Below are 115343 nucleotides of genomic sequence, written 5' to 3'. Positions count from 1 at the left end.
TTGGCCATCGAGGCTTCGACCAGCGCCGGACGCCCGGCATCGCGCAGCGCCGCGGCATGCAGCACCATCTGCCGGGCCACGGCAACGCGGGTGGCCATGTCAGCCAGGCGAAAAGCCACGGCCTGGTGTTCGATCAATGGCTTGCCGAAGCTTTCGCGCTCGCGCGCATAGTCACGTGCTACCTCGAAGGCGGCGCGGGCCATGCCCACCGACTGCGAGGCAATGCCGATACGCCCGCCTTCAAGGTTGGCCAGGGCGATCTTGTAGCCTTCGCCCTCCTCGCCGAGGCGGTTGGCCACCGGCACGCGCAGATTTTCAAAGACGATCTGGCAGGTGTCGGAGGCGTGCTGGCCGAGTTTGTCCTCGACCCGTGCCACCTGGTAACCCGGCGAGTCGGTGGGCACGATGAAGGCGCTGATGCCGCGCTTGCCGGCCTCGGGGTCGGTTACCGCAAACACTATCACCACCCCGGCGTTCTGCCCGGAGGTGATGAACTGCTTGCAGCCGTTGAGCACGTAGTGATCGCCATCGCGGCGGGCGCGAGTCTTCAGGCTGCTGGCATCGGAGCCGGCTTGCGGCTCGGTCAGGGCGAAGGCGCCAAGCATGGCGCCGCTGGCCAGCGGGGTGAGGAACTGCTGCTTCTGCTGCTCGCTGCCGAACTTGAGAATCGGCACGCAACCCACCGAGTTGTGCACGCTCATGATCGTCGAGCAGGCGCCATCGCCTGCGGCAATTTCTTCCAGGGCCATGGCGTAGGCCACGTAGCCGGTATCGCTGCCGCCCCACTGTTCCGGCACCAGCATGCCGAACAGGCCCAGTTCGGCCATCTCCTGGATGGCTTCTTTGGGGAAGCGGTGTTCGCGGTCCCACTGCTCGGCAAACGGGCGCAGGCGCTCCTGGGCGAACTGACGCACCGCGTCGCTGATTTGCTGTTGTTCGTCATTGATTAGCATGGTGCACCTCAGTACAGACACTCGACGGCCATGGCCGTGGCTTCACCACCGCCGATGCAGATGGCGGCAATGCCGCGATGCAGGCCTTTGCGGCGCAGGGCTGCCAGCAAGGTGACCAGGATACGTGCACCGGAAGCACCGATCGGGTGGCCCAGGGCGCAGGCGCCACCATGCACGTTGACCTTGTCGTGCGGCAGGTCGAGGTGCTTCATCGCCGCCAGGGTGACTACGGCAAAGGCTTCGTTGATCTCGAACAGATCGACCTCTGCCAGGTTCCAGCCGGTGCGTTTGATCAGTTTGTCGATAGCACCGATCGGGGCGCTGGGGAACAGCGCCGGGGTGTCGGCGAACGCCGCGTGGCCATGGATCACCGCCAGCGGTTTCAAACCTTGCTTTTCGGCCTGGGAGCGGCGCATCAGCACCAGCGCCGCCGCGCCATCGGAGATGGAGCTGGAGTTGGCCGCGGTCACCGTGCCGCCTTCGCGAAAGGCCGGCTTAAGCTGCGGGATCTTGTCCAGGCGGGCCTTGGGCGGCTGCTCGTCGTCGCTGACCAGGCGCTGGGTCTTGCCCTCGGTCACTTCGACCGGGACGATTTCGCTGGCAAAACTGCCGTCCTTGATCGCCTGCTGAGCGCGGGTCAACGAGGCGATGGCGAAATCGTCCTGCTGCTGGCGGGTAAAGCCATTGCTTTCGGCGCAGTCCTCGGCAAAGGTGCCCATCAGCCGGCCCTTGTCGTAGGCGTCTTCCAGACCGTCGAAGAACATGTGGTCGATGATCTTGCCATGGCCCATGCGATAACCGCTGCGGGCTTTGTCCAGCAGGTAAGGGGCGTTGGACATGCTCTCCATGCCGCCGGCCACCACCACCTCGGCACTGCCGGCCAGCAGCAGGTCGTGGGCCATGATCGCCGCCTGCATGCCCGAGCCGCACATCTTGTTGAGGGTGGTGCAGGTGGTACCCTTGTTCAGGCCGGCGCCCAACGCCGCCTGGCGCGCCGGGGCCTGGCCCAGGCCTGCCGGCAGCACGCAGCCGAACAGCACTTGTTCGACGCTGTCGGGGGCAACACCTGCGCGCTCGACGGCGGCGCGAATGGCGGCAGCGCCCAGTTGCGGTGCGGTGAGGCTTTTCAGCTCGCCCTGCAGGCCGCCCATGGGCGTGCGCACGGCGCTGACGATTACGATCGGATCATTGGCGAGGGTCATGTTTGAGTGCTCCTGAAATTACTTGGCGGCCATGCGCAAGGCGCCGTCGAGACGGATCACCTCACCGTTGAGCATGCTGTTTTCAATGATGTGGCGGGCCAGCGCGGCGTACTCCTGCGGGCGCCCCAGGCGTGGCGGGAACGGCACGCCGGCGGCCAGCGAGTCGCGCACTTCCTGGGTCATACCGGCCATCATCGGGGTTTCGAAAATGCCCGGGGCGATGGTCATCACGCGGATGCCGAAGCGCGCCAGCTCACGGGCCGCCGGCAAGGTCAGGCTGGCAATCGCGCCCTTGGAGGCGGCATAGGCGGCCTGGCCGATCTGGCCGTCATAGGCGGCAATCGAGGCGGTGTTGATGATCACCCCGCGTTCACCGTCAGCGCCCGCCTCGCCTTCGGCCATGGCCGCAGCGGCCAGGCGCAGCAGGTTGAAGCTGCCGATCAGGTTGACGTTGATCACCCGGCTGAAGCTTTCCAGGCCATGCGGGCCGTTCTTGCCCAGGACCTTCTCGGCGCCGACGATACCGGCGCAGTTGATCAGCCCGTGGATATTGCCGAAGGCGGCAACCGCCGCATCGATCGCGGCCTGGGCGGCGGCTTCCTGGCTGATGTCGGCCACCGCGAAGTGCGCCCTGGTGCCCAGCTCGCGGGCTTTGGCGGCGACCGCTTCGGCATTGAGGTCGACCAGCATGACCTGGGCACCGGCCTCGATGAGCATCTGCGCGGTGGCAGCGCCTAGCCCGGAAGCGGCGCCGCTGACGATGAAGTTGTTATTGGCAATCTGCATGATGTTGGTTCCTCAGGCGCTGGCGGTCGACGCGAGCGCGGCCTGTTGTTTGGCTATTTCCTGATTGCGCAGGATGAAACGTTGCAGCTTGCCGCTCGGCGTCTTGGGCAGCTCGCTGACAAATTCGATTTCCCGTGGGTAGGCGTGGGCATACAGGCGCTGACGCACGTGCTGCTTGAGGGCCTCGGCCAGTGCTTCGCTCGGCTCTTGGCCTTTGGCCAGCACCACGAATGCCTTGATCAGCTCGGTCCGCTCCGGGTCCGGTTTGCCCACCACCGCGGCTTCGATCACCGCCGGATGTTCGATCAGCGCGCTCTCGACATCGAACGGGCCGACCCGGTAGCCGGAGGTGGTGATCACGTCATCGCTGCGGCCGACAAAGCTGATGCTGCCGTCGTCGTTGAGCTCGACGGTGTCGCCGCTCAGGTAGTACTTGCCGACGAACGCCTTGGTCGGCAAACCCTGGTAGCCGGCAAACCAGCACAGCGGCGACTGCTCGCGGTCGACAGCGAGAATGCCCGGCTGCCCCGGCGGCAGTTCGTTGTGTTGTTCATCGAGCACGACGATGCGGTGACCGGGGATGGCGAAGCCGGCAGAGCCCAGGTGCACCGGGTGCTGCAGCCCATGGTGGTTGCACAGGACCATGCCCAGTTCGGTCTGCCCGTAATGGTCGTGAATGGTCACGCCCAGCTCGTCGGCAAACCAGCGGATCACCTGCGGGTTAAGTGGCTCGCCGGCGCTGCTGAGCACCCGCAGGCGGCCCTTGATCGGCGCGCTGAACTCGCTACCAGCGGCGATCAGCAGGCGGTAGGCCGTCGGCGAGCCGGCCAGGTTGCTGATGGCGTACTTGTTGATGACCCGGCAGGTGCTCTCGACGCTGAACGGCCCATCGAAAAACGTGGTGGCATGGCCCAGGGCAAGCGGACCGGTCACGGCGTAATAAAGCCCGTAGGCCCAGCCCGGATCGGCGAGGTTCCAGAAGCTGTCTTCAGGGCGCAGGTCGATGGCATCGCGCATGTAGCCCTGGAAGGCGACGATGGCCCGCAGCGGCACTTCCAGCGGCTTGGCCGGGCCGGTAGTGCCGGAGGTGAACATCAGCAGGAACGGTGCCTCGGCCCCCAGCAGCACCGGCTCGCAGTGATCACTGGCCAGCGCCAGTGCGCTGTGAAAGTCGATATCGCCGGAGCCTGGCGCAGCGCCCACGCAGATGACCGTCGGGCAGCCATGCACGTCGTCGAGCTTGCTGCGATTATGCGGTTCAGTGACGACTACCTTGGCTGCGGACTGCTCCAGCCGGTGCTCGATGGCCTTGGGCCCGAATGCGGTAAACAGCGGCTGATACACCGCCCCCAGGCGCCAGGTGGCCAGTACCGTGATCAGCAGCTCGGCCGTACGCGGCATCAACCCGGCAACCCGGTCGCCGACGCCCACACCCTGGGCCCTGAGCACATTGGCCAGGCGCGCGGCAGAATGTTGCAGTTGCTCGAAGCTGTAGCGCGCGCTGCTGCCGTCGCGGCCTTCCCAGTTCAGGGCAATACGATTGCCGCCGACATGCCGGTCGCAGCACTCGACGCAGGCATTGAGTGCCTCAAGGTTGCCTTGCAGGGCAGCCGCAGCGGTGTGCAGGTAGTCAAACCCTTGCGCCGCGGCGCGGTAATCACGCATCGCCAGACTCCTCGTTTGTTATTGTTGGAATAAAACGATTGGTCTGAAGATAGTCGCGCCAGAGCTGGCGCGGGACAATGGCCAAAGCTGTCAAAGTGGATGACTGGTTTGGCCGCTGGCCCTGACGCGACCACTAACTCTCGGCTTTTGTGACAAGCAAGGGCTTGGTCAGCGCCACAATCAAGGCCTGTACCTTCTCGGCGCGCTCGACCGCCAGCACATCTACTGCTGCCTCGTCGCCCCCTGCCCTGTCGGTCAATTCCTGCAGCCGATCGACGAAGGGCTCTTCAACCTCCGCGAACGATTGCGGATAAGTGTCACGCAGGTAATTGACCCAGAAATCCCGGGAAGCGATGAAGTCCAGCAGTTCATCTCCGGCTTCAGCTGTGCGTACTGTCCTGGCCGCGTCGTCGAGCTGACGCGAGGTTACCCCCGCCACCCCGCCAAACTGCATGTAACGTGGCTGGCCGGGCAGGTCCAGGGTCTCGGCCAGACCAACCCGATAGGCCAGGCTGACCTCCACCTCGTCGACGCCCAGGCCGCTGGCCTGACGCGCATGGATATCCTCCCGGGCAACCTGCTTGACACGCTCAAGGCGAAACAAGCGCCTGGCCACCCCAAGCAAGCGGCTGGCCTGGTTTTCCGAGCCAGGCTGCTGCTCGGCTTGCCACAAGAAGTAACCCACTTCGAGGTTACTGAAGCAATCCGAAACGCTGTCGACGCAGGTCCTCGGTGCCGAGGCCAGCTTGAACAGGGTCGAACGCAGTGTCTGGCTGTCTACCGCCTCTTCGACAAGGGCCCAGACCCGCCGGCTCAGGTCCTCGCGGTTCATCCGGTAGTCTGCAGTGCCGGTCAGCTCGCCGAGCAGACGCAGAAAACCTGCGCTGCCCTCTGCCCGTGCGAGATCATCCCATTGCCCCGCTCGCACTTCGTACACCCGCTCATCCAGGGTGGCCAGCCAAAGCGCACGAGCATCGACCGGCAGCTCGTGCTCATCCTCTTCTGGCAACTGCATGCCATCGAGCTCGGCCAGGCGTTGCCAGGTCGCCTGCGCCAGGGGATTGCCCTGCAAGTAAATGGCGTCACGGATCACCCCAGGGGTATGGAAAAAGCGCTCGGGCAAGGTGGCGATCAGATTGTTGCGCAAGTCGGCCTGCTCCAGGAACGGTCGGCTGAGCAACCCGCGCGGCAAGGCTTGCATGCCGGTGTTGCGCAAGCTCAGTTCGCGCAAACGGTGCAAAGGCCGCAGGTTGAGGTTGCGCCGCAGCGGGTTGTTGTCCAGCACCAACATGCGCAGTTGGTTCAACCGGGCCAGTGCATCGACATCCATGGCCTGCAGGGCGATGTGGTTATGTTCCAGCCTGAGGGTGCGCAACGCCGACATGTGCTCAAGACCGGACGGCAACTGGTCAAAAAAGTTGTTGCTCAGGTTCAGCCAGCGAGTGTTCGAAAACGCCCGGAAAAACGACGCAGGCAGCCTGCGCATACGCATGCCGACCATGACCACATCGACCACATGAGCAAAGCTGATCTCGCCCGGCAGATTGGGAAAGGTCGGGATATGCCGGCCAACAATGCTCAGGCGATAACCCTGGAGAATCCCGTTCGCGTCAATGATCGGCTCGCTTTGACGACGCCAGCAGTGGCGCAGCGCTTCGGCCACGCGATTACGTGGCGACAACAACACCGTAGCGCTACCACTGGCTTGCGCAGGCGCTACGGCCTCCCAGGTGCTCAGCGTCTGATCGAGCACCTGATACTCCTGCTCGAGCCGCTGCAACGCCAGCAGCACTGAAGAGCCACTTTCGCGCAGACGGGCGATAAAGGCTTCGCGCTGCTCGGCATCAAGGCCGGGAAACAAGGCACACAAGCGGTTGTTGATGCTTTGCGCCATCGCCTGCGCAGCCCCTCGGCCACTCAGCAGATACCCTACGCGGCCATCTGCCAGGCGATGTCCCGGGTTGAACCAGCGCCGGATCGGCACCAGGCCCAGAACCCCTTCCAGTTCGCTGGCAGCGACCGGCAGCTGGGCAATCAGGTCCGCGCGCATTTGCCCAAGCGCATGCGGCCCTTGCCATCCCAGGCCTTCACGCTGGGCATCATTCAACGAAGCGGCAATCACCTGTAGCAATCCCCCGCTCAGTTCGACGTCCTCAGCGCCATCTGGCTGATCGCCGTAGAGCTGGTAAACGCCTTGCTGGTGGACGATGACCCTGAGCAGCCCAGGGCTGTCTTCGGGCTTCAGCCGGTCGAGCAAACGGCTGTAGGGAAAGCGGTCATGCAACGCCAGGTTCACCTCTTGCGGCCACCCCGGCAAACGCCGGAGTGCATAGAACACCAGGTGAGCGCTGTCCAGCGAACCGCCGTAGCCAAGATATAGACCTTCACGGGCGCGAGTCAGCTGCGCCACCCGAGCCAGCATCCGCGCTTGTTCCGCCAGCCCCAGGGGTACGCGCGCCTCGGCTGCCAGCAGTGCGCGCGCTTCATCGCTGGCCTGTGCAAGCAAGGCCAGGCCATAGGCGTCGGGTAAGGTGGGGAAGTCCCGCTGGAGCGTTGCCAGCAGCGGGTCGTCAGGCAAGTACCGTGTAGAAAGCGACACGCCGTGCTGGTGCTGGGCGAAGCGCTCAAGGGTGTCGCGCAGGCCTATCGGCATCCGGCGGTTTTCCACCAGTAACCCGCGCAGCTCATCTTCATCGATAGCCGCCACCTGCAACAGCGCACTCACCTCGCTCACGCTCATCAGCCCGGCAGCGGGCCACAGGCGTTCGAGCAGATGCGACTGGCCCTGCCAGGCCAGCGGCCACTCATCACGCAAGCGCCAGGCGCGTTCGCCGTTGAACTCGACGACCGGCCCGTACGCGCCGGCACGTTGCTGATGAACCAGGCGCCACGGACCTTGCTGCGGTACCCGACGGACTTCGTAGACCGCCCCGCGTAGCGGCAGGTAACTGCGCCCGTCGGCCAGGTGCAGGCCGCTATCGGTCAAGCGCGAGCCGGCGGGAATGCGCCCCAGCTGGTAAAGGCGCAGATCCCGGCGCCATAAGCGCGGCTGATTGCTTTCGAGGGTGACCGGTAACAGTGACTGGACAAAATCGCTGCGCTTGAACGCTCTGCCGACACTATGGATACCCGCCCCCAGCGCTACCGTCACCGCCACAGTCTGGGCAACACCGAGCAGATGCTCGAGTGCTTCGCCGCGATGCCCGCGCAGCCAGTCTTCGGCCCCTTCGAACACCTCGCTCAAGGTCTGCAGTGCAAGATGCCCGAGCAACAACCCACCCACAGCGGGAACGAACAGGCCGACCAGGTTGAGTGCCGTCCAACCGGCCGCAGCCAGATCAGAACGCCACGCTCGGGTCGCCGCACTGTCGACATCGGCGGTCGGCACCGCCAGTACCCGGGCATCGGCTTTGATCCGTGCCAGTTGCAATTGACAGAGACCGGTGAACAGATCACCACGCAGGAGCGTGCCCGCCAGGTCCAGGTCAACGCTTGAGTCGGTGATTCTGGTTGCCAGCAACAGGGCAAAACCGGCACGTTGCTGCAAACCGATCAGCGCACTGAAGTAGGCGCGATACGACTCGGACCCCTTGAGCGACTCAGCCAGTGCCACGTTGAAGGCAAACCAGGAGCGGTAACTGCGCAAAGGCTGCTGCCGATCGGTCGGCAAATACACCAACAACCCGCGAATCAGGCTGGCCTCGGTCCAGCGCAAAGCCCCTTGCGGCGGTTCGCCGCGCACTTCGAATACCACCGCGCCACTGACCTGGCAGTTCAGCGCATTCAGTTGATAAATACGTACTTCCAACCCGCCATGGCTGACCTGGGATGCGCCCGAGACGACTTGCTCGAGCATCTGGTAGGCCAGCGCATCGATCTGCCCGCGCAAATGAGCGAGGCGCGCAGCCACTTGCAGGGCCAGGCGCTTTTCCTCGGCCAGGTCCTGCTCAGCCGGCGCGAAGACATCCTCCAGATGCTGCTGGAAACGCCTGCCTACATCGAGCTCACGGCAGACGCTGGCCACTTTCTCGGGCGTATCGACCAGCACTGTCTCGAGCTCGCCCGCGGTGACGATCGCTGTCCCGGCATAGTAGCTGCTGGCGGCTGTCTGGCGAGCGCCAAAGCCTTGCAGCAGGCGTTGCATCAAGGGCTGGGTGAGCAGAATCGTATCATCGCTAGGCAGCCCGATACCCTGGCTTGGCTTGAAGTCGCGCAGTACTTCACGCCACTGGTCGCTATCGAGATTGCCCTGGTAGTTGAGCTTGTCGTGCAGTGCGTCTGCCAGCAACGGTTTGGCAAAAGCATCAATGGCCTGGAGTTCATCCAGGGTTGCGTGGACGGCTTGCTGGCTGTGCCGAAGCCTTGCGAAATCGTCGCGCAAATCATTGATCTGCTCGACGGAGGCGGTTTTAAGCCAGTCAGGCAGGATTTGACCGATGAATTCATCGGTCACCCCGGGCTGGGTGATCGCAGGCGGTGTGGCTGGGGATCGGGCGGCAGGGTTAGGCACGTTCAAGGTCCTGGGGGAATGGCAGTCCTCCAGCCTAGAAACGCTTAACCATCACTGGCAGCATGAGGCGTTTCACCCTGGCCGATCAATGCCCGATAATGGCCCGGGTTGCAGCCATACCACTTGCGAAAGGCCTTGTAGAACGAGCTGCTGTCAGCAAACCCCAGGCGCTCGGCGATTTCGGCGAAGCTTATCTGTTCCTGGGCCAGCCAGGCGATTGCCAGCTCCTTGCGTACACTGTCCTTGAGGCCCTGGTAGGTGGCGCCCTCCTCGGCCAGGCGTCGACGCAGGGTCGAGGCCGATATGCACAGTTGCTGGGCCTGGGCCTCGGTTTCCGGCCAATCACCGGCGGGAAGCTGGCGCAGCGATTCCTTGATCCGCCGCGCCAGGCTCGCCGGGTCGCGGTACTTGACCAGAATATTGGCCGGCGCCTCGGCCAGAAAGCGCTGCAACTCTTCAGGCGTGCGCTTGAGCGGCAGGTCCAGGCAATCGGCGGCAAAGATCATCCGCGTGCGTGGCCGGTCAAACTGCAGGTTCTCCGAGAACATCACCCGGTAATCGTCGCAAAACGGCGGCTCGGCGCACCGCAGCTCAATGGCCAGGATCGGGATGCGCCGCCCGGCCAGCCAGCAGGCGACGCCATGCACAATCATCCAGAAGGTGAAGTAGGTGAAGGCCCGGCGCGGCTCATCCCGTGGCTCGCCGATGACGATCTCCGCCAGGCTTTGCTGGCGCACCAGCGCCGGCTGCAGGTGCTCGAGCATCAGCCCGAGAAACGCCAGGGCGCTTTCAAGCCCGGCGCCCAACGTCGGCTGGGCCATGGACGAGCGGCACACAAAGGCCAGGCTGCCCGTGCGCAGGCCACGCGGGTCCATGCAGAAGAACTCATCGTGGCAACGACGAGCCAGCAGCCGCCAGAGCTGCGCGTAGGCCCCGGCGGGCACCCGCGCATCGGCCTGCTGCAACTGTTCGGGGTCGATCCCCACACGACTGAGCAGGGCCTGGCTCGCAGCGCCGGGGGCGCAGCTTTGCAGCAGCGCCTCGCGCACCAGTTGCATGGAGATGGTGTCTTTCTCCGCCATCAGCAGTCGTTCGCCTTGCCTGTAGTGTTTGCCCGCCATCTTAGGGGCCCGCCGGGAAAAAACCAGCCCCGCCTCATACCGCCGACGCCAGGCTGAGAAACGCCTGGATCAGGCGCAGTTCGCGGCGTCGCTCCAGGCAGCCGATCATGTGCTGGTTGATCAGCCCCGCTGCGCCGATGGGCCGCGCCACCACCCGCGGGTCATGGCTGATCTCCAGCGACGAAACGATACCGATGCCCAGCTCGGCCGCTACCGCTTCAGTCACCGCCTCACGGCTGTCGAGCTCCAGCAGCACGCGCGGCTGCACCTGGGCATCGCGGCAGGCCTGATCGAAGGTGCGGCGGGTAATCGAACTGGGTTCGCGCAGTACCATGATCTGCCGGTCCAGCTCGCCAAGGGGCAATTCCTCGGCGCTGGCCGCCCAGGCATGCCCGGCCGGCAGCAAGGCGCAGATCCGTGAATCGCCCAGGCTTTGCAGGTGCAGGCCCTTGCGCGACTCGACCTCGGTCATCACCGCGACATCGGCATGCTCGCTGAGCAGCGCCGCCAGGGTTTCCTGGGCGTTGCCCAGACGCAGGTTGACGGTGATCCCCGGATACCGCGCGCGCAGCTGCGCGAGCATCGGCATGACCCGGTGCGGGCCGTCGGCGGCCACTTCCAGGCGCCCGGTGAGCAACTGGCGGTTGGCCTCGAGCATCGCCTGGGCTTCTTCGGCAAGGCCAAACATCGCGCGGGTGATCGCCGCCAGGCGAATGCCCTCCTCGGTCAGCTCGACACGTCGCGCCGTGCGGCGCAGCAAGGTGATCTGGTAGTGCTCCTCAAGCGCCTTGACATGCCCGGTCACCGCCGGCTGGCTGATGAACAGACGGGCGGCGGCGCGGGTAAAACTGCCCTCACGGGCCACGGCATCGAAGGCGCGGAGCTGGAACAGGTTCATATCTATCGGCCTGACTTATGGCTGGCATAACAACAAACAATTTGATTGATAAGGCACGGAACTGCAACGTAGGCCCCGTAGATTCAGCCCACCGCTTGCGAGGACTACCGGAATGAGTAACGCCCCTATCCTGCTGACCCCTGGCCCCCTGAGCACCTCGGCCCGTACCCGCCAAGCGATGATGGTCGACTGGGGTTCATGGGACCGCGACTTCAACCAGCTCACCGCCAGCCTCTGCGAGCAACTGCTGGCCATCGTCAACGGTGCCGACAGCCACCATTGCGTGCCCCTGCAAGGCAGCGGCACCTTTGCCGTGGAAGCGGCCATCGGCACCCTGGTGCCCCGCGACGGCAAGGTCCTGGTACTGATCAACGGCGCCTACGGCCAGCGCCTGGCAAAGATCTGCAAGGTGCTGGGCCGCGCCTGCAGCACCTTCGAAACCGCCGAAGACCAGCCGACCACTGCCGCTGACGTCGACCGTCTGCTGAGCGCCGACAGCAGCATTACCCACGTGGCACTGATTCACTGCGAAACCAGCACCGGCATTCTCAACCCGCTGGCCGAGATTGCCGCGGTTATCGCCGGCCACGGCAAACGCCTGATCATCGATGCCATGAGCTCGTTCGGCGCCTTGCCGATCGATGCCCGCCAGGTGCCGTTCGATGCCCTCATCGCCGCCTCCGGTAAATGCCTGGAAGGCGTGCCTGGCATGGGCTTCGTCTTTGCCAACAAACAGTCGCTGGCCGCCGCCGAAGGCAACTCGCCGTCGCTGGCCATGGACCTGCATGACCAGCACGCCTACATGGCCAAGACCGGCCAGTGGCGCTTCACCCCGCCAACCCATGTGGTGGCGGCGCTGCACGAGGCCTTGCTGCAGTACAACGAACAAGGCGGCCTGCCCGCCCGCCACCAGCGCTATGCCAGCAACTGCAAGACCCTGCTCGACGGCATGGCCGCCATTGGCCTGCGCAGCTTCCTGCCCGCCGAGATTCAGGCGCCGATCATCGTCACCTTCCATGCCCCGAACGATCCGCGCTACCAGTTCAAGGACTTCTACGAGCGGGTCAAGGCCAAGGGTTTCATCCTCTACCCGGGCAAGTTGACCCAGGTCGAAACCTTCCGCGTCGGCTGCATCGGCTGCGTCGGCCCGGACGGCATGCAGGCCGCGGTCGATGCCGTGGCTCAGGTGCTGCGGGAAATGGAAGTGCTGGACATCTGATACCCCGAAGCCTTTTTACCCGATCAGCGCAACCACCCGCTCAAGGAACCCTGAACATGAACTACAACAACCCGACGCAATTGCAAGCCGCGATCCTCGACTGGGCCGGCACCGTGGTCGATTTTGGCTCCTTTGCCCCAACCCAGATCTTTGTCGAGGCGTTCGCCGAGTTCGACGTCGAAGTGTCTATCGAGGAAGCCCGCGGGCCGATGGGCATGGGCAAGTGGGACCATATCCGCACCCTGTGTGACCAGCCGCTGATCGCCGAGCGCTACCGCAAGGTGTTCGGCCGCACGCCGACCGACGCGGACGTCACCGCCATCTATGAGCGCTTCATGCCACTGCAGATCGAGAAGATCGCCGTGCACTCGGCGCTGATCCCCGGCGCCCTCGACACCCTCACCGGGCTGCGCCAAGACGGTCTGAAGATCGGCTCGTGCTCGGGCTATCCGAAAGTGGTGATGGACAAGGTGGTGGCACTGGCCGCGCAGAACGGCTACGTCGCCGATCACGTGGTGGCCACCGACGAAACCCCGAACGGCCGCCCCTGGCCGGCCCAGGCCCTGGCCAACGTGATTGCCCTGGGCATCGATGATGTCGCTGCCTGCGTCAAGGTCGACGACACCGTGCCAGGCATCCTCGAAGGCCGGCGCGCCGGCATGTGGACGGTAGCGCTGGTGTGCTCGGGCAACGCCCTGGGCCTGACCTACGAAGGCTACCGCGCCCTGGCCTCGGACACCCTCGACAGCGAGCGCAAGCGCATTCATGCGTTGTTCGCAGGCTCGCGCCCGCACTACCTGATCGACACCATCAACGAACTGCCAGAGGTGATCGCTGATATCAACAAGCGCCTGGCTCGTGGGGAAATGCCGCAAGCCGTGTAAGCACGTTGCACAGCTGATTGACCCAGCAATCTGAACAGGCAGGACAAGTTACCCAACTTGACCTGCCTGTTTGTTCGTGCCGCCCCGGGCAAAAGAAAGAAGGTGTTAGATATAGTCGTTATTGCCGCAAAATCACGATCTTTTCACCGACTTTCCCAACCAACATTCAAACTTTTTCCCTTGAGCTTTACACCGTACGCTCAATGCCTACACCTCAAGGAAGAAGGTTTTATTTATGTCTGTTGACCTCAGTTCCCCCACCCGACCAACCGATCTCACACCCATCTCAAGCAAGCTACCCGCTTGGCTTATCAGCGCCCCCGCCGCCACTCATGCTGCGCTGCGCAAGGTAGACGTGCGAACATTGCCCTGGCTGGCTGATGCACGGCATACCGATGCGCAGACACTGGAACAGCTGCAAAGGGTGTATATCCGCCATCGCCGCTACGAGCAGCGGGTCCACGAGATACTTGCCGCGCTCCCGGCCATCGAGACCTACGCCGAACCCTTGTTGAAAGCCAAGCTGCAGGAGCGATTCGGCCTGGATGTCGATGTGCGCAACAGTTATCTGTTCCATGCCCGGCGCGTGGTCATCGACGGCTCATTCCTGACGTTGTCGCAGGATCCGGCGGTCAAGGCTGGCGCCGCGATCAAAGCCGCCACCCAGTCGCTGCTGGCCTGTGCCCTGCAGAACTTCGAAGCCTGGGAAGCCGTGCCGGGCGCCATGACTGTCGATCGCGGGCGGACATCGATCGCCTCGCGCATTTATTACTCCGACCCGGCACTCAACCGGCCCGGGCGCTACCCCGACGAGTCGTCGCTGAATATCGTTCCCGAACAGTTTGCCGCCCTATGCCGCGAACTTGACCTGGGCGGTACCTACCAACAGTTGATACAGCGCGTACTCAACCCGGTGTCCGCTGCGGGTGACGCTGCCGACGCCGCCAGCGCCAACGTGCGCGCCGACTTCAAACAGCTCGAGCAATCGACGTTCCTCCTGCACACGCACATTGCGCGGTTGAGAAAAACCATCAGCCCGCAGATGCATGGCGTATTGCTGGATATCGCTCGAAACAAACCGGTAACACTGGACGGTGTAACGATAACCCGTAACTTTCTCAAACTCTGGGATGTCGAACTCAGCGCCATCGTTGTCTTCGGAAAAGACCGCAGTGCCAGCCAGCACAGCGAAAAGGTCGTGGTTTACATTCCCGATGATCCTTACGACACACTCAGGGAATACCCTTCGCTTGCGCACTTTTTCGCGTCCCTGCGCGAAAGTCTTCTGAAGCCGGGTTATCAGCAGTTTTTTGCCCGATTCATTCCTGCACGCCACCGGGCTCAGCTTTTTGCTCGCCTGCGCCAGGCCTTCTACCCCAAAGTCTGGAACAGTGCCGCTGGCTATTACGAAGAAAAACTCGACAGCAACGCCAGCCTGCACCTGCGCGAAGGTACGTTCTTCGTCAACCTGCTCAATGCGCTGAACCAGCAAAAAATCGCCCAGCTCAAGGATGATGCGCTGTTTCACGGCGTACCCACGGCCGCCGAGGACCACAAGTCGCTGCAAGACAAGCTGCTGTACTTTGTCCAGACCACATTCAACGTGCTGAATATTGCCGCGTTCGTGGTGCCGGTGCTCGGCGAGGTGATGCTGGCCGTCACCGCCGTACAACTGTGCAACGAAGTCTATGAAAGCATCGAGAGCCTGGCCAGGGGCGAGAGCCAGCAAGCCTGGGGCTACCTGATGGATGTGGTCGAAAACCTGGCAATGATTGCCGCCCTGGGAGGCCTCTCGGCGGCAGGGGGCGGCGCTGCGGTACAAGCCCCTGAGCTGGTCAGGCAGATGCAGAGCGTGCAACTGGCCGATGGCAGTACGCGCCTGTGGAAGCCCGACCTGCAGCCATTCGCCCAACACATCAGGCTACCCGCCGAGTTGCAACCCAATGCCTCCGGGCTCTACGACTACCAAGGGCGACAATGGCTGGTGCTCGAAGGCCGCACCTACGCGGTCAAGCCGCCTGCAGGCAACATGCCGTATCGGCTCGAACACCCGCGGCGCGTGAGCGCCTACGAGCCGCCCTTGCGCCATAACCAGGCGGGCGCCTGGCTACAGGTCACCGACCAGCCGCTTGAGTGGGAAGGCATCCGCCTGTTCCGACGGCTCGGACATGCCGGCGCCGAGTTCTCCGACGAAGTCGCCAGCACCATCATGCGCGTCAGCGAAACCCATCAGGCACAACTGCGTCACACATTGAGCGAAGGCCTGCGCCCGCCCGCCCTGTTCAGCGACACGCTACACCGCTTCCATCTGGAATATGAGCTTGACCGCTTCACCCAGTTACTGGAGGCCGGCGATCAGCGCGCCGAACCGGCCCTGCAACTGCAACTACTGGCCGAGGCGCCAGGCTGGCCGAACGGTCGAGCGCTGACCGTGCTCGATGAGCAGGGTAAGGTGCTTGCGCAGTACCACAGCCAAAGTGGCAATGCGCTGCCCCGCCCCCTGCAGGTGCGGCTCGGTGGTGATGACGTTCTCGAAGCACTGATGCGGCAAATGACCAAGGCAGAGCTCGAAGGACTGCTGCAACACCCGCTGGGTACAGGCGAGCCCAACTTCACCACAGCGAAACGCCAGTTACAGCAACAACTGGCGACCCAGGCAAAAACACACAAAACCCGACTGTTCAATGAACGCTACCAGGCACTGCAAAAAACCGACGCTGGCCCGGTGCTGCAGATCCAGCAAGCCTTCAGCAGCCTGCCCACGGTGGTGATCGAGGAACTGCTGCGCCACGCCAGCCCGGCAGAACTTGAACAATTGCGTGTCAATGCGCGCATTCCCGTACGAATTGGCGAAGAAGCCCGTGCCTACCAGCATAAGCTGCGTCTGAATCGTGCGTATGAAGGGCTGTATCTGGACGCTGGCAGCAGTCCCGACAGCGAGCGCCTGGTGCTGCATACCCTGAGCACCCTGCACGGCTGGTCCACCGACGTGCGCCTGGAGGTACGCGAGGGTTCAATCCAGGGGGCGCTACTCGACAGCATCGGCAACAGCGATGCGCCGATTCGCAAGGTCCTGGTCAGCGATGGCACCACCTACCAAAGCTACGATGCCGACGGACGCCAATTGCATGGCCGTGACAACCTTTATGCCGCAGTCCTGCACGCGCTGCCGGACGCCCAACGCAGCGCCCTGGGCTTTGCCGACGTCAGCCAGCACGCAGCGCTCAAACAGGCAGTACGGTCGCAACCGCTACTGGCCCGGCACAGCTTGAGAGCCGTGCTGAAGATGCAAGCGCTCAAGCCCGGCGCCCGCTCCCCCATGCGCCTGGCCGATGGCAGGCTTGGTTTTGCCTTGAGCGGACGCGGCAGGCTGCCGGGCTTCATCCTCGAAGAGACGCTGCTGGACAAGATCCGTCTGCTTGAATTCGAGCACGCCTTTCCCGAGCAGATCCTGCAGATGTTCTACGACGCGCAGTGGAGCCGTGCCGACATCGACCAGCGCCTGGATCAACTGCTTGTAGAGCAACAGAGGCTGCGCGATCACCTTTCCAGCTGGACGGATGCCGCCAGTTCGATGCCGCCCTTGAGCGCCGCGCGCATGAACAGCCGCACACGCATCGCCGAGGCGTTGTGGCGTCACTGGCGCGCCAACAACCTGCCCGACCTGAGTCAAGCCACCACCCCGTTGCAACTGGCAGACGTTTACCTGATCGACTTCCCAGCGCAATTGCCCGACTTCATCGAGCAGCGCGTGCAGGGCCTGGAACTGTTGAACGCGAACTATGACGAAACGCCGGTCGATCCGTTCATCAACCCGAACAACGAGAGTAACGGCCTCGGCCGGTTCTTCGAGCGCTTTCCCCAGGTGAGGTCATTGGTCTATGGCCAGAGTCGTGGCCAACCCGGCCATTACTTTGTCGGCCAGACTGCACTGGAACATTACCCACAACTGCGCGAACTGAGTCTGATCGATACCCGGCTATACATCGGCCAGGACCAAATCGACCTCTTTCAGGGTTTCAGTCAGCTTCAACGCCTGGACCTAAGCGGCAACGCCTTCAGTACTTTTACCGACATCGACCTCAGCGGCTTTAACCTGGAGTACCTGGGGCTGAACCGCACCAGACTTTACGGATGGCCACGGTGGCTCAACAGCGCCAACATGAACGGCATAGCTGAAATATCGCTGGCCGACAACCAAATCAACACGGTACCCGCCAGCGTGTTGGAAAACCCCGTCGGCAGCGGTCATCACACCCGAATTTCGTTACTCGGCAATGAGCTGTCGCGAGACACACTCATCCGCATGCGCCTGAGTGAAGGTGAAGGCAGGCGTTTCAGCTTTGAACTGACCATTGCAGAGAATCTTCGCGTCATCCTGGATGTCATGACCCAGGAACGCGCCGCGCTAGATGAAGCCTTTGCGCAGTGGGCCGAGGCGTCCCACTCAGGCGCACCGCTACACGATGAACAGATTGCCTCCAGGCGCCGCCTGGGCCGCTTGGTCCACGACTTATGGAGCCACGAACCAACCCATGGCCACGTTGGAACCTTGCGTCTCGAGGCAATTGCCTTGAACGACTTCCCCAGACGATTGCCGGCGTTTTTCTATCATCGCCTGCGCAGGCTGCACCTTCTGCGCGTGGGCACCAACGCCAGTGAATTGCATCGGTTTCTCAGTGACTTTCCTTACCTGGACAGTTTGCACATCGAAGGGCATGTCACCCCGCTGGGCAGATTGAACACGGCTTTGCCGCAATTGCGGATGCTGGAACACCTGAGCCTGATCGATCAGGGCCTGAGTATCGATCAGTCAACACTGGCAACGCTGCAACTCATGCCAGGGCTGACGGAGCTGCAACTTGACGCAAATGTTATCGGCGAGATTACCGATGCCTCTACCTTGCGTAACATCGAGCAGTTGAGCCTCAACAATGTCGGCCTGCAAGCCTGGCCGCAATGGCTGGACACGCTGCTGCCGGGACCCATGCAACGCTTATCACTGATTGGCAACCAGTTGCGCGAATTGCCCGAGCATATTCTCGCCAACCCACGCACTGAAGAACATCACACTGAAATTTCCCTGACCGGCAACCCGCTGACCGATGAAACCATGCGCACCGCTCATCTGTCCGAAGGCTACAATCGCGCTTACGACTTCTATATGGACTTGCCCCCCGACATCCGTGCCCTGGAGCGTGCGCGACACTATTCAAGCGAGTCTTCCCCCTCTTCCCCCTCTTCCCCTGAAGAAGCCGAATCCGCTGCGGATGTCTGGCTAAGCGGTGCAGAAGACCGCAGAGCGACACGCCGAGGTATCTGGCAACAGATCGAAGAGGGCGCAGACGCCAGCGACCTGCTGGGGGTTGTCGGCCATCTGGAGCACAGCGCCGACTATCGCGATGCTGGTAGCCGCAGCGGCCTTACCGAACGGGTTTGGGGCGTGCTCGAGGTAGCCGCCAATGACGCAGAACTGCGCCTGGTCCTCAACGGCATGGGTGCCGAACCCCTGCAGCAGATCAGGCAGCGCGACACCTGCCCTGACGGCATACGCCTGGCATTCAACCAGATGGAAATCCAGGTGTTCATTCGCCAATCGCTGCAGGGCGTTGCCGACGAACAGCGGGGCAGTTCCCTGTACGCCCTCACCCGCCGCCTGTACCGACTGGAGGCGCTGGACAACGTCGCCCGCGAACAGGCCGGTAGCCGCGACGAAGCCGAAGTGCGCCTGGCCTATCGCCTGCAATGGGCCCGTGAGCTGGACCTGCCGGTGCCGCCGAGCAACATGTTGTACCGAACGGCCGCCAACATTCGCCCCGGGGAACTGGATGCTGCGTTGAACCAGGTACGCCAGGGCGAAGGCGGTCAGGCCTTCCTCGACTTCGCCAGGGGGCGGGACTTCTGGGTGGATTACCTGCGCGAGAGCCACGCCGATCGTTTCATGGCGCTCAAGTCTGCCTACGAGGCCGAGGTACTGGAGCTGTACGACCTCTATCCGGATGACAACCCCGACCAGATTGCCGCACGCATCACCGCGCTGGAGCAACAGTTCAAGCGCAACGAAAGCAACCTGATCGAGGCGCTGACCAACCTGGCAGGGCAACAGCAACGTTGAACCTGCCTTTGCACCGGCCAGCCTTGAGTAAGGTGGCCGGTGCAATGCCTCAGTTCTGGTGGCGCGCGACCCACACGGCGAACTTGTCGATAAAGGTCTGCAGGAACGGCCGGGTCTTCTCCGACAGCTTGCCGTTGTCGTCAAACAGCGTTCCCGCCCCACCGATGTACGCTTCAGGCTGCTGCATGCACGGCACATCAAGGAACACCAGCGACTGGCGCAGGTGATGGTTGGCACCAAAGCCGCCCACCGCCCCCGGCGACACACTGATCACCGCCCCGGGCTTGCCACTCCAGGCGCTCTGGCCATAGGGCCGCGAGCCCACATCGATGGCATTCTTCAACACTCCCGGCACCGAGCGGTTGTACTCGGGGGTGACAAACAGCAGCGCATCACTGCCGCGAATCTGCTCGCGAAACGTTTTGTAGGCCTGCGGCGGATTGACGTCGATATCCTCGTTGTACAAGGCCAGCTCGCCAATTTCGACGATGTGCAGCTTGAGGCTGGATGGCGCAAGCTCGGCCAGCGCGCGGGCGACTTTGCGGTTGAGGGATTCCTTGCGCAAGCTGCCGACGACGACGGCGACTGAATACACCTGGCTCATGGCAAATTCCTGATGTGATGAACAAAGGGAGTTGTAGGTATAGATGATCCGGCACGGCCCTGAAGTTTTTTTCCATACAGGCAAAACTTACCAGGCAAAACAGTGGTCTATGCCTGACAGATACTTATTTCTTCAGAGGTTGTACGGTAAATGACAGCAGTACTGGTCGGACAGTTTCATGCACGGGACGCCGAGGGCCGCATCTATCCCGTTCATGAGTTCCAGGAAGCCACCCTGCAGGCCGACGGAAGCGCCGCATCCCTGCCCATTACCACCTACAAGCTGGCAATCGGTGACCGGGTCAACCACCTGGGTGAAGACCGCTTTGAGCTGGTCCAGAGTGGCGTGGAAATCATCCGCATTCCTTGAGCCCGCTCAGGCCTTGATGCAATCGACGGTATAGACCCGTCCCTGCACTGTGGTTTCATGCTGCAACCCATGGACATCGGCGACAAAACCGGGAAAGCCGCTGTCGAAGGCAGCAGCAAAGACCAGGTAGTCGATGATCGAACGGGTCGCCTCGGTAAAGCGCTCCCCCGGCATGATCAACGCAATGCCCGGCGGGTAGGGCACCAGCATCACCGCAGCGATGCGCCCGAGCAACTGCTCGATCGGCACCGCCTCGACCTCCCCGCGCACCATCCGGTCATAGGCATCGGCAGGTTTCATCACCACTTCCGGCAAACGCGTGAACAGGCGCTTGAGTTGCTTGGCCGTGGCATTGCTGCGGTAGCAGGCGTGCAACTGGTCACACAGGTCGCGCAGGCCCAGGCCCTGGTAACGCACTGGATCGAGCTGGGCGACGCAGGGCAGGCATTCGAGCAGGCGGGTGTTGGCATCGTAGTTGCGCTTGAACTCAAGCAACTCGGTCAGCAGCGTGCTCCATTTGCCCTTGGTGATGCCCATCGAGAACAACACCAGGAAGGTGTAGAGCCCGGTCTTTTCCACCACCAAGCCGCGCTCCCAGAGAAACTTGCTGACCACCGCGGCCGGGATGCCATGCTCGCTCAAGGCGCCGCCGGCACTGAGCCCGGGCATCACCAGGGTGACCTTGATCGGGTCGAGCAGCACGTAATCGTCACTGACATCAGCGAAACCGTGCCAGTCGGCCTGGGGCTGCAACAGCCAGTCTTCGGTGGCGAGCCGCCGTGCACCGTCCGCCAGCGGCGGCTGCCAGATGCTGAACCACCAGTCATCAGCGGCCATGTGCTCACGCAGGTTGGCCATGGCCCGGCGAAAGCTCAGCGCCTCATCGAACATTTCCTGCAGCAAGGAGCGCCCGGCCGGGCCTTCCATCATCGCCGAAGAGACATCCAGCGAGGCGAGGATGCTGTACTGCGGCGAGGTGGAAATATGCATCATGAAGGCTTCGTTGAAGCGGTCGCGGTCCAGCTGGCGGGCGCCGCCGTCCTGCACATGGATCATCGACGCCTGGCTGAAGGCAGCCAGCAGCTTGTGGGTCGAATGAGTGCTGAACACCAGCGGGCTGTCGGCACTGCGCGAAGTGCCCATGGCGTAACGCCCGCGGAAGAACTCGTGAAACGCCGCGTAGGCATACCAAGCCTCATCAAAATGCAACACCTCGACACTGCTGCCCAGTTCCTGCTTGATCAGCTCGGCGTTGTAGCACAAGCCGTCATAGGTGGAGTTGGTCACCACCGCCAGCTTGACCCTGGGCGGAAGGCCACGGGCCAGGGGGTTGGCGCTGATCTTGGCGGCAATCGAGGCCTGGCTGAATTCGCTCAGCGGGATCGGCCCGATGATCCCCAGCTCGTTGCGCTCCGGGCACAGGTACAAAGGGATGGCCCCGGTCATGATGATCGCGTGGACCACCGACTTGTGGCAGTTGCGGTCGACCAGCACCAGGTCATCTCGACCGACCATCGAGTGCCAGACAATCTTGTTGGCGGTGGAAGTGCCATTGATCACAAAAAAGGTATGGTCGGCACCGAAATTCTTTGCCGCCCGCGCCTCGGCGGCCGCCAGCGGCCCGGTGTGATCGAGCAGCGAGCCCAGCTCAGGGACCGACACCGACAGGTCCGAACGCAGGGTGTTCTCGCCGAAGAACTGGTGAAAGGCCTGGCCGACCGGGCTTTTGCGATAGGCCACGCCACCGCCATGGCCGGGGGTGTGCCATGAGTAGTTCGATTGCGCGGTGTGCTGTACCAGCGCCTTGAAAAAGGGCGGCAGCAAGCCATCCAGATAACTGTGCGCGGCCCGCGCCACCTGGCGGGCGAGAAACGGCACGGTGTCTTCGAACAGGTAGAGAATGCCGCGCAGCTGGTTCAGCTCGCTCATGACATCGGCAGGGGCATTCTCCAGGGTCACCTGCTCGCCCAGGGCGAAGATCGGCAGGTGCGGTGCACGCACCCGGGCCAGGCGAATCAGTTCGACCATGTTCTGTAAAAGGTGAGTGTTTTCCCCAGCGCCTTCGGCAGCAATCAGCATGCACGCCAGGCCGTGATGGGTGGCGGCGACCAGGCGGCCTTCGGCGTAATCGACGGCCGGCAGGATGGTGAAGCCGTCCTGGGCCAGCTCCTGGGCAATTGCGCGAACACGCTCGCCAGCGACCGTATCGGCCTTGATGTCGCGATGCACGATGAGGACGGGGAACTTGAGGTCCTTGTACATGGGCAGGCGCTTCCTCCGGGTGACAGCTCTGTCACCTCAGGGTAGAAGGTCGCCAGCGCCCCTGCGCGGCAAATTGCCTCAGTTTGCTTCGGACAACTGCTGCCACAGCGCCGGGCCACCGGCGGACTTGGCGATGGCTTCCAGACGCGCCATGTGCAGCTCGAGCTCCTGCTCGCTGGCGCGAATGATCCGCCCCGGCTGGCGACTGGCAGGCAGGCGGCGAATTTCGCTGCCGCGGTTGTCGTCGCCCTCCTCTTCGCCATCGGCACCGTGGCCGGCCAGCGACAGGCTGGTCTGGCCACCGGTCATGCTCAGGTAGACGTCGGCCAGCAGCTCGGAGTCGAGCAGTGCGCCGTGCAGCTCACGGCCGGAGTTGTCGACACCATAGCGTTTGCACAACGCATCGAGGCTGTTGCGCTGCCCCGGATGACGCGAGCGGGCCATCATCAGGGTGTCGAGGATAGTGCAATGCTGGGAGATGTCGGCGCGATCGTGCTGGCCGAGCAAAGCGAATTCGTTGTTGATGAAGCCAACGTCGAACGCCGCGTTGTGGATTATCAGCTGGGCGCCCTGAATGAACTCGAAGAATTCATCGGCGACTTCAGCAAAGCGCGGCTTGTCGAGCAGGAAGGAGTCGGTGATGCCGTGGACGCCAATGGCGCCCTCGTCACTCTCGCGGTCCGGCTGCAGGTAGACGTGGAAATGGCGCCCGGTCAGGCGCCGGCCCATCAGCTCGACACAACCGATCTCGATGACCCGGTGGCCGTCAGTCACCGGCATACCGGTGGTTTCGGTGTCGAGGACGACCGACCTGTTGTTCTGAATCTCCACGCCGATGGTCTCCTGCCGCGTACAGTCTGGTGAAAAGCCGGCCATTCTACCTCAGCTCAAGGGCGAGTGGCGGCCGGTGTAGTCAACGCAGACCACGGACCTCGTCAACACCGCGGTTAGCCAGTTGATCGGCACGCTCATTGCCATGATGGCCAATATGCCCGCGGACCCATTTCCAGGTCACTTTGTGCCGGCCCACCTGTTCATCGAGCAACTGCCAGAGGTCGGCGTTCTTTACCGGTTCTTTGGCGGCGGTTTTCCAGCCGCGTTTTTTCCAGTTGACCATCCACTCGGTGATGCCTTTCATCACGTACTGGGAGTCGGTGACCAGCAGCACTTCGCACTCGCGCTTGAGCGCTTCCAGGCCCTTGATCGCCGCCATCAGTTCCATACGGTTGTTGGTGGTCTCGCGTTCGCCGCCCCACAGCTCCTTTTCGACGCCCTTGCACACCATCAGCACACCCCAGCCGCCCGGGCCGGGGTTGCCCTTGCAGGCACCATCGGTGAAGATTTCGACGCTATCGCTCATTTACAGCCTTTTTCATCAATGATTTGGCCCCGCGCCCAGGGGCCCGGAACTCAGGGTTCGGAATGGCGCCGGTTGACCTTGGCCATCGGCAGCGGCAGCAGTTTGCCCATCGGCTCGCGGCGCTCCAGGCGCAGGGGCCGCAGGCCGACCACCATCTTGCGCGCCACCAGCAGGTAGACACCGCCACCGGCACTCTGCCAGCCACCGGCGATCCGCTCCCAGCCGGCCAGGCGCTGTTGCCAGGCGGGGGATGCGAGCGGCGGACGATAGCACCCGAAGCGGCGTTTCTCCAGCGCGAAACCCAGCAGGTTGAGCCAGTCGCCCACCCGCGACGGGGAAATGCAGCGCGCCTTGCGCAAGGCATCATGGGCGAACACCCGGCGTACGCCCCAACTGCTCCAGGGGTTGATGCCGACGATCAGCAAATGACCACCCGGGCGCACACTGCTGGCGGCCTCGCGCAGCAGGCCATGGGGCGACAGGCTGAAGTCCAGGCCATGTTGCAGCACCACGACGTCGGCGGCATGTTCGCTCAGTGGCCAGGCCTGTTCTTCACAGACGATCTCGACCCCGGGCAGCGGCGCGCCGAGGCGCACGTTACGCTGCACCTGCGGGGCCTTGGGCGGGGCTTCGGCGCAGGGGCCGTAATGCACCAGGTAACCGCCGAAGTAACGCCCCAGTTCCTCTTCGAGCAGGCGTTGCTCTTCTTTGAGCATCATTTGCCCCAACGGGCCGGCGAACCAGTCGCGGGCCAGGCTGATCAGCTCCAGCCACTGCGGATCGGCCTGGGCGAAGGCTTGATCGGTCATTGCAGTCTCCCTTGAAGGTTCTCGACAGCGCGCATAGCTACTAAGATGCACCCATGTCCACCGTTTGGCGAATCGCACCATGATACAGATCGATGCCCTGCCCGCTTTCAACGATAACTACATCTGGTTGTTGCAAGATGCTGCCAACCAGCGTTGCGCGGTGGTCGATCCAGGCGATGCCGCGCCGGTCCTGGCCTGGCTTGAGCGCCATCCCGGCTGGCGACTGAGCGACATCCTCATTACCCATCACCACCACGATCATGTCGGTGGCGTCGAGCAGCTCAAGTCGCACACCGGCGCGACCGTCTACGGCCCGGCCCACGAGCGCATCCCTGGCCGTGACCAGGCCCTGGAGGACAACGCCAGCGTGCGCGTTCTGGGCCTGGATTTCCAGGTTATCGCGGTGCCTGGACACACCCTGGGACACATTGCCTATTATTGCCCGCAAACAACCACCCCGGTGCTGTTCTGCGGCGACACCCTGTTCGCCGCCGGTTGCGGGCGCCTGTTCGAGGGCACGCCGGAGCAGATGCACCACTCCCTGCAGCGCCTGGCCGCGCTGCCCGCCGCCACCCTGGTGTATTGCACCCACGAATACACCCTGAGCAACCTGCGCTTCGCCCAGGCGGTGGAGCCTGAAAACCCGCACATTGCCAAACGCTTCGCCGACGTTAACCAGCTTAGGGCACAAGATCGCATCACGTTGCCATCAACCCTGGCCCTGGAAAAGCTCACCAACCCCTTTCTGCGGACCACCGAAACATCCGTTAAAGAAAAACTAGACGAACGGATTGACCACTTAAACCCTACGCCAAGTGCTGTTTTTGCTGGGTTGCGTGCTTGGAAAGATACGTTCTAAACAGCCACTGCTGGTGACGGAAAGTTCTGAAAGGTTGACCGTTGGGGGGCCGCTTTCTAGAATCCCCCGACATTTTTGCCCGGAACTTCGTCCCAGCCAATGTCGTCCACTAGCCGCAGAACCTTCAATTCCGTCGCCCTGACGCGCCTGGCCCAAGCCAGTGCGCTGGCCCTGGCCGCCACCCTCGTGGGCTGCCAGAGCACCCGTCAAGTCGACGAATCCGACAGCGTTCGCGCGCACAACTACCAGGCCCGGGCCAAGCAGAAGCCGTTGATCGTACCGGTCAAGCCGGTCGTCGAGCAGGCCCCCCAGGACGTCTGGGAGCGCATGCGCCAGGGCTTCGTGCTGCAGGACGGAGTTGCGGTCAACCCGCGCATCGAACAGCAACGCCTGTGGTTCGCCAGTAATCCTTCGTTCCTCGAAACCGCCGGCGACCGTGGCAGCCTGTACATCCACTACATCGTCGAACGCCTCGAAGAGCGCAACATGCCGCTGGAGCTGGCGCTGCTGCCGGCAATCGAGAGCGCCTACAACCCCATGGCCTACTCCCGGGCCCATGCGGTGGGGCTGTGGCAGTTCATTCCGTCCACCGGGCGTTACTTCAACCTGCGCCAGACCCGCTTCTACGATGGCCGTCGCGATATCACCGCCTCGACCAACGCCGCGCTGGACTACCTGACCCGCCTGCACGACATGTTCAACGGCGACTGGCTGCTGGCCCTGGCCGCCTACAACGCCGGTGAAGGCACGGTCAGCCGCGCCATCGAGCGCAACGAGAAGCTCGGCCTGCCAACCGACTACTGGAACCTGCCGCTGCCGCAGGAAACCCGCGACTACGTGCCCAAGCTGCTGGCCCTGTCGCAGGTGGTGATGACGCCGCAAGCCTATGGCGTCAACCTCAACCCGATTGCCAACGAGCCCTACTTCGAAGCCGTGGCGATCAAGGACCGCCTCGACCTGTCACGGGTCGCAGCCCTGGCCGAGATCGACGAAGACGAACTGTTCCAGCTCAACCCGGCCTTCAAGAAGCGCATGACCGTCGACGGCCCGCAGCAACTGCTGGTGCCGACCGCCAAGGCGCAACTGCTGACCGCTTCGCTGTCGAACATGAAGCCTGAAGAACTGCTGACCCTGCAGCCGAAAAAGGCCGTGTTCGAAGCTGCCATGGCCGAAGCGGCGCCGCGCACCACCACAACCCGTAACAGCCGTTACCGGGTCAAGCGTGGCGACAACCTGGCCAGCATCGCCAAGGCCAACAAGGTCAGCGTCAAGGACTTGCAGCGCTGGAACAAGCTTTCCGGCAAGAACCTCAAGGCCGGCCAGACCCTGGTGATGCAGAACGCCCAACCGGTTGGCGCCAAGAACCAGAAGAAATCCACCCAGTACAAGGTGCGCAAAGGCGACTCGCTGTACCTGGTGGCCAAGCGCTTCAACGTCGAGATGCAGCATCTCAAGCGCTGGAACCCACGCAGCGGCCACGCCCTCAAGCCAGGCCAGACCCTGACCGTCTACCTCAACCATTGAGGTTCGTGCTCCGGTCACTGACCGGAGCCACCTGCCCCGCCCCACGCGGCACTCTTTTTCCAGTCGATACAAGCTGTTACTGTAGCTGGAATAAAGCCCAAGCCGCCTGGATCGGATCTCGACTTGATACGTCCCCTCCTGTTGCTGTCACTCAGCCTGGCCTTGAGCTTTCCCGCGGGCGCAACAATCAGCGAAAGCCACGGTTACGCCCAGTTCGGCACGCTCAAGTATCCAGCCAAATTCACCCACTTCGACTGGGTCAATCCGCAAGCGCCCAAGGGCGGCACCTTGCGCGCCATGGCATTTGGCACCTTCGACACCCTCAACCCCTACACCTTCAAGGGCTCAAGCCCGGTCACCACGCCGAACTTCTTGCAGTACGGGGTGAGCGAGCTGAACGAAACCCTGATGGTCGGCACCGGCCAGTACGACCCCTCCGGTGATGAGCCCACTTCAAGCTATGGCCTGATCGCAGGCTCGGTCGAGTACAGCGAAGACCGCAGCTGGGTGGTGTTCAACCTGCGCCCCGAAGCGCGCTTTCACGATGGCAAGCCAATTACCGCCAGCGACGTGGCGTTCTCCTATCGCACCCTGCTCAAGGAAGGCCATCCGATCTACCGGACCAACCTGCAGGAAGTCAAACGCGTCGATATCCTCAACCCGCGACGCATCCGCTTTGTCTTCAAGCGCGCCGGCAACCCGCTGCTGATCCTGCGCCTGGGCGAGATGCCGGTGCTGCCGGCACACTACTGGAAAGGCCGCGACTTCAAGGCCACCACCTTCGAGCCGCCTTTGGGCAGTGGCCCCTACCGCATCACCCAGGTGCAGCCCGGGCGACGCCTGGTGTTCGAGCGGGTGAAGAACTACTGGGGCAAGGACCTGGCGGTGAACCGCGGCAAGTACAACGTCGACCGCGTCGAGTACGAGTTCTATCGCGACAGCGCAGTGGCCTTCGAAGCCTTCAAGGCCGGTGAGTTCGACATCTACATCGAGCACCAGGCGAAGAACTGGGCCAACGGCTACAACTTCCCGGCGGTGCGCCGCGGCGATGTGATCAAGGCACAGATCCCGCACAAGATCCCGACCCAGACCCAGGGCCTGTTCATGAACAGTCGCCGGGCGACCTTCAGCGATGCGCGGGTTCGCCAGGCACTGGGGCTGATGCTCGACTTCGAGTGGACCAACCGCGCCCTGTTCAGCAGCGCCTACCAGCGCGCCACCAGTTACTACCCCAACAGCGAATTCGCCGCCAGCGGCCTGCCGGTGGGCAAGGAGTGGCTGCTGCTGGCGCCCTACCGCAAACATCTGCCTGCGGCGCTGTTCACCGAGCCCTATTCGGTGAGCCACACCGACGGCCGAGGGATCAACCGCCAGACCTTGCGCCAGGCCCTCGAGCTGCTCGGCCAGGCCGGCTGGAAGCTCAATGGCCAACGCCTGCTCAACAGCGCCGGGCAACCCTTGAAGCTGGAGCTGTTGCTGGTCAATCCGAACCTTGAACGGATCCTGCAACCTTATGTCGAAAATCTCGCCAGCATTGGCATCGAAGCACGCTTGCGCACGGTAGACCGGGCCCAGTACAAACAACGCCTGGACCAGTTCGACTTCGACATGATTCTGATGACCCTGAACCAGACCCTGAGCCCGGGCCTTGAACAATGGCTGTACTTTCACTCAAGCCAGGCCTCGACCAAGGGCAGCAAGAACTATGCTGGCGTGAAAGACCCGGTGGTCGATCACCTGCTCGACACCCTGCTGGCCGCCCAGAGCCGTGAAGACCAAGTGGCCGCCGCCCGCGCCCTGGACCGGGTGCTGCTGTGGCAGTACTACATGATTCCCAACTGGTATCTCGACAACCACCGCCTGGCCTACCGCAATCGCTTTGCCTTTGTGGCCACGCCGCCCTATACCCTGGGGCTCAACAGCTGGTGGATCAAGCCTTCGGAGAAAGCCCAATGATGCCAATGTCCCGCCTGCGCCTGAAGGCCTGCGCGCTGCTGCTGGCCTGCCTCGGTGGCCAGGCACTGGCTGCACCGCAACACGCCCTGACCCTTTACGATGAAGCGCCGAAATACCCGGCAGGCTTCAAGCACTTCGACTACGTCAACCCCGACGCGCCCAAGGGCGGCACCTTCCGCCAGGCCGGCTTCGGCGGCTTCGACAGCCTCAACCCGTTCATCAACAAGGGTGTTTCCGCCGATGACATCGGCCTGATCTACGACACTCTGATGACCCAAAGCCTGGATGAGCCCTTCACCGAGTACGGCCTGGTCGCCGGCAAGATCGAGAAAGCTCCGGACAACAGCTGGGTACGCTTCTACCTGCGCCCCGAAGCACGTTTTCATGACGGCCAGCCGATGCAGGCTGAAGACGTGGTGTTCACCTTCAACACCCTGATCAAGCACGGCGCACCGCTGTACCGCGGTTACTACGCCGACGTCGCCGAAGTGATCGCCGAAGATCCGCAGCGGGTATTGTTCACGTTCAAGCACAGCAACAACCGCGAGCTGCCGCTGATCCTCGGCCAGTTGCCGGTATTGCCCAAGCACTTCTGGGAAAACCGTGAGTTCACCAAGGGCAACCTCGAAGTTCCCCTGGGCAGCGGCCCGTACAAGGTCGCCGAGGTCAAGCCGGGGCGTTCGATTCGCTACGAGCGGGTCAAGGACTACTGGGGCAAGGACCTGGCGGTCAATCGCGGCTTTTACAACTTCGACGAGATGACCACCGACTATTACCGCGACAGCGCCGTCACCCTCGAAGCGCTCAAGGCCGGCCAGTTCGACTACCGCCTGGAAACCGCCGCCAAGAGCTGGGCCACCGCCTACGACGTGCCGGCCGTACGGCAGAAACGCCTGATCCTCGAAGAGCTGCCCAACGGTAACCCGACCGGCATGCAGGGCTTCGTCTACAACATCCGCCGCCCGCTGTTCCAGGATGTGCGGGTACGTGAAGCGCTGAGCCTGCTGCTGGACTTCGAATGGACCAACAAGCAGCTGTTCAACGGCGCCTACACCCGCACCCGCAGCTACTTCGAGAACTCCGACATGGCCGCCACCGGCCTGCCCGACGCCGCCGAACTGAAAATTCTCGAACCGCTGCGCGGCAAGATCCCCGACCAGGTGTTCACCCAGCCCTTCGCCAACCCGGTCACCGATGGCAGCGGCATGATCCGCGAACAGCAGCGCAAAGCCTACAAGCTGCTGCAGGACGCCGGCTGGCGCATCGTCGACGACAAGATGGTCGACGCCCAGGGCAAGCCAGTGTCGATCGAGTTTCTCCTGGCCCAGACCGAGTTCGAACGCATCCTGCTGCCGTTCAAGCGCAACCTCGCCGACCTGGGCATCGACCTGGTGATTCGCCGGGTCGATGTTTCGCAGTACATCAACCGCCTGCGCTCACGGGACTTCGACATGATCGTCGGCGGCTACCCGCAGTCCAACTCGCCGGGCAACGAGCAACGCGAGTTCTGGCAGAGCGCCGCCGCCGACAACCCCGGCAGCCGCAACTTCATCGGCCTGAAAGACCCGGCCATCGACACCCTGGTCGAGCAGTTGATCAACGCCGATTCGCGACAAAGCCTGATCGAGCATTCGCGCGCCCTCGACCGGGTGCTGCAATGGGGCTTCTACGTGATCCCCAACTGGCACATCAAGACCTGGCGCGTGGCCTACTGGAACCACATCGGCCACCCCAAGGTGTCGCCCAAATACGACATCGGCATCAACACCTGGTGGATCAAGCCGGATGTCGAGCCGGTGGTGCCGCTGAACCCGGCGCCCGAGGCGCAAGCGGCCGAAGGGGCGAAATAGCATGCTGGCCTATATCTTTCGCCGTTTGCTGCTGATCATCCCGACCCTGCTGGGCATCCTGATCATCAACTTCATCATCATCCAGGCCGCCCCAGGCGGCCCGGTCGAGCAGATGATCGCCAAGCTTGAAGGCTTCGAGGGCGCCACCAGCCGGATTGCCGGAGGGGGTGCCGAAGTCTCGGTGGCCGGTTCCAACTACCGCGGCGCCCAAGGCCTGGACCCGGCCCTGATCAAGGAAATCGAGCAGATGTACGGCTTCGACAAATCGGCGCCGGAACGCTTGTGGATCATGATCAAGAACTACGCCCACCTGGATTTTGGCGACAGCTTCTTCCGTGATGCCAAGGTCATCGACCTGATCGTCGAGAAGATGCCGGTGTCGATCTCCCTGGGGCTGTGGAGCACGCTGATCATGTACCTGGTGTCGATCCCCCTGGGCATCGCCAAGGCCACCCGCCACGGCAGCCACTTCGACGTCTGGACCAGCTCGGCGATCATCATCGGCTACGCCATTCCGGCGTTCCTGTTCGCCATCTTGCTGATCGTGCTGTTTGCTGGCGGCAGCTACCTGGACTGGTTCCCGCTGCGCGGCCTGACTTCGAACAATTTCGACGAGCTGAGCACCGCCGGCAAGCTGCTCGATTACTTCTGGCACCTGGTGCTGCCGGTCACCGCCCTGGTGATCGGCAACTTCGCGACCATGACCCTGCTGACCAAGAACAGCTTCCTCGACGAGATCAACAAGCAGTACGTGGTCACCGCCAAGGCCAAGGGCCTGAGCCCTAACCGCGTGCTCTACGGCCATGTGTTTCGCAACGCCATGCTGCTGGTGATCGCCGGTTTCCCGTCGGCGTTCATCGGTATCTTCTTCACCGGCTCCCTGCTGATCGAGGTGATCTTCTCCCTCGATGGCCTAGGCCTGATGAGTTTCGAGGCGGCGATCAACCGCGACTACCCGGTGGTCTTCGGCACCCTGTTCATCTTCACCCTGCTCGGGCTGGTGGTGAAGCTGATCGGCGACCTGACCTACACCCTGGTCGACCCACGTATCGACTTCGACAGCCGGGAGCACTGAGATGAACCTGTCACCTCTGAATCGCCGGCGCTTCGAGCGCTTCAAGGCCAACCGCCGCGGCTGGTGGTCGCTGTGGCTGTTCCTGATCCTGTTCGGCCTGAGCCTGGGCGCCGAGCTGATCGCCAATGACAAGCCACTGGCCGTGCGCTACGACGGCCAATGGTATTTCCCGGCGCTCAAGCGCTACCCGGAAACCACCTTCGGCGGCGAGTTCCCGCTGGAAGCCAACTACAAGAGCCCGTACATCCGCGAACTGCTCGCCGCCAAGGACAGCTTCGTGCTGTGGGCGCCGATCCCGTTCAGCTACCAGAGCATCAACTACGACCTCAAGGTCCCGGCCCCCGCCCCGCCGTCGGCGCAGAACTGGCTGGGCACCGACGACCAGGGCCGCGACGTGCTGGCGCGGGTCATCTATGGTTTCCGTATCTCGGTGTTGTTTGCCCTGACCCTGACCATCCTCAGCTCGATCATCGGCGTGATCGCCGGTGCCCTGCAGGGTTTTTACGGCGGCTGGGTGGACCTGGCTGGGCAACGCTTCCTGGAAATCTGGTCGGGGCTGCCGGTGCTGTACCTGCTGATCATCCTCGCAAGCTTCGTGCAACCGAATTTCTGGTGGCTGCTGGGGATCATGCTGCTGTTCTCGTGGATGAGCCTGGTGGATGTGGTGCGCGCCGAGTTCCTGCGCGGGCGCAACCTTGAGTACGTGCGCGCGGCACGGGCGCTGGGCATGCAGAACGGCGCGATCATGTACCGGCATATCCTGCCCAACGCGATGATTTCGACCATGACCTTCATGCCGTTCATTCTCACCGGCGCCATCGGCACCCTGACCGCCCTGGACTTCTTAGGCTTCGGCCTGCCGCCCGGCGCGCCGTCGCTGGGCGAACTGGTGGCCCAGGGCAAGTCCAATCTGCAAGCGCCCTGGCTGGGCATGAGCGCCTTCGCGGTGCTGGCCTTGATGCTCAGCCTGCTGGTGTTCATCGGCGAGTCCGCCCGCGATGCCTTCGACCCGAGGAAATGAGATGAGCAAGCAAACCTTGATCGAAGTCCGTGACCTGGCCGTCGAGTTCGTCACCGGCGATCAATCCCAGCGGGTGGTCGAAGGTGTCAGCTTCGACATCCGCCGCGGCGAAACCCTGGCCCTGGTCGGTGAAAGCGGTTCGGGCAAGTCGGTGACGGCGCACTCGATCCTGCGCCTGCTGCCCTACCCGCTGGCCCGCCACCCGAGCGGCAGCATCCTGTTCGAAGGGCAAGACCTGCTGACCCTCGACGAGAAAAAGATGCGGCGCATACGCGGCAACCGCGTGGCGATGATCTTCCAGGAGCCGATGACCTCGCTCAACCCGCTGCACAACATCGAAAAGCAGATCAACGAGATCCTCCTGCTGCACAAGGGCCTGCGCGGCAAGGCGGCCACCGAGCGCACCCTGGAGCTGTTGGCGATGGTCGGCATACCCGAGCCGCACAAACGCCTCAAAGCGCTGCCACACGAGCTCTCAGGCGGCCAGAGGCAGCGTGTGATGATTGCCATGGCCCTGGCCAACGAGCCTGACCTGCTGATCGCCGACGAACCGACCACGGCGCTGGACGTCACCGTGCAGTTGAAGATCCTCGAGTTGCTCAAGTCCCTGCAGGCACGCCTGGGCATGGCGCTGCTGCTGATCAGCCACGACCTCAACCTGGTCAAGCGCATTGCCCACCGGGTCTGCGTGATGCAAAAGGGCCAGATCGTCGAGCAAGCCGACTGTGATGCACTGTTCCGCCACCCCAAACATCCCTACACGCAGATGCTCCTCGGTGCCGAGCCCAGCGGCGGCCCGGCCGGCAACCCGCCCGGCGCGCCGATGCTGCAGGTCGAGAACCTGCGCGTGTGGTTCCCGATCAAGAAGGGTCTGTTGCGACGCACCGTCGATTACGTCAAGGCGGTGGACGGCATCAACTTCGACCTGCCCCAGGGCCAGACCCTGGGCATTGTCGGCGAAAGCGGTTCGGGCAAGTCGACCCTGGGGCTGGCGATCCTGCGCCTGCTGGGCAGCCAGGGCAGCATCCGCTTTCAGGGCACGAGCCTTGAGCACCTGACCCAGCAGCAGGTACGCCCGCTGCGCCGGCAGATGCAGGTGGTTTTCCAGGACCCGTTCGGCAGCCTCAGCCCGCGCATGTGCGTCAGCGACATCGTCGGTGAAGGCCTGCGCATCCACCGCATGGGCAGCGCCGCCGAGCAGGAGCAGGCAATCATTGCCGCCCTGCAAGAGGTCGGCCTTGATCCGCAGGCGCGGCACCGTTACCCGCACGAGTTCTCTGGCGGCCAACGCCAGCGCATCGCCATTGCCCGGGCACTGGTGCTCAAACCGGCACTTATCCTGCTCGATGAGCCGACCTCGGCCCTGGACCGCACCGTGCAGCGCCAGGTGGTCGAGCTGTTGCGCTCATTGCAGAGCAAGTACAACCTCACCTACCTGTTCATCAGCCACGACCTGGCGGTGGTCAAGGCGCTCAGCCACCAGTTGATGGTGGTCAAGCAAGGCCAGGTGGTGGAGCAAGGGGTGGCGGCGGACATCTTTGCCGACCCGCAGCATGCGTATACCCGGCAGTTGCTGGAGGCGGCGTTTCTGGCGCCGACGCCGGCCTAGTCGCGTCGCCTGGATTACGCCCGCTTCGCGCTCGATCGCTGGCAAGCCAGCTCCCACAGGAGCCAGTGCATCCCTAGACCCTGAAAACAAAAAAGGCCGCATAAGCGGCCTTTTCTGTTTCAAGCATCCAGCACTCAGTAGCGAGTGATATCCGCTTTGGCTTCCAGCTGCTTGCGGTATGCCGCGAAGTCCTGCTGGCCGGCGCGCGAAGCGAGGAAGCGGCGGTAGCTCGCTTTCTCTTCTTCAGTGGCCGCTGTGCCTTCGTTGACGCCGTTCAGACGCAGTACCACCAGGCTACCATCGTTAAGGGTGACGCTGGCGTACACCGGCTTGTCCTTGGCTTCAGGCTTGCTCATACGGAACAGTGCCTGCAGCTCGACCGGGTCGATACCGTCCTGGCTACGCGATACCGCTTCCTGAACCTTCCAGGCCTGACCGTCCTGGCTGGCCGCCAAGGCAATCTTGCCGTCGCGCAGACCGGCGATCAGGGCATCGGCCTTGGTCTTCAGGGCAGCAGTCGCCTGCTCTTTGGCCAGGTGCTTGCGGATGCTCTCGGAGACCACTTCAAGGCCCAGTTGCTCAGGCTTGCGGTGTTCCTTGACGCGCAGCACCACGATGGTTTCCGGATCCAGCTCGATCGCCGTGCTGTTGGAGCCTTCTTCCAGCACTTCAGTGCTGAATGCCGCCTGGATCACCGCGCGGTTGGCGGTGATGCCTTCGCCGCCTTCACGACCGAACGCTGGCGAGGTATGTACCTTCAGGCCCAGTTCCTGCGCCGGCTGGGCAAGGTCGGAGGCTTCGAAGGCCGAGTCTTCCAGCTGCTTGGTCACTTCGACAAAGCGCTGTTCGACCTGCTGGGTTTTCAGCTCACGGGTCAGCTTGTCTTTCAGGCTGTCGAAGCTTGGCACTTCAGGCGCCTGCACATCGAGCAGCTTGATCAGGTGGAAACCGTATTCGGTACGCACCGGGCCCGAGACCTGGTCCTTGTTCAGCGCATACAGCGCGTCTTCGAAGGCCGGATCATAAACGCCCTGGCCGGCATAACCGAGGTCACCGCCATTGCTGGCCGAGCCCGGGTCCTGGGAGAACTCCTTGGCCAGGGTGGCAAAGTCTTCGCCCTTGGCCAGGCGCGCCTGGATTTCTTCGATCTTGGCCTTGGCCTGCCCCTCGTTCACCTTGTCATTGATTTCAACAAGAATGTGCGCGGCATGCCGCTGCTCGGCCAGGTTGGCGATTTCTTTCTCGTACAGCGCCTTGAGCTCGTCCTGGTTGACTTCAACCTGGTCGAAGAACGCGGATTTCTTCAGCTCGATGTAGTCGATGACGACCTGGTCGGGGCTCATGAACTCCTTGGCGTGTTCGTCGTAGTGCGCCTTGATCTGCTCGTCGGTAACCTTGACCGCGGCCGGATCGGCCTTGAAGGTCAGCGAAGCGAAATCACGGGTCTGTTTTTCCAGACGGGCAAAAGCGTCGACCTGGTCGTCGGTAACAAAACCGCTGCCGGCAAGGCCGGTGCGCAGTTGGCCGATGAGCATTTCCTGAGCCAGCATTTCGCGGAACTGCAGACGGCCGTAGCCCATCTGGCGAATGACCTGGTCGAAGCGCTCGGGGCTGAACTTGCCGTCCACCTGGAACTCAGGGGTTTGCAGGATCAGTTGGTCGAGGGCAGCTTCGGAGAAAGCGAACTTGGCGTCTTCGGCGCCTTGAAGCAGCAACTTGCGATCGATCAAGCCCTTGAGCGCGGCTTCACGCAGCATTTGCTCGTTGAGCATGGCCGGATCGAAATCCTTGCCCAGCTGTTGCATCAGCTGTCGACGTTGCATGTCGACGGCCTGGCTCAGCTCGTTCTGGCTGATCTTGTCGCCATTGACCTTGGCAGCGTCCTGGCTGTGGGTGGTGGCCTGGAAGATGGCATCGAAGCCGGTCAGTGCCATCAAGGCTACGATGACACCGATGATGGTCTTGGCAATCCAACCTTGTGAATTGTCCCTGATATTCTGCAGCATGCGTCCCCCAGAAACGGTTGTACTGAATGAACCAACCGTGGAGCGTGGGTAGAGTCCTGATAGAAGAAAGGCGCATCCGAGGATGCGCCTTCTCGTAACTGGCCGAGCGCCGGGAACCTGGTATCAGGCCTCCCGGCGCTCGGCAGCCGGACCAGGCGTGAGCCCGGCTCGGTTAGGCGTGAGCCTGAAGGAAGCGACTTAGTTGACGGCTTCTTTCAGAGCCTTGCCAGCCTTGAAGCCAGGCTTCTTGGCGGCAGGGATTTCCAGAGTCTTGCCGGTTTGCGGGTTGCGGCCGGTGCGAGCTGGACGGTCGGTGACCGAGAAGGTACCGAAACCTACCAGTACCACGGAGTCACCTGCCTTCAGGGCGCCGGTGACGGATTCGATTACTGCGTCCAGCGCTTTGCCAGCGGCAGCTTTCGAAATATCAGCAGATGCGGCGATAGCGTCAATCAGTTCCGACTTGTTCACTCTAAGTCCCCTTATATCTCTATTGAGTTTGTTTCTAAGTATGTAATGAAAAGCTAAACGAGCGCTGGGTGGCCTGTTGACACTTAAGTGCCGCTTTATAACAAGGGCCTGAAAATACTGTCAAGAAAGCCCCCCAGCCAAATACGTACTAATGTGTGCTGATTCTTTCCTTGGAATCGCTGTCGCGCTTTTCATCCTTGGCGACAATCTCCGGAGCCACATCGGGCAAGGGCTCCGGGGCGTATTGCAGCGCAATTTGGAGGACTTCGTCAATCCATTTGACCGGTTTAATCTGCAGATCCTGCTTAATATTCTCAGGAATTTCCTTCAGATCACGCACATTCTCTTCCGGAATGATCACCGTCTTGATTCCACCCCGGTGAGCGGCCAGCAGTTTTTCCTTCAAACCACCGATTGCCAGCACCTGACCACGCAAGGTGATCTCGCCGGTCATGGCCACATCGGCACGCACCGGGATCTGGGTCAGGGCCGAAACCAGGGCGGTGCACATGCCGATACCGGCACTTGGACCATCCTTGGGCGTGGCGCCTTCGGGCATGTGGATGTGGGTATCGCGCTTCTCGTGGAAGTCGGCAGGAATCCCCAGGCTGCGGGCGCGGCTGCGCACCACGGTTTGCGCGGCAGTGATGGACTCGACCATGACGTCACCGAGCGAGCCGGTCTTGATCAGCTGACCCTTGCCCGGAATCACTGCAGCTTCAATGGTCAGCAGTTCGCCGCCCACCTGGGTCCAGGCAAGGCCGGTGACCTGGCCAACCTGATCCTGCTGCTCGGCCAGGCCGTAGCGGTACTTGCGCACGCCCAGGTAGTGCTCGAGCTGCTCGCCAGTAACCTTCACCGCCACCTGCTTGAGGCCGGCGTGCTCCTTGACCACCTTGCGGCAGATTTTCGCGATCTGGCGCTCCAGGCCCCGCACGCCGGCTTCGCGGGTGTAGTAGCGGATGATGTCGCGGATCGCCGAGACGTCGATCTCCAGCTCGCCCTTTTTCAGGCCGTTGGCCTTGATCTGCTTGGGCGACAGGTACTTGACCGCGATGTTGATCTTCTCGTCCTCGGTGTAACCCGGCAGGCGGATGACTTCCATCCGGTCCAGCAAGGCTGGCGGGATGTTCATCGAGTTCGAGGTGCAGAGGAACATCACGTCCGAGAGGTCGTAGTCGACCTCCAGGTAGTGATCGTTGAAGTTGTGGTTCTGCTCGGGGTCGAGCACTTCCAGCAACGCCGAGGCCGGATCGCCGCGCATGTCGCTGCCCATCTTGTCGATTTCGTCGAGCAGGAACAGCGGGTTGCGTACGCCAACCTTGGTCATTTTCTGAATCAGACGACCGGGCATCGAACCGATATAGGTACGGCGGTGACCGCGAATCTCGGCCTCGTCGCGCACGCCACCGAGGGCCATGCGTACGAACTTGCGGTTGGTGGCACTGGCGATCGACTCGGCCAGCGAGGTTTTACCCACGCCAGGCGGCCCGACCAGGCACAGTACCGGACCACGGATCTTTTTCACCCGTTTTTGCACTGCGAGGTACTCAAGGATGCGCTCCTTGACCTCCTCCAGGCCGTAATGGTCGGCGTCGAGAATTTCCTCGGCCTTGGCCAGGTCCAGACGCACCTTGCTCTGCGCCTTCCACGGCACCTGCACCAGCCAGTCGAGGTACGAGCGCACCACAGTGGCTTCGGCCGACATCGGCGACATCTGCTTGAGCTTGTTCAGCTCGGCCTGGGCCTTGGCGTAGGCGTCCTTCGGCAGGCCGGCAGCGTCGAGACGCTTTTTCAGCTCCTCGACTTCGTTGTGACCTTCTTCGCTGTCGCCGAGCTCTTTCTGAATGGCCTTCATCTGCTCATTCAGGTAGTACTCGCGCTGGCTGCGCTCCATCTGTTTCTTGACCCGGCCACGGATACGCTTCTCGACCTGCAGCAGGTCGATTTCGGCATCCAGCAGCGCCAGCACGTGTTCGACACGAGCCGACAGGTCGAGGATCTCGAGGATTTCCTGCTTCTGCTCGATCTTCAGCGCCATGTGCGCTGCCATGGTGTCGACCAGGCGCCCGGGCTCATCGATGCTGTTGAGCGACGACAGGACTTCAGCCGGGACTTTCTTACCCAGCTGAACATATTGTTCAAATTGTGACAGCAAGCTGCGGACGAAGACTTCAGACTCGCGCTCGGCAGCCTGGGATTCGTCGATCAGCGAAACTTCGGCACGAATGTGGCCGTCGACTTCGTTGAAACGCTCGACCGCACCGCGCTGTTCGCCTTCGACCAGCACCTTGACGGTGCCATCGGGCAGTTTCAGCAGTTGCAGGACGGTGGCAATGGTACCGACGCGGTACAGGGCGTCTTCGCCTGGATCGTCGTCAGCGGGGTTCTTCTGGGCCAGCAGGAGAATCTGCTTCTCGCCCGTCATCGCGGCCTCAAGGGCCTCGATGGACTTCTCGCGCCCCACGAACAGTGGGATGACCATGTGCGGATAGACGACGACATCGCGCAATGGCAAGAGAGGCAAGTCGAGGGTGGTCTTCATGATTTCGCCTCTACAGCGGCCTTATGGCCGGAAACCGATGGATTTTGAGCGTGGAGTTAATGTGGGGGCAGGCCCGCAAAAAAACAAGCTCTGCGACAGGAAAAGCAAAGGGGCCCGAAGGCCCCTTGCTTGAATCGAGCCGCGTGGCGACTCAGACGTCGGGTGCAGCCTTGGCTTGCGGCTCGCTGTTCTCGTAGATCAACAGCGGCTGCGAAGAACCATCGATGACGCTCTCGTCGATCACCACCTTGCTGACATCCTTCTGCGAAGGAATCTCGTACATGGTGTCGAGCAGGATGCCTTCGAGGATCGAACGCAGGCCACGGGCCCCGGTCTTGCGCTCCAGGGCCTTGCGGGCCACGGACTTGAGCGCATCACTGCGGAACTCCAGGTCCACGCCTTCCATTTCGAACAGCTTGGCATACTGCTTGGTCAGGGCGTTCTTCGGCTCGGTCAGAATCTGCATCAAGGCAGCTTCGTCGAGCTCGTCGAGGGTCGCCAGAACCGGCAGACGACCGACGAACTCCGGAATCAGACCGAACTTGACCAGATCGTCAGGCTCGACTTCACGCAGCGACTCGCCAACCTTCTTGCCTTCCTGCTTGCTGCGTACTTCGGCACCAAAGCCGATGCCGCCGCGAGTGGAACGCGCCTGGATGACCTTTTCGAGGCCCGAGAACGCACCGCCACAGATAAACAGGATGTTACGCGTATCGACCTGCAGGAATTCCTGCTGCGGGTGCTTGCGGCCACCTTGCGGCGGTACCGAAGCGACCGTGCCTTCGATCAGCTTGAGCAGCGCCTGCTGCACGCCCTCGCCCGAAACGTCGCGGGTGATGGACGGGTTGTCCGACTTGCGCGAGATCTTGTCGATTTCGTCGATGTAGACAATGCCCATCTGGGCCTTTTCCACGTCGTAGTCGCACTTCTGCAGCAGTTTTTGAATGATGTTCTCGACGTCCTCACCCACGTAACCGGCTTCGGTCAGGGTGGTGGCATCGGCGATGGTGAACGGTACATTCAACAGACGCGCGAGGGTTTCGGCGAGCAGGGTCTTACCCGAGCCCGTCGGACCGATCAGCAGGATGTTACTCTTGCCGAGCTCGACGTCGTCGTTCTTCTTGTCGCGTTGATTCAGGCGTTTGTAGTGGTTGTACACCGCTACCGCCAGTACCTTTTTCGCACGCTCCTGACCAATGACGTACTGGTCCAGGATGGTGCTGATTTCTTTCGGCGAAGGCAGTTTATGCGCGCTGCTCTCGGCCTGGGCTTCCTGCACCTCCTCACGGATGATGTCGTTGCACAGGTCGACGCACTCGTCGCAGATAAATACCGAGGGGCCGGCAATCAACTTGCGCACTTCGTGCTGGCTTTTGCCGCAGAAGGAGCAATAGAGCAATTTGCCGTTGTCCTCGCCGTTACGGGTGTCAGTCATTCGATCGATCCAATCCGGTAGGCTTGCAACACAAGATGAAGGCAATTGCGGGCTTTTTCAAGTCCGCAGGTAGGCGCAATGCGCGCCCGCCTGCTCTGGCACCCGGATTCAGGAGGCCAGTTGCCGCTTGTCGTAGACCGAGTCGATCAGGCCGTATTCGGCTGCGCGCTCGGCGCTCATGAAATTGTCGCGCTCAGTATCGCGCTTGATGGTCTCCAGGTCCTGACCTGTGTGGTAGGCCAGCAGCTCGTTCAGACGCGACTTGATGGAGAGGATTTCCTTGGCGTGGATCTCGATATCCGTGGCCTGGCCCTGGAAACCGCCCAGTGGCTGGTGAATCATCACCCGCGAGTTCGGCAGGCAGTGACGCTTGCCCTTGGCACCTGCGGCCAGCAGGAAGGCGCCCATGCTGCAGGCCTGGCCGATGCAGATGGTCGAGACGTCCGGCTTGATGAACTGCATGGTGTCGTAGATCGACATGCCGGCAGTCACCGAACCGCCCGGCGAGTTGATGTAGAGATGGATATCCTTGTCCGGGTTTTCCGCTTCAAGGAACAGCATCTGCGCCGCTACCAGGTTGGCCATGTAGTCCTCTACCGGGCCGACCAGGAAGATCACCCGCTCCTTCAGAAGGCGCGAGTAGATGTCATAGGCGCGTTCGCCACGAGCGGATTGCTCGATAACCATCGGGACCAGGCCGCCTGCGGCCTGGATGTCAGAGCTCTGCTGATAATAAGAATTGCGGGACATGTCCTGCACTCACTCCCAAATAGTCATGTCTTGAATACGCACAAGCCAGCTCGAAGGCTGGCTTGTGGTGTTTTCCTACGAAGCTGGCGTATTACTCAGCGGCGGCAGGTGCCTGGGCTGGTTTTACGGCTTCTTCGTACGAGACCGATTTGTCGGTCACAGTCGCTTTCTGCAGAACAGTATCCACAACTTGTTCTTCCAGCACAACCGAACGGACTTCGTTCAGTTGCTGGTCGTTCTTGTAGTACCAAGCGACGACCTGCTCAGGCTCCTGGTAAGCCGAAGCCATTTCCTGGATCATTTCGCGAACGCGGTCTTCGTCCGGCTTCAGTTCGTTCTGCTTGACCACTTCGGCGACGATCAGGCCCAGCACGACGCGGCGCTTGGCTTGCTCTTCGAACAGCTCGGCCGGCAGTTGCTCAGGCTTGATGTTGCCACCGAACTGCTGAACGGCTTGAACGCGCAGGCGGTTCACTTCGTTTTCCAGCAGGGCTTTCGGGACTTCGATCGGGTTGGCAGCCAGCAGGCCGTCCATTACCTGGTTCTTGACCTTGGTCTTGATCGCCTGACGCAGTTCACGCTCCATGTTCTTGCGAACTTCGGTGCGGAAACCTTCCAGGGTTGCTTCCTTGATACCGAACTGGGCGAAGAACTCTTCGGTCAGCTCAGGCAGCTTTGGCTCGGCAACACTGTTGACGGTAACGGTGAACTCGGCGGCTTTGCCAGCCAGGTCCAGGTTCTGATAGTCCTCGGGGAAGGTCAGGTTCAGAACGCGCTCTTCACCGGCCTTGGCGCCGACCAGGCCTTCTTCGAAGCCCGGGATCATGCGGCCGGAACCCAGTACCAGCTGGGTGCCCTTGGCCGAACCGCCAGCGAACACTTCACCGTCGACCTTGCCGACGAAATCGATGTTCAACTGGTCTTCGTTCTGGGCAGCGCGGTCAGCGGCTTCGAAACGCACGTTTTGCTTGCGCAGCACTTCGAGCATGTTGTCCAGGTCGGCGTCAGCCACTTCGGCGCTCAGGCGCTCGACGGCGATCGAGTCGAAACCGGCAACGGTGAACTCAGGGAATACTTCGAAAATGGCGACGTATTCGAGATCTTTGCCCTTTTCGAACGATTTTGGCTCGACGGCAGGGGCGCCAGCCGGGTTCAGCTTCTGCTCGACCACGGCTTCGTAGAAGGAAGCCTGGACCAGGTCGCCGAAGGCTTCCTGACGGGCTGCGTCTTCGTAGCGCTGACGGATCACGCTCATCGGCACTTTGCCAGGACGGAAGCCTGGGACCTTGGCGCGACGGGCAGTCTGTTGCAGACGCTTGTTGACTTCGGTCTCGACGCGCTCGGCCGGAACGGCGATGGTCATGCGGCGCTCGAGAGCAGAAGTATTTTCAACAGAAACTTGCATGGATATTCCTCGTTGCACAGACGTTAGCCGGCGATACCCGACTCCAGAATCAAGGGCAAGCATTCTAGTGGCTCAAAGACCAGAAGTCACCCCGTTCAGGACGACGGGAAAGTACGCCGGTCCATTTAATTCAAAGACCCCGGCAAAAACCTTGCCCAAGGCCGCTCAACACACGCAGCCCCTGGCCTGGACGCCACAGCTGAAGCCATGATGATCCAGCCCCTGGGCTGCATAAAATCTTGTCAAAACACTACAAATCCGAGTTGCAGCGTTACGAATCCTGTTCGATTTCGTTGAACTCGCAATACTCTTCCCACGCCATCCCCAGCGCCTCGGCAACCTCGCGATGCACCTCAAGGCGCAGGGCCGCAAGCTCCTCGTCGGACTCGGCAATCAGTTGCAAGGTCAGCTCCCAGGGTTCGACCCCCTGCTCCTGCGCGGCATCCTCGAAGGCCCAGAGGACCTGCTGAGCCTGCTCGTGCTCGCTGAGCCCGGCAATTTCCTCACGCATCTGCGGGTTGGCGTCCAGATAGCGCTGCAAGGCTACAGCCTGACGTTCCGGTGAAATCATGGTGTTTTTCCTTTTCGCAACCGGACCCCCGACTGCTGTTTCAACCGGCTGAAATTTATCAGCTTTTCGTCGATTGTCACCAGGCCGTCAAAACATGCATGAATAATCCACCCCGATTGTCGGAAATTTCATGAACAATGGGGGGTGGGCCGTTGTCTAGGAATAGCTTGCCCACTAAGCTAGCAACGTGCCACATCGTTAATACGATTCATTATCGCTTGGCACCTCCTGCAAAATCACAGCGCCCATGCAAGGAAGTACCCGTGCTGATCAAACTCATCTCTGGCTGTTGCCTGGCACTTTGCTGTTCCCTCGTCAGCGCTACAGTGCTGCAAACCTCCTTCGATCAAGACGCCCGCTACTCGATCGTGAGCGTGTCGGGTGATCCTTCCCAGCGCACTGTAATCACCCAGCGTGTCGGCATCAGCGGGACCAGCTACAGTGCCCGCCAGTTCGATTGCAGCGCACGCACAGTACGCTTCATGGGCTCGGGATCTTCGCTGGAGGACCTTCAGGACGCCGAGGCCGACAACGAGCTCACTCCGATCTTCAAAGGCTCACTGTCCAGAGCCATCAGCCAGGTAGTCTGCGACGAAAGCGTGCAAGCAGGCACTGCGGCAGCTGGGCCGCCCGGCAAATCCGCTCACGGCCAGCCGGTGACCAGCATTTCTCAATAACAATAATTATCAATTGATAATCATTCTCGCTATAATGGGCGTCCGTTCCGCTTTACGCCGGCCACGCACCCGATGGACACCCGCCCCGCTACACCTGGACTGAATACGTGCCTGAGCACCCTGTACAACGACCATCACAATTGGCTGCACCGATGGCTACGCAATCGTATCGGCTGCCCGGAACATGCCGCCGACATTGCCCACGATACCTTCCTGAGCATCCTCGGCTCCAAAGACCTGTTCAGGATCCGCGAACCCCGCTCGTTTCTCTCGACCGTGGCGCGGCGACTGATGGCCAATGTCTATCGCCGCCGCCTGGTCGAGCAGGCGTACCTGGAAACACTGGCCAGCCTGCCTGAAGCAGTTGAACCGTCACCCGAAGTCCGCGTGCTGGCACTTGAAGCTCTGACCCTGCTCGATCGCATGCTCGACGCCCTGCCGGCCAAGGTCCGCGAAGCCTTCTTACTGTCGCACCTGCAGGGCCTGAAGATCGCCGAAATCGCCGAACGCCTGCAGGTCAGCAGCCGCTCGGTAAAGCTGTACCTGGTGCGGGCCAACCAGCATTGCTTTTTTGCTGACCAGCCATGACCCCCTCCCCCTTTAACCCGCGTACTACTCGCGAAGCCGCACAGTGGCTCACCGAAACCATGGAAGGCGCACTCAGCCCCGAGCAGCAGCGGGCGCTTGAGCAGTGGCGCGCCGCCCATCCGGACAACGAACGTGCCTGGCTGCACATCGAGGCCCTGCGTCGACGCATGGCCGGGCTGGAGCCACATGCCGGCTACCAGAGCCTTTCCCGGGGCAGCCAGGGCCGCAGTCGCCGGCAAGCGCTCAAGGCACTGGCGGTGCTCGGCCTGTTCGGCTGCGCCGGGCAACTGGCCTATCGCAACGTCTGGCAGCCGGGCCCGGAACTGACCTACCGCAATGGTGCCAGCGCCCCACAACACATCGAGCTGGAAGACGGCAGCCAATTGACCCTCGACGCAAGTACCGAAATCACCGTGCTGTTCGACAGCCGCCAGCGGCGCGTGCAACTGCTCGCCGGGCGCCTGTTGATCCGCAGTGGCCACCCCTCGAACGCCAATCAACGCCCGTTAAGCGTTTACACCGTACATGGCCAGGTACGGGCATTGGGGACGCGTTTTAGTGTCGAGCTGCAAGAGCCAGCCACGCAGGTCGAGCTGTTCGACGGTGCAGTCGAGGTGCAGGCGCGGCAATTACCCGCCAACCCCCTGCGCCTGGCTCCCGGGCAGCGCGCGCGCTTCACCCCGACCCGCATCGAACCGGCCACCGGCACCTCGGCCGAACCGGCCTGGAGCAAGGGCTTGCTGGTGGCCGACAACATGCGCCTGGATGCCTTTGTCGAGCAACTCAGCCGCTACCGGCCTGGCCTGTTGCGCTGCAGCGACGAGATCGCTGCGTTGCGTATCTCCGGCGTTTATCCGCTGGCCGACACCGATGCGGTGCTCGACGCCCTGCCCCTGTCATTGTCCGTGCAGGTGCTGCGGCGCTCACGCTACTGGGTTACGTTGAGTCAGCGCTAGACGCCACTTACGGCGCCAGCTCAATGCTCACCTGGTGGTGTTTACCCGCCGTTACCCGTACCTGCGCACCAAACACCTGGGCAATGCGCTGCTCGCTGAGCACCTGGGCCGGCGCGCCGCTGGCGCAAAGCCGGCCGCCTTCGAGCAGCCAAAGGCGGTCGCAGTAGCGCGCAGCCAGGTTCAGGTCGTGTAACACACAGACCACGGCAATACGCGGCGAACGGGTCAGCGTGCGCAACACCCGCATGAGGTTCTGCTGCTGGCCGATATCCAGGGCGCTGGTGGGTTCGTCCAGCAACAGCAGGCAGCCGCGACCATCGTCCCAGGCGTCAGTCAGCGGGCTGATTGCCAATTGGTTCATGGCCCGGGCAATGGTTACCCGCTGCAGCTCGCCGCCAGACAGCGACAACACTCCCCGGCCAAGCAAGTGACGGACATCCAGCGCATCGATAATGCCCGGGCACGGCTCGCCAGGGTGCTGCTGACCGAGACGAATGAATTCTTCGACCCGCCAATCGAAAGCACTGTCCATCTGCTGCGTCACCAGCGCGCGCCGGCGCGCCAGTTTCCCGGGCAAATAAGCGGGCAACGCTCGACCGAGCAACTCGACCTGCCCGCCCGCCGGTTGCAGGTAACCGGATATCAACGACAACAGCGTGCTTTTGCCCGCGCCATTGGGGCCGATCAACCCAAGAAGCTCACCTGCCCTTATCTGTTCGCTGAACGGCGCCAGGGCAAACGGCTGTTCCAGGCTGACATTGATCAGTTCAAGCATGTCAAAACTCCCGCACCTTGCGACCGAGTAACAACCAGAGAAAGTACGGCCCGCCAATAATGCTGGTGACCAGGCCGACGGGAATCTCCGCCGGGCTGGTAAGACTGCGTGCCAGGGTATCGGCGACCAGCAACAGGATCGCGCCACAGAGCATCGACGCAGGAATCAGCAAACGGTGGCCGGGGCCGAAATACAGGCGCAGGCAATGCGGCACCAGCAGGCCGATAAAGCCGATGATGCCGCTCAGCGCCACGCACAGCCCCACACCCAGCGACGAAGCCAGCACCACGCGGTTTTTCAGCCGGTCGCCATCCAGCCCGGCGGCGTGTGCAGACACCTCGCCCAGCTGAAACAAGTCCAGATCGCCCGCGCAGCGCGCCAGCACCCACAAGCTCAGGGGCAAGACCAGGGCGGCCACCGATACGGTCGACCACTCGGCGCTGCTCAGGCTGCCCATGCCCCACAAGCTCAGCTGGCGCAACTGCTCCTCGCTGGCGACAAAGGTGAGGATGCCGCCCAGGGCACCGGTCAGGGTGTTGATGACCAAGCCGGCCAGCAACAAGGTGATGGTCGACTCGCGCCCTTTGTAGCCGCGGCCAATACGAAAAATCACCAGGGTCACCAGCAACGCGCCAATAAAGCCTGCGAAAAACTGCCCATAAAGCTCCAGCCCGGCAAAGCGGCCGTTGAACAGCACGACCCAGATCGACACCGCCAGCCCGGCGCCGCTGGCCTGGCCGAGCAGGGTCGGGTCGGCCAGCGGGTTGCGAAACAGGCCTTGCATCGCCGTGCCGCCCACCGCCAGGGTCGAGCCCACCAGCACTGCCAGCAGCAGACGCGGCAGGCGCACTTCGCTCCAGACCTGCCACTCCAGGGCGGTGGGCAGATCACCGAACACAATCCGTGGCGACAAGCCGATACTACCGACCAGCGAACACACCACCAGCAGGGCGCACAACCCTACCAGCATCAGCATCAGTATCGGCAGCGAGACGCTGCTTGCGCGCCTCATGGAAACAGCGCTCCTGCGTCCTGGCGTAGCTGCAGCATGGCCTGCACCGTGCGCGGCCCGAGGTTGAGCAGCGCCTGGTCATCGACCTGCACCAAGCGCCGATGCTGTCCGGCCGGGGTATGGGCCAGGCCGCCCAGTTTCCACAGGTTGTCTTCACCCCCAAGTGCCGCCAGCCCGGCGCGGCTGACGATGACGAAATCCGGCGCCAGCGACACCATGGCTTCAGCCGCCACTTGCTTGTAGGCATTGAAGGTCGCGCAATTTTCGATCCCCGCCTGCGCCAGTGCCGCCTGAGCTTCGGTGCCTTGCCCCATGATCAGCGGCGTCATGCCGGCATGATTGAAAATGAACAGCGCCTTCGGTCCTTTGAGCGCCGGCGTCTTGGCCAACTGCCCAGCCAACTGGCGCTGCTCATCAAGCAACGGTTGCGCCTGCGCCTGTAGGTTCATGGCCGCCGCCACCTGCTCGATCTTTGCCGGGATATCGCCGACACCCTTGCCGCGGGCAATGCTCAGCACTTCAAGCCCCAGGCCGCTCAACTGGCGCAGCACAATAGCCGGACGGGCAGCATCGCTGATCAGCAGCCGTTGCGGCTTGAGCGCCAGCACCCCTTCTGCCGAGAGCTGGCGCATGTACCCCACCGACGGCAGGTTGGCGATGGCCGGCGGAAAGCGACTGGAATCATCGCGCCCGACCAGGCGCGAAGTACCGCCCAGGCGCTCGACAATTTCCGCCAGATCATTGCCAATCACCAAGGTGTCAGCGGTTTCGGCCTGCACGGTCATGACCGCACAGGCCGCCAGCACGCCAAGCAGCAAAGCCTTCATCGCGCCGCCTCCAGGGCATCCAGCCACTCACGCCAGGCCGGTTGTTCAGGCTGCCCCGCCGGACGACGAGCAAAGACCTGGACAATCAGACGCTGCTCGGCATCAAAAAACTCGAGGCTGGTGACGCCGCCGACCTGGTTCGGTTTGTAAACCCGCCAGATCTGCGCATCCGGCGCATCGGCGATCCTGAAGCAGGTAGCCGCCGCCTGGTCACTGGCAGGCATGTCGAACAACAGCTCGGCAGCCGACTCGCGCATGCCTGTCAAACGCCCGGTAAAGATCTGCACACTACCGGCGCTGTAGACGAACAGCATCAGCTCCAGCGCGCTGGCGGCCAGCTCACGGAACATCGCCACCGGGCTGGCCTGCGAAAGTTGCCGGGCAAAATCCGGGGCGACCAGGGCGTTACCTTCGTAACGGGTCAGGCCGTGGCGCTTGAGCAGGGCAAAGTGCTCATGGACGTTGGCCATCGCCGCCCATTCCTCAACAAGGCCGGGCACCTGCAGATCACGCTTGCTGAACGAAGGCGGCTCGCTGAAAACTGCCGGCTTGTCGATGCACCGCTCATACAGTCCTGCCCAGCCGGCCATCGACGACTGCTCGGTCGAGGCCAGGCGCAGCAGCACTTTGCCGTGGCGATCGAAGAGACTCAGGCGGTAGCCACCGGCATCATGAGCCATGCCGATCCAGTACCAGGCACGCAGATTCAAGCGCAGGTCCAGGCCGTCCTCGCCAATCACCAGCCCCGCTTCGCTGATATCGTCGGATTGCGGATAACGCCCCAGTTGTTCGATCACGGCATGGTTAGCCGGCGTACACGTGCGCACCAGGCCCAGGCTATGCAGCTGTGCGGCTACCTCCACGGCGGGCAGGTCCAGGCACAGCGGGTTTAATCCGCTTTCAGTCAGTTCAGTCATGGCTAATTCCTTGTAATGAAGGCTTCAATGGGCGGGCTGGTCGCAACCACCCGCGTCGGTAACCAGGGCGGCGCCCTCGGCATCCGCGCTCGGCAACATCCAGACGTAGTCGGCGTCGCTGGCGCTCAGGCGATGATCCTGCTCAGCGATCACCAGTACTTTCAGCCCCGGGTCACTCGCCCCTTGCCCCAGGTATTGCGGGGCGCCCAGGCTTTTGAGCGTGTGCAGCACACCCGCCAATAGCAGTCGCGGCGCCTGGGCGTTATCGAGCACCTGCGCCATGCGCTGATCGCGGGCGTGCTGGATCGCCAGCATTGCATTCATGCGCGCGGCATCGATCTGCCCGCAGTGCATCTGCCTGATCTGCTGGCGTTGGCGGGCGGCGATGGCGGGCGACGGGAACAGACCGTCGGGGTTGGCTGGCGCTGTTGCCATCAGACGCTTGCGCTCGGCGCCCGACAGGTTGCCGGCCAGCAGTGCCGCTGGCGCTGGCATCAGCGCTGCCATCAGCGTGCCGTACTGCTCCCAGCTCCAGCGCGGGTCCCAATGGATGATCTGTTGCAGGCGCTGGCTACGCACCTGATTGCCCTGGCCCAGCCAGGCCTGGACTTCGGCGACCGGGCGCTGCTGGTCGCTGTCGAGCATCTCCAGGACCACCGCCCCCTGGGGCCGGCGCTTGGCCAGGTGGGTCGCCAGCCATTGCTCGATCAGATGATGGGCGAAGTTGTCGTGCACTTCGCCGACCATCACCGTGTGCGCTGGCGCCAGCTCATCAAGCAGTTGCGTCGGCGAAACCTGCTTGCCACTGCCCAACTCGATGATCGCGCCCCATTCGGGAATATGGCTTTCGACCCGGGTGTAGGCGCTGTCGGCCACCGGCGCATTGACGCTGGCGCAACCGACGAGCAGCGCCAGCCCTGCCCCTATAAAAGAAGACTTGAACATGAAGGGTCCTGTCAGTATTCGAGGGTGAAGCCGAACGAGGTGGTGCGGCCACGGCCGTTGCCCTGGTCCATCACCGCCGACATCAGGTAGTCCACCGAGGCGCTGTTGTTGTAGACCTTGTTGCCGACGTTCTCGACGTTGAAGAACAGGCTCAGGTTGTCCTGCACCCGGTAGCTGCCGTACAGGTCCCAGATCACCCCGGTGGAGTTGGATTTTTTCGTCTCGTACCAGTCCCAGCTGGTTTCCGACGGGCCGGCGTACTCGCCACGGGCGCCCAGCACCAGGCGTTCGTCAAACCAGCGGGTGCCAAGGTCGAGGGTCCAGAAACGGTCCGGCTGACTGTTAATGTCTTCCAGCTCGATGCCGGAGGTGGTCGGCGACTTGGTCGTGGCCTTGGTCCACGACAGATTGGCGTAGAAGAAGCCGGCGTCGTAGCGCCCTTCCAGCTCATAGCCGCTCATGCGCACTTCTTCCGGCCAGTTGACCCAGTTCATCTTCGCCGACTCTTCGCCGTCGTCATCAAGGATGTCGAACGACTGCGGGGTGATGTAGCCATCGATCTTGCTGATAAAGCGGTTGATCTTCAGTTGCCCGTAGTCGTCGTTGCTGAACAGCCCGGCGCGGCTGAAATTGACCCCGAACTCGTAGTTGGTCGAACGTTCCTGACGCAGGAACGGGTTGGCGCCGACACCATCGGCGTCGCTGGCATCGGCCTCGAGCGGCACTTTTTCGAAGAACATTTCCTGCACCCGCGGCGCCCGCGAAGTGCGCGACCAGCTGCTGTAGAGCTGCATCCAGTCATAAGGCTTGACTGCGAAGCCCACCCGCGGGTTGAAGCTGTGTTCACGCCGGGTGATATCCACGTCACCGCCATCGATGCCGCGGCACTGGCCAATGATCGAGCACTTGGGCACATGGCCGCTGACCTTGTAGCCGTCATAGTGGCCGGCCAGGGTCAGGGCATAGATGTCGTAGTTGAATTCCAGGGTGCTGAACAGGCTATGGGTAGCCTGCTTGCCTTCGGGGTTGGCGCCGCGTTTCTCCGGGGTCTGGGCAACGAAGTCGTCGGTGTAGTAACGCGCGCCATTGCTCCAGCTCGCCTCCACCGGCCCAAGATTGAAACGACTGACGTTGGTCAGGTCAAAGCCATGGGCGTCGTCGCGGGTTTTGCGGCCAATGTAGTGGGACTCTTCTACCGGCGGGTACTCAAGCTCGGTCTTGTTCTGGTAGGCATTGACCGTGAGGTTCACCCATTCGCTGTAGGGCGTGTAGGCGTACTTGGCGCGATAGGTCTCGTTGTCCAGTTGCCAGGGGTAGTTGTGATAGAACTCGTTGCGGTACTTCACCCCGCTCAGGTCAAGGCGGTGCATGTCGTTGGGCTGCAGGCGCAGTTTGAGCAAGCCGGAGCGTGGGTTCTGCTTGGTGGTGTCGTATTCGTTGGACTGGCCGTTGGTGGTCTTGTACTCGCCGGTCTGGGTGCTGCTCACCGCGGCGACCAGACCGTAGACACCCTCGACATCTTCCGGACGGGTGCGGGCACCGGCGGCAAACATGCGGGTGTTGCCGTAGCCGTTGTTACCGGTGCGATAAGTCGTGCGCAGGCCTACACGGTGGTCTGGCTTGACGATGTCATCGATATCGAAGGTACGAAAGTTCGCCGAGCCGCCCAGGGTGTTGGCACCTTCGGCGCCGTCCACCGAACCACGCTGTACATCGACCCCGGCCAGCAGGTTGGCGTCGACAAAGGCCATCGGCCCACCCGAGCCGTGTCCGGCATTATTGCGAAAGGTCTGGGTGACGCCATCGATCATGGTGTTGACCCGGCCCAGGCCGGCCAGGCCACGAATGTTTACCGACACCCCCGGCTGGCTGCGCGAGTGCAAGGTGTAAGTACCGGGTATCGAGCGCACCACACTGTTGAGGTCCTGGCGCTCGGCATGCACTTCCCGGCTGCTCTGGATTGCCCCGGGCCGCTCGGCCAGGGCGCCGACCATGGTCGGCCCGACTTCAAGGGCGCTGTCGCTGCGTTCGTGCATGCGCAGCACGTAGGTATGATCCTTGAGCCGCTCAACCCACAGGCCAGTGCCCATCAGCAGCAGGTCGAAAGCCTCCTTGAGGGTGTACTCGCCGCTCAGGCCCTGGGTGCTGCGGTTCTCGCTGAGTTGCGGATCGAAGGTGAGGATCACCCCGGTAGCGGTGGCCAACTGGTTTAAGGCCGGCGCCAACTGCCCTGGCGCAATTTCATAATGCTTGCGCAGCGGCGCCTGCTGGGTCGCGCCTCTTTCAGCGGCATTGGCCAACGACCAGGCGCTGCTGCCGCCCGCCAAAGCCAGTGCGGTCAGCGCACTGCAGGCAATCTTGCGTGCAGCGTTTTTGTTGTTTGGCTGCAGCCGCTGAACGGCGGCCGGCTGTGTGCTCTTCACGAGGCGCTCCCTTGCAGATTGAAATGATCTTGTAGGAGAGGTCACGCGAGGGAAGCAAAAAGGGAAATGAAAATCAGTTCCATCTGAAACTATTTTCTATTTGGCCGGAAACCAGCAGGCAGGAATCAGACCCTGGAAACGAAAAAAGCCGCACAAGGCGGCTTTTTCGAGGCTTTCTCGCGCTTCAGTGAAGGGCGGTGAAAGCTTGGATGGTGCGGACGAAGAGACTCGAACTCTTACAGCTTGCGCCGCTGGAACCTAAATCCAGTGTGTCTACCAATTTCACCACGTCCGCATGAAGCGTTTAAAACAAAGGCGCCGGATTTTCATCGGGCGCCTTTGGGAATATGGGGTGGACGATGGGAATCGAACCCACGACCACAGGAATCACAATCCTGCGCTCTACCAACTGAGCTACGTCCACCATATTGCATGTGCCGCTTTGCACCTGTCAAAGCTGCTTTTGAAACATTCACGCGCTTCAGCGAAGGGCGGTGAAACGTTGGATGGTGCGGACGAAGAGACTCGAACTCTTACAGCTTGCGCCGCTGGAACCTAAATCCAGTGTGTCTACCAATTTCACCACGTCCGCATGACGCTTTTAAAGCAAAGGCGCCAGACTTTCATCAGGCGCCTTTTGGAATATGGGGTGGACGATGGGAATCGAACCCACGACCACAGGAATCACAATCCTGCGCTCTACCAACTGAGCTACGTCCACCATATTGCAGTTACCGCTTTACTTGTGCCAAAGCTGCCGATTGGCGCACCCGGCAGGACTCGAACCTGCGACCATCCGCTTAGAAGGCGGATGCTCTATCCAGCTGAGCTACGGGCGCATATTTAATCTGCTTTCTGTGACGATTACAAATTAACTTTTAGCCGTACCGAACAAGCTAAAAAATCTGCTCATTCTGCCTGACCTTGCTAACCAGTGCTAGGCTCTGCCCGACAAGTGCGACGAATGTTATAGCCGAGCCTAAAGGTCGTCAACTCTTTTCTAAAAAAAATTCATTTTATTTAAGGGCTTAGGGCAATTGCCGGACCAAGCGCCTTTGCCCTCGGGCCCCTTCATGCGAGAATGCGCGCTCTTTTTATTCCCTCTCGATGGTTAATCACGCGTCATGACTGCACACCTTATCGACGGCAAGGCGATCGCCGCCAGCCTGCGCCAGCAGATCGCCCAACGTGTCGTGGAGCGTCGCCAGCAAGGCCTGCGTACGCCTGGCCTGGCGGTGATCCTGGTCGGCACCGACCCCGCTTCTCAAGTCTATGTCTCGCACAAGCGCAAGGATTGCGAAGAGGTCGGCTTCAACTCCCAGGCCTTCGACCTGCCCAGCGATACCACGCAGCAAGCCCTGACCGAGCTGATCGATCGCCTCAATGACGACCCGAACATCGACGGCATCCTCCTGCAACTGCCATTGCCGGCGCACCTGGATGCCTCGCTGCTGCTCGAGCGCATTCGCCCCGACAAGGACGTCGATGGTTTCCATCCGTATAACGTCGGCCGCCTGGCCCAGCGTATCCCGCTGCTGCGCCCGTGCACGCCAAAAGGCATCATGGCCCTGCTCCAAAGCACCGGCCAGGACCTGTACGGCATGAACGCGGTGGTCGTTGGCGCCTCCAACATCGTTGGCCGGCCGATGGCCATGGAACTGCTGCTGGCCGGTTGCACCGTGACCGTCACCCACCGCTTCACCAAGGATCTGGCCGGTCACGTCGGCCGCGCCGACCTGGTGGTAGTGGCTGCCGGCAAGCCGGGCCTGGTCAAGGGTGAGTGGATCAAGGAAGGCGCGATCGTCATCGACGTCGGCATCAACCGCCAGGAAGATGGCAAGCTGGTGGGCGATGTGGTCTACGAGACCGCCCTGCCCCGCGCCGGCTGGATCACCCCGGTACCGGGTGGCGTCGGGCCGATGACCCGCGCCTGCCTGCTGGAAAACACCCTGTATGCGGCCGAAGAGCTGCATAAGTAAGTGCTGATGGCGGGATAAAAAACGGCACCTGTGAAGGTGCCGTTTTTTTGTGCCTGTGTGGTTACTTGCGCGCAGCCTCCCAGGATTTGAGCAGCTCGCTGTAGCTCACGGTCTCGCCCTGGGGCTTCTCGTTGGCCAGTTTCGGCTTCGGCGCACCGGGCTGATCAAACCAGTACTGGGCATCTTTCTCCGGATTGAGCTTCGGCGCACAGGTGGCCTGGGCCTTGGAACGCTCCAGACGAGCAAGGATCGCGTCCTGATCCTTGGCCAGGCCGTCGAGCGCCTGTTGCGGGGTTTTCTCGCCACTGGCCGCCTCGGCAATGTGGCTCCACCACAGCTGAGCCAGGCGCGGGTAATCCGGCACGTTGGTGCCGGTCGGGGTCCATTGCACCCGCGCCGGGCTGCGGTAGAACTCCACCAGGCCGCCGAGCTTGGGCGCAAGGTCAGTCATGGCCTGGGAGTTGATATCAGACTCGCGGATCGGCGTCAGGCCGACGATGGTCTTTTTCAGCGAGACGGTCTTGGAGGTGACGAACTGGGCGTACAGCCAGGCCGCCAGGCGTTGCTTCTCCGGGGTCGACTTGAGGAAGGTCCAGGAGCCGGCGTCCTGATAACCCAGCTTCATGCCCTCCTCCCAATATGGCCCCTTGGGCGACGGCGCCATGCGCCACTTCGGCGTGCCGTCGGCGTTCATCACCGGCAGGCCCGGCTTGGTCATGTCGGCGGTAAAGGCTGTGTACCAGAAGATCTGCTGGGCGATGTTGCCCTGGGACGGTACCGGCCCGGACTCGGAGAAGGTCATGCCCTGGGCCTCGGGCGGTGCATAGGCGCGCATCCAGTCGACATATTTTTGCGTGGCATACACCGCCGCCGGGCCGTTGGTATCGCCGCCACGGGTGACACTGGAGCCGACCGGGTGGCAGTCCTCGACGCGAATCCCCCATTCGTCCACCGGCAGGCCATTGGGCAAGCCCTTGTCGCCGCCGCCGGCCATGGAGAACCAGGCGTCGGTGAAGCGCCAGCCCAGTGACGGGTCTTTCTTGCCGTAGTCCATGTGCCCGTAGACACGCTTGCCGTCGATTTCCTTGACGTCCTCGCTGAAAAACTTGGCGATGTCTTCATAGGCCGACCAGTTCACCGGCACGCCCAGTTCGTAGCCGTACTTTTCCTTGAACTTGGCCTTGAGGTCGGGGCGGTCGAACCAGTCGGCGCGGAACCAATAGAGGTTGGCGAACTGCTGGTCGGGCAGCTGGTAAACCTTGCCGTCCGGCGCGGTGGTGAAGGAGATGCCGATAAAGTCCTTGAGGTCGAGGGTTGGCGAGGTGTAGTCCTTGCCTTCATTGGCCATCAGGTCGGTGATCGACTCAGTCTTGCCATAACGAAAGTGCGTACCGATCAGGTCGGAATCATTGACCCAGCCGTCGTAGATGTTCTTGTCCGACTGCATCTGCGTCTGCAGTTTTTCTACCACGTCACCTTCTTGCAGCAGGTCGTGGGTCAGCTTGATCCCGGTGATCTCGCTGAAGGCCTTGGCCAGCACCTTGGACTCGTATTCATGGGTGGCGATGGTTTCCGACACCACGTTGATCTTCATCCCGCGAAACGGCTCGGAAGCCTTGATGAACCACTTCAACTCTTCGAGCTGCTGCTCGGGAGTCAGGGTCGAAGGCTTGAACTCGCTGCCGATCCATTTTTTCGCGGCATCTTCGTAGGCATCGGCCCAGGCGCTGGCGTGAAAGCTGCCCAGCACCAGCAGGGCTGCCAGGGTCAAATGTCGCCGGTTCTTGTTGTTGTCGAACATTGTGATCTCCCGATTGAGTATTTTCACCCAGGCGCGCCGATTGCCCTCGGCTACCCCCAGCGCATCACCACCAACAGCCAGGCCAGGGACAGCAGCGAGGCCACCCACAGGTTCCAGTCGCTGAGTCCGATTACCAGCAAATGCAGGTAAGCGCTGCCCAGCAAAGCAATGAACAGCCGGTCGCCACGGGTGGTGGCAATCGGCAGAAAGCCGCGACGCTCGACGCATGGCCGGCGCAGCTCGTACACCGTCATGCCCAGCAGCAACAGGCCGATCGCGGCGAAGAAGATCGCCGTCGGCAGGGTCCAGGCCATCCAGTCCATAGCGCGCTCCTCAGACCCGGCCCAGGGCAAAGCCCTTGGCCACATGGTTGCGGACAAACCAGATCACCAGCATGCCCGGCAGAATGGTCAATACCCCGGCGGCGGCCAGCACGCCCCAGTCGATCCCCGAGGCCGACACCGTGCGGGTCATGACCGCGGCAATCGGCTTGGCATTCACCGAGGTCAGGGTGCGCGCCAGCAGCAATTCGACCCAGGAAAACATGAAGCAGAAAAACGCCGTGACGCCGATGCCGGAGCCAATCAGCGGGACGAAGATCTTCACGAAGAACCGCGGGAAGCTATAGCCATCGATGTAGGCGGTTTCGTCGATCTCCTTGGGCACCCCGGACATGAAGCCCTCAAGGATCCACACCGCCAACGGCACGTTGAACAGGCAGTGGGCCAGGGCCACGGCAATGTGCGTATCGAACAGGCCAATGGAGGAATACAGCTGGAAGAATGGCAGCAGGAACACCGCCGGCGGTGCCATGCGGTTGGTCAGCAGCCAGAAGAACAGGTGCTTGTCGCCCAGAAACCGGTAGCGCGAAAAGGCATAGGCGGCCGGCAAGGCCACGCTCAGCGAGATCACTGTGTTCAGGCACACGTAGTACAGCGAGTTGATGTAGCCGCTGTACCAACTGGGGTCGGTGAAGATCACCCGGTAGTTGTCGAAGGTGAAGTTCTGCGGCCACAGGGTCAGGCCGCCGAGGATCTCGGTGTTGCTCTTGAACGACATGTTCAGCAGCCAGTAGATCGGCACCAGCAGGAACAGAATGTACAGCAGCAGCGCCAGCGTCTTGCGCAGGTTCATGGGCGGCCCCTACTGTTTGTCGGCGTGGGTCATGGCGGTATAGAACAGCCACGACACCAGCAGGATGATCAGGAAGTACACCAGCGAGAACGCCGCCGCCGGCCCCAGGTCGAACTGCCCCACGGCCATCTGCGTCAGGGTCTGGCTGAGGAAAGTGGTGGCATTGCCAGGCCCGCCACCGGTGAGCACGAACGGCTCGGTGTAGATCATGAAGCTGTCCATGAAGCGCAGCATCACCGCGATCAACAGCACGTTCTTCATCTTCGGCAACTGAATATGCCGGAACACTGCCCAGGCCGAAGCGCGGTCGATGCGCGCCGCCTGGTAATAGACATCGGGGATAGCGCGCAAGCCGGAGTAACACAGCAGCGCCACCAGCGAAGTCCAGTGCCAGACATCCATCACCAGCACCGTGACCCAGGCGTCCATAGTGTTGGCGGCGTAGTTGTAGCTGATGCCCAACTGGTTGAGCGAAGCGCCCAGCAGGCCGATGTCGGCGCGGCCGAAAATCTGCCAGATGGTGCCGACCACGTTCCACGGGATCAGCAGCGGAATGGCCATGACGATCAGACACAGCGACGACCAACGGCCCTTGGTCGGCATGGTCAGGGCGATGGCGATGCCCAGGGGGATTTCGATCAGCAGCACGCAGGCCGAATAGATGAACTGGCGCAACAGCGAGTCGTGCAGGCGCGGATCCTGCAGCACCTGGCGGTACCAGTCGGCGCCGACGAAGTAGCGACTGGACTGGTCGAAAATGTCCTGCACCGAGTAGTTGACCACGGTCATCATCGGCACCACAGCGCTGAACGCCACCAGCAGGAACACCGGCAGCACCAGCCACCAGGCCTTGTTGTTGGGCACTTTGTTCATGGCCGGGCCTCCAGCAGTACGTCATCGGCATAGAGCATCAGCCACTGCGCCGGAAAACTGATCCAGGCCTGGCCCTCGGGCAGCGTGCGGTCCTCGCCCAGGCGCACTTTGAGCGGCACGCCTTGCAGGTCGAGGCTGAGAATCTTGTAGGTACCCAGGTCTTCGACATCCACCACCCGGGCGCTGAAGCCTTCGTCGAACGGGGTGTCCCAGACCTGGACGAATTCCGGGCGGATGCCCACTTGCAGGCGCACGGCACTGGTCGCAGCCAGGCGCGCCTGCAACTCCAGCGGCAACGCCAGGTGAATGCCGGCAAAACCGACACCACCAGGCTGCACCTGCACCGGGATCAGGTTCATCCCCGGGCTGCCGATGAAATAGCCGACGAAGGTATGGCGCGGACGCTCGAACAACTCGCGCGGGGTGCCGAACTGGACGATCTGGCCGCCATACATCACCGCGATCTTGTCGGCGAAGGTCGAGGCTTCGAGCTGATCGTGGGTGACGTAGATCATGGTGATATTGAACTGCTCGTGGATCTGCTTGAGCTTGCGCCGCAGCTTCCACTTAAGGTGCGGGTCGATCACCGTCAGCGGCTCGTCAAAGAGGATCGCCGAGACGTCGTCGCGCACCAGCCCACGGCCCATGGAGACCTTCTGCTTTTCATCGGCGCTAAGGTTGCGGGCTTTTTTCTTCAGCAGGTTGCCGAGATCGAGCACCTCGGCGATCTCGGCCACCTTGCTGGCAATGCGCGCTTCATCCAGGCCCTGGTTGCGCAGCGGGAAGGCCAGATTGTCGAACACCGTCATGGTGTCGTAGACCACCGGAAACTGAAACACCTGGGCGATGTTGCGCGCCTGTGGCGACAGTTCGTTGACCACCTTGCCATCGAACAGTACCTGGCCGTGGGACGGGCTGAGCAACCCGGAAATGATATTGAGCAAGGTCGACTTGCCGCACCCCGACGGGCCGAGCAAGGCGTAGGCGCCGCCCTGCTCCCAGACATGTTCAAGCTCACGCAAGGCATAGTCGTCCGCGCCCTGGGGGGCACGGCTGTAACTATGGGCCAGCTGCTGCAGACGAATTTCGGCCATCAGGCGACCCTCGTTTCACGCAAGCCCGGGGCCTGCACCAGTTGCCCGGCGGGGTCGAAGACAAACAGCTTGTGGGTGGGGATGAACACCCGGATCGGCGCATCGACGTGGTACTCGTGCACCCCTGGCAAGTGCAGGACCAGGCGAAAGTGCTCGTTGCGCACATGCAGGAAGGTTTCCGAGCCGCTGATTTCGGCCAGCTCCACCAGCACCGCCAGCTCCAGGTCATCGTCGTTGGACGGCACCAGGCTGATATGGCTCGGACGCACGCCAAAGCGGTAGTCGCCATCGCCGATGCGGCGCAGGTCGGCGTTCATGGCGAAATGCACAGCACCGGCAAAACTCACTTCGTTGCCGTTGATACGCCCGGGCATCAGGTTGATCGGCGGTTCGGAAAACAGCTCGGCGGCCAGCACCGTGCGCGGCTGGTGGTAAACCTGAGCAGTGGGCCCGCTCTGGACGATGCGCCCTTCATGGAGGATGGTGGTGGTGCCGCCCAGGGCCAGGGCCTCGTTGGGTTCGGTGGTGGCGTACACGGCAATGCAGTGGCGCGCGGCGAACAGCTCGCGCATCTCCTGGCGCAGCTCTTCGCGCAGCTTGTAGTCAAGGTTCACCAGCGGCTCGTCGAAGAGGATCAGTTCGGCATCCTTGACCAGTGCCCGGGCCATGGCCGTGCGTTGCTGCTGGCCACCGGAAAGCTCCAGCGGCAAGCGCTGCAGATACGGTTCGATACGCAGCATCTGCGCGGTCTGCTGGACCTTCTCGCGGATCAGCGCTTCGCCCATGCGCGCCTGGCGCAAGGGCGAGGCGATGTTCTCGAACACACTCAAGGTCGGATAATTGATGAACTGCTGATAGACCATCGACACGTTGCGCTGGCGCACCGGCCGGCCGGTGACATCCTCGCCATTCATCAGCACCCGGCCGCGGTCCGGCCGATCAAGCCCGGCCATCAGGCGCATAAGGCTGGTCTTGCCGGCCAGGGTGCGGCCGAGCAGCACATTGAACGAGCCGGGTTCGAAGCGCAGGCAGGCATCGTCGATGCACAGCTGGTTATCCACGGTACGGCTGACATGCTCAAGGGTGAGCGACATGGCGCGGCCTTCTTGTTGTTAGCGGACAGGCGCCTGCTATAGAGCGAGATTCATGCCAGCGCTGGCCAAGCCGTTGTCGGCAAAGGACTTTCAGCAGATTGTGGCTTTGCCCAGGTTCACTCCTGAACACAAATGAACAACCTTCACTGCACGGTTGAACAGCCGCGGCATTGACAATGAACAGGACTGAACAACACTGGATCACACAAAAACAACAACACTGCCGCCGGCAGAGGACGGGCCCATGGCCGCATCCACCAGCGCCCATGCGCAACTGATCCAGGCGTCCTGGCAGCGCTGCCGCGCCTACGGCCTGGACCACCAGTCGCAACCGCAGTTCGGCGACGCATCTGCTGTGCAGGTCAGCGAGCTGCTCGAACGCCAGCACTCGCTGCTGGGCACCACTCGCGACGAGGTGCTGCCGCAGTACGCGCACCTGCTGGGTAACTCCAGCTACCTGATCATGCTCAGCGACGATCACGGCCAGTTGCTCGATGCCTGGGGCACCCGGCGCTTTATCGACCCGCGCCAGCGCCACGGCTTTGTCGCCGGTGCCTGCTGGCGCGAGCAAGGGGTGGGCACCAACGCCATCGGCACCGCCCTGGCCATCGGCGAGGCGGTGCATGTCAGCCAGGACGAACACTTCCTCAAGCTCAACCGCTTCATGGCCAGCGCCGCCGCGCCGCTGTTCGATGCCGAGCGCCAGCTGATCGGCGTGCTCGATGTGTCCAGCGACAGCTACCTGCCGACGGCGCAAACTCAGGGCCTGGTACGGATGATGAGCCAGAGCCTGGAGAACCGCCTGATCCTGGCGCGTTTTGCCGGGCACTACCAACAGCTGAGCTTCAACACCGGGGCCAACAACCTCGACAGTCAATGGGCCGGGCTGCTGGTGTTCGATGACCAGGGCCGGGTGCTGGCGGCCAACCGTCGGGCTGACAGTCTGCTTGGGCAGAACCCACTGCAATTGAACCTGGAGCAGTTGTTCCGCACGCCGCTGGCGCAACTGTTGGCCCACCGGGCTGACCAGCCATTTGCGCTGCAGGTGGCCGGGCGCAACCGCTTCCATTGCCTGCTGCATGCCCCCACAGCATCACCCACAGCAGCGCTCAACCGCCCGCAACCAAGCTGCGATCCGCGTATCGACAAGGCCCTGCGCCAGGCCGGGTTGCTGCTGGAAAAAGACATCCCGCTGTTGATCGAGGGCGAAACCGGCGCCGGCAAGGAGGTCTTTGTCACTGCCCTGCACCGCGCCAGTAGCCGCGCCACGCAGCCATTGATTGCGGTGAACTGCGCGGCGATTCCGGCCGATCTGGTCGAGTCGGAGCTGTTCGGCTACGAGAAAGGCGCGTTCACCGGCGCCCACCACAAGGGCAACATCGGCCTGATCCGTAAAGCCGACCATGGCATTTTGTTTCTCGACGAAATCGGCGACATGCCGCTGCCCACCCAGGCACGCCTGCTGCGCTTTCTGCAAACCCGCAGCATCCAGCCACTGGGCAGCGGCGAACCGACGCCGGTGGATATCCGCGTGGTCTCGGCGACCAACCACAACCTCGCCGAACAGGTGCGCCTGGGTCATTTTCGCCAGGACCTGTACTACCGCATCGCCGGCCTGAGCCTGATGCTGCCACCGCTGCGCGAACGCAGCGACCGCCTGGCCCTGATCGAACAGCTCCACCAGCAGTACCGCGAACCGGGGGCACCGACGCAATTGCCCGGCAAAGTGCTGGAACTGCTGCTTCAGCACCCCTGGCCGGGCAACCTGCGACAACTGGCCAGCGTGCTGCAGGTGGCCCTGGCGTTGGCCGGCGAACGGCCGATTGCCGTGGAGCACCTGCCCGACAGTTTCTTTGCCGACCTGCCTGAGGCCAAGCCCGCCGCGCCAGTGCTGGCCACGCCGGCAAACACTGACGATCTCGGCCAGCGCCTGCGTGCCCTCAATGGCAATATCTCGGCCCTGGCCCGGGCCCTCGGCATCAGCCGCACCACCCTGTACAAGCGCCTGCACACCCAGGGCCATACCGGCGCAGTTGACGAACGCCTGGGCTGATGGTCAGATGCCTGCCAGTTTCAGGTGCCTGCCGCCGCCGTGCGTCAGGTGAAACGGGAAGCCGGTGCGTCGTTATCGACCAGTCCGGCGCTGCCCCCGCAACGGTAAGCGAGTGAAGCATTCAACACGCCACTGTGCCCACAGGCACGGGAAGGCGAATGACTTTACGCCTCGCAAGCCCGGAGACCGGCCTGAAGCCCCACGACTGCATGCAGTCACTTAGGCAAACCTGCGGAGGGCGGGCACGAGCCGGCTGCCTGGCGCGTGTTGGCCGGGGCCCTCCTGTGCGCTTCGCGAATATTTTTCGAGAAGTCCATGACAGCAACAACCCCCAAGCGTCGCCGCGGCCGCCTCGCCGAAGAGCAAATCCAGAGCAAGCCGGAGTGGTCGCAGATCCCCGAGCATACCCGCCATGTGATGCTCTGCACCGGCCCGCGCTGCGTACAACGCGGTGCCCTGCCACTGTGGAAAGTCCTGCGCCGCGAGCTGCTGGTGGCCAACCGCATCGAAACCACTGACGGCGTGCTGCTGACCCGCAGCCATTGCCAGTTCCCGTGCAACCTCGGCCCGGTGCTGACGGTATATCCGGACCGCTGCTGGTACCGGGTAGCCAACGCCGAAGACGCTCAGCGCCTGGTGCGTGTGCACCTGATCGACGGCCAACCGGTGCCCGAGTTGCTGCTCAACGGCCAGGGCTCATGAGGGGGTTGGGCGCCAGCGTGCTGGCCCTGTTGAGCAGCAGCGCCATGGCCCTGGACTATCAGAACTGCGGACACACCTGGCAACTGCCACAGGAGCGCCCGCAACGCATCCTGGCCCTCAACCAGCACGCCGCCGACCTATTGCTGGCCCTGGACGCCGGCCCGGCGCTGGCCGCCGTCAGCTATATAGATGATGACGCCCAGGCGTTGACCAGCGGACGCTATCGCGGCGTCCCCCTGCTGTCGCGTCGCTACCCGGCAACCGAGGTGGTCTATGCCCAAGGTTACGACCTGCTGGTCGGCGGCTTTGCCAGCGCCTTTCGTGACCGCGACGGGGTCGCCCCGCGCACCACCCTGCAGGCCAACGGCATCGCCAGCTACCTGCTGGAAAACGCCTGCGCGCCAGCGCCGGAAAACGGCTTTGCCGCCATTGAACAAGACCTGCGCAGCCTTGGCCACCTGTTGCAGCGCGAGGCCCGGGCCAGCCAGTTGATCACCCGCCAGCGCCAGGACCTGGCCGCCGCCAAAACCATCGCCGGGCACAGCCCGCCGCTGTCGGTGTTCTACCTCGACAGCGAGGTCAACGGCCTGCAAAGCGAAGGCAAGCGCGGTTTCATCACCCAGTTGATCGACGCAGCAGGCGGGCGCAACCTGTACGCCGAGGTGGAGCTGAACCGGGTTACGGTCGATGCCGAGCGCCTGCTGCGCGCCGATCCTGACGTGATCATCCTTGCCGATGCGGTGTGGTCACCGGCCGCCGGCAAGCGCGCCTACCTGCGCCAGCACCCGGCGCTTTCGCACCTGCGCGCGGTGCGCGACGACCGCCTGATCGACCTGCCCTTCAGCCATATCGTGCCCGGCGAACACAGCGCCCGTACCGCCCTGACCCTGGCGCGCCAACTGCTCGCCTTGAAGCAACAGCGGCCTTGACCCGTCGCAGCAGAATCCGCTGCCAAACCCACTATTTCAGCTTTACCGGCTGAGCACCCAATGCGCTTCAGCCGGGATTTATCGTTGATCACGTCGACAATAAGCACACAGCCAACCCCGGATGCGTGCCTCGATGCAAACAACAAATACAGTCTTGATGATCCGCCCGGCGCGGTTCGCCTTCAACCCGGACACCGCCCTCAACAACCGTTTCCAGCAAGCCCTGCTCGACCCGCAGCAGGCACAGCAGAAAGCGCTGGAAGAGTTCGATGGCTACGTCGATACCCTGCGCCAGCACGGTGTCGAAGTGCTGGTGGTGCAGGACACCCCGGCGCCGCACACCCCTGATTCGATCTTCCCCAACAACTGGTGGAGCAGCCACGCCGACGGCAGCCTGGTGCTCTACCCGATGGAGGGCCAGAACCGCCGCCTGGAGCGCAGCAAGGGCGTGCTCAAAGTGCTTGAAGAGCGCTTCGCCGTCCGTCAGACCATCGATCTGAGCCCCTTGGAACAGCAGAGTATGTATCTGGAAGGGACCGGCAGCATGGTCCTCGATCGCGAACACCGGATCAGCTACGCCTGCCACTCCGGGCGCACCCACACCCAGGCCCTGCGCCTGTTCGCCGAACAGCTCGATTATCGCCTGTGCCTGTTCCACGCCGTCGACCGCCACCAGGCACCGATCTATCACAGCAACGTGATGATGAGCGTCGGCCGCGGGCTCTCGGTGGTCTGCCTGCAGGCGCTGCCCGAGGCCGATGAGCGTCGCGCCCTGGAGCATTCGCTGCGCGACACCGGCAAGGACATCCTGGCCCTGGACTTCGACCAGCTCGAAGGCTTTGCCGGCAACATGCTCGAAGTCCACGACAAGCAAGGCCAGCCACTGCTGGTGATGTCGCGCAGCGCCTGGCGCTCGCTCACCCCAGAACAACGCCGGCAGGTCGAGCAGCACAGCCACCCGGTGGTGGTGAACATCGACCATATCGAGCGCATCGGCGGCGGCAGCGCGCGCTGCATGCTCGCCGAAGTGCACCTGCCTGTCCGTCACTGATTACAACAAAGGAGTTCACCATGACCCGCTATATCGACGTTACCGACCTCAGCCGCCTGGTGGCACGCAAAGGCCTGAGCACCTGCATCAGCGAGATGGCCGAGTACATCCGTGAGGACTACCTGCGCTGGCACGACTTCGAAAAATGCGCGCGCCTGGCCAACCACTCGGCCGACGGGGTGATCGAGCTGATGCCGGTGTCCGATGCCAACCTGTACGCCTTCAAGTACGTCAACGGCCACCCGAAAAACACCCAGCGCGGCATGCTCACAGTGATGGCCTTCGGCGCCCTGGGCGACGTTGATAGCGGCGCGCCGGTGCTGCTTAGCGAGATGACCCTGACCACCGCCATCCGCACCGCCGCCACCTCGGCCCTGGCCGCGCGCTACCTGGCGCGCAAAAACAGCCGCAGCATGGCGCTGATCGGCAACGGCTCACAGAGCGAGTTCCAGGCCCTGGCCTTCCATGCCCTGCTGGGCATCGACGACATCCGCCTGTATGACCTGGACCCTGCGGCCAGCGCCAAGCTGGTGGCCAACCTCGCCGCCTTCCCGGCCATCAAGGTCAGCGTTGCCGGCTCTGTCGCCGACGCGGTGCGCGGCGCCGATATTGTCACCACGGTGACTGCCGACAAGGCCTACGCCACCATCCTCACCCCGGACATGATCGAGCCTGGCATGCACCTGAATGCCGTCGGCGGCGACTGCCCGGGCAAGACCGAACTGCACCGCGAGATCGTCGAGCGCGCCCGGGTGATCGTCGAGTACGAACCGCAAAGCCGCATCGAAGGCGAAATCCAGCAAATGCCTGCCGACTCGCCCACCACCGAATTCTGGCAAGTGGTCAACGGCCAGGCCGCCGGGCGCGAAAACGCCGAGCAAGTGACCCTGTTCGATTCGGTCGGCTTTGCTCTAGAGGACTATTCGGCCCTGCGCTATGTGCTGGACGTCGCCAAGGCCCTGGACATCGGCAGCGAGATTGCCCTGGTGCCGGAGCTCAAGGACCCGAAAGACCTGTTCGCGCTGCTGCGCGCCCCGGTTGCAGACCTGCAGAAAAAACGCGCCTGAGGCCGACCGATTCTGCCGCGCCGCGGTGCGGCAGATCGGAAACCGCTGCACACGAAGCTCAAACAGGAGGTGCTCCAGCCGATTCGGCTGCCATTCACGCGTTAACAGCAAAATCCGGCAGCCGACGCCGGCGCAAACGACACAAAAAAAACGTCGTCATCGCGCATTCTGAGCCCGACCAGAGAGTCACTAAAAGACCAGAAGCGCACCACTGCCCTACATCAACTATAAAACTCAGGGATACTCATATGACTTCGCTGCGAAAGCTCCTCAGCGTGCTGCTCCTGCCACTGTGCGCAAGTGCGGTGCAGGCCAAGGAATGGACCGAGATCCGTTTCGGCGTCTACCCCGAATACCCCCCTTTTGAATCGGTTGCCGCCGATGGCAGCCTGCAAGGCTTCGACATCGAACTGGGCAACGCCATCTGCGCCAAGCTGCAGGTCAAATGCACCTGGGTGCATAACGAATTCGACGGCATGATCCCGGCCCTGCGGGCACGCAAGTTCGACGCGATCATGTCGTCGATGGCGGTGACCTCGGCGCGGCAGAAACAGATCGATTTCAGCGCCAAACTGTTCCTCAGCCCGACCTCGGTTATCGTGCGCAAGAGCGCCGACTTCGGCGATACCCCGGAATCGCTCAAAGGCAAGCAGGTCGGCGTGCTGCAAGGCTCGCTGCAGGAAGCCTACGCCCGCGCCAAACTGGCGCCGCTGGGGGCCCAGGTCAAGGCTTATCAGGCCCAGGACCAGAACTACGCCGACCTGCTCAACGGCCGTCTCGACGCCACCTTGACCGACAAGCTCGAAGCCCAGCTCAACTTCCTTTCCAAACCCGAAGGCGCCGACTTCAAGAGCGGCCCGGCGATCAAGGACCCGACCCTGCCCCTGGATATCGCCATGGGCCTGCGCAAGAACGACAGCGAGCTCAAGGCCCTGCTCGACAAAGGCATTGCCGCGGTGCACGCCGACGGTACCTTCGCCGAAATCCAGAAAAAATACGTCGGCGACCTGGATATCTACAACGAGTAAGCCGTGTAGTCGCGATCGGCTCGCCCTGAGCTGATCGCGCCCGCATTTGCCCTGCGTCCTACCGAGATTTTTCCCGTGAACGACTTCCTTCACTCCCATGGCTGGCAGGCCTTGAGCCTGCAGGGCTTCGGCCCGCTGTTGCTGCAAGGGACCTGGATGACCCTGAAACTGGCACTGTTGTCGCTGGCCCTGAGCCTGGCACTGGGCCTGTTCGGTGCCAGCGCCAAGCTCTCGCGGCTGAAACTGCTGCGGGTACCGGCCACCCTGTACACCACGCTGATTCGCAGTGTGCCGGACCTGGTGCTGATCCTGCTGATTTTCTACACTTTGCAATTGTGGCTCAACGACCTGACCGAGCTGCTCGGCTGGGACTACTTCGAGATCGACCCGTTCACCGCCGGGGTCATCACCCTGGGCTTTATCTACGGCGCTTACTTCACCGAGAACTTTCGCGGGGCGATCCTCAGCGTCCCGGCCGGGCAACTGGAAGCCGCCACGGCCTACGGCCTGAGCCGCGCGCAACGCTTTCGCCTGGTGCTGTTCCCGCAACTGATGCGCTTCGCCCTGCCGGGCCTTGGCAACAACTGGCTGGTGCTGCTCAAGTCCACTGCGCTGGTGTCGATCATCGGCCTGGCCGACCTGGTCAAGGCCGCACAGAACGCCGGCAAGACCACCAACAACACCCTGTACTTCCTGATCATCGCCGGGCTTGTGTACCTGCTGATCACCACCCTCTCCAACCGTCTGTTCAAGCACCTGGAGCGGCGTTACAACACCGGTATCAAGGGGCTGGCACGATGATCGAACTCTTTGAGCAATACGGCCAGGCCTACCTCTACAGTGACGGCGCCGGGCTTTCCGGGCTGGCCATGACCCTGTGGCTGTTCGTCATCACCATGGTCCTGGGCTTTTTCCTGTCGCTGCCGCTGGCCCTGGCGCGGGTCTCGCGCAGCCTGTGGTTGCGCTGGCCGGTGGAGTTCTACACCTTCGTGTTCCGCGGCACGCCGCTGTATATCCAGCTGTTGATCTGCTACACCGGCCTGTACGGGCTGGAGGTGGTGCGCGATCACGCCCTGCTCGACCAGTTCTTTCGCAATGCGCTGAACTGCACCCTGCTGGCTTTCGTGCTCAATACCTGCGCCTACACCGTGGAGATTTTCGCCGGGGCGATTCGCAATATCCCCCATGGCGAGATCGAAGCGGCCCAGGCCTACGGCCTGCACGGCTGCAAGCTGAACCTGTTCGTGGTGCTGCCGGCGGCTCTGCGCCGCTCATTACCGGCTTACAGCAACGAGCTGATCCTGATGCTGCACGCTACCTCGCTGGCTTTTACCGCCACCATCGCCGACATCCTCAAAGTCGCCCGCGATGCCAATGCCGCCACCTTCCTGACCTTCCAGGCCTTCGGAACCGCGGCACTGCTGTACATGTTGCTGTCCTTCGCGCTGGTCGGGCTGTTTCGCCTGGCCGAGCGGCGCTGGATGGGTTTTCTTGTTCCTGCCCGAGGCTAACTCATGACCACTACCGCACACGCCTTGTCGACCGGCGAGCACACCCACGGCACGCGTCCAAGCCCGCGCATTGCCAGCGTCGCCGCCGACGCCACGGTAAAACTGAGCGTTGCCGACCTGCACAAACGCTACGGCGATCATGAAGTGCTCAAGGGCGTCTCGCTGCAGGCGCGCAAAGGCGACGTGATCAGCCTGATCGGTGCCAGCGGCTCAGGCAAGAGCACCATGCTGCGCTGCATCAACTTCCTTGAGCAACCCGATGCCGGGGTCATCACCCTCGATCAGCAGACCATCGAAATGCGCCAGGGCCGCGCCGGCAGCCGGGCGCCGCACCCGGCGCAGTTGCAGAACCTGCGCACGCGCCTGGCCATGGTGTTCCAGCACTTCAACCTGTGGAGCCACATGACGGTGCTTGAGAACATCTGCATGGCGCCGCGGCGGGTGCTCGGGGTCAGCAGCCAGGAAGCCGAAGCCCGCGCACGCAAGTACCTGGACAAGGTCGGCCTGCCGGCCCGCGCCGCTGACCAGTACCCGGCGTTTCTTTCCGGTGGCCAGCAACAGCGGGTGGCGATTGCCCGGGCACTGGCCATGGAGCCGGAAATCATCCTCTTCGATGAACCGACCTCGGCCCTCGACCCGGAGCTGGTCGGTGAAGTGCTGAAAGTCATACAGACGCTGGCCGAGGAAGGCCGTACCATGCTCATGGTCACCCACGAGATGGGCTTTGCCCGCCAAGTGTCGAGCCAGGTGCTGTTTCTGCATCAGGGCCGGGTCGAGGAACAAGGAAGCGCCGAGATACTTGACCAGCCGCAGAGCGAACGCCTGCAGCAATTTCTTTCCAACCGTTTGAAGTGAAGCCGAACCTGCATGGATACCAAGGTCAACAGCCCACAGACCACGCCGCCCCTGGACCGGATCGACGAAGCGATCATCGATGTGTTGCGCCACAACGGGCGCATCACCTATGAAAAGCTCTCATCGCTGGTGCACCTCACCCCTCGCCCATGTCTGGAACGGGTGCGCAAGCTGGAACGGCGCGGAGTGATTCGCGGCTATGGCGCGATCATCGATGTGCAGATGGTTTCGCCGGGGCTGTCGCTGCTGGTGCTGGTGGCCCTCTCCAACCAGAGCGGGCGCGCCGCGCAAAAGGCCTTCGAGGCCTGCGTGCGCGCCTGCCCGCAGGTGTTCGACTGCCAGCTGATCAGTGGCCACTTCGACTACAGCTTGCGCATGCGCTGCCGTGACATGGAGCACTACCGGGTGCTGACCGAAACCTGGATGAACAACGACGAGCTGCACATCGACAAGCTGGTCGCCCACCCGGAGCTGGCGGTGGTGAAGAACACCGCCCCCCAGCTCTAGGCCACCAACTCAGGTACGCGGCGGCGCCACCGGCCCGCTGCGCGACCAATCGAGCAACAGGCTGTAGGCCACCGCCAGCAAGGTCGGGCCGATGAACAGGCCGATAAAGCCGAAGGCCAGCAAGCCGCCAAACACCCCGAGCAAGACGATCACCAGCGGCAGGTTGCCGCCACGGCTGATCAGGTAGGGCTTGAGCACGTTATCGACGCCGCTGATGATGAAGGTACCCCACAAGCCGAGGAACACCGCCATGCCGTACTCGCCCTGCCAGGCCAGCCAGGCAGTGGCCGGCACCCAGGCCAGCGGTGGGCCCATGGGAATCAGGCTGAGCATGAAGGTGACGATCCCCAGCACCAGCGCCCCTGGCACCCCGGCAATCAGGAAGCCGATCAGCGCCAGTACCGCTTGCGCCGCAGCGGTGCCGATCACGCCGTTGACCACCCGTTGCACGGTACCGGCCACCAGGTCGAGGTAGTACTCGGCGCGCTCGCCGATCAGGCGGTCCAGCAGGCGCAGGACAAACGCCGCCAGGCGCGGCCCGTCACGGTAGAAGAAGAACACGAAGACCAGGCTCAGGGTCAGCTCGAGAATGCCGCTGCCGATCTGCGCGCTGCGCGCCAGCAGCCAGTTGCCGACCTGGCCCAGGTACGGCTTGATGGTGACCAGCAACGCCGCGCCTTGCTGGTCAATGGTGTTCCACATGCCCACCAGGCGCTCGCCGACAAAAGGCACGCTGCCCAGCCAGCCCGGCGCATCGGGCAGACCATCGACCTGCACGTCGCGCACGAAGGCGGTGGCATCGCGAATGTGATCGGCCAGGTTGAAGCCCAGCCACACCAGCGGCAACGCCACCAGCAGTATCCACAAGGTGGTCAACAACCCTGCGGCAAGGGTTTCGCGACCGCCAAGCAGGCGCGTCAACAGACGCATCAGCGGCCAGCTGGCGTAGGCCAGGATGGCCCCCCAGAGCAGCGCCGAAATGAACGGTGCCATCACCCAGAGGCCGGCGCCAAGCAGCGCCAGCAGGATGATCTGCACCAGCAGGCGGTCATTATTGGGCATCATGTTTCTCGATCAACGAATCAGTTCGACGTGGAAACCATCAGTCTCGGCGCTACCCACTTCCAGTCGCGCTGGACGCACCCCGGCCTTTACCAGTTGCTCACGCCAGTCTTGTGCCTTGGCCCCGCTCAGGCTCACGCGCAAGGTGGTGTTGTTGTTCAGGCTGCGCCCGATCAGGTTGACCCAGGCCGCAGGCGGCTCGCCGTTCAAGTCAGGGTAGTCGAGCTTGCCGGTGTCGAGCAGTTCGCGCATCAAGGTGGCTGGCGTGGGCAGCAACTCACCCAGGGGCGCATCGGCGACGAACTCTTCGACGTGCAGATAGGCGCGCTTGTTGCCACGGGTGATGCTGTACAGGGCGACCAGGGTGTTGCTCTGCTCGGCGGAGCGGCGCAGCAGAATGAACGCCTGTTGCTCGTCGGCACCCGACAACGTGCGGTTCTTGAACACCTCGTTGGCCCACAGGCTGTTCTCGCCACAATCACGCGCCTGGCACCAGAACAACGGATAACCGCCATCGTTCTGCAGGGCTTCGCGGGCGGCGGTGAAGGCTTCGTTGGCACTGCGCTCGCGGGGCAGCTCATAGGTGGTGGAGCTGACCTGGCCGCGGCTTTCGATCTTGCCCTCGACCCGCAGCTGATTGCTGATCTTGCGCAGGCCGCCCAAGGGATAGATGCGCTCCTGCGGTACCGCCGCGCGCTGATCGACCACCTTGGCGTCCAGCGGAACCGGCAGGCCGTCGGCCAGCAACGGCAGGCTGGCGAGAACGCCGAGCCCGGCCATGGCCGCCCGGGTAAGCAATTTGAGCCTCATAGGCTCGTCACCGAGCGCGGGGCGTCAAGGTGGTCAAATGATGTGGCGTTGTCTTGCTCGTTCATGGTTGTCTCCCTGTTCAACCCGCCAAGCCTCGACAGTTGCCGGTCACAAGTCAAGAAATGCCAAAGAAGCGATTGAAACAGTCTGCAACAAGGGTTGCGCCGGCCTCGTCATTCAGGTGCAGATGATGACCGCCCGGCAGTTGTTCTCGCTCAAAGGGTAGCTGCTCGAGCAACTCGCTGTGGCGCGCCAGCATGCCGTCGGCGGCCACCACCAGTTTCGCCGGGCAGGCGATGCGCTGCACGAAGCTCATGGCCTGGGCCTGGTTCAGTCGCGTGGGCGATGGCAGGGTCAGGCGGCTGTCGCTGCGCCAAGTGTAGCCACCGGGTACCGGCATCAGCCCACGTTGGGCAAGTAGCTCGGCCGCCTCGCGGCTGACCGCCACCAGGCCCTTCATGCGTGCCTCGATGGCCTGCTCGAGGGTCGAGTGCACGGCCTTGCGCTTGCTGTCCAGGCGCAGTTGCGCCTGCAGGGCCATGCCCATGCGTTCGGCGGCATCCTGCGGGCCGCTGGTGGGCGGGATGACCCCGTCGATCAAGGCCAGGCGGGTGATGCGTTCGGGCAAGGCGCCGGCCAGCAGCACCGAAATGATCGCCCCCAGCGAGTGCCCGAGCAGGGCAAAGCGCTCCCAGCCCATCTGCTCGGCCACCCGCAGTACATCGTGGGCGTAGTCGGCCAGGGCGTAGCCGGCGCCGGCCGGGCGATGCTCGGAATGGCCATGGCCGGCCAGGTCCAGGGCGAGGATGCGCAGGCCCTTGAGCCGGGGCGCCAGGCGGGCAAAGCTGTTGGCGTTGTCCAGCCAGCCGTGCAGGGCAATCACCGGCAAGCCGTCGGCCGGGCCGAACAGGTGCGCGGCCAGCTCGATATGGCCCAGGTTCAGGCGTACTTCTTCCATTTCAGTGCTCATGTCGGGGTGTCCTGCCAGCGCTCGAACAGGCCCTTGATCAGGCTGGCGGTATCGCTCGGGTGCTCCAGCGGAAACATATGACCGCCCGGCAGGCTGTGGTATTCGCCCCTGGGCATGCCACGCACGGCCAGGGCGTGATGGCGCTTGACCACCCGGCTGTGGCTGCCACGGACCATGGCCAGGGGCAGCTGCAGCTGTTTGGCCGGGCTCGGGCTGGTGTGCGGCAGGCTGCGGTAGATGCTGATCTCGGTAGCCGGGTCAAAGCGCAGGCGCAAGCCGTCTGCGCCGGGCTGCAAGCCATGCTCAAGGTAGGCGTCCAGACATTCGGGATCGAAATGGCGGAACAGCGTTTTGCCAGCGAAATAGGCCCGTGCGCTGTCACGGTCGGCAAAGGCTTCGCGGCGGCCCAGGGTGCGCCCGGCCGGGGTGATGCGATCGATGAAGCCCATGCGCTTGGCGGCCTGGATCAGCCACTGGTCGACCCGGGTCAACACCGGCGAATCGAGCATCACCACGCCGCGGTAGTACTGCGGGCAGCGCAGCGCCGCATGCAGGTGCAACACACCCCCCAAAGAATGCCCGACGCCCCAGACCGGGCCCGGCTGTTGCTCCAGGTGATGGATCAGCTCGTCGACCAGGTTCTGCCAGTTGTCGTTGACCGGAAAGCGCGGATCGTGGGCATGCTGGGCCAGGTGGCTGACCTGATAGTCCGGCGCCAGCGCCGCAAAGAGCTTGCCGTAGGTGGCCGAGGGAAAGCCATTGGCATGGGCGAAGAAGATCTGCTGCGACATGGCCGCCAATCCAGAAGGAAGTGATGGCTCATTGTCGGCAACCGTGCCCGTGGCGGCAATGTCCGGAAAAGCCATCGGCGACGGCAATCAGGTCAATACTCGCCGAAACTGGCCATCGAGCGGCGCAGGCAGGCCTGCATATAGGCCAGTTGCTGCTCGAGGGCTTCGCGGGCGCGACGCTTGTCTTCGACATCGAGCTCAAGCCGGCGCAGGGCCAGGCAACTGGTCTGCAGCAGGTGTGACATGCGAATGCTGGCCTGGCGCAGTTGCTCCAGCTCGTACTGGCCTTCGAACTTGCGCAGCAGGTAGTCGAGCTTGGCGTCGGCGCTGTCCTGCAACATGCGGTACTCGGCAAAGTCCAGCGCCTGGTGCTTTTGCACCTTGTCGAGCGCCGGCTGCACGTCGGCCGAGTACACCAGATCCAGATGTCTACTGCTCATAGTCCAATTCCCTGGGACACCCTGCCCCGCAACTTCAACGCACGCTAACAAGGTGTACCGGGCACGACAACTGGTAAAAATGCTAGGTCGATCAGCGGATTTATGGATGATTCAGGCCACGCAAGGTCATCAGCCCCGCCAGCGGCCACTCACCCTCGAGTTCGGCCAGGCTGGCGGTGCTCATCGGCGCCGGAGGTTGGCGGCTGCCATGCGCCAGCAGGCTGACCAGGTTGCCCACCAGCGGCTGGTGACTGACCAGCAACACTTCGTTCACGCCCAGGTTTTCCAGCTCGCTGATTACCGCGTGCGGGTCACTGTCGGGGGTCAGCCACGGCACGGTCTGCACCGGTTTGCCGAAGCCGAGGGCTTCGTGGACCAGCGCCGCAGTCTGCTGGGCGCGCACATAGGGGCTGGCGAGAATCACCTGCAGCGGCTGCCCGAGCAACTGCGCCGCGCTGCGCAGCACCTGCTCGCGGCCATGGGCGGTGAGCCGGCGCTCGGCATCGGTGTTGGCTCGCTGCTCGGCCTCGCCGTGACGCAGCACCCACAGTTTCACAGCTTTGGCTCTTCGTCGCGCACCGGGTGCGGAGCAGCCGGCACGCTGTGGGCAGCCTCGCCTTCGGGCGCACGCGGGGTTGGCCAGTCGGCGAAAGGCCAGGGCTTCTGGTCACTGTGGAAGCTGCCGAAGCGGCCGATCTGGGCCAGGAACTGGCTGAGGCTGTCGCCGAAATTCATCAGGCTGGCACTCGGTGCGCCGTAGATCAGCCGGTAGATCAGTTGCACCAGCACCAGGCCACCGAGCAGCAGCTCGGCCAGTTGCCAGACCACCAGGAACACCAGCATCCACAGCACGCGCAAGATGATCGACTCGCGCTGGGTCTGGTTTGAAGAATCGTTCATGTCCTGCTCCTGCTTAGTTGAAACCGCTGGTGGAGATAAAGTCGACATCGGTTTTCGGCTCGCCGCGCATCAGCAGCTCGATCACCTGGGTCAGGGTCCGGCCTTCGAACAGGATCGCATGCAAGCCGGCGACCAGGGGCATGTACACCTGGACCTCCTGGGCTTTGACCTTGAGCACCTTGAGGGTGTTCACCCCTTCGGCGACTTCGCCCAGGCGGCTGACCGCCTCGTCCAGGCTCAGGCCCTGGCCCAGGGCATGACCGACCTGGTAATTGCGGCTCTTGGGCGAGGAGCAGGTGACGATCAGGTCACCGACCCCGGCCAGGCCCAGGAAGGTCATCGGGTTGGCGCCCTGGCTGACGGCGAAGCGGGTCATCTCGGCCAGGGCGCGGGTAATCAGCATGCTCTTGGTGTTCTCGCCCATACCCAAGGCCACGGCCATCCCGGCAATGATTGCGTAGACGTTCTTCAACGCCCCGCCCAGCTCGACACCAAAGCGGTCGCCGCTGGCATAAACACGGAAGGTGCGTCCGTGCAGCACAGCCTGGACCTGCTGGCAGAGGGCCTCGTCTTCACTGGCGACTACGGTGGCGGTCAGCGCGTGCTCGGCCACTTCGCGGGCCAGGTTCGGCCCGGACAGCACGCCGATGCGCGCCTGGGGGGCGATTTCTTCGAGGATCTGGCTCATCAGCTTGAAGCTTTGCGCCTCGATGCCCTTGGTCAGGCTGACCAGCATCTTGCCGCCCAGCAACTGGGCGTGGGGCGCCAGCACGCTGCGCAGGGCGCTGGAAGGCAAGGCGACGAAGATCAGCTCGCAGGCCTGCAGGGTCGCCAGCAGATCATTGACCGGCTCGACCCCGGCATGCAACTTGATGCCCTTGAGGTAGCGCGGGTTCTCGCGGTTGCTGCGCATGGCCTCGGCCTGCTCGGGGTCGCGCATCCATTGGCGCACCCGAACACCGTTTTCTGCCAGCAGATTCGCCACGGCGGTGCCGAAACTCCCGCCTCCCAGAACTGCAACAGGCTGCTGTTCAGTCATATCCAATCCGTTAAAACCAATTTAAGTGGCGACCTGCGCATTATACGGAGCGCCGGTGCCAGAGCCAGTGGCAGATGACCGAATCGCCGTTGGGAACCGTCGCGCCATGACTGGAAAATGCCCACCACTCGGTTAACATGCCCGACTTGAACCTGTTACCAAGGCCGCACTGTGTCTTTTGGCCCGACCTGCAAACGCCCTTTATTACTGCTGACTGCCCTGCTCAGCGGCCCCAGTGTGGCTGACGACCTGTTCGTCGACAGCCAGGCTTTGCCGCAAGTGCTCACCGCCACCCGCCTCAAGCAATCGCCAGCGGCGGTGCCGGGCAGCATGACCGTGCTCGACAACGCGCTGATCCGCGCCAGCGGCGCCCGCGACATACCCGAACTGCTGCGCCTGGTGCCGGGGATGATGATCGGCTACGGCGCCGGCAACCAGCCGACGGTCAACTACCACGGCAGCAACGTCAACGATGCCCGGCGCATGCAGGTGCTGATCGACGGCCGCTCGGTGTACCGCGCAGGCCTGGCCACGGTGGACTGGAGCGATATCCCGCTGGCCATGGAAGACATCGAGCGCATCGAGGTGTTCCGCGGCCCCAACACCGTCAGTTACGGCGCCAATGCGCTGATGGCGGTGGTCAATATCCTCACCCGCAGCCCGGCCGACAGCCACGGCACGCGCTTGAAAGTCACCCGTGGCCAGCGCGGCATCAATGACTGGTACGCAAGCCAGGGCCTGGGCTGGGACGGTGGCGACCTGCGTCTGTCATTGTCGGGCATGCAGGACGACGGCTTCGACGAGAACCACCTGGGCCAGGACTACCGCGACAGCCGCCGCCTGAACCGCCTGAACCTCAGCGCCAGCCACACCCTGGCCAGCAACCAGAGCCTGGAGTGGCAGTTCGCGGCCAAAGAAGGCAGTGACCAGCGTCCTTATACCTATAAACCGGTGTTTCCCTACGTTACTGCCGCCGGCAACAACGCCGACCTCAACGCCAAGGACTACGCCGGCTCGCTGCGCTGGAACATCGACTTCAACCCGAACCATAGCCTGTACATCCAGGGCTCGGCCCAGCACTGGGAACGTGAACAGGTGTGGCGCGCCTGCGATGCGGCGCTGTCGTTCAGCCCGCAACTGACCCAGCTCTGGCGCCTGAACCCGAACTACGCCGAGCAGGTGGCGCGTAACATCACCTCACCCCTGCCCGCCGGCAGCAGCAGCGAGGAGACCGCGCTGGCAACGCAAGTCCAGCAGCAATGGCGCAACGGCGGCGCGCAGCAGGTGTGCGGCGACATCGACCAGAGCACCCGGGAAACCCGCTACGACCTTGAAGTGCAGGACACCCTGAGCCTGTCCGACAGCCTGCGCCTGGTCAGTGGCGCCAATTACCGCTACGACCGCGCCGACTCGCAGACCTACTTCAATGGCAGCCTCGACGACAGCACCTGGCGCCTGTTCGGCCACCTGGAATGGCGCGCCGACGAGCACTGGATCCTCCAGGGCGGGGCCATGTACGAAGATGCCCGGCTGTCCGGCAGCTCGCTGACCCCGCGGGTGGCGGTCAACTACCTGATCACCCCGCGCCATGGCCTGCGCGCGGTGTACTCGGAGGCGGTGCGCTCGCCGGACATGTTCGAGAACAACGTCAACTGGAGCTACCGGGTCAATAACCTGGAACCTGGCGCTTTCGGCCAGCGCGACGCCGATTACTTCGTCAAGACCCGCGGCCCGGGCGATCTCGAGCAAGAGCGCATGCGCTCGCGGGAACTGGGCTATAACGGTTACTTCGCCGATGCCGACCTGAGCGTCGACCTCAAGCTGTTCTACGACGAAATCACCGGCATGATCAGCGAACCGCTGCGCAACAACCAGTACATTGCCAGCAACAGCAACAAGGCCCGCTTCAGCGGCAGCGAAGCGCAGCTGGACTGGCGCCTGAGCCCGGCCGATCGCCTGCGCCTGACCTACGCCTACGTCGATGCCTGGGCCAGCAACCCGGCCGACCGGCGCCTGAGCGCCCACAACAGCGGTTCGGCCGGCTGGCTGCGGGACTGGGGCGGCGGCTGGTCCAGTGCGCTGTTCTACTACGGCGACGATGCCCTCAACCAGTACCGCTTCGAACGCGTCGACTTACGCGTGGCCAAGCACCTGCGCTGGAACCGTACAAGCCTGGAACTGGCCGGCATGCTCCAGCAGCGCCTGGATGACGAGCCGACGACCATCTACGACAACCGCTATGACAGCCGTCACGTGCTGTCTTTCAGTGCGGAGCTGGCGTTCTGATGCGCCGCCTGCGGCGCTGGCTGCTGCTGGTCTGCCTATGGCCCCTGGGCAGCCTGTCGGCCAGTGAGATCCTGCTCACTGCCAGCCAGGACAACCCCGGCGTGCGCAGCTTCGTCGACGCCTTGCGCGAGCGCCGCCCGGCTGACCAGGTGCGCTTCGTGCCGGTGGCCGAGCTGCCACGACCGAGCCAGATTAAAGCCGCCACCCGCTTGATCCTGCTCGATGGCGCCAGCCTCGAATGGCGCCTGAGCGAAAGCGCCGGTCCACCGGCGCTGGCCTTGCGCGTCAGCCGCGTCCAGGCCCAACAGCGTCTGGGCAGCCTGCGCCCGCCTTACCTGAGCCTGCTATGGAGCGACCCGCCGCTGGCCCGCCAGCTGCGCCTGACCCGCTACCTGTTGCCGCAGGCCAAGCGCGTGGGCGTGCTGTATGCCGAGCACAGCCAGTTTCTGCTCGACGAGTTGCGCAAGGCGGCCAGCCCGTTGGGCCTGGAGATCATCGCCGAAGCCTGGCCAGACCTGCGCGACAGCCGCCCACTGCAAAGTCTTCTGCAAAACAGCGATGTACTGCTGGGCATCGACGATCCACAGTTGTACAACTCGAAAACGGCGAAAAACGTTCTGCTCAGCAGCTATGGCCGGCAAATGGCGCTGATCGGGCCTAATGCCGGCTTCGTCAAGGCCGGCGCCCTGGCCAGTACCCTGAGCGATCAGGACGACTGGCTGGCGGTGCTCGAGCGGCTGCTCAACCAGGCCCCCAATCGCTGGCCACGCACGCTCTATCCGGATCACTTCAACGTGCTCGGCAACCAGCAGGTGGCCCGCGCCCTGGGCATCGAAGCGATTGACCCGTCCGCCGCCGCCCTGGCCCTGGCCGAAGGAGAAAGCACACCATGAGACGGCGCCTGAGCTGGGACATCCACACCCGCACGCAGATCATCAGCCTCGGCCCGGCCCTGTTGCTGACCCTGCTGCTGATCAGCTTCTTTACCTTCGTGCGTATCCAGGATTTGCGCCAGGAGCTCAACCACACCGGTCAGTTGATCGCCAACCAGTTGGCCCCGGCCTCCGAATACGGGGTAATCGCCGGTAATAACGAAGTGCTCGAAAGCCTCATGCGCGCGACCTTGAGCATCCCCCACGTGCGCTTTCTCGAGGTCCAGGACAGCAGCAACCATATCCTCGTGTATGTCGAGCAGCCGGACGAAAGCAACAACCGCGCACAGCAGGTCGAAGTGTTCCAGGCCCCCATTCGCCTGCAGCAGATCCGCCTGGACAACGACTTTTTGCACAGCAACGCACCGGCCAGGAGCATCGGTGACGACTATCTGGGCCGGGTAATCGTCGGCATGTCGGACGATGCCTTCAGCGAGCGCCAGCAGGAAATCGTGGTCAAGGCCGGGATCCTCGCGCTGTTTGCCCTGCTGTTCACCTTTATCCTCGCCCGGCGCCTGGCCCTGAGCCTGGCCAAGCCGATCAGCGACATGGGCCATGCGGTCAAGGCCATCCAGCAAGGGCAGTTCAATGCGCCGCTGCCGGTGGTCGACGACAGCGAACTGGGCCATCTGGCGCGGCACATCAACAACCTTGCCAGCGCCCTGGGCACGGCCAGCCATGAACAACAGCAAGCCATGTCGCAACTGATCCAGGCCCGCGAAGAAGCCGAACAGGCGAACAAGGCCAAATCCGACTTCCTGGCGATGATGAGCCACGAACTGCGCACGCCCATGAACGGCGTCATGGGCATGCTGCAGCTTCTGGAAACAACCCCGCTCAACGAGGAGCAGGCCGAATACACCGCGGTGGCCAGCGAGTCGACCGGGCACCTGCTCAAGGTCATCAACGATATCCTCGATTTCTCGCGCATCGAGCGCACCAACCTCGAGCTTGAGCATATCGACTTCAACCTCGGCGAGCTGATCGGCAGCAGTGTGCAGTCGTTCCAGCACCTGGCCCAGCAGCGCCAGCTGGAGCTGCAACTGCGCCTGCCGCCGGGCATGGAACAACTGCAAGTGGTGGGCGACCCGACGCGCATCCGCCAGGTGCTGCTCAACCTGATCGGCAACGCCCTGAAGTTCACCGAGCGCGGCAGCGTGCACATCGAACCGCGCTGGCAGGTGCTCGACCGCCAGCTGATCTGGTTCACCTGCGCGGTGCGCGACACCGGCATCGGCATCGACAGCACCCGCCTGGAGATGATGTTCGTTGCCTTCCAGCAAGCCGACAGCTCGATCTCACGCCGTTATGGCGGCACCGGCCTGGGCCTGTCGATCGCCCGCACCCTGGCCGAGCGGATGGGCGGAACCCTGCGCGGCGAAAGCCGTGAAGGCCTGGGCTCGACCTTTACCCTGGAAATGCCCCTGGCCCTGTCGACCGCGCAAACGCCGCGCCTGCCCAGTGGCCTGACCCGCCCCGAAGACGACGGCCAGGGCCGACGGATCCTGCTGGTCGAGGACAATCCGGTGAACCAGACGGTGATCGAAGCGATGCTGCGCAGCCTGGGCTTTGAAGTCTGCGTTGCAGTTGATGGCGCCCAAGCCGTGGCCCAGGCCGGACGTCAGCGCTTTGCCGCCGCACTGATGGATTGCCGCCTGCCGATCATCGATGGCTACGAGGCCACCCGGCGCATTCGCCTGCTGCCACAGGCGGCGGCCATGCCGATCATCGCCCTGACCGCCAATGCCTTGCAGGGCGATCGCGAGCGTTGCCTGAACGCCGGCATGAACGACTACCTGGCCAAGCCGTTCAAACGCACTGATCTGCAGCAAATTCTGCAACGCTGGCTGCCCGGTCAGACAGCTGTGACTGGCGATAAATGCTAAATTGCGGCAGTCTAAGAGACTGGACAAGCGCCGCGAAGGGCTTGAAAATAAAATTTCAGTGCACAAGTGTACTTCTTTGCCCCGTGCGCTGTGACTTTCACTACAACGCAATAGTCTATGTGTAGGCTGCCGGCTCAAACGCTAGCGTTTTGGGACGGCCGGGAAGATTTGCCCCCTGCCGCACGGGGACTATTGAGGAGCTCGCATGACCAAACAAAACGCCTTTACTCGGGAAGACCTGCTGCGCTGCAGTCGCGGTGAGCTGTTCGGCCCAGGTAACGCGCAACTGCCCGCCCCGAACATGCTGATGGTTGATCGCATCACCCATATCAGCGCCGAGGGTGGCAAGTACGGCAAAGGTGAATTGGTCGCCGAGCTGGATATCACCCCGGACCTGTGGTTCTTCGCCTGCCACTTCGAAGGTGATCCGGTGATGCCGGGCTGCCTGGGCCTGGATGCCATGTGGCAGCTGGTCGGTTTCTACCTCGGCTGGCAAGGTTTGCCGGGCCGTGGCCGCGCCCTGGGTTCGGGCGAAGTGAAATTCTTTGGCCAGGTCCTGCCGACCGCCAAGAAAGTCACCTACAACATTCATATCAAGCGCGTCCTCAAAGGCAAGCTGAACATGGCCATCGCCGATGGTTCGGTCAGCGTCGACGGTCGCGAGATCTACACCGCCGAAGGCCTCCGGGTCGGCGTCTTCACCTCCACTGACAACTTCTAAGGGTTATCCGCATGCGCCGCGTCGTTATCACTGGTCTGGGCATCGTTTCGTGCCTGGGCAATGACAAAGAGACCGTCTCCGCCAACCTGCGTGCAAGCCGCCCTGGCATCCGATTCAACCCGGAATATGCCGAAATGGGTCTGCGTAGCCAGGTTTCCGGCTCCATCGACCTCAACCTCGAAGAACTGATCGACCGTAAAATCTACCGCTTCGTTGGTCACGCCGCTGCCTATGCCTACCTGGCAATGGCCGACGCGATCAAGGACTCGGGCCTGACCGAAGAGCAGGTTTCCAACCCGCGTACCGGCCTGATCGCAGGCTCCGGCGGCGCCTCGACCCTGAACCAGATGGAAGCGCTGGACATCCTGCGCGAGAAAGGCGTCAAGCGCGTTGGCCCGTACCGCGTCACCCGGACCATGAGCAGCACCGTCTCGGCGTGCCTGGCCACCCCGTTCAAGATCAAGGGCCTGAACTACTCCATCGCCTCGGCCTGCGCCACCAGTGCTCACTGCATCGGTACCGCGATGGAACAGATCCAGATGGGCAAGCAGGACATCGTCTTCGCCGGTGGCGGTGAAGAAGAGCACTGGAGCCAGTCGTTCCTGTTCGACGCCATGGGCGCCCTGTCCAGCAAGCGCAACGACACCCCGGAAAAAGCCTCCCGCGCCTACGACGCTGACCGTGACGGTTTCGTCATCGCCGGCGGTGGCGGCATGGTCGTGGTTGAAGAGCTGGAACACGCCCTGGCCCGTGGCGCCAAGATCTACGCCGAAATCGTCGGCTACGGCGCGACGTCCGATGGCTACGACATGGTCGCGCCAAGCGGCGAAGGCGCCATCCGCTGCATGCAGATGGCCATGTCCACCGTCGACACCCCGATCGACTACCTGAACACCCACGGCACCTCGACCCCGGTGGGCGACGTTGCCGAGATGAAGGGCGTTCGCGAAGTGTTCGGCGACAAGGCTCCGGCCATCAGCTCGACCAAGAGCCTGTCCGGTCACTCCCTGGGCGCCGCCGGCGTTCACGAAGCGATCTACTGCATGCTGATGATGGAGGGCAACTTCATTGCCGGTTCCGCCAACATCGACGAGCTGGACCCGGAAGTGGCCGACCTGCCGGTGCTGACCAAGACCCAGGAAAACGCCAAGATCGATACCGTGATGAGCAACAGCTTCGGTTTCGGCGGCACCAACGCTACCCTGGTACTCAAGCGCTGGGCTGGCAAGTAAGGGCTTGCCCCTTGCACTCAAAACGCCCCGACTCGTCGGGGCGTTTTTGTTTGTGCCTTACACCGAAAAGCGCCCCACCAGCCCATTGAGCTCAATCGCCAGCTGTGACAACGCCTGGCTCGCCGCATTGGTCTGATTCGCCCCCGCCGACGTCTGCATCGCCAGGTCGCGAATATTGGTCAGGTTGCGATCCACCTCCCGCGCCACCTGCGCCTGCTGCTCCGAGGCACTGGCGATCACCAGGTTGCGCTCGTTGATCAGGCTGATGGCCGCGGCAATCTCCTCCAGCGCCGCCCCGGCGGCATGTGCGCCTTCCAGGGTGCCGCGCGCCCGCTCGTTGGTCTGCTGCATACCCTCGACCGCACGATTGGTGCCCTGCTGGATGCCGTCGATCATCTGCTCGATTTCCCGGGTCGACTGCTGGGTGCGATGGGCCAGTGCCCGCACCTCGTCAGCCACCACGGCAAAACCGCGCCCGGCATCACCGGCGCGCGCCGCCTCAATCGCCGCGTTCAGGGCCAACAGGTTGGTTTGCTCGGCAATCGCGCCGATCACATCCAGCACCTTGGTAATGCCATGCACCTGTTGCGCCAGTTGCCCGACCTCTTCGGCGTTGGCGGTGACGCCAGCGGCCAGGTCTTCGATCGAGGTCACGGTCAGGCGCACCTGCTCGCGCCCTTGACGGGCGATGCGGTCGGACTCGCGCGAGGCTTCGGAGGTGGCCACGGCATTGCTCGCCACCTCCTCCACTGCCGTGGTCATCTGGTTGACCGCGGTGGCCGCCTGTTCGATTTCCTGGCTTTGCTGCATCAACCCGCGGGTGGCATCTTCGGTTACCGCGCTGAGCTCTTCGGAGGCCGAGGCCAGCTGGCTGGAAGAATCGGAGATGCGCCCGATGGTATCGCGCAGGCTTTGCTGCATCTGTTTCAAGGCCGCCAGCAAGCGCGCCGGCTCATCCTTGCCCTGCACCGAGATCTGCGGGGTCAGGTCGCCAGTGGCCACCACTTCGGCGACCTGCAGCGATTGCGCCAGCGGCCGGACAATACTGCGGGTCAGGGTCAGGGCCAGGACCACGGTGAGCACCACGGCGGCGATCAGCAAGCCGATCACCCAGATCCGCGCCTGCGTGTAGACGACTTCAGCAAGGTCGGTGGCGCTGTTGGCATGCTGATTATTGAGCGCGATCAGCTCGTTGAGGCTGGCGGTCATCTGGTCGGCGAGCTGGTTCATCTCGCCATTGACCATGGCCACCGCCTCTTCCACCCGGTGCTCGGTGGACAACTGCACCACCTGGGCCTGCAGCTTGAGGTAGCGCCGCTCCAGGTCCAGGTAGCGGTCGAACAGGGTCTGTTCTTCAGGCAGGACGATCAGCGCCTGGTACTTCTGCTGGGCCTTGTCCAGACCGGACTTGATCTCTTCGATGCGCGACTTGTTCTGCTCCAGCGCCGCCGCATCGCGATTGACCAAAAGGCGCAGGGTCAAGGCGCGGATGCGCAACATGTCCTGGGTCATCTGCCCGACCGAGATCACGCTGGGCAACCAGTTGCTGTCGACCTGCTCGGACTGCTGGCGCATGCTGGTCATCTGCATCAGGGCAAACGCACCCAAGGCAAACACCAGCGCTGCCACCAGGCCGAAGCCCAGGCCGGCCCTGGGCGCGATATTCATGCTTCTCAAGCTCATCTTCTGGCTCCCTCCAAAAGCGCTGCTCAATAGGGCAGCAGTCCTTGCTTCTAGACGGTATCGGCCTGTGGAAAATTTGCGTAAGACGAAAACGTGATATCAAAAGGCCTTATGATCGCGACGCCAGGGTCGCCCTGCCTCAGCGCACGGTAAAGCGCTGCTCGGCCAGCAGGCGATCGCCCTGAAAGACCATGAAATGCCATTGCCCCGGCACCACTTCGTGGTTCTCGGTGAACTCGTAGGCCATGACATCCTGGACCGCACCGGGCACCAGCTTTTGCACCACTTCGAACTTGTCGTGGCGCTTGCCGTCGGGTGTGCGCACGCCAGGGGTGAGGTACAGCAGGGTCAGCGGCGTGTCCTCGGCGACCTTGCCTTCCAGGCGGTAGCGCATACCGAACTTGCTACCCAGGCGCGCCGGGATTTCATCGGTAGGCTGGATGGTCTGGTTGCTCTGGCTCAGCACCCGTTCACCGGGCTGGAAGTTCTGGTGGCGGGTTTCGAACAGGCCGTACTCGACCGGGCCTTCGACGCGAACCTCGGCAGCGGCCAGGCCACTGACCAGCAACAGCCCGCACAGGGCGCTGAAACGACGTGGAAACATAGTGCACTCCATCAGGTTGATGGCGGCAGGCTATGACGCGGGCATGACAAGCTGATGACAGTGCTGTCATTTGCGCGCCTTGGGCAGCACCGCGAGGAAGTTGTCGCGGGCGACCTTTTGCGCCACCTCGGCAGGCAAGGCATCGAGAAACGGATCGAAACCATGCAACTGTTCGCCCAGGCTGTTGAAGCGCCCGACCACGTCGGAGCCAAGCATGAAGCGCTCAGGGAAGCGCTTGACCAGCGCCAGCCACTCAGCCCTGGACTTGCCCTTCTCATCCAGCAGATAAGGCTGCAGCACGCTCCAGGACAGGTCTATGTACAGGTTCGGGTAATCCTCGAGCATCCGTGTCAGGGTCGGCAGCAGAAAATCCAGCTGCGTCTGGTGCCGATGAATCTCCATACTGGTGCCGGCATGGGCCCAGATGAAGCGGGTGTGCGGGTGATTGCGCAACGGTTCTTCGATTTCCGCCAGGTACAGCGGGTTGCGTTCGCGCTTGGAGGTGATGTTGGAATGGATCAGCACCGGCAGGTCCTGCTCGGCGGCCAGGTGATAGATGCGGGTCATGGCCTCGTTGTTGGCCCTGGGCGTGTCGCCGCTGGTCAACGCGGTGAGGTCGTCGTGGCGGGTGAACACCTCGCCGATCCCCTGCCACAGGCCCGGGTGCAGCGCGAGCATGCGTTCGATGTGGGCCACGGCGTTCTTGTCTACCGGGTTGAAGCCGGTGAGAAACGGATGAAAGCGCTGGCGCTGCTCAGGCGTGAGCTTCTCCAGCGCCGCAGCAACGTAGATGTCGGTGGCGCTGTACCAATAGGCATCGGCATCGTCGCCCGCGTAGTAACGCGGGCGCTTGGGCTCGTCTTCGTGCCACTTCTTGGCCACCGGGATGCCGGAAATCATCGACTGGTCGATGCGCGCCTCATCCATGGCCTTGAGCAAGGCGTCCATGCCGGCGGTTTCCTGGAAAAAATCGACGTAATGCAGGTGCGCATCACTGTAGTGATACTCGCGCGCCTGCGCCGCCTGCAGCGACAGCCCCAGCAACAGCGCCCAGCCCAGACACCTGGCAATCATTTCACATTCCTTCTGGCCGATTCAGACAGGGTAGACCGGAGCGAACACACGCCAGTTCAGCAGGTTATGCTACAAGAACTTTCCCTGCTGGCCTGGAGCACACCGTGAGCCTTCCCCTGGTCATCCGCCCTCGCGCCGAATCGGTCGAAGGCCAACCTATCCTGCGCCCCCTGCCCTCGGCCCAGTGCCGCAGCGTCGGGCCGTTCGTGTTCTTCGACCACATGCTCGAAACCGACTACCCGGCCGGGCGCGGCATGAACATCCGCCAGCACCCGCATATCGGCCTGTCGACCCTCACCTACCTGTTCGAGGGCGAAATCCAGCACAAGGACAGCCTGGGCTCGGATCAACGGGTCAAGGCCGGTGAAGTCAGCTGGATGACTGCCGGCAGCGCCATCGCCCATGTCGAGCGCACGCCGGCCGAACTGCTGCCTGGCAGCTCCCGATTGCACGGTTTGCAGGTGTGGCTGGCATCGCCCAAAGCGCATGAGCAAGGCCCGGGGCACTACAGCCATCATCCGGCGGCGAGCCTGCCGGTCAGTGACAGCCTGGGGGTGCGCATTCGCATGATTGCCGGCAGCGGCTTTTGCCTGCAATCGCCGGTGCCGGTGTTGTCACCGACCCTGTATGCGCTGGTGCAGATGCAGGCGGCCACTACCCTGACGGTGCCCACCGAGCATGCCGAGCGTGCGCTGTATGTACTGGATGGCGAAGTCAGCCTCAACGATGTGGCGATCGAGCCGTGCAGCCTGGTGATCTTGCCGCACGGTGAAGAGATGAGCCTGTATGCCGACAGCGAAAGCCAGTTGGTGCTGTTTGGCGGGGCGCCGCTGGACGGGCCGCGGCGGATGAACTGGAATTTTGTTGCCAGCGATCCGGCGCTGATCGAGCAGGCGCGGGCACGCTGGGCGGCCGGGGAGTGGCCGACGGTGCCGGGGGAAACTGAAAGGATCGAGCTGCCTTGAGGTTATCGCGACCGCTACGCGGTCGATCGCCGGCAAGGCTGGCACCCACAAGGTCAAGTGTGGGAGCCAGCCTTGCCCCTTCACTCAGCGCTGGAACACTTCATCGAGCAAATTGAACATTGCCCGGAACGCGCGCTTGGATGTGCGGGCGTCGTACTTCATCTTGCCGGGAATGTTCGCCGCGGTATCGGTGAACGAATGCACCGCGCCGCCATAGCTGATCAGTTGCCAATCGACCTTGGCCGCATCCATCTCGACTTCGAAGGCCGGCAACTGCTCTTTGGGCACGAACGGGTCGGCGGCGCCATGCAGCACCAGCATCGAAGCCTTGACCTTGCCTTCTACCGCCGGCAGCGGCGTATCGAGGGTGCCGTGGAACGACACCGCAGCCAGCAGGCGGGCATCTTCGCGGGCCAGCTCCAGGGCGCAGCAACCGCCGAAGCAGAAGCCGAAGGTGGCCAGCTTGCCCGGCTCCAGTACCGCCTTCGATTGCCCCAGCAACTGGTCCAGCGCCGCCTTCAGGCGCTTGCGCAGCTCGACGCGGTCGTTCTTCAGCGGCATCATCGCCGCCCCTGCTTCATCCATGTTCGACGGTCGCAGGGTCTGGCCGTAGATGTCGGCCAGCAACACCACATAGCCCTGGGCGGCGACTTCGCGGGCGATACGCTCGGCGCCCTCGCCCACCCCCATCCAGTTTGGTGCCATCAAAAGCCCAGGCTGCTCGCGGGCGCCCTGGGTAAAGAACAAGCGGCTCTCATAGGCTTTGCCGGCAACATGATAGACCAGCGATTCGACGGTAACCTTGCTCATGCACTCCTCCTTGCACAATGAAAAAAGCCCGCCGAAGCGGGCTTTCCTGCAACTACTTAAGCCGACAATTCGACCAGCAGCTTGTTCAGGCGACGAACGTACGCCGCCGGGTCCTTGAGGCTATCGCCCGCCGCCAGCGCGGCCTGATCGAAGAGGATGTGCGAGAAGTCGGCGAAACGGTCTTCGCTCTGCTCGTTGTCCAGCTTCTCGATCAGCGGGTGGCCCGGGTTGAATTCGAAGATCGGCTTGGAGTCCGGCACCTTCTGTCCGCTGGCTTCGAGGATCTGGCGCATCTGCAGGCCCAGGTCCTGTTCACCGATAGCCAGGATCGCCGGCGAATCGGTCAGGCGGTGCGACACGCGCACTTCGCTGACGCTCTCGCCCAGCGCCGCCTTGAGGCGCTCGACCAGGCCTTCTTTCTCCTTGGCGACTTCTTCCTGGGCTTTCTTGTCCTCTTCAGAGTCCAGCTTGCCCAGGTCCAGGTCACCGCGGGCGACGTCGACGAAGCTCTTGCCGTCGAATTCGCTCAGGTAGCTCATCAGCCACTCGTCGATACGGTCGGTCAGCAGCAGCACTTCGATGCCTTTCTTGCGGAAGACTTCCAGGTGCGGGCTGTTCTTGACCTGCGCGTAGGATTCGCCGGTGAGGAAGTAGATCTTGTCCTGACCTTCCTTGGCGCGGGCCAGGTAGTCGGCCAGGGCAACGCTCTGCTCGCCGCTTTCGTCATGGGTGGAGGCGAAACGCAGCAGGCCGGCGATCTTTTCCTTGTTGGCGAAGTCTTCAGCCGGGCCTTCTTTCATCACCTGGCCAAAGTTCTTCCAGAAGCCCTTGTACTGCTCAGGCTCGTTCTTGGCCAGCTTCTCGAGCATGTCCAGCACGCGCTTGGTCAGCGCCGACTTCATCGAATCGATGATCGGGTCTTTCTGCAGGATTTCGCGCGAAACGTTCAGCGACAGGTCGTTGGAATCGACCACGCCCTTGATGAAACGCAGGTACAGCGGCAGGAAGGATTCTGCCTGGTCCATGATGAACACACGCTGCACGTACAGCTTCAGGCCGCGTGGCGCTTCACGCTGGTACAGGTCGAACGGCGCGCGGGCCGGTACGTAGAGCAGCGAGTTGTACTCAAGCTTGCCTTCGACCTTGTTGTGGCTCCAGGCCAGCGGGTTTTCGAAATCGTGACCGATGTGCTTGTAGAACTCCTGGTATTCCTCGTCCTTGATCTCGGTACGCGGACGGGTCCACAGGGCGCTGGCGCGGTTGACGGTTTCCCATTCTTCGGCCGGCTTTTCTTCACCTTCGCCAGCTTCGACCTGTTTTGGCAGCTCGATCGGCAAGGCGATGTGGTCGGAGTACTTCTTGACGATGTTGCGCAGGCGCCAGCCGTCGGCGAACTCTTCTTCACCTTTTTTCAGGTGCAGGACGATGCGCGTACCGCGCTCGGCCTTGTCGACAGTGGCAACTTCAAAGTCACCCTCGCCCTTGGACGACCAGTGCACGCCCTCGGCAGCTGGCAGGCCGGCGCGGCGGCTGAATACGTCGACCTTGTCGGCGACGATAAAGGCCGAATAGAAGCCCACGCCGAACTGACCGATCAGGTGCGAGTCCTTCTTCTGGTCGCCGGTGAGGTTTTTCATGAAGTCGGCGGTGCCGGACTTGGCGATGGTGCCCAGGTGCGCAATGACCTCTTCGCGGCTCATGCCGATGCCGTTGTCTTCGAGGGTGACGGTGTTGGCGTCCTTGTCGAAGCTCAGGCGGATTTTAAGCTCGGCGCCGCCTTCGAGCAGCTCTGGCTTGGCCAGGGCTTCAAAGCGCAGTTTATCGACGGCGTCGGAGGCGTTGGAAATCAGTTCGCGAAGGAAGATTTCCTTGTTCGAATACAGGGAATGGATCATGAGGTGCAGCAGTTGCTTCACCTCGGTCTGGAAGCCCAGGGTTTCTTTTTGAGTTTCCACACTCATGGTCTTCAACACTCCGATCTGATGGCAGTTGTCGTTGGGCAGGCCGGCGGCCTGCTTTCACGGCGGGATGCACAACAGATGGGGGTGGCTGGGGCTATTTCAAGGGCGAAGTCATTTCTTCGATCTTGAAATGCGCGCGCGCCGTGGCAATCGGTTCGTCCGCGTCGCCCTGCCAGGCGGTTATGGCCACGTTGGTTACCCGCCGGCCCTGGCGCCATAGCTGGCAGCGGGCGTAGGTGTCGCGGTAGTGGCCGGCGCGCAGGTAGTCGATGGAAAAGTCGATGATCTTCGGGATCGCCGCGCTTTCGCTGAAAATCAGCAGGTACAGCGCCGCCGACAGCTCCATGAAGCCTGCGATCACCCCGCCGTGGATCGCCGGCAGCAACGGATTGCCAATGTTGTCCTGGCTGGCCGGCAGGCAAAACAACAGGTCATCGCCCTGGCGGCTGCACTGGATACCAATCAATCCGGCATAAGGGATCAACTGCAGCAGCGGCTCATAATTGCCTTCGGCATGGGCCTGGCGCAGTTGCTGGTGTACCTCTGGCGGAATCATTGGCCGCTCCCCTTGAGCTTGCTGGCGAAATTCAGGCCGCCCTTGATGCCCTTGCCCAGGCGCATGAAAGTGCCAACCACCTGGGCGATCGGCTGCTGCGGGTCGTCCTGGTAGGCCAGCCCACGGGTGAAGATCACATCGCGAGAAACGCGGTAGCAGTAGGCATGGCCGAAGATGTCCTTGCCGGCCTCGGCCGGCTGCATGTAGTCGATGCGCAGGTCTAGCGTCGGGCATACCTCGAACTCAGGCAGCGCACAAAGGGTAGCCATGCCGCAGGTGGTGTCCATCAGGGTGGTCACCGCCCCGCCATGCACGGCGCCGGTCTGTGGGTTGCCGACGATCTTCGTCGAGTACGGCAACACCAGGGTCATGCCTTGGGCATCAGCGTGATGCACGCGCATCTGCAGCACCTGGCAATGTCGCAATGCCGAGAGAAAACGTTCGGCCATTGCCAGCAAAGAAGTGTCGGTCATTTGAAAAACTCCCGGGCCATTGAGAACATGCACACAGTCTGGCAAATGTCCATATAGAACCATTTGTTATATATCTGTATTGTGCGCGGAACTTCTACCGGTTACTTGAGCTCGAAGGAACAAGTAACTTATTCCACAAGGAGAAACACCCCATGCGTAAACCTTTTGCTTTTGCCGTTATGCTCGCCGCTGCTCTGGGCCTGGCCGCTTGCGATAAAGCCAGCGAGAACAAAGCCCAAGATGCTCAACAACACGCCGAGCAAGCCCAAGAGAAGATGGGTGAAGCTCAGGATAAAGTGAACGAGGCCGCGAAAGAAAACGCCGAAGCCGCCAAAGATCAGGCCGAAGCGCAACAGAAAGCCGCTGAAGAAGCTGCAAAAGAAGCTGCACCTGCTGCTCCAGCTACTCCTGCCGAGCCTGCCAAGTAAGCAAGCCCGCCGGAATAAAAAAACCCGACGCTGTCGGGTTTTTTTATGCCTGTTGCAATAGGGTTAAACGATTCAGTCAATAACCTTCAGGCGAGGTTCTCTTTGCCGGGTTCCGCCACCGGCGCTTCGGTCGGGGTATAGACCATCACATCGAGCACATCGGAGTGGAATTCACGGCGATACAGCACCAGTACTACCCCGGTACTCATCAACATAAACAACCAGGGGCTGATAAACCAGCAGAGCATGGCCATGCCGAAGTAATAGGAACGCAGGCCAAAGTTGAACTGGTTGGCGGCCAGGGAAATAACCTTGGCCGCTCTAAGGGCAAAGGCCTTGCGCTCAAGTTCGCTGACCTGACGCTCGCCGATCATCGGCGCCGAACCCACCAATACGGCGGCGAAGTTGTATTGACGCATGCACCAGCTGAAAGTGAAGAAGGCGTACACAAATACCATCGCCAGGCACAGCAACTTGATTTCCGACATGCCCTGGGACGCCTGCTGCACCAGCGGCAGGTCTGCCAGCAACGATACCGCACGGTCTGATGCGCCGAGCACGGTGAGAATACCGGCCAGGATGATCAAGGTGCTGGAGGCAAAGAACGAGGCGTTGCGCTCCAGGTTACCGATCACGCTGGCATCGGCGATGCGGTTGTCACGCAGCAGCATGCGGCGCATCCAGTCTTCGCGGTACAGGTGCAGCACGCTGGCCAGGCAAGCGGTATCGCGGCCCTTCCAGGTGGCATAACGGGTGTATCCGCCCCAGCAGACAACGAACCAGCAGGCGGCCAGCAAGTGGATCAGATTGCTTTGAATGAAGCTCATGCAAGGTCCTGATTGAAGTTTCGAGCACAATAAAGCCCATTGACCGGCTTTCGACGCTTTAGCGCAGAAAAAGACACGTCTGCCGTGCAGAAACGAAAAAGCCCCGCGTCCTTGCGGACACGGGGCTCGGAATTTGCCGTGACGGTCACCCTGTTGGCTTGTGGCCGGTGTCCGTCATAGGGCCAATTCTCAGGCCAGCACTTCGCGTGGCTTGCCAAGCATGCGGTCACACACCACCGCAACGCCCAGGGCCACTACCGACGGTACCAGCCAGGCCAGGCCCTGCTCGCTCAGCGGCAGGTGGGCGAGGATTTCCGGCAGTTCGCTGGCCAGGGCGGTGCCCTTGATGGCATCGATCATGCCGAACAGCAGCGAAACCAGCATCACCGGCGCGAGGATGCGCACCTCGGAATTCCACAGTTCTTTGCAGAAGCTCAGGCCTACGACCACGATGCACGGCGGGTAGATAGCCGTCAGCACCGGAATCGAGAACATGATCAGCTTGGTCAGGCCGAGGTTGGAGATCAGCAGCGAGAAGCCGGCAAGGATCACCACCAGGGTGCGGTACGACAGCGGCAGTACCTGGCTGAAATACTCGGCACAGGCGCAGGTCAGGCCAACGGCGGTCACCAGACAGGCCAGGGCGATCAGCACGGCCAGGAAGCCGCTGCCCAGCGAGCCGAAGGTGTGCTGTACATAGGCATGCAGTACCGCTGCGCCGTTGCTGGCACCGGCGGCGATTTCATGGCTGCCGGCACCCAGGCGGAACAGGCTGATGTACACCAGGGCCAGGCCGACACCGGCGATCAGGCCGGCGATGATCGCGTAGCGGGTGATCAGCCGCGGCGATTCGACACCGCGCGAACGGATGGCGTTGACGATGACGATACCGAACACCAGGGCGCCGAGGGTATCCATGGTCAGGTAACCATTGATGAAGCCCTGGGAGAACGGTGCGGCGACGTAGGCCGGCTGTGCTTCACCGATACCACCGGCGGGCAGCATGAACGCGGCGATGCCGAGTGCGGCCAGGGCGATGATCTTCAGCGGCGCAAGGAAGCGTCCGACGGTGTCGAGCAACTTGCCCGGGTACATGGACACCGCCAGCACCACCAGGAAGTACACCAGGCTGTAGATAAACAGGGCCAGCGGGCTTTCACCGGTCAGCGGCGCAACACCCACCTCGAAGGATACGGTGGCGGTACGCGGAGTGGCGAACAGCGGGCCTACCGACAGGTAGCACACCGCCGCCAGCAGGCCGCCGGCGACCTTGCCGATCGGGCTGCTCAGGGCATCCATGCCGCCGCCGACCTTGGCCAGGGCGACAACAGTGATAACCGGCAGGCCCACAGCAGTGATCAGGAAACCCAGCGCCGCCATCCACACGTGTGGACCGGATTGCAGACCGACGATAGGTGGGAAAATGATATTGCCCGCGCCGACGAACAAAGCGAACGTCATAAAACCAAGTGCCAGGATGTCCTGGCCTTTTAAAACTTTCATTAAGGAAATACCACACTGCTGAAATCGGGATTTAGAGAGGGATTTCCCCTTGGGTGAGGGAAATGCTGCCTGGCTGGATGAGCCAGACCCGTTTAGCGTGTCGTTCCCTTTTGGGGAGCGGGCACAAAATGAGTGCATAGGTTAACGAATTTGTCACAGAAACGCACTGCTGCAGGGCTGCTTGTCCGATGTGTGAATATGCGTGTCGCTTGCGCGACAGCCTCAAGCGGCAAGTTACAAGCCGCAAGCTTGCCGCAAAACCCTCTTGCAGCTTGAAGCTTGCCCCTTGCCGCTGCTGCCCGGTAAACAAAAAAGGCCACCCGAAGGTGGCCTTTCTTGTTTACCGGGCAGTGATTACTTCTTCACTTCCCAGCCAGTCAGCTCGGCCAGGGCCTTGCCGATGTCTGCCAGCGAACGCACGGTTTTTACACCAGCGTCCTGCAGCGCAGCGAATTTCTCGTCCGCAGTGCCTTTGCCGCCGGAGATGATGGCGCCAGCGTGGCCCATACGCTTGCCCGCAGGAGCGGTAACACCAGCGATGTAGGAAACCACAGGCTTGGTGACGTTGGCCTTGATGTAGGCAGCTGCTTCTTCTTCAGCCGAACCGCCGATCTCGCCGATCATGACGATCGCTTCGGTCTTCGGGTCTTCCTGGAACAGCTTCAGGATGTCGATGAAGTTGGAGCCCGGGATCGGGTCGCCACCGATACCGACGCAGGTGGACTGACCGAAACCGGCGTCAGTGGTCTGCTTGACCGCTTCGTAAGTCAGGGTGCCGGAACGCGAAACGATACCGACCTTGCCTGGCAAGTGGATGTGACCTGGCATGATGCCGATCTTGCACTCGCCCGGAGTGATGACGCCTGGGCAGTTAGGGCCGATCAGGGTAACACCCAGCTCGTCGCACTTGACCTTGGCATCGAGCATGTCCAGGGTAGGAATGCCTTCGGTGATGCAGACGATCAGCTTGATGCCGCCGAAGGCAGCTTCCAGGATCGAGTCCTTGCAGAAAGGAGCTGGAACGTAGATGACCGACGCATCAGCGCCGGTAGCTTCTACTGCTTCTTTCACAGTGTTGAACACTGGCAGGCCCAGGTGGGTGGAGCCACCCTTGCCTGGCGTCACGCCGCCGACCATCTTGGTGCCGTAGGCGATGGCTTGCTCGGAGTGGAAAGTACCTTGCGAGCCGGTGAAGCCCTGGCAGATGACTTTGGTGTCTTTATTGATCAGGACGCTCATTACTTGCCCTCCGCAGCTTTGACAACTTGTTGAGCAGCGTCGGTCAGGCTGGTTGCCGCAATGATGTTCAAACCGCTTTCTGCCAGTACTTTAGCACCCAGTTCAGCGTTGTTGCCTTCCAGGCGAACAACAACCGGTACCTTGACGCCGACTTCTTTCACAGCGCCGATGATGCCTTCGGCAATCATGTCGCAACGAACGATGCCGCCGAAGATGTTGACCAGAACGGCCGCGACATTGCTGTCGGACAGAATGATCTTGAAGGCTTCGGTAACGCGCTCTTTGGTAGCACCACCACCTACGTCGAGGAAGTTGGCTGGCTTGCCGCCGTGCAGGTTGACGATGTCCATGGTACCCATGGCCAGGCCGGCACCGTTGACCATGCAGCCGATGTTGCCTTCCAGGGCCACGTAGTTCAGCTCGAAGCTGGCAGCGTGGGCTTCACGAGGATCGTCTTGCGACGGGTCGTGGAAGGTTTTCAGCTTAGGCTGACGGTACATGGCGTTAGCGTCGATGTTGATCTTGGCATCGAGGCAGTGCAGGTCGCCGTCGGCCTTGATGACCAGCGGGTTTACTTCCAGCAGGGCCAGGTCGTGTTCTTTGAACAGCTTGGCCAGGCCTACGAAAATCTTGGCGAACTGAGCAACTTGCTTGCCTTCCAGACCCAGCTGGAACGCCAGTTCACGACCCTGGAATGGCTGAGCGCCAACCAGTGGATCGATAGTAGCCTTGATGATCTTCTCAGGAGTCTCGTGAGCGACTTTCTCGATGTCCACGCCACCTTCGGTGGAAGCCATGAACACGATACGGCGGCTCGAACGGTCGACTACAGCGCCCAGGTACAGCTCTTTGGCGATGTCAGTGCAGGATTCGACCAGGATCTTGGTCACTGGCTGACCGTTGGCGTCGGTCTGGTAGGTTACCAGACGCTTGCCCAACCATTGCGCAGCGAACGCCTTGGCGTCTTCCTTGCTGCGAACCAGCTTGACGCCGCCCGCTTTACCGCGACCACCGGCGTGGACCTGGGCTTTGACAACCCACTCGGTGCCACCGATCTTGTCGCAGGCTTCTGCGGCAGCTTCAGGGGTGTCGACTGCGAAACCCTTGGAAACTGGCAGGCCGTATTCAGCGAACAGCTGCTTACCCTGATACTCGTGAAGATTCATGCTTTTTACCGTCTTCGTTAGGTACTGCGCTTCGGCGCTGCGCTCCATGGGAGTGCCGCGCCACCTGTGACCACTTGCCCCCGGTATGCTCCGGGAGTTCGAGTCCGGCGGACTTTCCGCGGTGAGTCATGCACGCAAGACTCACGACGGGCCACCCGCCGTGGTTTCTTATTGTTTAACGCTTCTTACGGTTGGCAACGTGAATGGCACCGCCATTCACAGCCAGCGCGGCTTCATGCAGCGCTTCGGACAGGGTCGGATGGGAGAAAACCATCATGCCCAGGTCTTCGGCGCTGGTGCCGAATTCCATTGCGATTGCACCCTGCTGCACCAGTTCGGCAGCCGATGGGCCAATCACGTGTACACCCAGGACGCGGTCGGTCTTGGCATCGGCGATGACCTTGACGAAACCACCGGTGTCGTTGGCAGCCATCGCACGGCCGCTGGCCGCGAACGGGAAGGTGCCCACGTTAACCTCAACGCCTTCGGCCTTCAAGGTCTGTTCGGTTTTACCGACCCATGCGATTTCCGGGTGGGTGTAGATAACCGACGGGATCAGGTCGTAGTTCATCTGGGCTTTGTGGCCCTTGATGCGCTCGACGACCATGATGCCCTCTTCCGAGGCCTTGTGCGCCAGCATCATGCCACGAACCACGTCACCGATGGCGTAAACGCCTGGTACGCTGGTCGCGCAGTGATCGTCGACGAAGATGAAACCACGCTCGTCGATGGTCACGCCGCTGTCGGCAGCCAGCAGATCGGTGGTCACCGGACGACGGCCGACCGCAACGATCAGCTTGTCGAAGGTGATCTTCTGCTCGCCGTTGGCGTCGGTGTAGGTCACTTCGACTTCAGCGCCGTTGACCTTCGAGCCGGTCACGCGAGCGCCCAGCTTGATGTCCAGGCCTTGCTTGGTCAGGGTTTTCAGCGCTTCCTTGGAGACAGCGGCGTCAGCGGCCATCAGGAAGGTGTCCAGGGCTTCGAGGACGGTGACTTCTGCGCCCAGGCGAGCCCAGACCGAACCCAGCTCCAGGCCGATCACGCCAGCACCGATCACGCCCAGGCGCTTAGGTACGGTTTGGAATTCCAGGGCGCCGGTGGAATCGACGATGACGTTCTGGTCGACCGGAGCCGGTGGAATGTCGATCGGACGCGAACCGGAAGCCAGGATGACGTTCTCGGCTTCGATGATTTCGGTGGTGCCGTCAGCCTTGGTGACTTCGACTTTCTTGCCAGCCAGCAGTTTACCGTGGCCCTGGATCGAGGTGACGCCGTTGGCCTTGAACAGGGTGGCAACACCGCCGGTCAGGTTTTTGACGATGCCAGCCTTGCGGCCAACCATCGCGGCGACGTCCATCTTCACTTCGCCAGTGGAGATACCGTGGACGTTGAAGCTTTCTTTGGCTTCCTTGTACTTCCAGGAGCTGTCCAGCAGCGCCTTGGAAGGAATGCAACCCACGTTCAGGCAGGTACCGCCGAGGGCCAGCTTGCCTTCGCCGTCAGTGTACTTCTCGATACAGGCAGTGCTCAGACCGAGTTGCGCAGCCTTGATGGCAGCTACGTAGCCGCCAGGACCTGCGCCAATCACTACCACATCAAATTTTTGCGACATTCAGAAAATCCTCTTTAAAGCTGCAAGCGATAAGCTGCAAGCCACAAGCTCAAGCGCAAACCGTTCAGGCTTGCCGCTCGAAGCTTGCAGCTTGCAGCTGCTCAATCAGATATCCAGCAGCAGACGAGCCGGGTCTTCCAGCAGGTTCTTGATGGTCACCAGGAAGGTCACGGCTTCTTTACCGTCGATCAGACGGTGGTCGTAGGACAGTGCCAGGTACATCATCGGGCGGATCACGACCTGACCGTTAACGGCCATAGGACGCTGGATGATGTTGTGCATGCCCAGGATCGCAGCCTGCGGCGGGTTGACGATCGGGGTCGACATCATCGAACCAAAGGTACCACCGTTGGTGATGGTGAAGGTACCGCCGGTCATTTCGTCGATCGACAGTTTGCCGTCACGGGCTTTCTTGCCGAAGGTGGCGATGCCGTTTTCGATTTCAGCCAGGCTCATCTGCTCGGCGTTACGCAGTACCGGTACCACCAGGCCGCGGTCGCTGGAAACGGCAACGCCGATGTCCGCATAACCGTGGTAGACGATGTCGGAACCGTCGATCGAGGCGTTGACGGCCGGGAAGCGTTTCAGCGCTTCGGTGGCAGCCTTGACGAAGAACGACATGAAGCCCAGGCGGACGCCGTTGTGGGTCTTCTCGAACAGGTCCTTGTACTTCGAACGCAGGGCCATGACTTCGGTCATGTCGACTTCGTTGAAGGTGGTCAGCATGGCCATGTTCGACTGAGCTTCGACCAGGCGCTTGGCAACGGTGGCACGTACGCGAGTCATCGGTACACGCTTCTCGGTGCGATCGCCAGTGGCGACGACCGGGGCAGCGGCAGCAGCGGCTGGCTTGGCGGCAGGTGCGGCAGCCGGAGCGGATTTCTTCGCTTCGATGGCAGCAACCACGTCTTCCTTGGTGATGCGACCGTCTTTGCCGGTGCCCTTGATGCTGTTCAGGGCGATGCCGTTTTCTTCGGCCAGCTTGCGGGCAGCCGGAGCGCCGATGGCGTCTTCGTCGCCAGCAGCAGCGGCAGCAGGAGCAGCGGCGGCAGGCGCAGCAGCAGCGGCAGGCGCCGCGGCAGCAACACCACCTGCCTCGATCGAACCCAGGACTTCGTCGGACAGGACGGTTTCGCCCTCGCCCTTGACGATAGCGCCCAGCACGCCGTCAGCGGTAGCCAGTACTTCCAGGACAACCTTGTCGGTTTCGATGTCGACGATCAGCTCGTCACGCTTGACCGCTTCGCCCGGTTGCTTGTGCCAGGTGGCAACGGTGCCATCGGCAACCGATTCCGGGAAAGTAGGGGCTTTGATCTCGATAGCCATTATCAGTGGTTCCTTAAATTCGGTTTCTGGTGCGCGATGGCATTAAACGGTGAAGGCATCTTGCAGCAGTTTTTCCTGCTGCTCGGCGTGCATCGAAGCGTAACCACAAGCAGGTGCTGCCGAAGCATCGCGACCGGCGTACTCGAGGACTAGGTCCTTGTTGTGACGGGTCAGAATGCGACGCATGTGGTGTTGGCTGCTGTACCAGGCGCCCTGGTTCATTGGCTCTTCCTGGCACCACACCACATCTTTGAGATTGGTGTACGGCGCGAGGATTTCGACCAGGTCGTCTTCAGGGAACGGATACAGCTGCTCGATACGCACGATGGCGATATCTTCGCGGCCTTCGGCACGGCGTTTTTCCAGCAGATCGTAGTAGACCTTGCCGCTGCACAGAACCAGGCGCGTGACGTTCTTCGGATCGAGGGTATCGATTTCCGGGATCACGGTCTGGAACGAGCCTTCGGCCAGTTCTTCCAGGGTCGAGATGGCCAGTTTGTGGCGCAGCAGCGACTTTGGCGTCAGCACGATCAGCGGCTTGCGCAGCGGACGGATGACCTGACGACGCAGCAGGTGGTAGATCTGAGCCGGCGTGGTCGGTACGCAAACCTGGACGTTGTGCTCGGCGCACAGCTGCAGGTAACGCTCCAGACGTGCCGAGGAGTGCTCAGGCCCCTGCCCTTCATAACCGTGTGGCAGCAGCATGGTCAGACCGCACAGACGGCCCCACTTGTGCTCGCCGCTGGTGATGAACTGGTCGACAACCACCTGGGCACCGTTGGCGAAGTCGCCGAACTGGGCTTCCCAGATCACCAGCGCGTTCGGCGTGGTGGTGGAGTAGCCGTATTCGAAGGCCAGTACCGCTTCTTCCGAGAGGAAGGAGTCGTACAGGTCGAACTTAGGCTGACCGGCGTACAGGTTCTGCAGTGGCAGGTAGGTGCTGGCGTCTTTCTGGTTGTGCAGTACCGCGTGGCGGTGCGAGAAAGTGCCGCGACCGATATCCTGACCCGTCATGCGGATCGGATGACCTTCAAACAGCAGGGTCGCGTAGGCCATGGTTTCGGCGTAGCCCCAGTTGATCGGCAAGCCACCGGCCTGCATCTTCTGGCGATCTTCGTAGATCTTCGAAACCTGACGCTGAACCACGAAACCTTCCGGCAGCTCCAGCAGCTTGGCCGACAGTTCCTGCAGGGTCTTCAGATCGAAGCGGGTGTCGTGACGCGCGGTCCAGGTGTGACCCAGGTACGGACGCCAGTCGACGAACAGCTCTTTGTTCGGCTCTTTAACCAGGCTTTTTACTACGTGCAGGCCGTTATCCAGCGCGTTGCGGTACTCGTCGACCTTGGCCTGGACGCGCTCGGCGTCAAGACGGCCCGACTGGGTCAGGGCTTCGGCGTAGAGTTCGCGGGTGGTGCGCTGCTTGGCGATCTGCTGGTACATCAGCGGCTGTGTGCCGTTCGGCTCGTCGGCCTCGTTGTGGCCGCGACGACGGTAGCAGACCAGGTCGATGACCACGTCACGCTTGAACTGCATGCGGTAATCGACCGCCAGCTGGGTCACGAACAGCACCGCTTCCGGATCATCACCGTTGACGTGCAGGATCGGCGCCTGAATCATCTTGGCGACGTCGGTGGCGTACTCGGTGGAACGCGAGTCCAGCGGGTTGCTGATGGTGAAACCAACCTGGTTGTTGATCACGATGTGCACGGTACCGCCGGTCTTGAAACCGCGGGTCTGCGACATCTGGAAGGTTTCCATGACCACGCCTTGACCGGCGAATGCCGCGTCACCGTGGATGGAAATCGGCAGTACCTTGTCGCCAACGGTGTCGTTGCGACGGTCCTGACGGGCACGTACCGAACCTTCAACCACTGGCGAGACGATCTCCAGGTGCGAAGGGTTGAACGCCATGGCCAGGTGAACTTCGCCACCGGCGGTCATCACGTTGGACGAGAAGCCCTGGTGGTATTTGACGTCACCGGAGCCCAGCTCGACCTTCTTCTTGCCTTCGAACTCGTCGAACAGGTCGCGCGGGTTCTTGCCGAAGGTGTTGACCAGGACGTTCAGACGGCCACGGTGAGCCATGCCGATGACAACTTCCTTGGTGCCGTAGGAACCGGAGCGTTGAATCAGCTCGTCCAGCATCGGAATCAGGCTTTCGCCGCCTTCCAGGCCGAAACGCTTGGTGCCCGGGTATTTGGTACCCAGGTATTTTTCCAGACCCTCGGCGGCGGTGACGCGCTCGAGCAGGTGGCTCTGAATATCCGCGGAGAAGACTGGACGCCCACGCACGCTCTCCAGACGCTGCTGGAACCAGCTGCGCTGCTCGGAGTCGACGATGTGGGTGAATTCGGCGCCAATGGTGCGGCAATATGTCTGCTGCAAAGCGTCGAAGATTTCGCGTAGGCTCGCTTCCTCTTTGCCGATGAACAGGTCGCCGGCACGGAAGGTCGTATCAAGATCGGCATTGGTCAAGCCGTAATGATTGATCGACAGGTCTACTGGCGCAGGGCGCTGCCACAACCCCAGGGGGTCGAGCTTAGCGGCTTGGTGGCCGCGCATACGGTAGGCCTGGATCAGTCGCAGAACTTCAACCTGCTTCTTCTCGTGTTCACTGCTCACGCTCCCGGCGGAAACCGGTTGGGCGCGGCGCTGGTTCTTTGCCAGCAGTACGAAATGGTCGCGGATTGTAGAGTGCGATACATCGGTAGCGGTGCTGCCTTCGGCGGGCAACTTCTGGAAGTAAGTGCGCCACTCTTCTGGCACAGCGTTAGGGTCGTGCAGGTAAAGCTCGTAGAGCTCTTCCACATATGCAGCGTTACCACCTGAAAGGTGGGCGCTATCCCACATGCGCTGCATCACGCTTTCTTGCATGCTTGGTCACCCTCGGTTAGGGGACGGATCGGCAAGAGCCACAGCACGCCTGGAAAAGTCCTAATGCAGCGACCCAACCAAGCCACCAAGGATCCTACAGATTTTCCGGGTACCAGCCCGGAAGCCCCTGCTGGTCTCATATCTTCATAGGTAAAAGCTTGGGCTTTGTGGGCCCTAGCTCGGGTTTCACCTTGGTGCGGGCAAGGGCCCGCACCTTGGCGTACTACGGGTACAACACTTTTAAAATCAGGTACCGCTTTGCAGCAGCATGTTACGTACGTGACCGATGGCCTTGGTCGGGTTCAGACCTTTAGGGCAAACGTTTACGCAGTTCATGATGCCGCGGCAACGGAACACGCTGAACGGGTCATCCAGCGAAGCCAGACGCTCCTGGGTCTTGGTGTCACGGCTGTCGGCCAGGAAACGGTAGGCCTGCAGCAGTGCAGCTGGACCGAGGAACTTGTCCGGGTTCCACCAGAACGACGGGCAGGAAGTCGAGCAGCAAGCGCACAGGATGCACTCGTACAGGCCGTCCAGCTTTTCGCGTTCTTCCGGCGACTGCAGACGCTCGATGGCCGGAGCCGGCGTATCGTTCTGCAGGAATGGCTTCACCTTCTCGTACTGTTTGTAGAAGATGCTCATATCGACGACCAGGTCACGAATGACCGGCAATCCAGGCAACGGGCGAACGATCAGCTTGTTGCGCTTGACCACGGCCGACAGCGGCGTGATGCAGGCCAGGCCGTTCTTGCCGTTGATGTTCATGCCATCGGAACCGCAAACACCTTCACGGCAGGAACGACGATACGAGAAACCTTCGTCCTGTTCCTTGATCAGTGCCAAGACATCGAGAACCATCAGGTCCTTGCCGCCAGTATCGACCTGGAACACCTGCATCTTGGGTGCCGAGTCGGTATCGGGGTTGTAACGATAAACTTCGACTTGCAACATTGTGGCCACCCTTAGTAAGTCCGGACTTTAGGCTCGAACGCCGGAACGGTTTTCGGCGCGAAGTTGACGGCGCGCTTGGCGACGCGCTTCTCACCCGGGAAGTACAGGGTGTGGCACAGCCAGTTTTCGTCGTCACGGTCTTCGAAGTCTTCACGGGCGTGAGCGCCGCGGGACTCTTTACGGACTTCTGCAGCGATGGCAGTGGCTTCAGCGACTTCCAGCAGGTTCTGCAGCTCCAGCGCTTCGATACGCGCGGTGTTGAAGGCCTGGGACTTGTCGTTGATCTTGACGTTGGCGATACGCTCGCGCAGGCCAGCCAGCTGCTCGATACCCTTCTGCATGTATTCGCCGGTACGGAATACACCGAAGTAGTTCTGCATGCAGCTTTGCAGTTCGCGACGCAGGGTAGCCACGTCTTCGCCGGTGTTGCGCTCGTTGAGCTTGTTCAGACGGCTCAGGGCAACATCGATGTCGGTGTCGCTGGCGTCGAGGTATTCGATACCGTCGCTCAGCGCTTTTTCCAGGTGCAGGCCGGCAGCGCGACCGAAGACTACCAGGTCGAGCAGCGAGTTGCCGCCCAGGCGGTTGGCACCGTGAACCGATACGCACGCCACTTCACCGACCGCGAACAGGCCCGGGATGATGTGGTCGACGCCATCGGCGTCCTGGGTCATGGCCTGGCCATGGATGTTGGTGGCAACGCCGCCCATCATGTAGTGGCAGGTTGGCACAACAGGAACCGGCGCGACCACAGGGTCAACGTGGGCGAAGGTCTTGGACAGCTCACAGATGCCTGGCAGGCGGCTGTGCAGTACTTCTTCACCCAGGTGGTCAAGCTTGAGCATCACGTGGTCGCCGTTAGGGCCACAGCCGTTGCCGGCGATGATCTCTTTAACCATGGAACGGGCCACAACGTCACGACCGGCGAGGTCTTTGGCGTTAGGCGCATAACGTTCCATGAAACGCTCGCCATGCTTGTTGATCAGGTAACCGCCTTCACCGCGGCAACCTTCGGTGACCAGTACACCAGCGCCGGCGATGCCGGTCGGGTGGAACTGCCACATCTCGATGTCCTGCACCGGAACGCCTGCACGCAGGGCCATGCCGATACCGTCACCGGTATTGATCAGGGCGTTGGTGGTGGAGGAGTAGATACGGCCTGCACCGCCGGTGGCCAGAACGGTGGCCTTGGCTTTGATGTACAGGGTTTCGCCGGTTTCGATGCAGATGGCGATCACACCGACGAACGCACCTTCCTGGTTCTTCACCAGGTCAACGGCGTAGTACTCGTTGAGGAAGGTGGTGCCTGCTTTCAGGTTGCCCTGGTACAGGGTGTGCAGCAGCGCGTGACCGGTACGGTCGGAAGCGGCGCAGGTACGGGCGGCCTGGCCACCTTTACCGAAGTCCTTGGACTGACCGCCGAACGGGCGCTGGTAGATACGGCCTTGCTCGGTACGCGAGAACGGCAGACCCATGTGGTCCAGCTCGAACACGGCAGCAGGACCTTCCTGACACATGTATTCGATAGCGTCCTGGTCACCGATATAGTCGGAACCCTTGACGGTATCGTACATGTGCCAGCGCCAGTCATCGTTCGGGTCGGCCGAAGCGATGGCGCAGGTGATGCCACCCTGGGCCGATACAGTGTGCGAACGGGTCGGGAAGACCTTGGTGATCACGGCAGTCTTGTGACCGCCCTGAGCCAGCTGCAGCGCTGCGCGCATGCCGGCACCGCCGCCACCAATGATGATGGCGTCGAATGAAATCGTAGGAATGTTAGCCATGAATCAGATACCCCAGAGAATCTGCACACCCCAGACGAAGTACGCGAACATCGCGACACCACATACCGCCTGGAACAGGAAACGTACGGCAGTCGCCGACTTGCCCAGCGCCATCGGCGTCAGGTAGTCGGTGGCAATGGTCCACATGCCGACCCAGGCGTGAGCGCCCAGGGCCACAAGGGCCAGCAGACTGAAAATACGCATCGCGTTGTTGGAGAACAGAGCGTGCCACTGGGCAAACTCGATGCCCGGGTGCGCGACCAGGTATCCGATCAGGAAAATGAAATAAGCCGCGAGAACGACCGCAGAAACGCGCTGCGCCATCCAGTCATAGAGGCCCGAACGCGAGAGGTTCGTGACGTTGGTTACCATATCCAAACTCCTGCCAGCACAATCACCACCACGGAAACGGCGATGATAATTTTCGAGCCCAGTCGGCCGCCTTCCAGCGTTTCACCGATGCCCATGTCCATGATCAAGTGGCGCACACCGGCTACCAAGTGATACAGCAAGGCGGACAGGAGGCCCCATGCCACGAACTTGGCCAGCGGACTGGTCAAGCATGCCTTCACCTCGGCGAAACCTTCCTCCGAACCCAGGGATTTGCCCAATGCATAAAGCATGAAGCCAAGGCCGAGGAAGAGGATGATGCCGGAAACACGGTGAAGAAATGACGTAACGCCGGTAATGGGGAGTTTGATGGTCCTTAGGTCTAGGTTTACAGGTCGTTGGCTTTTCACGGCTTTTTTCACACTGAAGAGCCCCTAGCAAGCAGGGCAAAGTTGTTGGTAAGTGTACTGGTCAGGTACCCACCACCCAGGGAGTGACGACCCCAGCAACACGGGCTTGCAAGCCCCTGGCGGTCGGGGGCCGATTATAGACAGTTAGGCTACTAATGACAACGCAGACACCTAGCCCAAATAGCGCATTGCCTTTAGCGAACAAAAGGCGTAAACGGGCGGTAATTTCGAGGAAAAACAGCGCCCAAAGCCCTTTACAACCGTGCTTTAGGCAAATTGACATTCGAATTTATCTCACTATAGTGGTGCGGGCCCTGCGTGGGGGGTCTGTCTGATGATTTCAAGCATTAATAGGAGGCCACATGGCTGACAAAAAAGCGCAGTTGGTCATCGAGGGCGCAGCCCCCGTCGAGCTGCCCATTTTAACCGGCACCGTTGGTCCCGATGTTATCGACGTTAGAGGGTTGGGGGCCACGGGTCACTTCACTTTCGACCCTGGTTTCATGGCGACCGCATCCTGCGAGTCGAAGATCACTTATATCGACGGCGACAAGGGTATCCTGCTGCACCGCGGCTATCCGATCGAGCAACTGGCCGAAAAATCCGACTACCTCGAGACTTGCTACCTGCTGCTCAACGGCGAACTGCCGAATGCCGAGCAGAAGGCTCAGTTCGTCAGCACCGTGAAGAACCACACCATGGTTCACGAGCAGTTGAAGTCCTTCTTCAACGGCTTCCGCCGCGACGCCCACCCGATGGCCGTCATGTGCGGCGTGGTTGGCGCCCTGTCGGCGTTCTACCATGACTCGCTGGACATCAATAACCCGCAGCACCGCGAAATCTCCGCGGTCCGCCTGGTCGCCAAGATGCCGACCCTGGCAGCGATGGTGTACAAGTACTCCATGGGCCAGCCCATGATGTATCCGCGCAATGACCTGTCGTACGCGGAAAACTTCCTGCACATGATGTTCAACACCCCGTGCGAGATCAAACCGATCAGCCCGGTGCTGGCCAAGGCAATGGACCGGATCTTCATCCTCCACGCCGACCACGAGCAGAACGCATCGACCTCCACCGTCCGTCTGGCCGGCTCTTCGGGTGCCAACCCGTTCGCCTGTATCGCTGCCGGCATCGCTGCACTGTGGGGCCCTGCCCACGGCGGCGCCAACGAAGCGGTACTGACCATGCTCGATGAAATCGGCGATGTCTCGAACATCGACAAATTCATCGCCAAGGCCAAGGACAAGAACGATCCGTTCAAGCTGATGGGCTTCGGTCACCGCGTTTACAAAAACCGCGACCCGCGCGCCACCGTGATGAAACAGACCTGCGACGAAGTCCTGCGCGAGCTGGGCATCAAGAACGACCCGCAGCTGGAACTGGCCATGCGCCTGGAAGAGATCGCCCTCACCGATCCTTACTTCATCGAGCGCTCGCTGTACCCGAACGTCGACTTCTACTCGGGGATCATCCTCAAGGCGATCGGCATTCCAACCAGCATGTTCACCGTGATCTTCGCCCTGGCGCGGACCGTCGGCTGGATCTCGCACTGGAAAGAAATGCTCTCCAGCCCGTACAAGATCGGCCGCCCTCGCCAGCTGTACACCGGCTACGAGTCGCGTGACATCGTCAAGCTGGAAGACCGCAAGTAAGCCTTTGGGCCGAACACGAAAAAAGGCTGCCTTCGGGCAGCCTTTTTTATTGCGCTCTCATCGCGGGCTGCGGTTCTGTGGGAGCGGGCTTGCCCCGCGACTGCCCAACAGTTGCCTCAAGCCCGCCAACTGATGCAACTGTACTTACGGCTTCTCGGCCCGCTCTTTCAACGCCTTCAAGGTATTGAACGGCGCATCGACCACAAACTTGTTCGCCACCATCGACGGCACGCTGCCGCCCGGCTCGGTGTGCACCTGGTAAGTCACTTCGGTGCCGCCGTCTTTTGGCTGCAGCTTCCAGAACCCATCAACCTTGGCCACCCGCACGAAGCCCTTCTCTTCCGGCAGGTACGTGGGCACGCCTTGAAGCTTGCGGATCAGGCTGCCATCAGCCGCTACGGTAGTGGTGACATGCATGACCGAATCACGCGCAGTCACCGGCCACGGGGTATTGAACTGAGTGTAGGTCCAGCTCTGGTCACCTTCGGTTTTCAGCAGCTTTTGCGTCTTGCACTCATGAATCCAGGCGCAGGCCCCGGCAACGTCTTCCTGCAGGGCCCTGACCTTGGCCAGTGGCGCCTTGATAAAGGTAACGCCGCGATAGGCCTTGTAGTCGGAACCGGCAACCTCACTGAGATCGACCTTGATTCCGTCTTCGTTCTTGGCCTGCTTCCAGTCCTCGGCATGCGCCAGGGGCACCAGCGCCGCTCCCAGACCCAACACCAGTGCCATGTGCTTAAACGATCCCATGCTTTTGTTCCTTATTGTCGAAGATCCGCGTTTCAAGCTGCCGTCATTTGCTCCAGCCACCCCAGGATCCTGATCGCCTCGTCGCGGTCGTTGCCGCAGATCTCGGCCTCTGCCTTGAAACCACCACACACCGGCGGGCGCTCGGGCTTGCCGAACAAGCCGCAGAGGTTGGCAACCGACAAGTGCAGGCAGCGCTCACCGGCGGGCTTGCCCTTGGGCATCCCCGGTATCGGCGAGCTGATGGAGGGCGCAATGCAGCAGGCGCCACAACCTTCACGGCAATTCATGACAACAGAATCCTCGGAGTAACAAATGATGAATGAACCCGGATAGTAACCGCTTAAACAGGCGTTTGAAATTGCTCGCAGGATGAAATATCAACCCCAAAGGGGTGACTGGACAGTCAGTTTCGCCCTACTGCTTGAACTCGAACTCGATCGCCGCGCCTTCGACATCCTTGCGACTGTCGTTACGCAGTTGCAGCTGCATTTCGTTGCTGATCAGCCGGCCATTGAGCTGAAACGGGCTGTCGGAAGGCGGTTTCTCACCAAACAGGTAGGGCAGCAATGGCTTGGGCAAAGGTGCCTGCTCCTGGGTATCGGGCTTGAGCTCCTTGACCATGCCCGAAGGCAGGCTCAGGTCGAGCTTGGTCTTGGGCAGTGGCGCGGGCGCCGCCTTGGCATTTTTGCGTGCGCTGCGCTGGGTGGCTTTGGTGCTTGCCTTTTTACGCACCGGCGGCGCTTTTGCCTGCTTTGGCTTGGCTGCAGGCTTGGCGCTTTTGCTAGTGGAGGTTTTGCCGGCCGGTGCGGTTTCGGCCACTGCTGCCCAGGTGCAAGCCAAGCCACCGAGCAAACACAAGGACAGCCCGATACAACGCAACGCTTTCATAGGCACCGACGATTATCCCTAAAAATGCTTATGCTCCCCGTTCCTGACACGACTGGCAAGTCTAGAAAAAAGCGCCCGAGGCCGATTCCTGGCACAACTGGCTGGCGAGCATGCCCAGGGTCATCACCGCCCGCTCCGCCTCACGATTCCACGGGATGCCGCAGTTCAGGCGAATGCAGTGGTTGAATTGCTCGGTGTTACTGAAGATCAACCCTGGGGCGATACTGATGCCCTGCTGCAGCGCACGTACGTGCAATTCCTGGGTATTGACCCGGCCTGGCAGGCTCACCCAGAGGATGAAACCACCGGTGGGCCGGGTCATCTGCGTGCCTTCAGGAAAGTGCTGCTGCACGGCCAGTTGATAGGCACTGAGATTTTTCCGGTACTCCTGACGGATGAAACGCAGATGCCGGTCGTAACCTCCGTTCTCCAGGTAAGACGCCACTCCCATTTGGGTCACGCTGCAGGCAGAGTGGGTAGTGAAGGTCTGCAAGCGCTGGATTTCCGCCTGGTACTTGCCGGCGATCATCCAGCCGATGCGCACACCCGGCGACAAGGTCTTGGAAAAGCTCGAGCAATAGATCACCCGGCTTAGCCGGTCGAAGGCCTTGAGCGCCTTGGTCTTGCCTTGCTCGAACATCAACTCGCCATAGATATCATCTTCGATGATCTGGATGTCGAAGTCCGACGCCAGGCGCAACAGCTGCTTCTGGCGATCTTCCGGAATAGTGCCGCCCAGCGGATTGCTCAGGCGCGCGGTCAGCACCAGGGCCTTGATCGACCACTGGTTGGCCGCCAACTGCAACGCTTCGAGGCTGATGCCGGTAGACGGATCACTGGGAATTTCGATGACTTTCAGGCCGAGCAGGTCGGCCAGTTGCAGCAAACCGTAGTAGGTTGGCGATTCGGCGGCGATCAGGTCGCCCGGCCGGGTCAATACCCGTAGCGACATCTGCAGGGCGTCGACGCAGCCATGGGTGACCACCACTTCGCTGGGGTCGACCACCACGCCGGCATCGCGCATGCGAATGGCGATCTGCCGGCGCAACGGCTCGAAGCCCGGGCTGAACATGTAGCTGAACGCCCGCGGGCTATGAAAGCGGGTGACCTTGGCCAATTGCTGGTGCAACGCGCGCACCGGCAAATAGTCGACATGCGGCACCGCCGCGCCAAAGGGAAATACCCCGTCGCGCCGGGCTTCGGTCAATACCTGCTGGATGATGCTGCTGCGCGTAACCAGGCCCGGGCGCTCGACCCGGGCGATGTCCGGGGTTTGCGCGGTCAGCGCCGGCGTCTGGTGCACGTAATAACCGGACTGCGGCCGCGCGCGAATCAAGCCCTGATCTTCGAGATTGGCATAGGCCTGCAGCACCGTGGCATGGCTCACATTGAGCTGCGAGCTCATCTTGCGCACCGACGGCACCCGCTCACCTGGCTGGTACACACCGCGGCGAATATCTTCGGCCAGTTGCTGGGCGATGCGCTGGTAGAGCAACAGGTTGGTCATGATCAGTTCTCGACACGCAGGCAATGTAGTTGTTTTTGTACGGCTGTTTTCGGCCAAGAATACCGGAACAGTTGCGAAGTGTACTGGGACAGATTGCAGAATAGTCGACAATACAGTTGTGTGACAGAGGCGGGGATGCGCCATTTGTCACAACCAGGGTGGGGATGTTGAGGCTGCGAGCTTATCCATTCGGTGTGGCGCCGCTGTTGGCCCCTTCCGCCCTTACGGCGGGTCCCCGTTGTTCTTGGCAAAAGGAACCAAAACCGCTCGCTCCAGCATACGGCCCTACGCTGCGCTCCGGGTTCCTTCGCTACGGTGCCTCCTGAAGTCGCGAAGTTACGGGTGGCGCCTGCACTGGCGTATCTGCAAAAGCAGATGTTGGCGCAGCCAGGCTGACCCAGGAGCGGGACAAGCCCGCTGGCAAAACGAGTACCAACTTGCTTGATCTTGATCTTGATCTTGATCTTGATCTTGATCTTGATCTTGATCTTGATCTTGATCTTGATCTTGATCTTGATCTTGATGTTCATGCACGCATTTCCAGGCGCCGCGAAACGCGACTTCAGGAGGCTGAGCGTAGGTGCCTGTAGGGGCGGTGCGCAGCACCTTCGGCGGCAGCCGAAGACGCGAGACGTAGACTTGGCGTAGCAAGTCGTAGGCCGCGATGCCCCGGAAGGTGCCGTAGCGAGGGGACCCGAAGCGCAGCGTAGGGCCGTATGCAGGAGCAAGCGGTTTTGCCTACTTTTCCCAAGAGAAAAGTAGGCCGCCGTAAAGGCGGAAGGGGCCGGCAGCCGCACCGCACCGAATGGATAAGCCCCCAGCTTCAAAAACCCAACCCAAGCCCCTGCAGAGTCATAAAAAACCCGGAGAGGAACACTCACCGGGTTTCTTCATCTATTACTCAGCGCGCCGCGCCAAGCTTGCCCTTGTCGTCGGAAAAGACGATCTCGACCCGACGGTTCTGCGCCCTGCCCCGCTCCGAGGCGTTGGCCTCGACCGGATACTGATCGCCATAGCCCTCGACCTCGATGCGCTTTTCATCGACACCCAGGTCGATCAGCATGTCCGCTACCGCCTGAGCCCGGTCCCGGGACAGCTTGAGGTTATCCTCGGGCGCGCCAGTGCTGTCGGTATAGCCCTCGATACGGATAATGCGCTTGGGGTTGAGCTGAAGGAACTGCACCAGCTTGAGCACCGTGCGGCTGGCCGAGTTTTTAAGCTCCGCATGCCCGGTGTCGAACAGCACGTCGCCCAGGGTCATCACCAAGCCACGGTCGCTCTGCTCGGTGGCCAGGCTGACGATCTGCGCTTCCAGCCATTTGCCCTGCTGCTGCACGCTGGCAAGCTTGGCCTCACGCAACGCCAGTTGCAGGCGCTGACGCTCAAGCTCAAGCTTGGCCAGGCGTTCCTGGTTGAGCACCAGATTGCTGTGCTCGCGGGCAATATCGCTGTAGCGCTGGCTCAGGTAGGCGTAATGGCGCACATCGGCGCCGGTCCCCAGATAACTGGACAGGCGCTCGGCACGGGCCAACGATTCACCGGCACGAATCACGTCACGCGGCGCGCTGCGCAAAACGTTGGAATCGTCCTTGACCGTCTGGAACTTGGCCGTGGCCTCGTCCAGCGCCGTCTCGCTGCGCTGGCTGGCGCAGCCCTGCAGGCCGACCACACCGACCAACAACAGTGCTGCCAATGGTTTGATCGAACTCACCGCTGCTCCCCCAACTGTTTACGCAGGCGATTGACCCGCGATTGCAGCAAGTCCAGCTGCTCCTTGCTCTTGACCGTCAGCACCCGCGCCTCGGCCAGGCGCGCGTCCAGCTCGGCCTGCTCGGCGCGCATGCGCGCGTCACGGTAGGATTCGCTGGTCATGTTGACTCGGGCCCGAGCCAGTTTTTCTTCGGCCTGCTTCAGCTCTGCCACTTCGTCGGTGGCACCCACCGCCTTGGCCTGCTCCAGTGCCTGCTCGGACAGGCGCAACTGTTCATTCGGGGCCGGGTCATTGGCACATCCGGCCAGGGCCAGCAGTGCCAGAGCGGCGAATAATGGATGAGTTCTCACGCAATCTTCCTACTGTTTAGGGGCATCCAGCGGCGCCTGCATCTGCGCTTTCCAGCGTTCGACATTACGTTGCAGCACCGCCTGGGACACGCCGGAGGCCGGCAATTCTGTCAGCTTTTTTGCCAGTTGTCCGCGCAACCAGGCGTCATTGCATGCCGAATTATGCGACAGCGCCAGGTACAGGCCCGGGCGATCCAGCGGCAAGCCGCGGGCAATCAGCTCGTTGTTCATGCCCAGGGCCTGAGCCATGGCCATCCCGGCGTAGCGCCCGGCCAGCACATAGTCGACCTGACCGAGCAGCAACTTCTGGAAGGCCTGGGTCAGATTCTGCGAAGGTGCCAGCTGCAACTGGCTCTTGGCGTAGGCAGTAAATTCCGCGGTCATGCGCGCCTTTTCCGAGACGCTGCCGCGATGCTCATGCAAATCGGCCAGGGTGTTATAGACCAGCGGCGAATCGTGGCGAGTCCACACCACATATTCGTTGCTCAGCAGCGAAGGATGGACGAAGTCGACGGTGGTCAGCTCGGCCACCGCGAAGGGTGAATCGATCAGCAAGTCGACGCGCCCGCTGCGCACCTCTTCCAGGGCCTGGCTGCGGCTGCCGCTGTCGAGGACTTCAACCTTCAGGCCCAGCTCGCTGGCAACCTGCCTGAACAGGTCGACGTTGGCGCCCATCAGGTGCTTGGGGTCTTGCGGATCGCGCCACGAGTACGGCGGCGCATCGGGGCTGCCGGTGGCCACCAGCCGCTCGCACTTGCCCACCGCCCACGCTTGCAACGGCATCAGCACCGCAGCGAACACCAGCGCCGTATTTATCCGGCCACGCCATCCCATGCAACCACTCCCTACTTTCTCGCCAGAATGAAAAAGCCCGATCTGCCGGGCTGTGCAAGGCAGGCCTGCACAGCCCGAACGGACCGGGCTCTTTTATAAGTGAAGCGACTGGATTAAACCAGCTTCTCCAGCTCAGGGATGGCTTCGAACAGGTCAGCCACCAGGCCGTAGTCGGCCACCTGGAAGATCGGCGCTTCTTCGTCCTTGTTGATCGCAACGATCACTTTGGAGTCTTTCATGCCGGCCAGGTGCTGGATCGCGCCGGAAATACCGACGGCGATGTACAGCTGTGGTGCAACGATCTTGCCGGTCTGACCGACCTGCATGTCGTTGGGTACGAAACCTGCGTCGACTGCAGCGCGCGAAGCACCGACGGCAGCGCCGAGCTTGTCGGCCAGGGCGTACAGGTGCTTGAAGTTGTCACCGTTCTGCATGCCACGACCGCCGGAAACGACAATCTTGGCAGCGGTCAGCTCAGGGCGGTCGGACTTGGCCAGCTCTTCGCCAACGAAGGCCGATTTGCCTGCGTCGTGGGCAGCAGCGACAGCTTCAACGGCAGCCGAACCACCTTCAGCGGCAACGGCGTCAAAGCCGGTAGCACGGACGGTGATGACTTTGACGGCAGCGTTCGATTGCACGGTGGCGATGGCGTTACCGGCATAGATCGGACGCTTGAAGGTGTCAGCCGATTCAACCGAGATGATCTCGGAGATCTGGTCGACGTCCAGCAGCGCGGCAACGCGCGGCAGGATGTTCTTGCCGTTGGAGGTGGCAGGAGCCAGCACGTGGCTGTAGCCCTTGCCCAGCTCGGCTACCAGCGGCGCGACGTTTTCTGGCAGCTGGTGAGCGTAGGCGGCGTTGTCGGCAACCAGGACCTTGGCAACGCCAGCGATCTTGGCCGCGGCTTCAGCGACGCCACCGACGTTCTGGCCTGCGACCAGCACATGGATGTCGCCACCGATCTTGGCGGCAGCAGCAACAGTGTTCAGGGTGGCCGGGGCAACGGCACCGTTTTCGTGTTCAGCGATAACCAGGATAGTCATTTAGATTACCTTCGCCTCGTTCTTCAGTTTCTCGACCAGTTCAGCAACCGACTTGACCTTGATACCGGCGCTGCGGGCAGCCGGCGCTTCGACTTTCAGGGTCTTGTTGGTAGAGGCGGTGGAAACGCCCAGCGCGTCTGGAGTAACGGTCTCCAGCGGCTTCTTCTTGGCCTTCATGATGTTCGGCAGCGACGCGTAGCGCGGCTCGTTCAGGCGCAGGTCGGTGGTGACGATGGCTGGCAGGTTCAGCGCAACGGTCTGCAGGCCGCCGTCGATTTCGCGGGTAACGTTGACCTTGTCGCCAGCAACCTCGACCTTGGAGGCGAAGGTG

At 62.2% G+C, this 115343-nt stretch carries 100 protein-coding genes, 5 tRNA genes and 1 riboswitch (2 of these 106 cut by a window edge); of the genes, 33 read left to right on the top strand and 72 right to left on the bottom strand.

Translation table 11 applies throughout. The annotated features are described in order from the left end of the window. The 7 genes from ACIOVF_RS23670 to ACIOVF_RS23640 form a co-directional block, all read right to left on the bottom strand. Positions 1-953, bottom strand: partial view of an acyl-CoA dehydrogenase gene (locus tag ACIOVF_RS23670; RefSeq protein WP_045202085.1) — the 5' portion only. Its footprint begins 175 nt before the window's first position; 953 of the gene's 1128 nt are visible here — the first part of the coding sequence; it begins with the start codon at positions 951-953; the stop codon falls past the left edge of the window. Positions 954-961: 8 nt separating this feature from the next. Then, on the bottom strand, positions 962-2155 hold the full coding sequence (locus tag ACIOVF_RS23665; protein WP_401292827.1) for an acetyl-CoA C-acyltransferase: 1194 nt from the start codon (positions 2153-2155) through the stop codon (positions 962-964). 18 nt (positions 2156-2173) lie between these two features. After that, a complete protein-coding gene (locus ACIOVF_RS23660; RefSeq protein ID WP_195883464.1) occupies positions 2174-2941 on the bottom strand; it encodes an SDR family NAD(P)-dependent oxidoreductase in 768 nt (255 codons plus the stop codon). Between the two features lie 12 nt (positions 2942-2953). Beyond that, a complete protein-coding gene (locus ACIOVF_RS23655) occupies positions 2954-4606 on the bottom strand; it encodes an AMP-binding protein (protein ID WP_195883463.1) in 1653 nt (550 codons plus the stop codon). A 133-nt stretch (positions 4607-4739) separates the two neighbouring features. Beyond that, positions 4740-9116 (bottom strand): NEL-type E3 ubiquitin ligase domain-containing protein, encoded by a 4377-nt coding sequence (locus tag ACIOVF_RS23650; RefSeq protein ID WP_401292823.1) that lies wholly within the window; start codon positions 9114-9116, stop codon positions 4740-4742. 44 nt (positions 9117-9160) lie between these two features. Then, positions 9161-10198, bottom strand: a complete 1038-nt coding sequence (locus tag ACIOVF_RS23645; RefSeq protein WP_213601957.1) for an AraC family transcriptional regulator — start codon at positions 10196-10198, stop codon at positions 9161-9163. Positions 10199-10271: 73 nt separating this feature from the next. Continuing rightward, positions 10272-11135, bottom strand: a complete 864-nt coding sequence (locus tag ACIOVF_RS23640) for a LysR substrate-binding domain-containing protein (RefSeq protein WP_401292819.1) — start codon at positions 11133-11135, stop codon at positions 10272-10274. Positions 11136-11247: 112 nt separating this feature from the next. Between ACIOVF_RS23640 and ACIOVF_RS23635 the strand changes: the two genes are divergently transcribed. The 3 genes from ACIOVF_RS23635 to ACIOVF_RS23625 all read left to right on the top strand — a co-directional run bounded on the left by ACIOVF_RS23635 (position 11248) and on the right by ACIOVF_RS23625 (position 19353). Then, on the top strand, positions 11248-12354 hold the full coding sequence (locus ACIOVF_RS23635; protein ID WP_045202098.1) for a 2-aminoethylphosphonate--pyruvate transaminase: 1107 nt from the start codon (positions 11248-11250) through the stop codon (positions 12352-12354). A 56-nt stretch (positions 12355-12410) separates the two neighbouring features. After that, a complete protein-coding gene (gene phnX / locus ACIOVF_RS23630; RefSeq protein ID WP_045202100.1) occupies positions 12411-13238 on the top strand; it encodes a phosphonoacetaldehyde hydrolase in 828 nt (275 codons plus the stop codon). 355 nt (positions 13239-13593) lie between these two features. Continuing rightward, positions 13594-19353, top strand: a complete 5760-nt coding sequence (locus ACIOVF_RS23625) for an NEL-type E3 ubiquitin ligase domain-containing protein (protein ID WP_401292815.1) — start codon at positions 13594-13596, stop codon at positions 19351-19353. A 49-nt stretch (positions 19354-19402) separates the two neighbouring features. Here ACIOVF_RS23625 and ACIOVF_RS23620 read toward each other — a convergent pair whose 3' ends face one another. Continuing rightward, on the bottom strand, positions 19403-19957 hold the full coding sequence (locus ACIOVF_RS23620; RefSeq protein WP_093385206.1) for an NADPH-dependent FMN reductase: 555 nt from the start codon (positions 19955-19957) through the stop codon (positions 19403-19405). A 150-nt stretch (positions 19958-20107) separates the two neighbouring features. Between ACIOVF_RS23620 and ACIOVF_RS23615 the strand changes: the two genes are divergently transcribed. Further along, positions 20108-20326, top strand: a complete 219-nt coding sequence (locus tag ACIOVF_RS23615; RefSeq protein WP_038996154.1) for a hypothetical protein — start codon at positions 20108-20110, stop codon at positions 20324-20326. 6 nt (positions 20327-20332) lie between these two features. On the opposite strand, the gene ACIOVF_RS23610 is transcribed toward ACIOVF_RS23615, so the two are convergent. The 4 genes from ACIOVF_RS23610 to ACIOVF_RS23595 all read right to left on the bottom strand — a co-directional run bounded on the left by ACIOVF_RS23610 (position 20333) and on the right by ACIOVF_RS23595 (position 24757). After that, positions 20333-22588, bottom strand: coding sequence for an Orn/Lys/Arg decarboxylase N-terminal domain-containing protein (locus ACIOVF_RS23610; RefSeq protein ID WP_401292812.1), 2256 nt, complete (start codon positions 22586-22588; stop codon positions 20333-20335). Between the two features lie 78 nt (positions 22589-22666). Further along, on the bottom strand, positions 22667-23464 hold the full coding sequence (gene dnaQ, locus ACIOVF_RS23605) for a DNA polymerase III subunit epsilon (RefSeq protein WP_082075525.1): 798 nt from the start codon (positions 23462-23464) through the stop codon (positions 22667-22669). Between the two features lie 37 nt (positions 23465-23501). Next, positions 23502-23948, bottom strand: coding sequence for a ribonuclease HI (gene rnhA, locus ACIOVF_RS23600; protein ID WP_045202106.1), 447 nt, complete (start codon positions 23946-23948; stop codon positions 23502-23504). 50 nt (positions 23949-23998) lie between these two features. After that, positions 23999-24757 carry a class I SAM-dependent methyltransferase gene (locus ACIOVF_RS23595; RefSeq protein WP_045202108.1) on the bottom strand — a complete coding sequence of 253 codons (759 nt, stop codon included), beginning with the start codon at positions 24755-24757 and terminating at the stop codon, positions 23999-24001. 79 nt (positions 24758-24836) lie between these two features. Between ACIOVF_RS23595 and gloB the strand changes: the two genes are divergently transcribed. The 7 genes from gloB (at position 24837) to ACIOVF_RS23560 (ending at position 34651) form a co-directional block, all read left to right on the top strand. Then, positions 24837-25616 carry a hydroxyacylglutathione hydrolase gene (gene gloB, locus ACIOVF_RS23590; protein ID WP_401292807.1) on the top strand — a complete coding sequence of 260 codons (780 nt, stop codon included), beginning with the start codon at positions 24837-24839 and terminating at the stop codon, positions 25614-25616. 99 nt (positions 25617-25715) lie between these two features. Beyond that, positions 25716-27140, top strand: coding sequence for a LysM peptidoglycan-binding domain-containing protein (locus ACIOVF_RS23585; protein ID WP_093385225.1), 1425 nt, complete (start codon positions 25716-25718; stop codon positions 27138-27140). A 126-nt stretch (positions 27141-27266) separates the two neighbouring features. Beyond that, the gene (locus ACIOVF_RS23580) at positions 27267-29096 is read left to right on the top strand and encodes an extracellular solute-binding protein (RefSeq protein ID WP_401292872.1); all 1830 of its coding nucleotides are present in this window, start codon (positions 27267-27269) and stop codon (positions 29094-29096) included. Next, a complete protein-coding gene (locus ACIOVF_RS23575; RefSeq protein ID WP_045202114.1) occupies positions 29093-30946 on the top strand; it encodes an extracellular solute-binding protein in 1854 nt (617 codons plus the stop codon). The genes ACIOVF_RS23580 and ACIOVF_RS23575 overlap by 4 nt, the downstream gene beginning before the upstream one ends. A 1-nt stretch (position 30947) precedes the next feature. Then, positions 30948-32021: a microcin C ABC transporter permease YejB gene (locus tag ACIOVF_RS23570; RefSeq protein ID WP_045202116.1), complete on the top strand. Its 1074-nt coding sequence runs from the start codon at positions 30948-30950 to the stop codon at positions 32019-32021. Between the two features lies 1 nt (position 32022). Then, complete coding sequence (locus ACIOVF_RS23565; protein WP_045202118.1) at positions 32023-33042, top strand: ABC transporter permease; 1020 nt, start codon at positions 32023-32025, stop codon at positions 33040-33042. A 1-nt stretch (position 33043) separates the two neighbouring features. Next, positions 33044-34651 (top strand): ABC transporter ATP-binding protein, encoded by a 1608-nt coding sequence (locus ACIOVF_RS23560; RefSeq protein WP_401292802.1) that lies wholly within the window; start codon positions 33044-33046, stop codon positions 34649-34651. Positions 34652-34785: 134 nt separating this feature from the next. On the opposite strand, the gene ACIOVF_RS23555 is transcribed toward ACIOVF_RS23560, so the two are convergent. The 7 genes from ACIOVF_RS23555 to ACIOVF_RS23525 all read right to left on the bottom strand — a co-directional run bounded on the left by ACIOVF_RS23555 (position 34786) and on the right by ACIOVF_RS23525 (position 43834). Then, entirely contained in the window at positions 34786-36657 is a 1872-nt protein-coding gene (locus ACIOVF_RS23555) for a SurA N-terminal domain-containing protein (protein ID WP_045202122.1), read from the bottom strand. A 198-nt stretch (positions 36658-36855) separates the two neighbouring features. Beyond that, positions 36856-37128, bottom strand: a complete 273-nt coding sequence (locus ACIOVF_RS23550) for an HU family DNA-binding protein (protein ID WP_045202124.1) — start codon at positions 37126-37128, stop codon at positions 36856-36858. Positions 37129-37276: 148 nt separating this feature from the next. Then, positions 37277-39673: an endopeptidase La gene (gene lon / locus ACIOVF_RS23545; protein WP_045202125.1), complete on the bottom strand. Its 2397-nt coding sequence runs from the start codon at positions 39671-39673 to the stop codon at positions 37277-37279. Positions 39674-39824: 151 nt separating this feature from the next. Further along, the gene (clpX, locus tag ACIOVF_RS23540; RefSeq protein ID WP_010224368.1) at positions 39825-41108 is read right to left on the bottom strand and encodes an ATP-dependent Clp protease ATP-binding subunit ClpX; all 1284 of its coding nucleotides are present in this window, start codon (positions 41106-41108) and stop codon (positions 39825-39827) included. 108 nt (positions 41109-41216) lie between these two features. Further along, a complete protein-coding gene (gene clpP / locus ACIOVF_RS23535; RefSeq protein WP_010224369.1) occupies positions 41217-41858 on the bottom strand; it encodes an ATP-dependent Clp endopeptidase proteolytic subunit ClpP in 642 nt (213 codons plus the stop codon). A gap of 91 nt (positions 41859-41949) precedes the next feature. Then, positions 41950-43263 carry a trigger factor gene (gene tig, locus ACIOVF_RS23530; RefSeq protein WP_045202127.1) on the bottom strand — a complete coding sequence of 438 codons (1314 nt, stop codon included), beginning with the start codon at positions 43261-43263 and terminating at the stop codon, positions 41950-41952. A 271-nt stretch (positions 43264-43534) separates the two neighbouring features. Next, positions 43535-43834, bottom strand: a complete 300-nt coding sequence (locus ACIOVF_RS23525) for a DUF6388 family protein (RefSeq protein ID WP_195883451.1) — start codon at positions 43832-43834, stop codon at positions 43535-43537. Positions 43835-44097: 263 nt separating this feature from the next. On the opposite strand from ACIOVF_RS23525, the gene ACIOVF_RS23520 reads away from it, so the two are divergent. The 3 genes from ACIOVF_RS23520 to ACIOVF_RS23510 all read left to right on the top strand — a co-directional run bounded on the left by ACIOVF_RS23520 (position 44098) and on the right by ACIOVF_RS23510 (position 46055). Continuing rightward, positions 44098-44511 (top strand): hypothetical protein, encoded by a 414-nt coding sequence (locus tag ACIOVF_RS23520; RefSeq protein ID WP_258597123.1) that lies wholly within the window; start codon positions 44098-44100, stop codon positions 44509-44511. Between the two features lie 72 nt (positions 44512-44583). Next, positions 44584-45099 (top strand): sigma-70 family RNA polymerase sigma factor, encoded by a 516-nt coding sequence (locus ACIOVF_RS23515; protein WP_093385250.1) that lies wholly within the window; start codon positions 44584-44586, stop codon positions 45097-45099. After that, entirely contained in the window at positions 45096-46055 is a 960-nt protein-coding gene (locus ACIOVF_RS23510; RefSeq protein WP_258597122.1) for a FecR domain-containing protein, read from the top strand. The genes ACIOVF_RS23515 and ACIOVF_RS23510 overlap by 4 nt, the downstream gene beginning before the upstream one ends. Before the next feature lie 7 nt (positions 46056-46062). Here the strand turns inward: ACIOVF_RS23510 and ACIOVF_RS23505 are convergent, their stop codons facing one another. The 11 genes from ACIOVF_RS23505 to ACIOVF_RS23455 form a co-directional block, all read right to left on the bottom strand. Next, positions 46063-46830 carry an ATP-binding cassette domain-containing protein gene (locus ACIOVF_RS23505; RefSeq protein ID WP_401292792.1) on the bottom strand — a complete coding sequence of 256 codons (768 nt, stop codon included), beginning with the start codon at positions 46828-46830 and terminating at the stop codon, positions 46063-46065. Between the two features lies 1 nt (position 46831). Further along, positions 46832-47842, bottom strand: a complete 1011-nt coding sequence (locus tag ACIOVF_RS23500) for a FecCD family ABC transporter permease (protein WP_401292790.1) — start codon at positions 47840-47842, stop codon at positions 46832-46834. Then, positions 47839-48669 carry a hemin ABC transporter substrate-binding protein gene (locus ACIOVF_RS23495; protein ID WP_401292787.1) on the bottom strand — a complete coding sequence of 277 codons (831 nt, stop codon included), beginning with the start codon at positions 48667-48669 and terminating at the stop codon, positions 47839-47841. The genes ACIOVF_RS23500 and ACIOVF_RS23495 overlap by 4 nt, the downstream gene beginning before the upstream one ends. Then, positions 48666-49586, bottom strand: a complete 921-nt coding sequence (locus ACIOVF_RS23490; protein WP_401292784.1) for a ChuX/HutX family heme-like substrate-binding protein — start codon at positions 49584-49586, stop codon at positions 48666-48668. Before ACIOVF_RS23490 ends, ACIOVF_RS23495 begins: the two co-directional genes overlap by 4 nt. A 24-nt stretch (positions 49587-49610) precedes the next feature. Beyond that, positions 49611-50531 carry a ChaN family lipoprotein gene (locus ACIOVF_RS23485; protein WP_045202141.1) on the bottom strand — a complete coding sequence of 307 codons (921 nt, stop codon included), beginning with the start codon at positions 50529-50531 and terminating at the stop codon, positions 49611-49613. 11 nt (positions 50532-50542) lie between these two features. Then, on the bottom strand, positions 50543-52954 hold the full coding sequence (locus ACIOVF_RS23480; protein WP_195883442.1) for a TonB-dependent receptor: 2412 nt from the start codon (positions 52952-52954) through the stop codon (positions 50543-50545). Between the two features lie 210 nt (positions 52955-53164). Continuing rightward, positions 53165-53249 (bottom strand) — tRNA-Leu (locus tag ACIOVF_RS23475). Positions 53250-53302: 53 nt separating this feature from the next. Continuing rightward, positions 53303-53378, bottom strand: a tRNA-His gene (locus tag ACIOVF_RS23470). 83 nt (positions 53379-53461) lie between these two features. Next, positions 53462-53546, bottom strand: a tRNA-Leu gene (locus ACIOVF_RS23465). A gap of 53 nt (positions 53547-53599) precedes the next feature. Continuing rightward, positions 53600-53675, bottom strand: a tRNA-His gene (locus tag ACIOVF_RS23460). Between the two features lie 41 nt (positions 53676-53716). Continuing rightward, positions 53717-53793, bottom strand: a tRNA-Arg gene (locus tag ACIOVF_RS23455). Between the two features lie 285 nt (positions 53794-54078). Between ACIOVF_RS23455 and folD the strand changes: the two genes are divergently transcribed. Next, a complete protein-coding gene (gene folD, locus ACIOVF_RS23450) occupies positions 54079-54933 on the top strand; it encodes a bifunctional methylenetetrahydrofolate dehydrogenase/methenyltetrahydrofolate cyclohydrolase FolD (protein WP_258610178.1) in 855 nt (284 codons plus the stop codon). Between the two features lie 61 nt (positions 54934-54994). Here folD and ACIOVF_RS23445 read toward each other — a convergent pair whose 3' ends face one another. The 6 genes from ACIOVF_RS23445 to ACIOVF_RS23420 are packed head-to-tail and all read right to left on the bottom strand — an operon-like array spanning position 54995 to position 60929. Next, the gene (locus ACIOVF_RS23445) at positions 54995-56734 is read right to left on the bottom strand and encodes an ABC transporter substrate-binding protein (RefSeq protein WP_045202144.1); all 1740 of its coding nucleotides are present in this window, start codon (positions 56732-56734) and stop codon (positions 54995-54997) included. 50 nt (positions 56735-56784) lie between these two features. Continuing rightward, positions 56785-57057, bottom strand: a complete 273-nt coding sequence (locus ACIOVF_RS23440) for a DUF2160 domain-containing protein (RefSeq protein WP_045202145.1) — start codon at positions 57055-57057, stop codon at positions 56785-56787. A gap of 10 nt (positions 57058-57067) precedes the next feature. Further along, positions 57068-57868 (bottom strand): carbohydrate ABC transporter permease, encoded by an 801-nt coding sequence (locus tag ACIOVF_RS23435; RefSeq protein ID WP_045202146.1) that lies wholly within the window; start codon positions 57866-57868, stop codon positions 57068-57070. A 9-nt stretch (positions 57869-57877) separates the two neighbouring features. Further along, a complete protein-coding gene (locus ACIOVF_RS23430; RefSeq protein ID WP_045202147.1) occupies positions 57878-58741 on the bottom strand; it encodes a carbohydrate ABC transporter permease in 864 nt (287 codons plus the stop codon). Further along, on the bottom strand, positions 58738-59835 hold the full coding sequence (locus tag ACIOVF_RS23425; RefSeq protein ID WP_093385287.1) for an ABC transporter ATP-binding protein: 1098 nt from the start codon (positions 59833-59835) through the stop codon (positions 58738-58740). Before ACIOVF_RS23425 ends, ACIOVF_RS23430 begins: the two co-directional genes overlap by 4 nt. Then, complete coding sequence (locus ACIOVF_RS23420) at positions 59835-60929, bottom strand: ABC transporter ATP-binding protein (protein WP_213601983.1); 1095 nt, start codon at positions 60927-60929, stop codon at positions 59835-59837. The genes ACIOVF_RS23425 and ACIOVF_RS23420 overlap by 1 nt, the downstream gene beginning before the upstream one ends. Before the next feature lie 244 nt (positions 60930-61173). On the opposite strand from ACIOVF_RS23420, the gene ACIOVF_RS23415 reads away from it, so the two are divergent. The 10 genes from ACIOVF_RS23415 (at position 61174) to ACIOVF_RS23370 (ending at position 70632) form a co-directional block, all read left to right on the top strand. Beyond that, positions 61174-62982, top strand: coding sequence for a sigma-54-dependent Fis family transcriptional regulator (locus tag ACIOVF_RS23415; RefSeq protein ID WP_401292775.1), 1809 nt, complete (start codon positions 61174-61176; stop codon positions 62980-62982). Positions 62983-62987: 5 nt separating this feature from the next. After that, a riboswitch (cobalamin riboswitch) is annotated at positions 62988-63192 on the top strand. Between the two features lie 105 nt (positions 63193-63297). Then, entirely contained in the window at positions 63298-63684 is a 387-nt protein-coding gene (locus ACIOVF_RS23410) for a ferredoxin (RefSeq protein WP_045202155.1), read from the top strand. Continuing rightward, positions 63681-64613, top strand: coding sequence for an ABC transporter substrate-binding protein (locus tag ACIOVF_RS23405; RefSeq protein WP_045202157.1), 933 nt, complete (start codon positions 63681-63683; stop codon positions 64611-64613). Before ACIOVF_RS23410 ends, ACIOVF_RS23405 begins: the two co-directional genes overlap by 4 nt. Before the next feature lie 133 nt (positions 64614-64746). Continuing rightward, entirely contained in the window at positions 64747-65664 is a 918-nt protein-coding gene (gene ctlX / locus ACIOVF_RS23400) for a citrulline utilization hydrolase CtlX (protein ID WP_093387627.1), read from the top strand. Between the two features lie 20 nt (positions 65665-65684). Continuing rightward, positions 65685-66731, top strand: coding sequence for an ornithine cyclodeaminase (locus tag ACIOVF_RS23395; protein WP_258716659.1), 1047 nt, complete (start codon positions 65685-65687; stop codon positions 66729-66731). Positions 66732-66979: 248 nt separating this feature from the next. Beyond that, positions 66980-67759, top strand: coding sequence for an ABC transporter substrate-binding protein (locus tag ACIOVF_RS23390; RefSeq protein ID WP_401292770.1), 780 nt, complete (start codon positions 66980-66982; stop codon positions 67757-67759). Between the two features lie 75 nt (positions 67760-67834). Further along, positions 67835-68560, top strand: coding sequence for an ABC transporter permease (locus ACIOVF_RS23385; protein ID WP_038996184.1), 726 nt, complete (start codon positions 67835-67837; stop codon positions 68558-68560). Next, on the top strand, positions 68557-69270 hold the full coding sequence (locus ACIOVF_RS23380; RefSeq protein WP_045202163.1) for an ABC transporter permease: 714 nt from the start codon (positions 68557-68559) through the stop codon (positions 69268-69270). The genes ACIOVF_RS23385 and ACIOVF_RS23380 overlap by 4 nt, the downstream gene beginning before the upstream one ends. A gap of 3 nt (positions 69271-69273) precedes the next feature. After that, positions 69274-70125 (top strand): ABC transporter ATP-binding protein, encoded by an 852-nt coding sequence (locus ACIOVF_RS23375; RefSeq protein ID WP_275560879.1) that lies wholly within the window; start codon positions 69274-69276, stop codon positions 70123-70125. Between the two features lie 12 nt (positions 70126-70137). Further along, positions 70138-70632, top strand: coding sequence for an Lrp/AsnC family transcriptional regulator (locus ACIOVF_RS23370; protein WP_010224632.1), 495 nt, complete (start codon positions 70138-70140; stop codon positions 70630-70632). 9 nt (positions 70633-70641) lie between these two features. Here ACIOVF_RS23370 and ACIOVF_RS23365 read toward each other — a convergent pair whose 3' ends face one another. From ACIOVF_RS23365 to ACIOVF_RS23330, 8 genes are all read right to left on the bottom strand, one after another. Beyond that, complete coding sequence (locus ACIOVF_RS23365; protein ID WP_123568392.1) at positions 70642-71694, bottom strand: AI-2E family transporter; 1053 nt, start codon at positions 71692-71694, stop codon at positions 70642-70644. Positions 71695-71706: 12 nt separating this feature from the next. Next, positions 71707-72474 carry a DUF4892 domain-containing protein gene (locus ACIOVF_RS23360; RefSeq protein WP_249744445.1) on the bottom strand — a complete coding sequence of 256 codons (768 nt, stop codon included), beginning with the start codon at positions 72472-72474 and terminating at the stop codon, positions 71707-71709. Between the two features lie 145 nt (positions 72475-72619). Further along, complete coding sequence (locus ACIOVF_RS23355) at positions 72620-73474, bottom strand: alpha/beta hydrolase (RefSeq protein WP_093385311.1); 855 nt, start codon at positions 73472-73474, stop codon at positions 72620-72622. Then, entirely contained in the window at positions 73471-74265 is a 795-nt protein-coding gene (locus ACIOVF_RS23350; RefSeq protein WP_093385316.1) for an alpha/beta fold hydrolase, read from the bottom strand. Before ACIOVF_RS23350 ends, ACIOVF_RS23355 begins: the two co-directional genes overlap by 4 nt. A 92-nt stretch (positions 74266-74357) precedes the next feature. Next, entirely contained in the window at positions 74358-74705 is a 348-nt protein-coding gene (locus ACIOVF_RS23345; RefSeq protein WP_045202171.1) for a hypothetical protein, read from the bottom strand. Between the two features lie 100 nt (positions 74706-74805). Continuing rightward, on the bottom strand, positions 74806-75261 hold the full coding sequence (gene sixA, locus ACIOVF_RS23340; RefSeq protein WP_045202173.1) for a phosphohistidine phosphatase SixA: 456 nt from the start codon (positions 75259-75261) through the stop codon (positions 74806-74808). Further along, positions 75258-75605, bottom strand: a complete 348-nt coding sequence (locus ACIOVF_RS23335; RefSeq protein ID WP_213601989.1) for a DUF4389 domain-containing protein — start codon at positions 75603-75605, stop codon at positions 75258-75260. The genes sixA and ACIOVF_RS23335 overlap by 4 nt, the downstream gene beginning before the upstream one ends. 13 nt (positions 75606-75618) lie before the next feature. After that, positions 75619-76644: an NAD(P)H-dependent glycerol-3-phosphate dehydrogenase gene (locus tag ACIOVF_RS23330; RefSeq protein WP_045202177.1), complete on the bottom strand. Its 1026-nt coding sequence runs from the start codon at positions 76642-76644 to the stop codon at positions 75619-75621. A 171-nt stretch (positions 76645-76815) separates the two neighbouring features. Here ACIOVF_RS23330 and ACIOVF_RS23325 point away from each other — a divergent pair, with 171 nt between their 5' ends. The 5 genes from ACIOVF_RS23325 to fabB all read left to right on the top strand — a co-directional run bounded on the left by ACIOVF_RS23325 (position 76816) and on the right by fabB (position 83701). After that, positions 76816-78930 (top strand): TonB-dependent receptor plug domain-containing protein, encoded by a 2115-nt coding sequence (locus ACIOVF_RS23325; RefSeq protein ID WP_401292761.1) that lies wholly within the window; start codon positions 76816-76818, stop codon positions 78928-78930. Next, complete coding sequence (locus ACIOVF_RS23320; RefSeq protein ID WP_045202181.1) at positions 78930-79823, top strand: ABC transporter substrate-binding protein; 894 nt, start codon at positions 78930-78932, stop codon at positions 79821-79823. The genes ACIOVF_RS23325 and ACIOVF_RS23320 overlap by 1 nt, the downstream gene beginning before the upstream one ends. Then, a complete protein-coding gene (locus ACIOVF_RS23315; RefSeq protein ID WP_045202183.1) occupies positions 79820-81748 on the top strand; it encodes an ATP-binding protein in 1929 nt (642 codons plus the stop codon). The genes ACIOVF_RS23320 and ACIOVF_RS23315 overlap by 4 nt, the downstream gene beginning before the upstream one ends. Before the next feature lie 205 nt (positions 81749-81953). Next, on the top strand, positions 81954-82469 hold the full coding sequence (fabA, locus tag ACIOVF_RS23310; protein WP_045202185.1) for a 3-hydroxyacyl-[acyl-carrier-protein] dehydratase FabA: 516 nt from the start codon (positions 81954-81956) through the stop codon (positions 82467-82469). A gap of 11 nt (positions 82470-82480) precedes the next feature. After that, a complete protein-coding gene (gene fabB / locus ACIOVF_RS23305) occupies positions 82481-83701 on the top strand; it encodes a beta-ketoacyl-ACP synthase I (RefSeq protein ID WP_045202187.1) in 1221 nt (406 codons plus the stop codon). A 57-nt stretch (positions 83702-83758) separates the two neighbouring features. Here the strand turns inward: fabB and ACIOVF_RS23300 are convergent, their stop codons facing one another. The 3 genes from ACIOVF_RS23300 to ACIOVF_RS23290 form a co-directional block, all read right to left on the bottom strand. Continuing rightward, entirely contained in the window at positions 83759-85384 is a 1626-nt protein-coding gene (locus tag ACIOVF_RS23300) for a methyl-accepting chemotaxis protein (protein ID WP_045202189.1), read from the bottom strand. A gap of 139 nt (positions 85385-85523) precedes the next feature. Next, on the bottom strand, positions 85524-85988 hold the full coding sequence (locus ACIOVF_RS23295) for a DUF3859 domain-containing protein (protein ID WP_045202191.1): 465 nt from the start codon (positions 85986-85988) through the stop codon (positions 85524-85526). Positions 85989-86054: 66 nt separating this feature from the next. Then, the gene (locus tag ACIOVF_RS23290; protein WP_401292755.1) at positions 86055-87062 is read right to left on the bottom strand and encodes an amidohydrolase family protein; all 1008 of its coding nucleotides are present in this window, start codon (positions 87060-87062) and stop codon (positions 86055-86057) included. 104 nt (positions 87063-87166) lie between these two features. Here ACIOVF_RS23290 and ACIOVF_RS23285 point away from each other — a divergent pair, with 104 nt between their 5' ends. After that, positions 87167-88027 (top strand): pirin family protein, encoded by an 861-nt coding sequence (locus ACIOVF_RS23285; RefSeq protein WP_401292752.1) that lies wholly within the window; start codon positions 87167-87169, stop codon positions 88025-88027. A gap of 84 nt (positions 88028-88111) precedes the next feature. Here the strand turns inward: ACIOVF_RS23285 and ACIOVF_RS23280 are convergent, their stop codons facing one another. From ACIOVF_RS23280 to ACIOVF_RS23265, 4 genes are all read right to left on the bottom strand, one after another. Then, the gene (locus tag ACIOVF_RS23280) at positions 88112-88837 is read right to left on the bottom strand and encodes a dienelactone hydrolase family protein (RefSeq protein WP_401292749.1); all 726 of its coding nucleotides are present in this window, start codon (positions 88835-88837) and stop codon (positions 88112-88114) included. A gap of 56 nt (positions 88838-88893) precedes the next feature. After that, entirely contained in the window at positions 88894-90798 is a 1905-nt protein-coding gene (htpG, locus tag ACIOVF_RS23275; protein WP_123568226.1) for a molecular chaperone HtpG, read from the bottom strand. A gap of 94 nt (positions 90799-90892) precedes the next feature. Next, positions 90893-91354, bottom strand: coding sequence for a PaaI family thioesterase (locus ACIOVF_RS23270; protein WP_045202202.1), 462 nt, complete (start codon positions 91352-91354; stop codon positions 90893-90895). Further along, entirely contained in the window at positions 91351-91827 is a 477-nt protein-coding gene (locus tag ACIOVF_RS23265; protein WP_045202204.1) for a PaaI family thioesterase, read from the bottom strand. Before ACIOVF_RS23265 ends, ACIOVF_RS23270 begins: the two co-directional genes overlap by 4 nt. A gap of 152 nt (positions 91828-91979) precedes the next feature. On the opposite strand from ACIOVF_RS23265, the gene ACIOVF_RS23260 reads away from it, so the two are divergent. Continuing rightward, positions 91980-92255: a hypothetical protein gene (locus ACIOVF_RS23260; protein WP_045202206.1), complete on the top strand. Its 276-nt coding sequence runs from the start codon at positions 91980-91982 to the stop codon at positions 92253-92255. 86 nt (positions 92256-92341) lie between these two features. On the opposite strand, the gene ACIOVF_RS23255 is transcribed toward ACIOVF_RS23260, so the two are convergent. The 11 genes from ACIOVF_RS23255 to sdhC form a co-directional block, all read right to left on the bottom strand. Then, positions 92342-93082: a DUF599 domain-containing protein gene (locus tag ACIOVF_RS23255; RefSeq protein WP_045202208.1), complete on the bottom strand. Its 741-nt coding sequence runs from the start codon at positions 93080-93082 to the stop codon at positions 92342-92344. 189 nt (positions 93083-93271) lie between these two features. After that, complete coding sequence (brnQ, locus tag ACIOVF_RS23250) at positions 93272-94585, bottom strand: branched-chain amino acid transport system II carrier protein (protein ID WP_045202210.1); 1314 nt, start codon at positions 94583-94585, stop codon at positions 93272-93274. 354 nt (positions 94586-94939) lie between these two features. Then, entirely contained in the window at positions 94940-95824 is an 885-nt protein-coding gene (gene sucD / locus ACIOVF_RS23245; RefSeq protein WP_045200545.1) for a succinate--CoA ligase subunit alpha, read from the bottom strand. Further along, positions 95824-96990 carry an ADP-forming succinate--CoA ligase subunit beta gene (gene sucC / locus ACIOVF_RS23240; RefSeq protein WP_010224674.1) on the bottom strand — a complete coding sequence of 389 codons (1167 nt, stop codon included), beginning with the start codon at positions 96988-96990 and terminating at the stop codon, positions 95824-95826. The genes sucD and sucC overlap by 1 nt, the downstream gene beginning before the upstream one ends. Positions 96991-97165: 175 nt before the next feature. After that, positions 97166-98602 carry a dihydrolipoyl dehydrogenase gene (gene lpdA, locus ACIOVF_RS23235; RefSeq protein ID WP_038996215.1) on the bottom strand — a complete coding sequence of 479 codons (1437 nt, stop codon included), beginning with the start codon at positions 98600-98602 and terminating at the stop codon, positions 97166-97168. A gap of 105 nt (positions 98603-98707) precedes the next feature. Continuing rightward, on the bottom strand, positions 98708-99928 hold the full coding sequence (gene odhB, locus ACIOVF_RS23230) for a 2-oxoglutarate dehydrogenase complex dihydrolipoyllysine-residue succinyltransferase (RefSeq protein ID WP_045200542.1): 1221 nt from the start codon (positions 99926-99928) through the stop codon (positions 98708-98710). A gap of 42 nt (positions 99929-99970) precedes the next feature. Then, a complete protein-coding gene (locus tag ACIOVF_RS23225; protein ID WP_045200540.1) occupies positions 99971-102802 on the bottom strand; it encodes a 2-oxoglutarate dehydrogenase E1 component in 2832 nt (943 codons plus the stop codon). Positions 102803-103048: 246 nt separating this feature from the next. Continuing rightward, the gene (locus ACIOVF_RS23220; RefSeq protein ID WP_010224678.1) at positions 103049-103753 is read right to left on the bottom strand and encodes a succinate dehydrogenase iron-sulfur subunit; all 705 of its coding nucleotides are present in this window, start codon (positions 103751-103753) and stop codon (positions 103049-103051) included. 11 nt (positions 103754-103764) lie between these two features. Continuing rightward, on the bottom strand, positions 103765-105537 hold the full coding sequence (gene sdhA, locus ACIOVF_RS23215; RefSeq protein ID WP_045200538.1) for a succinate dehydrogenase flavoprotein subunit: 1773 nt from the start codon (positions 105535-105537) through the stop codon (positions 103765-103767). Positions 105538-105540: 3 nt separating this feature from the next. Next, the gene (gene sdhD, locus ACIOVF_RS23210; protein ID WP_028945358.1) at positions 105541-105909 is read right to left on the bottom strand and encodes a succinate dehydrogenase, hydrophobic membrane anchor protein; all 369 of its coding nucleotides are present in this window, start codon (positions 105907-105909) and stop codon (positions 105541-105543) included. Further along, complete coding sequence (gene sdhC, locus ACIOVF_RS23205) at positions 105903-106289, bottom strand: succinate dehydrogenase, cytochrome b556 subunit (RefSeq protein ID WP_174242293.1); 387 nt, start codon at positions 106287-106289, stop codon at positions 105903-105905. The genes sdhD and sdhC overlap by 7 nt, the downstream gene beginning before the upstream one ends. A gap of 350 nt (positions 106290-106639) precedes the next feature. On the opposite strand from sdhC, the gene gltA reads away from it, so the two are divergent. Then, on the top strand, positions 106640-107929 hold the full coding sequence (gene gltA / locus ACIOVF_RS23200; RefSeq protein ID WP_010224685.1) for a citrate synthase: 1290 nt from the start codon (positions 106640-106642) through the stop codon (positions 107927-107929). Between the two features lie 144 nt (positions 107930-108073). Here gltA and ACIOVF_RS23195 read toward each other — a convergent pair whose 3' ends face one another. The 10 genes from ACIOVF_RS23195 to ACIOVF_RS23150 form a co-directional block, all read right to left on the bottom strand. Continuing rightward, positions 108074-108679, bottom strand: coding sequence for an START domain-containing protein (locus ACIOVF_RS23195; protein ID WP_401292736.1), 606 nt, complete (start codon positions 108677-108679; stop codon positions 108074-108076). A 32-nt stretch (positions 108680-108711) separates the two neighbouring features. After that, positions 108712-108966, bottom strand: a complete 255-nt coding sequence (locus ACIOVF_RS23190) for a YkgJ family cysteine cluster protein (RefSeq protein WP_045200534.1) — start codon at positions 108964-108966, stop codon at positions 108712-108714. Between the two features lie 127 nt (positions 108967-109093). Then, complete coding sequence (locus tag ACIOVF_RS23185; RefSeq protein ID WP_309475546.1) at positions 109094-109411, bottom strand: translation initiation factor 2; 318 nt, start codon at positions 109409-109411, stop codon at positions 109094-109096. Between the two features lie 217 nt (positions 109412-109628). Then, entirely contained in the window at positions 109629-111074 is a 1446-nt protein-coding gene (locus tag ACIOVF_RS23180; protein ID WP_401292733.1) for a PLP-dependent aminotransferase family protein, read from the bottom strand. A 2-nt stretch (positions 111075-111076) separates the two neighbouring features. Beyond that, positions 111077-111604 (bottom strand): hypothetical protein, encoded by a 528-nt coding sequence (locus ACIOVF_RS23175; protein WP_401292731.1) that lies wholly within the window; start codon positions 111602-111604, stop codon positions 111077-111079. A 371-nt stretch (positions 111605-111975) separates the two neighbouring features. Then, positions 111976-112785, bottom strand: a complete 810-nt coding sequence (locus ACIOVF_RS23170) for an OmpA family protein (protein WP_045200527.1) — start codon at positions 112783-112785, stop codon at positions 111976-111978. Further along, a complete protein-coding gene (locus ACIOVF_RS23165) occupies positions 112782-113135 on the bottom strand; it encodes a DUF4398 domain-containing protein (RefSeq protein WP_045200525.1) in 354 nt (117 codons plus the stop codon). The genes ACIOVF_RS23170 and ACIOVF_RS23165 overlap by 4 nt, the downstream gene beginning before the upstream one ends. Positions 113136-113144: 9 nt before the next feature. Then, on the bottom strand, positions 113145-113969 hold the full coding sequence (locus tag ACIOVF_RS23160; protein WP_401292727.1) for a substrate-binding periplasmic protein: 825 nt from the start codon (positions 113967-113969) through the stop codon (positions 113145-113147). Between the two features lie 113 nt (positions 113970-114082). Continuing rightward, positions 114083-115012: an electron transfer flavoprotein subunit alpha/FixB family protein gene (locus tag ACIOVF_RS23155; protein ID WP_045200521.1), complete on the bottom strand. Its 930-nt coding sequence runs from the start codon at positions 115010-115012 to the stop codon at positions 114083-114085. Then, positions 115013-115343 carry the end of an electron transfer flavoprotein subunit beta/FixA family protein gene (locus ACIOVF_RS23150; protein WP_010224703.1) on the bottom strand. 419 nt of this gene lie beyond the right edge of the window, so 331 of the gene's 750 nt are visible here — the last part of the coding sequence; the start codon falls outside the window, past its right edge — the gene reads right to left on this strand; it ends in the stop codon at positions 115013-115015.

Origin of the sequence: Pseudomonas sp. NPDC087612 (assembly GCF_044743505.1) — a bacterium.
In the GTDB taxonomy this organism is placed as follows: Bacteria; Pseudomonadota; Gammaproteobacteria; order Pseudomonadales; family Pseudomonadaceae; genus Aquipseudomonas.
Note: the sequence above shows the minus strand (reverse complement) of the source record. Positions and strands in the feature narration are given on the sequence as shown.

Coding starts and splice junctions, on each gene's coding strand:
- ACIOVF_RS23665 (WP_401292827.1), bottom strand. CDS start 2,155: ATGACCCTCGCCAATGATCCGATCGTAATCGTCAGCGCCGTGCGCACG.
- ACIOVF_RS23660 (WP_195883464.1), bottom strand. CDS start 2,941: ATGCAGATTGCCAATAACAACTTCATCGTCAGCGGCGCCGCTTCCGGG.
- ACIOVF_RS23655 (WP_195883463.1), bottom strand. CDS start 4,606: ATGCGTGATTACCGCGCCGCGGCGCAAGGGTTTGACTACCTGCACACC.
- ACIOVF_RS23645 (WP_213601957.1), bottom strand. CDS start 10,198: ATGGCGGAGAAAGACACCATCTCCATGCAACTGGTGCGCGAGGCGCTG.
- ACIOVF_RS23640 (WP_401292819.1), bottom strand. CDS start 11,135: ATGAACCTGTTCCAGCTCCGCGCCTTCGATGCCGTGGCCCGTGAGGGC.
- ACIOVF_RS23635 (WP_045202098.1), top strand. CDS start 11,248: ATGAGTAACGCCCCTATCCTGCTGACCCCTGGCCCCCTGAGCACCTCG.
- phnX (WP_045202100.1), top strand. CDS start 12,411: ATGAACTACAACAACCCGACGCAATTGCAAGCCGCGATCCTCGACTGG.
- ACIOVF_RS23620 (WP_093385206.1), bottom strand. CDS start 19,957: ATGAGCCAGGTGTATTCAGTCGCCGTCGTCGTCGGCAGCTTGCGCAAG.
- ACIOVF_RS23615 (WP_038996154.1), top strand. CDS start 20,108: ATGACAGCAGTACTGGTCGGACAGTTTCATGCACGGGACGCCGAGGGC.
- ACIOVF_RS23610 (WP_401292812.1), bottom strand. CDS start 22,588: ATGTACAAGGACCTCAAGTTCCCCGTCCTCATCGTGCATCGCGACATC.
- dnaQ (WP_082075525.1), bottom strand. CDS start 23,464: ATGGCCGGCTTTTCACCAGACTGTACGCGGCAGGAGACCATCGGCGTG.
- rnhA (WP_045202106.1), bottom strand. CDS start 23,948: ATGAGCGATAGCGTCGAAATCTTCACCGATGGTGCCTGCAAGGGCAAC.
- ACIOVF_RS23595 (WP_045202108.1), bottom strand. CDS start 24,757: ATGACCGATCAAGCCTTCGCCCAGGCCGATCCGCAGTGGCTGGAGCTG.
- gloB (WP_401292807.1), top strand. CDS start 24,837: ATGATACAGATCGATGCCCTGCCCGCTTTCAACGATAACTACATCTGG.
- ACIOVF_RS23585 (WP_093385225.1), top strand. CDS start 25,716: ATGTCGTCCACTAGCCGCAGAACCTTCAATTCCGTCGCCCTGACGCGC.
- ACIOVF_RS23575 (WP_045202114.1), top strand. CDS start 29,093: ATGATGCCAATGTCCCGCCTGCGCCTGAAGGCCTGCGCGCTGCTGCTG.
- ACIOVF_RS23570 (WP_045202116.1), top strand. CDS start 30,948: ATGCTGGCCTATATCTTTCGCCGTTTGCTGCTGATCATCCCGACCCTG.
- ACIOVF_RS23565 (WP_045202118.1), top strand. CDS start 32,023: ATGAACCTGTCACCTCTGAATCGCCGGCGCTTCGAGCGCTTCAAGGCC.
- ACIOVF_RS23560 (WP_401292802.1), top strand. CDS start 33,044: ATGAGCAAGCAAACCTTGATCGAAGTCCGTGACCTGGCCGTCGAGTTC.
- ACIOVF_RS23555 (WP_045202122.1), bottom strand. CDS start 36,657: ATGCTGCAGAATATCAGGGACAATTCACAAGGTTGGATTGCCAAGACC.
- lon (WP_045202125.1), bottom strand. CDS start 39,673: ATGAAGACCACCCTCGACTTGCCTCTCTTGCCATTGCGCGATGTCGTC.
- clpX (WP_010224368.1), bottom strand. CDS start 41,108: ATGACTGACACCCGTAACGGCGAGGACAACGGCAAATTGCTCTATTGC.
- clpP (WP_010224369.1), bottom strand. CDS start 41,858: ATGTCCCGCAATTCTTATTATCAGCAGAGCTCTGACATCCAGGCCGCA.
- tig (WP_045202127.1), bottom strand. CDS start 43,263: ATGCAAGTTTCTGTTGAAAATACTTCTGCTCTCGAGCGCCGCATGACC.
- ACIOVF_RS23525 (WP_195883451.1), bottom strand. CDS start 43,834: ATGATTTCACCGGAACGTCAGGCTGTAGCCTTGCAGCGCTATCTGGAC.
- ACIOVF_RS23515 (WP_093385250.1), top strand. CDS start 44,584: ATGGACACCCGCCCCGCTACACCTGGACTGAATACGTGCCTGAGCACC.
- ACIOVF_RS23510 (WP_258597122.1), top strand. CDS start 45,096: ATGACCCCCTCCCCCTTTAACCCGCGTACTACTCGCGAAGCCGCACAG.
- ACIOVF_RS23505 (WP_401292792.1), bottom strand. CDS start 46,830: ATGCTTGAACTGATCAATGTCAGCCTGGAACAGCCGTTTGCCCTGGCG.
- ACIOVF_RS23500 (WP_401292790.1), bottom strand. CDS start 47,842: ATGAGGCGCGCAAGCAGCGTCTCGCTGCCGATACTGATGCTGATGCTG.
- ACIOVF_RS23495 (WP_401292787.1), bottom strand. CDS start 48,669: ATGAAGGCTTTGCTGCTTGGCGTGCTGGCGGCCTGTGCGGTCATGACC.
- ACIOVF_RS23490 (WP_401292784.1), bottom strand. CDS start 49,586: ATGACTGAACTGACTGAAAGCGGATTAAACCCGCTGTGCCTGGACCTG.
- ACIOVF_RS23485 (WP_045202141.1), bottom strand. CDS start 50,531: ATGTTCAAGTCTTCTTTTATAGGGGCAGGGCTGGCGCTGCTCGTCGGT.
- folD (WP_258610178.1), top strand. CDS start 54,079: ATGACTGCACACCTTATCGACGGCAAGGCGATCGCCGCCAGCCTGCGC.
- ACIOVF_RS23445 (WP_045202144.1), bottom strand. CDS start 56,734: ATGTTCGACAACAACAAGAACCGGCGACATTTGACCCTGGCAGCCCTG.
- ACIOVF_RS23440 (WP_045202145.1), bottom strand. CDS start 57,057: ATGGACTGGATGGCCTGGACCCTGCCGACGGCGATCTTCTTCGCCGCG.
- ACIOVF_RS23435 (WP_045202146.1), bottom strand. CDS start 57,868: ATGAACCTGCGCAAGACGCTGGCGCTGCTGCTGTACATTCTGTTCCTG.
- ACIOVF_RS23430 (WP_045202147.1), bottom strand. CDS start 58,741: ATGAACAAAGTGCCCAACAACAAGGCCTGGTGGCTGGTGCTGCCGGTG.
- ACIOVF_RS23425 (WP_093385287.1), bottom strand. CDS start 59,835: ATGGCCGAAATTCGTCTGCAGCAGCTGGCCCATAGTTACAGCCGTGCC.
- ACIOVF_RS23420 (WP_213601983.1), bottom strand. CDS start 60,929: ATGTCGCTCACCCTTGAGCATGTCAGCCGTACCGTGGATAACCAGCTG.
- ACIOVF_RS23415 (WP_401292775.1), top strand. CDS start 61,174: ATGGCCGCATCCACCAGCGCCCATGCGCAACTGATCCAGGCGTCCTGG.
- ACIOVF_RS23410 (WP_045202155.1), top strand. CDS start 63,298: ATGACAGCAACAACCCCCAAGCGTCGCCGCGGCCGCCTCGCCGAAGAG.
- ACIOVF_RS23405 (WP_045202157.1), top strand. CDS start 63,681: ATGAGGGGGTTGGGCGCCAGCGTGCTGGCCCTGTTGAGCAGCAGCGCC.
- ctlX (WP_093387627.1), top strand. CDS start 64,747: ATGCAAACAACAAATACAGTCTTGATGATCCGCCCGGCGCGGTTCGCC.
- ACIOVF_RS23395 (WP_258716659.1), top strand. CDS start 65,685: ATGACCCGCTATATCGACGTTACCGACCTCAGCCGCCTGGTGGCACGC.
- ACIOVF_RS23390 (WP_401292770.1), top strand. CDS start 66,980: ATGACTTCGCTGCGAAAGCTCCTCAGCGTGCTGCTCCTGCCACTGTGC.
- ACIOVF_RS23380 (WP_045202163.1), top strand. CDS start 68,557: ATGATCGAACTCTTTGAGCAATACGGCCAGGCCTACCTCTACAGTGAC.
- ACIOVF_RS23375 (WP_275560879.1), top strand. CDS start 69,274: ATGACCACTACCGCACACGCCTTGTCGACCGGCGAGCACACCCACGGC.
- ACIOVF_RS23370 (WP_010224632.1), top strand. CDS start 70,138: ATGGATACCAAGGTCAACAGCCCACAGACCACGCCGCCCCTGGACCGG.
- ACIOVF_RS23365 (WP_123568392.1), bottom strand. CDS start 71,694: ATGCCCAATAATGACCGCCTGCTGGTGCAGATCATCCTGCTGGCGCTG.
- ACIOVF_RS23360 (WP_249744445.1), bottom strand. CDS start 72,474: ATGGCCGGGCTCGGCGTTCTCGCCAGCCTGCCGTTGCTGGCCGACGGC.
- ACIOVF_RS23355 (WP_093385311.1), bottom strand. CDS start 73,474: ATGAGCACTGAAATGGAAGAAGTACGCCTGAACCTGGGCCATATCGAG.
- ACIOVF_RS23350 (WP_093385316.1), bottom strand. CDS start 74,265: ATGTCGCAGCAGATCTTCTTCGCCCATGCCAATGGCTTTCCCTCGGCC.
- ACIOVF_RS23345 (WP_045202171.1), bottom strand. CDS start 74,705: ATGAGCAGTAGACATCTGGATCTGGTGTACTCGGCCGACGTGCAGCCG.
- ACIOVF_RS23335 (WP_213601989.1), bottom strand. CDS start 75,605: ATGAACGATTCTTCAAACCAGACCCAGCGCGAGTCGATCATCTTGCGC.
- ACIOVF_RS23330 (WP_045202177.1), bottom strand. CDS start 76,644: ATGACTGAACAGCAGCCTGTTGCAGTTCTGGGAGGCGGGAGTTTCGGC.
- ACIOVF_RS23320 (WP_045202181.1), top strand. CDS start 78,930: ATGCGCCGCCTGCGGCGCTGGCTGCTGCTGGTCTGCCTATGGCCCCTG.
- ACIOVF_RS23315 (WP_045202183.1), top strand. CDS start 79,820: ATGAGACGGCGCCTGAGCTGGGACATCCACACCCGCACGCAGATCATC.
- fabA (WP_045202185.1), top strand. CDS start 81,954: ATGACCAAACAAAACGCCTTTACTCGGGAAGACCTGCTGCGCTGCAGT.
- fabB (WP_045202187.1), top strand. CDS start 82,481: ATGCGCCGCGTCGTTATCACTGGTCTGGGCATCGTTTCGTGCCTGGGC.
- ACIOVF_RS23300 (WP_045202189.1), bottom strand. CDS start 85,384: ATGAGCTTGAGAAGCATGAATATCGCGCCCAGGGCCGGCCTGGGCTTC.
- ACIOVF_RS23295 (WP_045202191.1), bottom strand. CDS start 85,988: ATGTTTCCACGTCGTTTCAGCGCCCTGTGCGGGCTGTTGCTGGTCAGT.
- ACIOVF_RS23290 (WP_401292755.1), bottom strand. CDS start 87,062: ATGATTGCCAGGTGTCTGGGCTGGGCGCTGTTGCTGGGGCTGTCGCTG.
- ACIOVF_RS23280 (WP_401292749.1), bottom strand. CDS start 88,837: ATGAGCAAGGTTACCGTCGAATCGCTGGTCTATCATGTTGCCGGCAAA.
- htpG (WP_123568226.1), bottom strand. CDS start 90,798: ATGAGTGTGGAAACTCAAAAAGAAACCCTGGGCTTCCAGACCGAGGTG.
- ACIOVF_RS23270 (WP_045202202.1), bottom strand. CDS start 91,354: ATGATTCCGCCAGAGGTACACCAGCAACTGCGCCAGGCCCATGCCGAA.
- ACIOVF_RS23265 (WP_045202204.1), bottom strand. CDS start 91,827: ATGACCGACACTTCTTTGCTGGCAATGGCCGAACGTTTTCTCTCGGCA.
- ACIOVF_RS23260 (WP_045202206.1), top strand. CDS start 91,980: ATGCGTAAACCTTTTGCTTTTGCCGTTATGCTCGCCGCTGCTCTGGGC.
- ACIOVF_RS23255 (WP_045202208.1), bottom strand. CDS start 93,082: ATGAGCTTCATTCAAAGCAATCTGATCCACTTGCTGGCCGCCTGCTGG.
- brnQ (WP_045202210.1), bottom strand. CDS start 94,585: ATGAAAGTTTTAAAAGGCCAGGACATCCTGGCACTTGGTTTTATGACG.
- sucD (WP_045200545.1), bottom strand. CDS start 95,824: ATGAGCGTCCTGATCAATAAAGACACCAAAGTCATCTGCCAGGGCTTC.
- sucC (WP_010224674.1), bottom strand. CDS start 96,990: ATGAATCTTCACGAGTATCAGGGTAAGCAGCTGTTCGCTGAATACGGC.
- lpdA (WP_038996215.1), bottom strand. CDS start 98,602: ATGTCGCAAAAATTTGATGTGGTAGTGATTGGCGCAGGTCCTGGCGGC.
- odhB (WP_045200542.1), bottom strand. CDS start 99,928: ATGGCTATCGAGATCAAAGCCCCTACTTTCCCGGAATCGGTTGCCGAT.
- ACIOVF_RS23225 (WP_045200540.1), bottom strand. CDS start 102,802: ATGCAAGAAAGCGTGATGCAGCGCATGTGGGATAGCGCCCACCTTTCA.
- ACIOVF_RS23220 (WP_010224678.1), bottom strand. CDS start 103,753: ATGTTGCAAGTCGAAGTTTATCGTTACAACCCCGATACCGACTCGGCA.
- sdhA (WP_045200538.1), bottom strand. CDS start 105,537: ATGGCTAACATTCCTACGATTTCATTCGACGCCATCATCATTGGTGGC.
- sdhD (WP_028945358.1), bottom strand. CDS start 105,909: ATGGTAACCAACGTCACGAACCTCTCGCGTTCGGGCCTCTATGACTGG.
- gltA (WP_010224685.1), top strand. CDS start 106,640: ATGGCTGACAAAAAAGCGCAGTTGGTCATCGAGGGCGCAGCCCCCGTC.
- ACIOVF_RS23195 (WP_401292736.1), bottom strand. CDS start 108,679: ATGGGATCGTTTAAGCACATGGCACTGGTGTTGGGTCTGGGAGCGGCG.
- ACIOVF_RS23190 (WP_045200534.1), bottom strand. CDS start 108,966: ATGAATTGCCGTGAAGGTTGTGGCGCCTGCTGCATTGCGCCCTCCATC.
- ACIOVF_RS23180 (WP_401292733.1), bottom strand. CDS start 111,074: ATGACCAACCTGTTGCTCTACCAGCGCATCGCCCAGCAACTGGCCGAA.
- ACIOVF_RS23175 (WP_401292731.1), bottom strand. CDS start 111,604: ATGAACATCAAGATCAAGATCAAGATCAAGATCAAGATCAAGATCAAG.
- ACIOVF_RS23160 (WP_401292727.1), bottom strand. CDS start 113,969: ATGGGATGGCGTGGCCGGATAAATACGGCGCTGGTGTTCGCTGCGGTG.
- ACIOVF_RS23155 (WP_045200521.1), bottom strand. CDS start 115,012: ATGACTATCCTGGTTATCGCTGAACACGAAAACGGTGCCGTTGCCCCG.